Source organism: Spirosoma fluminis, assembly GCF_054778895.1.
Genome location: NZ_BAAGZD010000004.1, coordinates 805,662 through 921,004 on the forward strand (window position 1 = coordinate 805,662; position 115,343 = coordinate 921,004).

The 115,343-nt window shown below is 51.7% G+C and carries 100 protein-coding genes and 1 tRNA gene (2 of these 101 cut by a window edge); 57 read left to right on the forward strand and 44 right to left on the reverse strand.

The window, feature by feature from the left end:
• From ACYVBJ_RS09030 to ACYVBJ_RS09040, 3 genes are all read left to right on the forward strand, one after another.
• Positions 1-345, forward strand: the 3' portion of a protein-coding gene (locus ACYVBJ_RS09030) for an SAM-dependent methyltransferase (protein ID WP_460981961.1). It extends 408 nt beyond the left edge of the window; 345 of the gene's 753 nt are visible here — the last part of the coding sequence; its start codon lies off the left edge, out of view; the stop codon is at positions 343-345.
• 202 nt (positions 346-547) lie between these two features.
• Complete coding sequence (locus ACYVBJ_RS09035; protein ID WP_460981962.1) at positions 548-1,141, forward strand: TetR/AcrR family transcriptional regulator; 594 nt, start codon at positions 548-550, stop codon at positions 1,139-1,141.
• A gap of 68 nt (positions 1,142-1,209) precedes the next feature.
• Positions 1,210-1,848, forward strand: coding sequence for a DsbA family protein (locus ACYVBJ_RS09040; protein ID WP_460981963.1), 639 nt, complete (start codon positions 1,210-1,212; stop codon positions 1,846-1,848).
• A 28-nt stretch (positions 1,849-1,876) separates the two neighbouring features.
• On the opposite strand, the gene ACYVBJ_RS09045 is transcribed toward ACYVBJ_RS09040, so the two are convergent.
• From ACYVBJ_RS09045 to ACYVBJ_RS09055, 3 genes are all read right to left on the reverse strand, one after another.
• Positions 1,877-2,746, reverse strand: coding sequence for a YitT family protein (locus ACYVBJ_RS09045; RefSeq protein WP_460981964.1), 870 nt, complete (start codon positions 2,744-2,746; stop codon positions 1,877-1,879).
• A 6-nt stretch (positions 2,747-2,752) separates the two neighbouring features.
• Positions 2,753-3,661 carry a cysteine synthase A gene (cysK, locus tag ACYVBJ_RS09050; protein ID WP_460982133.1) on the reverse strand — a complete coding sequence of 303 codons (909 nt, stop codon included), beginning with the start codon at positions 3,659-3,661 and terminating at the stop codon, positions 2,753-2,755.
• Between the two features lie 76 nt (positions 3,662-3,737).
• Entirely contained in the window at positions 3,738-4,583 is an 846-nt protein-coding gene (locus tag ACYVBJ_RS09055; protein WP_460981965.1) for a serine O-acetyltransferase, read from the reverse strand.
• A 231-nt stretch (positions 4,584-4,814) separates the two neighbouring features.
• Between ACYVBJ_RS09055 and ACYVBJ_RS09060 the strand changes: the two genes are divergently transcribed.
• Positions 4,815-6,056 (forward strand): PQQ-dependent sugar dehydrogenase, encoded by a 1,242-nt coding sequence (locus ACYVBJ_RS09060; RefSeq protein WP_460981966.1) that lies wholly within the window; start codon positions 4,815-4,817, stop codon positions 6,054-6,056.
• 220 nt (positions 6,057-6,276) lie between these two features.
• Positions 6,277-6,660, forward strand: a complete 384-nt coding sequence (locus ACYVBJ_RS09065; protein ID WP_460981967.1) for an RDD family protein — start codon at positions 6,277-6,279, stop codon at positions 6,658-6,660.
• Between the two features lie 31 nt (positions 6,661-6,691).
• Here the strand turns inward: ACYVBJ_RS09065 and ACYVBJ_RS09070 are convergent, their stop codons facing one another.
• A complete protein-coding gene (locus ACYVBJ_RS09070; RefSeq protein WP_460981968.1) occupies positions 6,692-7,597 on the reverse strand; it encodes a cation diffusion facilitator family transporter in 906 nt (301 codons plus the stop codon).
• 155 nt (positions 7,598-7,752) lie between these two features.
• Here ACYVBJ_RS09070 and ACYVBJ_RS09075 point away from each other — a divergent pair, with 155 nt between their 5' ends.
• The 5 genes from ACYVBJ_RS09075 to ACYVBJ_RS09095 all read left to right on the forward strand — a co-directional run bounded on the left by ACYVBJ_RS09075 (position 7,753) and on the right by ACYVBJ_RS09095 (position 13,328).
• On the forward strand, positions 7,753-8,451 hold the full coding sequence (locus tag ACYVBJ_RS09075; protein ID WP_460981969.1) for an SDR family NAD(P)-dependent oxidoreductase: 699 nt from the start codon (positions 7,753-7,755) through the stop codon (positions 8,449-8,451).
• 145 nt (positions 8,452-8,596) lie between these two features.
• Positions 8,597-10,684 carry a beta strand repeat-containing protein gene (locus ACYVBJ_RS09080; protein WP_460981970.1) on the forward strand — a complete coding sequence of 696 codons (2,088 nt, stop codon included), beginning with the start codon at positions 8,597-8,599 and terminating at the stop codon, positions 10,682-10,684.
• A 191-nt stretch (positions 10,685-10,875) separates the two neighbouring features.
• Positions 10,876-11,364: a methylated-DNA--[protein]-cysteine S-methyltransferase gene (locus ACYVBJ_RS09085; RefSeq protein WP_460981971.1), complete on the forward strand. Its 489-nt coding sequence runs from the start codon at positions 10,876-10,878 to the stop codon at positions 11,362-11,364.
• Positions 11,365-11,549: 185 nt separating this feature from the next.
• On the forward strand, positions 11,550-12,590 hold the full coding sequence (locus ACYVBJ_RS09090; protein ID WP_460981972.1) for an MBL fold metallo-hydrolase: 1,041 nt from the start codon (positions 11,550-11,552) through the stop codon (positions 12,588-12,590).
• A gap of 114 nt (positions 12,591-12,704) precedes the next feature.
• Positions 12,705-13,328 (forward strand): c-type cytochrome, encoded by a 624-nt coding sequence (locus ACYVBJ_RS09095; RefSeq protein ID WP_460981973.1) that lies wholly within the window; start codon positions 12,705-12,707, stop codon positions 13,326-13,328.
• On the opposite strand, the gene ACYVBJ_RS09100 is transcribed toward ACYVBJ_RS09095, so the two are convergent.
• Complete coding sequence (locus ACYVBJ_RS09100) at positions 13,295-13,480, reverse strand: hypothetical protein (RefSeq protein WP_460981974.1); 186 nt, start codon at positions 13,478-13,480, stop codon at positions 13,295-13,297. The genes ACYVBJ_RS09095 and ACYVBJ_RS09100 overlap by 34 nt on opposite strands.
• A 237-nt stretch (positions 13,481-13,717) precedes the next feature.
• Here ACYVBJ_RS09100 and ACYVBJ_RS09105 point away from each other — a divergent pair, with 237 nt between their 5' ends.
• From ACYVBJ_RS09105 to ACYVBJ_RS09115, 3 genes are all read left to right on the forward strand, one after another.
• On the forward strand, positions 13,718-14,929 hold the full coding sequence (locus tag ACYVBJ_RS09105) for a pyridoxal phosphate-dependent aminotransferase (protein ID WP_460981975.1): 1,212 nt from the start codon (positions 13,718-13,720) through the stop codon (positions 14,927-14,929).
• 30 nt (positions 14,930-14,959) lie between these two features.
• Positions 14,960-16,114, forward strand: a complete 1,155-nt coding sequence (locus tag ACYVBJ_RS09110; protein ID WP_460981976.1) for a hypothetical protein — start codon at positions 14,960-14,962, stop codon at positions 16,112-16,114.
• A gap of 194 nt (positions 16,115-16,308) precedes the next feature.
• Complete coding sequence (locus ACYVBJ_RS09115; RefSeq protein ID WP_460981977.1) at positions 16,309-17,109, forward strand: LOG family protein; 801 nt, start codon at positions 16,309-16,311, stop codon at positions 17,107-17,109.
• 79 nt (positions 17,110-17,188) lie between these two features.
• On the opposite strand, the gene dnaB is transcribed toward ACYVBJ_RS09115, so the two are convergent.
• Positions 17,189-18,775, reverse strand: a complete 1,587-nt coding sequence (gene dnaB, locus ACYVBJ_RS09120; protein WP_460981978.1) for a replicative DNA helicase — start codon at positions 18,773-18,775, stop codon at positions 17,189-17,191.
• A gap of 359 nt (positions 18,776-19,134) precedes the next feature.
• Between dnaB and ACYVBJ_RS09125 the strand changes: the two genes are divergently transcribed.
• From ACYVBJ_RS09125 to ACYVBJ_RS09140, 4 genes are all read left to right on the forward strand, one after another.
• Positions 19,135-20,097, forward strand: coding sequence for a PhoH family protein (locus ACYVBJ_RS09125; RefSeq protein ID WP_460981979.1), 963 nt, complete (start codon positions 19,135-19,137; stop codon positions 20,095-20,097).
• Entirely contained in the window at positions 20,078-21,430 is a 1,353-nt protein-coding gene (locus tag ACYVBJ_RS09130; RefSeq protein WP_460981980.1) for a M43 family zinc metalloprotease, read from the forward strand. The genes ACYVBJ_RS09125 and ACYVBJ_RS09130 overlap by 20 nt, the downstream gene beginning before the upstream one ends.
• Before the next feature lie 68 nt (positions 21,431-21,498).
• Positions 21,499-21,951: a GNAT family N-acetyltransferase gene (locus ACYVBJ_RS09135; protein ID WP_460981981.1), complete on the forward strand. Its 453-nt coding sequence runs from the start codon at positions 21,499-21,501 to the stop codon at positions 21,949-21,951.
• Positions 21,948-24,083, forward strand: a complete 2,136-nt coding sequence (locus tag ACYVBJ_RS09140; RefSeq protein WP_460981982.1) for a ComEC/Rec2 family competence protein — start codon at positions 21,948-21,950, stop codon at positions 24,081-24,083. Before ACYVBJ_RS09135 ends, ACYVBJ_RS09140 begins: the two co-directional genes overlap by 4 nt.
• 17 nt (positions 24,084-24,100) lie before the next feature.
• Here ACYVBJ_RS09140 and ACYVBJ_RS09145 read toward each other — a convergent pair whose 3' ends face one another.
• Together ACYVBJ_RS09145 and ACYVBJ_RS09150 are read right to left on the reverse strand one after the other, a co-directional pair.
• Complete coding sequence (locus ACYVBJ_RS09145) at positions 24,101-24,694, reverse strand: DUF6624 domain-containing protein (protein WP_460981983.1); 594 nt, start codon at positions 24,692-24,694, stop codon at positions 24,101-24,103.
• A 24-nt stretch (positions 24,695-24,718) separates the two neighbouring features.
• Complete coding sequence (locus ACYVBJ_RS09150; protein WP_460981984.1) at positions 24,719-25,258, reverse strand: hypothetical protein; 540 nt, start codon at positions 25,256-25,258, stop codon at positions 24,719-24,721.
• A 131-nt stretch (positions 25,259-25,389) separates the two neighbouring features.
• Between ACYVBJ_RS09150 and ACYVBJ_RS09155 the strand changes: the two genes are divergently transcribed.
• From ACYVBJ_RS09155 to ACYVBJ_RS09190, 8 genes are all read left to right on the forward strand, one after another.
• Entirely contained in the window at positions 25,390-26,061 is a 672-nt protein-coding gene (locus ACYVBJ_RS09155; RefSeq protein WP_460981985.1) for a TetR/AcrR family transcriptional regulator, read from the forward strand.
• 84 nt (positions 26,062-26,145) lie between these two features.
• Positions 26,146-27,474, forward strand: coding sequence for an ABC1 kinase family protein (locus ACYVBJ_RS09160; protein ID WP_460981986.1), 1,329 nt, complete (start codon positions 26,146-26,148; stop codon positions 27,472-27,474).
• A gap of 216 nt (positions 27,475-27,690) precedes the next feature.
• The gene (locus ACYVBJ_RS09165; protein ID WP_460981987.1) at positions 27,691-28,254 is read left to right on the forward strand and encodes a deoxycytidylate deaminase; all 564 of its coding nucleotides are present in this window, start codon (positions 27,691-27,693) and stop codon (positions 28,252-28,254) included.
• Entirely contained in the window at positions 28,251-28,856 is a 606-nt protein-coding gene (locus ACYVBJ_RS09170) for an acyl carrier protein phosphodiesterase (protein WP_460981988.1), read from the forward strand. The genes ACYVBJ_RS09165 and ACYVBJ_RS09170 overlap by 4 nt, the downstream gene beginning before the upstream one ends.
• Positions 28,857-28,886: 30 nt before the next feature.
• Complete coding sequence (gene holA, locus ACYVBJ_RS09175) at positions 28,887-29,921, forward strand: DNA polymerase III subunit delta (protein WP_460981989.1); 1,035 nt, start codon at positions 28,887-28,889, stop codon at positions 29,919-29,921.
• Between the two features lie 90 nt (positions 29,922-30,011).
• Positions 30,012-32,417 (forward strand): TonB-dependent receptor, encoded by a 2,406-nt coding sequence (locus tag ACYVBJ_RS09180; RefSeq protein ID WP_460981990.1) that lies wholly within the window; start codon positions 30,012-30,014, stop codon positions 32,415-32,417.
• Positions 32,418-32,458: 41 nt separating this feature from the next.
• Entirely contained in the window at positions 32,459-33,016 is a 558-nt protein-coding gene (locus tag ACYVBJ_RS09185) for a hypothetical protein (protein WP_460981991.1), read from the forward strand.
• 80 nt (positions 33,017-33,096) lie between these two features.
• Positions 33,097-33,219: a hypothetical protein gene (locus tag ACYVBJ_RS09190; RefSeq protein WP_460981992.1), complete on the forward strand. Its 123-nt coding sequence runs from the start codon at positions 33,097-33,099 to the stop codon at positions 33,217-33,219.
• A gap of 196 nt (positions 33,220-33,415) precedes the next feature.
• On the opposite strand, the gene ACYVBJ_RS09195 is transcribed toward ACYVBJ_RS09190, so the two are convergent.
• Positions 33,416-34,303, reverse strand: a complete 888-nt coding sequence (locus ACYVBJ_RS09195) for a dienelactone hydrolase family protein (RefSeq protein WP_460981993.1) — start codon at positions 34,301-34,303, stop codon at positions 33,416-33,418.
• A 137-nt stretch (positions 34,304-34,440) separates the two neighbouring features.
• Complete coding sequence (locus ACYVBJ_RS09200; RefSeq protein WP_460981994.1) at positions 34,441-36,099, reverse strand: carboxylesterase/lipase family protein; 1,659 nt, start codon at positions 36,097-36,099, stop codon at positions 34,441-34,443.
• A 226-nt stretch (positions 36,100-36,325) separates the two neighbouring features.
• Here ACYVBJ_RS09200 and ACYVBJ_RS09205 point away from each other — a divergent pair, with 226 nt between their 5' ends.
• Entirely contained in the window at positions 36,326-37,312 is a 987-nt protein-coding gene (locus ACYVBJ_RS09205; RefSeq protein WP_460981995.1) for a gliding motility protein GldB-related protein, read from the forward strand.
• Positions 37,313-37,386: 74 nt separating this feature from the next.
• On the opposite strand, the gene ACYVBJ_RS09210 is transcribed toward ACYVBJ_RS09205, so the two are convergent.
• The 8 genes from ACYVBJ_RS09210 to ACYVBJ_RS09245 all read right to left on the reverse strand — a co-directional run bounded on the left by ACYVBJ_RS09210 (position 37,387) and on the right by ACYVBJ_RS09245 (position 47,443).
• Positions 37,387-37,773 (reverse strand): VOC family protein, encoded by a 387-nt coding sequence (locus ACYVBJ_RS09210; RefSeq protein ID WP_460981996.1) that lies wholly within the window; start codon positions 37,771-37,773, stop codon positions 37,387-37,389.
• 52 nt (positions 37,774-37,825) lie between these two features.
• On the reverse strand, positions 37,826-38,212 hold the full coding sequence (locus ACYVBJ_RS09215; RefSeq protein WP_460981997.1) for an AraC family transcriptional regulator: 387 nt from the start codon (positions 38,210-38,212) through the stop codon (positions 37,826-37,828).
• Between the two features lie 98 nt (positions 38,213-38,310).
• Entirely contained in the window at positions 38,311-40,800 is a 2,490-nt protein-coding gene (locus ACYVBJ_RS09220) for an outer membrane beta-barrel protein (protein ID WP_460981998.1), read from the reverse strand.
• Between the two features lie 182 nt (positions 40,801-40,982).
• On the reverse strand, positions 40,983-42,395 hold the full coding sequence (locus ACYVBJ_RS09225) for a leucine-rich repeat domain-containing protein (RefSeq protein WP_460981999.1): 1,413 nt from the start codon (positions 42,393-42,395) through the stop codon (positions 40,983-40,985).
• Positions 42,396-42,490: 95 nt separating this feature from the next.
• A complete protein-coding gene (locus ACYVBJ_RS09230) occupies positions 42,491-45,337 on the reverse strand; it encodes a M16 family metallopeptidase (RefSeq protein ID WP_460982000.1) in 2,847 nt (948 codons plus the stop codon).
• A 173-nt stretch (positions 45,338-45,510) separates the two neighbouring features.
• Positions 45,511-45,696: a CsbD family protein gene (locus ACYVBJ_RS09235; RefSeq protein ID WP_460982001.1), complete on the reverse strand. Its 186-nt coding sequence runs from the start codon at positions 45,694-45,696 to the stop codon at positions 45,511-45,513.
• Between the two features lie 57 nt (positions 45,697-45,753).
• Positions 45,754-46,899: a flavin-containing monooxygenase gene (locus ACYVBJ_RS09240; protein WP_460982002.1), complete on the reverse strand. Its 1,146-nt coding sequence runs from the start codon at positions 46,897-46,899 to the stop codon at positions 45,754-45,756.
• 94 nt (positions 46,900-46,993) lie between these two features.
• Positions 46,994-47,443 carry a DUF2147 domain-containing protein gene (locus tag ACYVBJ_RS09245; RefSeq protein WP_460982003.1) on the reverse strand — a complete coding sequence of 150 codons (450 nt, stop codon included), beginning with the start codon at positions 47,441-47,443 and terminating at the stop codon, positions 46,994-46,996.
• Between the two features lie 223 nt (positions 47,444-47,666).
• Here ACYVBJ_RS09245 and ACYVBJ_RS09250 point away from each other — a divergent pair, with 223 nt between their 5' ends.
• The 4 genes from ACYVBJ_RS09250 (at position 47,667) to ACYVBJ_RS09265 (ending at position 52,491) form a co-directional block, all read left to right on the forward strand.
• Positions 47,667-48,194 (forward strand): acyl-CoA thioesterase, encoded by a 528-nt coding sequence (locus ACYVBJ_RS09250; RefSeq protein ID WP_460975787.1) that lies wholly within the window; start codon positions 47,667-47,669, stop codon positions 48,192-48,194.
• A 36-nt stretch (positions 48,195-48,230) separates the two neighbouring features.
• On the forward strand, positions 48,231-49,517 hold the full coding sequence (locus ACYVBJ_RS09255; protein ID WP_460982004.1) for a dicarboxylate/amino acid:cation symporter: 1,287 nt from the start codon (positions 48,231-48,233) through the stop codon (positions 49,515-49,517).
• Positions 49,518-49,702: 185 nt separating this feature from the next.
• Positions 49,703-50,161 (forward strand): hypothetical protein, encoded by a 459-nt coding sequence (locus ACYVBJ_RS09260; RefSeq protein ID WP_460982005.1) that lies wholly within the window; start codon positions 49,703-49,705, stop codon positions 50,159-50,161.
• Positions 50,162-50,358: 197 nt separating this feature from the next.
• Positions 50,359-52,491, forward strand: a complete 2,133-nt coding sequence (locus tag ACYVBJ_RS09265; protein ID WP_460982006.1) for a M3 family metallopeptidase — start codon at positions 50,359-50,361, stop codon at positions 52,489-52,491.
• A gap of 78 nt (positions 52,492-52,569) precedes the next feature.
• On the opposite strand, the gene ACYVBJ_RS09270 is transcribed toward ACYVBJ_RS09265, so the two are convergent.
• The gene (locus ACYVBJ_RS09270; RefSeq protein WP_460982007.1) at positions 52,570-53,118 is read right to left on the reverse strand and encodes a YceI family protein; all 549 of its coding nucleotides are present in this window, start codon (positions 53,116-53,118) and stop codon (positions 52,570-52,572) included.
• 255 nt (positions 53,119-53,373) lie between these two features.
• Here ACYVBJ_RS09270 and ACYVBJ_RS09275 point away from each other — a divergent pair, with 255 nt between their 5' ends.
• The 13 genes from ACYVBJ_RS09275 (at position 53,374) to kynU (ending at position 68,121) form a co-directional block, all read left to right on the forward strand.
• Entirely contained in the window at positions 53,374-53,892 is a 519-nt protein-coding gene (locus ACYVBJ_RS09275; protein WP_460982008.1) for a DUF4494 domain-containing protein, read from the forward strand.
• Positions 53,893-54,000: 108 nt separating this feature from the next.
• On the forward strand, positions 54,001-54,450 hold the full coding sequence (locus tag ACYVBJ_RS09280) for an HYC_CC_PP family protein (RefSeq protein WP_460982009.1): 450 nt from the start codon (positions 54,001-54,003) through the stop codon (positions 54,448-54,450).
• A 138-nt stretch (positions 54,451-54,588) separates the two neighbouring features.
• Positions 54,589-56,760: a TonB-dependent receptor gene (locus ACYVBJ_RS09285; protein ID WP_460982134.1), complete on the forward strand. Its 2,172-nt coding sequence runs from the start codon at positions 54,589-54,591 to the stop codon at positions 56,758-56,760.
• Positions 56,760-57,329 carry an AraC family transcriptional regulator gene (locus tag ACYVBJ_RS09290; RefSeq protein WP_460982010.1) on the forward strand — a complete coding sequence of 190 codons (570 nt, stop codon included), beginning with the start codon at positions 56,760-56,762 and terminating at the stop codon, positions 57,327-57,329. The genes ACYVBJ_RS09285 and ACYVBJ_RS09290 overlap by 1 nt, the downstream gene beginning before the upstream one ends.
• A 121-nt stretch (positions 57,330-57,450) precedes the next feature.
• Positions 57,451-58,629, forward strand: a complete 1,179-nt coding sequence (locus ACYVBJ_RS09295; protein WP_460982011.1) for an alpha/beta hydrolase-fold protein — start codon at positions 57,451-57,453, stop codon at positions 58,627-58,629.
• A gap of 259 nt (positions 58,630-58,888) precedes the next feature.
• Positions 58,889-59,506 (forward strand): (2Fe-2S)-binding protein, encoded by a 618-nt coding sequence (locus ACYVBJ_RS09300; protein WP_460982012.1) that lies wholly within the window; start codon positions 58,889-58,891, stop codon positions 59,504-59,506.
• Positions 59,503-60,486, forward strand: a complete 984-nt coding sequence (locus ACYVBJ_RS09305) for an FAD binding domain-containing protein (RefSeq protein WP_460982013.1) — start codon at positions 59,503-59,505, stop codon at positions 60,484-60,486. The genes ACYVBJ_RS09300 and ACYVBJ_RS09305 overlap by 4 nt, the downstream gene beginning before the upstream one ends.
• A 40-nt stretch (positions 60,487-60,526) precedes the next feature.
• Positions 60,527-62,755: a xanthine dehydrogenase family protein molybdopterin-binding subunit gene (locus ACYVBJ_RS09310; RefSeq protein ID WP_460982014.1), complete on the forward strand. Its 2,229-nt coding sequence runs from the start codon at positions 60,527-60,529 to the stop codon at positions 62,753-62,755.
• 281 nt (positions 62,756-63,036) lie between these two features.
• Positions 63,037-64,122 (forward strand): AI-2E family transporter, encoded by a 1,086-nt coding sequence (locus ACYVBJ_RS09315; RefSeq protein ID WP_460982015.1) that lies wholly within the window; start codon positions 63,037-63,039, stop codon positions 64,120-64,122.
• Between the two features lie 256 nt (positions 64,123-64,378).
• Positions 64,379-64,726, forward strand: a complete 348-nt coding sequence (locus ACYVBJ_RS09320; RefSeq protein ID WP_460982016.1) for a four-helix bundle copper-binding protein — start codon at positions 64,379-64,381, stop codon at positions 64,724-64,726.
• 59 nt (positions 64,727-64,785) lie between these two features.
• On the forward strand, positions 64,786-66,255 hold the full coding sequence (locus ACYVBJ_RS09325; protein WP_460982017.1) for a hypothetical protein: 1,470 nt from the start codon (positions 64,786-64,788) through the stop codon (positions 66,253-66,255).
• 58 nt (positions 66,256-66,313) lie between these two features.
• Positions 66,314-66,676 (forward strand): heavy-metal-associated domain-containing protein, encoded by a 363-nt coding sequence (locus tag ACYVBJ_RS09330; protein ID WP_460982018.1) that lies wholly within the window; start codon positions 66,314-66,316, stop codon positions 66,674-66,676.
• A gap of 167 nt (positions 66,677-66,843) precedes the next feature.
• Positions 66,844-68,121 (forward strand): kynureninase, encoded by a 1,278-nt coding sequence (kynU, locus tag ACYVBJ_RS09335; protein WP_460982019.1) that lies wholly within the window; start codon positions 66,844-66,846, stop codon positions 68,119-68,121.
• Here the strand turns inward: kynU and ACYVBJ_RS09340 are convergent.
• Positions 68,098-68,793: a TetR/AcrR family transcriptional regulator gene (locus ACYVBJ_RS09340; RefSeq protein ID WP_460982020.1), complete on the reverse strand. Its 696-nt coding sequence runs from the start codon at positions 68,791-68,793 to the stop codon at positions 68,098-68,100. The two genes, kynU and ACYVBJ_RS09340, sit on opposite strands and share 24 nt — an antisense overlap.
• Before the next feature lie 147 nt (positions 68,794-68,940).
• Positions 68,941-69,885, reverse strand: coding sequence for a tRNA epoxyqueuosine(34) reductase QueG (queG, locus tag ACYVBJ_RS09345; RefSeq protein ID WP_460982021.1), 945 nt, complete (start codon positions 69,883-69,885; stop codon positions 68,941-68,943).
• Between the two features lie 196 nt (positions 69,886-70,081).
• Here queG and ACYVBJ_RS09350 point away from each other — a divergent pair, with 196 nt between their 5' ends.
• The 3 genes from ACYVBJ_RS09350 to ACYVBJ_RS09360 all read left to right on the forward strand — a co-directional run bounded on the left by ACYVBJ_RS09350 (position 70,082) and on the right by ACYVBJ_RS09360 (position 73,740).
• On the forward strand, positions 70,082-70,690 hold the full coding sequence (locus tag ACYVBJ_RS09350; RefSeq protein WP_460982022.1) for a nucleotide exchange factor GrpE: 609 nt from the start codon (positions 70,082-70,084) through the stop codon (positions 70,688-70,690).
• A gap of 114 nt (positions 70,691-70,804) precedes the next feature.
• On the forward strand, positions 70,805-71,968 hold the full coding sequence (gene dnaJ, locus ACYVBJ_RS09355) for a molecular chaperone DnaJ (RefSeq protein ID WP_460982023.1): 1,164 nt from the start codon (positions 70,805-70,807) through the stop codon (positions 71,966-71,968).
• 173 nt (positions 71,969-72,141) lie between these two features.
• On the forward strand, positions 72,142-73,740 hold the full coding sequence (locus ACYVBJ_RS09360) for a Na+/H+ antiporter (protein WP_460982024.1): 1,599 nt from the start codon (positions 72,142-72,144) through the stop codon (positions 73,738-73,740).
• A 450-nt stretch (positions 73,741-74,190) separates the two neighbouring features.
• Here ACYVBJ_RS09360 and ACYVBJ_RS09365 read toward each other — a convergent pair.
• Positions 74,191-74,264, reverse strand: a tRNA-Met gene (locus tag ACYVBJ_RS09365).
• 112 nt (positions 74,265-74,376) lie between these two features.
• On the opposite strand from ACYVBJ_RS09365, the gene ACYVBJ_RS09370 reads away from it, so the two are divergent.
• From ACYVBJ_RS09370 to ACYVBJ_RS09390, 5 genes are all read left to right on the forward strand, one after another.
• A complete protein-coding gene (locus ACYVBJ_RS09370) occupies positions 74,377-74,769 on the forward strand; it encodes an START-like domain-containing protein (RefSeq protein WP_460975810.1) in 393 nt (130 codons plus the stop codon).
• Between the two features lie 78 nt (positions 74,770-74,847).
• Complete coding sequence (locus tag ACYVBJ_RS09375; protein ID WP_460982025.1) at positions 74,848-76,356, forward strand: LptF/LptG family permease; 1,509 nt, start codon at positions 74,848-74,850, stop codon at positions 76,354-76,356.
• A gap of 103 nt (positions 76,357-76,459) precedes the next feature.
• Entirely contained in the window at positions 76,460-76,735 is a 276-nt protein-coding gene (gene rpsO / locus ACYVBJ_RS09380; RefSeq protein ID WP_460982026.1) for a 30S ribosomal protein S15, read from the forward strand.
• A 236-nt stretch (positions 76,736-76,971) separates the two neighbouring features.
• Entirely contained in the window at positions 76,972-79,098 is a 2,127-nt protein-coding gene (locus ACYVBJ_RS09385; protein WP_460982027.1) for a polyribonucleotide nucleotidyltransferase, read from the forward strand.
• 75 nt (positions 79,099-79,173) lie between these two features.
• Positions 79,174-80,037: a sigma-70 family RNA polymerase sigma factor gene (locus ACYVBJ_RS09390; RefSeq protein ID WP_009282104.1), complete on the forward strand. Its 864-nt coding sequence runs from the start codon at positions 79,174-79,176 to the stop codon at positions 80,035-80,037.
• A 148-nt stretch (positions 80,038-80,185) separates the two neighbouring features.
• On the opposite strand, the gene ACYVBJ_RS09395 is transcribed toward ACYVBJ_RS09390, so the two are convergent.
• The 3 genes from ACYVBJ_RS09395 to ACYVBJ_RS09405 form a co-directional block, all read right to left on the reverse strand.
• Positions 80,186-81,301 carry an HU domain-containing protein gene (locus tag ACYVBJ_RS09395; protein ID WP_460982028.1) on the reverse strand — a complete coding sequence of 372 codons (1,116 nt, stop codon included), beginning with the start codon at positions 81,299-81,301 and terminating at the stop codon, positions 80,186-80,188.
• Positions 81,302-81,319: 18 nt separating this feature from the next.
• Complete coding sequence (locus tag ACYVBJ_RS09400) at positions 81,320-83,005, reverse strand: TonB-dependent receptor (protein ID WP_460982029.1); 1,686 nt, start codon at positions 83,003-83,005, stop codon at positions 81,320-81,322.
• A gap of 76 nt (positions 83,006-83,081) precedes the next feature.
• Entirely contained in the window at positions 83,082-86,105 is a 3,024-nt protein-coding gene (locus tag ACYVBJ_RS09405; protein ID WP_460982030.1) for a tetratricopeptide repeat protein, read from the reverse strand.
• Positions 86,106-86,258: 153 nt separating this feature from the next.
• Here ACYVBJ_RS09405 and ACYVBJ_RS09410 point away from each other — a divergent pair, with 153 nt between their 5' ends.
• The gene (locus ACYVBJ_RS09410; protein ID WP_460982031.1) at positions 86,259-88,130 is read left to right on the forward strand and encodes a M61 family metallopeptidase; all 1,872 of its coding nucleotides are present in this window, start codon (positions 86,259-86,261) and stop codon (positions 88,128-88,130) included.
• A gap of 72 nt (positions 88,131-88,202) precedes the next feature.
• Here ACYVBJ_RS09410 and ACYVBJ_RS09415 read toward each other — a convergent pair whose 3' ends face one another.
• From ACYVBJ_RS09415 to ACYVBJ_RS09465, 11 genes are all read right to left on the reverse strand, one after another.
• Positions 88,203-89,453: a sulfate adenylyltransferase subunit 1 gene (locus ACYVBJ_RS09415; RefSeq protein ID WP_460982032.1), complete on the reverse strand. Its 1,251-nt coding sequence runs from the start codon at positions 89,451-89,453 to the stop codon at positions 88,203-88,205.
• Positions 89,454-89,897, reverse strand: coding sequence for a HepT-like ribonuclease domain-containing protein (locus ACYVBJ_RS09420; RefSeq protein ID WP_460982033.1), 444 nt, complete (start codon positions 89,895-89,897; stop codon positions 89,454-89,456).
• On the reverse strand, positions 89,881-90,171 hold the full coding sequence (locus ACYVBJ_RS09425; RefSeq protein WP_460982034.1) for a nucleotidyltransferase domain-containing protein: 291 nt from the start codon (positions 90,169-90,171) through the stop codon (positions 89,881-89,883). Before ACYVBJ_RS09425 ends, ACYVBJ_RS09420 begins: the two co-directional genes overlap by 17 nt.
• Before the next feature lie 24 nt (positions 90,172-90,195).
• On the reverse strand, positions 90,196-91,098 hold the full coding sequence (cysD, locus tag ACYVBJ_RS09430) for a sulfate adenylyltransferase subunit CysD (protein WP_460982035.1): 903 nt from the start codon (positions 91,096-91,098) through the stop codon (positions 90,196-90,198).
• A gap of 95 nt (positions 91,099-91,193) precedes the next feature.
• Positions 91,194-91,925 carry a phosphoadenylyl-sulfate reductase gene (locus tag ACYVBJ_RS09435; RefSeq protein ID WP_460982036.1) on the reverse strand — a complete coding sequence of 244 codons (732 nt, stop codon included), beginning with the start codon at positions 91,923-91,925 and terminating at the stop codon, positions 91,194-91,196.
• Positions 91,926-91,967: 42 nt separating this feature from the next.
• Positions 91,968-93,068: a Gfo/Idh/MocA family protein gene (locus ACYVBJ_RS09440; RefSeq protein ID WP_460982037.1), complete on the reverse strand. Its 1,101-nt coding sequence runs from the start codon at positions 93,066-93,068 to the stop codon at positions 91,968-91,970.
• 34 nt (positions 93,069-93,102) lie between these two features.
• Positions 93,103-94,326, reverse strand: coding sequence for a trans-sulfuration enzyme family protein (locus ACYVBJ_RS09445; protein WP_460982038.1), 1,224 nt, complete (start codon positions 94,324-94,326; stop codon positions 93,103-93,105).
• A gap of 104 nt (positions 94,327-94,430) precedes the next feature.
• The gene (locus tag ACYVBJ_RS09450; protein ID WP_460982039.1) at positions 94,431-95,510 is read right to left on the reverse strand and encodes a sulfite exporter TauE/SafE family protein; all 1,080 of its coding nucleotides are present in this window, start codon (positions 95,508-95,510) and stop codon (positions 94,431-94,433) included.
• A gap of 272 nt (positions 95,511-95,782) precedes the next feature.
• Positions 95,783-96,517 (reverse strand): DUF72 domain-containing protein, encoded by a 735-nt coding sequence (locus ACYVBJ_RS09455; protein WP_460982040.1) that lies wholly within the window; start codon positions 96,515-96,517, stop codon positions 95,783-95,785.
• 206 nt (positions 96,518-96,723) lie between these two features.
• Positions 96,724-97,917, reverse strand: coding sequence for a S8 family peptidase (locus ACYVBJ_RS09460; RefSeq protein WP_460982041.1), 1,194 nt, complete (start codon positions 97,915-97,917; stop codon positions 96,724-96,726).
• 129 nt (positions 97,918-98,046) lie between these two features.
• Entirely contained in the window at positions 98,047-99,876 is a 1,830-nt protein-coding gene (locus tag ACYVBJ_RS09465) for a hypothetical protein (protein WP_460982042.1), read from the reverse strand.
• Between the two features lie 174 nt (positions 99,877-100,050).
• On the opposite strand from ACYVBJ_RS09465, the gene leuS reads away from it, so the two are divergent.
• Complete coding sequence (gene leuS / locus ACYVBJ_RS09470) at positions 100,051-102,894, forward strand: leucine--tRNA ligase (protein WP_460982043.1); 2,844 nt, start codon at positions 100,051-100,053, stop codon at positions 102,892-102,894.
• 434 nt (positions 102,895-103,328) lie between these two features.
• On the opposite strand, the gene ACYVBJ_RS09475 is transcribed toward leuS, so the two are convergent.
• Both ACYVBJ_RS09475 and ACYVBJ_RS09480 read right to left on the reverse strand, forming a co-directional pair.
• Complete coding sequence (locus tag ACYVBJ_RS09475) at positions 103,329-104,342, reverse strand: LLM class flavin-dependent oxidoreductase (protein WP_460982044.1); 1,014 nt, start codon at positions 104,340-104,342, stop codon at positions 103,329-103,331.
• 78 nt (positions 104,343-104,420) lie between these two features.
• Positions 104,421-104,717 (reverse strand): ArsR/SmtB family transcription factor, encoded by a 297-nt coding sequence (locus ACYVBJ_RS09480; protein ID WP_460982045.1) that lies wholly within the window; start codon positions 104,715-104,717, stop codon positions 104,421-104,423.
• A 171-nt stretch (positions 104,718-104,888) separates the two neighbouring features.
• Here ACYVBJ_RS09480 and ACYVBJ_RS09485 point away from each other — a divergent pair, with 171 nt between their 5' ends.
• Both ACYVBJ_RS09485 and ACYVBJ_RS09490 read left to right on the forward strand, forming a co-directional pair.
• Positions 104,889-105,761, forward strand: coding sequence for a glycerophosphodiester phosphodiesterase family protein (locus ACYVBJ_RS09485; protein WP_460982046.1), 873 nt, complete (start codon positions 104,889-104,891; stop codon positions 105,759-105,761).
• Entirely contained in the window at positions 105,762-106,151 is a 390-nt protein-coding gene (locus ACYVBJ_RS09490) for a ribosomal maturation YjgA family protein (protein WP_460982047.1), read from the forward strand.
• A 126-nt stretch (positions 106,152-106,277) separates the two neighbouring features.
• Here ACYVBJ_RS09490 and ACYVBJ_RS09495 read toward each other — a convergent pair whose 3' ends face one another.
• From ACYVBJ_RS09495 to ACYVBJ_RS09520, 6 genes are all read right to left on the reverse strand, one after another.
• A complete protein-coding gene (locus ACYVBJ_RS09495) occupies positions 106,278-106,838 on the reverse strand; it encodes a type 1 glutamine amidotransferase domain-containing protein (RefSeq protein ID WP_460982048.1) in 561 nt (186 codons plus the stop codon).
• Between the two features lie 169 nt (positions 106,839-107,007).
• Positions 107,008-109,776 carry an outer membrane beta-barrel protein gene (locus ACYVBJ_RS09500; protein ID WP_460982049.1) on the reverse strand — a complete coding sequence of 923 codons (2,769 nt, stop codon included), beginning with the start codon at positions 109,774-109,776 and terminating at the stop codon, positions 107,008-107,010.
• Between the two features lie 11 nt (positions 109,777-109,787).
• Positions 109,788-110,579, reverse strand: coding sequence for a GLPGLI family protein (locus tag ACYVBJ_RS09505; protein WP_460982050.1), 792 nt, complete (start codon positions 110,577-110,579; stop codon positions 109,788-109,790).
• Positions 110,580-110,657: 78 nt separating this feature from the next.
• A complete protein-coding gene (locus tag ACYVBJ_RS09510; protein WP_460982051.1) occupies positions 110,658-111,437 on the reverse strand; it encodes a hypothetical protein in 780 nt (259 codons plus the stop codon).
• A 370-nt stretch (positions 111,438-111,807) separates the two neighbouring features.
• Positions 111,808-114,165, reverse strand: coding sequence for a T9SS type A sorting domain-containing protein (locus tag ACYVBJ_RS09515; protein ID WP_460982052.1), 2,358 nt, complete (start codon positions 114,163-114,165; stop codon positions 111,808-111,810).
• A gap of 154 nt (positions 114,166-114,319) precedes the next feature.
• The gene (locus ACYVBJ_RS09520) at positions 114,320-114,478 is read right to left on the reverse strand and encodes a hypothetical protein (RefSeq protein ID WP_460982053.1); all 159 of its coding nucleotides are present in this window, start codon (positions 114,476-114,478) and stop codon (positions 114,320-114,322) included.
• Between the two features lie 175 nt (positions 114,479-114,653).
• On the opposite strand from ACYVBJ_RS09520, the gene ACYVBJ_RS09525 reads away from it, so the two are divergent.
• Both ACYVBJ_RS09525 and ACYVBJ_RS09530 read left to right on the forward strand, forming a co-directional pair.
• A complete protein-coding gene (locus ACYVBJ_RS09525) occupies positions 114,654-114,896 on the forward strand; it encodes a tyrosine-type recombinase/integrase (protein ID WP_460982054.1) in 243 nt (80 codons plus the stop codon).
• Between the two features lie 120 nt (positions 114,897-115,016).
• A protein-coding gene (locus ACYVBJ_RS09530) for a sensor histidine kinase (protein WP_460982055.1) crosses the window boundary here: on the forward strand, positions 115,017-115,343 show its 5' end (the start). The gene runs 1,251 nt beyond the window's last position; the window shows 327 of its 1,578 coding nt (coding positions 1-327); its start codon is at positions 115,017-115,019; the stop codon falls past the right edge of the window.

Sequence of the window (115,343 nt, forward strand, 5' to 3'; positions counted from 1 at the left end):
GATTCGTTAAAACCGGGCGGGCGATTTCTGGCGCATACCGAAATGATTGCCGAGTCGGTGTTGCCGGACTACCAGCACCGAAGCTGGCAGCCCATAGGGGACATTCTGTTTCTGGTTGATAATGAGTATGATCCCATCGAAAGCCGCATTGACTCGCACCTTACGTATATCGACAATGGCGATCGGCAAACCCGCCTTGCGCAGCATTACGTGTACACATTGGCCGAGTTGAGCCGGTTGTTTGCCGAAGCAGGTTTGTCGATACTGGAGTATTCTGGAACCGTTGACGGAGAGCCATACGCGCTGGGCGATGAAGCGGTCTGGCTACTGGCCGAAAAAGCGTGAGGATCTGTAATTTAATCCACTGATCAGGTAATCAGCGGATTACGCTAAAGTAACTAGCTATAACTCAATAGTTTATAAAACGTAACAAAGAGGAATTATAAATTTATTTAGAAAAACCGCAGCATGTTTATACAATTTCGGCATAAATCCGTAGTTTTCAGTCGATTTAACACCGTTAACTGAAATTAATTAACCTACTTTTATGGAGATCATCGAGCGTAAGCCGCGCAGTCGTGAGCAAACCCGATCCGGCATTGTGGGCACTGCCAAAGCCATTGCCCGCCGGGAAGGCTGGCAGGCTGTTTCGATTCGTAAAATTGCGGACGCCATTGAATACAGCGCCCCCATCGTTTATGAGTACTTCGACAGCAAAGATGTCCTGCTGGACGAAATTCGCAACGAGGGCTTTCGCCACCTCTATCAGGAATATGACCGCATCCTGAAACTGTACCGCGATCCGGAGAAGCGCCTGTACGAGATTTCGCTGATTCAATGGGAGTTTGCCAGTCATCAGCCCGAAATTTACCAGGTCATGTATAACCTGGACGGGGCGTACTGCACGATGCCTGTATACCAGTCAGATGCCATGCAGTCGGTCAGTTCAATCGTTTGCGAAATCATCTTCTCGTTTATTCCCAAATCAAAAGAAAGCATAAAGCGGTTGTATTTTGAGTGGTGGTCTATGTCGCACGGCATGATTATGCTGGCGATGCTGCTGAAAAATCAACAGCCCCTTGAACAGTCGGAGCAGGTGTACCGCGAAACGATGCGCCGGTTTGTGCGCGGACTTCGCTGACCTGAATTTTAGTTAATGAATGAGCGGCTATTCATGGAAATAACTTGCTCAGGATATGTGTTTACAGTATGCCCCGCCCCCGGATTATTTATATATACGACGCCCTGTGCGGCTGGTGCTATGGCTTTAGTCCAGTGATTCGCCGGTTTCAGGCTACCCACGCCGATGCGTATGATTTCGACGTTTTAAGCGGGGGAATGATGACGGGCGCGCGGACGAAGCCCATAGCTGCGCTGCGGTCGTATATCGAACAGGCCTATAAAAGCGTTGAAGCACGTACGGGTGTCCAGTTTGGTCAACCCTACCTCAACCAGATACTCCAGTCAGACACCTACGTAGCTGACTCGGAGAAGCCGGGTATGGCGCTGACCCTCTTCAAAGCAATTATGCCGGATCGCGCGGTTGACTTTGCCAGTACGTTGCAGACTGCCCTGCACCGGGATGGTATCGATCTCAATGTCGATAGCCAGTACGGCCCCCTCGTTGATCCGTTCGGTATTGATCCCGATGAGTTTGTTGCACACCTGAACGACCCAGCCATTAAAGAGCAGACCTGGGCCGAATTCAATCTCGTATCGCAGTACGGCATCAATGGCTTTCCTTCCGTTCTGCTCGATACGGGAAGCAACCTGTTTCAGGTCACCAGAGGGTATGTGCCCTACGAGCAACTGGAAGCCAGCATAAACCGCGGAACGCAACAGGCCTGACCTGAGCAACCATGTGCCGGATAGGCCGTTAATGCATCGGTAGGTTCTTTACCTTACCACCCATTACATCATCGACGCCGTGCTGGATGATAAACGCGTTGGCGTCGATCTCGCCCACAATACGGCGCATTCGACTTAGCTCCAGCCGGGTAATCACGATGTATAGCATGGTGTCAACGTCCTGGTGGCGGCCGTGTTTACCGTAGCCTTCTTCCCCTTTCAGAATTGTTACGCCCCAGCCCAGCTCAACAATCCGATCGCGTATGATTAGGTTGTGCCTGGAAATAATGAGCACGGCGGTATATTCTTCAATCCCATGAACAATGAAGTCGACTGTTTTGGAGGCCGCGAAATACGTAATCATGGAGTACAGGGCCAGGTTGATGCTCAGGAAAAAAGCCGCAGCGCCAAAAATGAGTACGTTGAGCAGCAGGATAACGTCGCTCACTTTCAGGGTGGCGCTGCTCCGGCTGATCAGTAAGGCCGCAATTTCGGTACCGTCGAGTACAGCGCCACCGCGTATGGCCAGACCAATGCCTGCACCAATGAAGAACCCCCCGAAAATAGCAGTGAGCAATAGGTCTGGGGTGACATCGGGATAAGGAATTACGGTTACGCTGAGCGAGAGACCTGCAATGGCGGCAATACTTTTAATGGCAAAGGCCCGGCCGAACTGACGGTAGCCTAGACCAATAAACGGTACGTTGAGAACGAGCAGCCAGATCGCCAGCGGAATGTCGAGCAAGGTAGCCAGCAGCATGGATATACCCGTTACGCCCCCGTCGATGAAATGGCTTGACAAGAGAAACCCTTTCAGGCCCATCCCCGCGCTGAGAACCCCTGCCACAATAAACAGGGTATCTTTAATCTGCCGGAATAGGGTAGCGCGGTTGGCCATCGTCTGCTAGTATAAGCCTTCGATGGACAGATAGCGCTCTCCGGTATCGTAGCAGAATGTCAGAATCCGGCTGCCAGCGGGGAGGTCGGACAGTTTTTTAGCGACAGCGGCTAGCGAAGCTCCCGAAGAGATGCCAACGAACAAGCCTTCTTCTTTGGCCGCCCGATGCGCCCAGGCAAACGCTTCGTCTTTGCTGACCTGAATAGAGCCGTCAATCGACGTAGTGTGCAGATTCTGGGGAATAAACCCGGCCCCAATGCCCTGAATAGGGTGAGGACCCGGCGCGCCCCCGCTGATAACCGGCGACAGCTCGGGTTCGACGGCATAAGCCTTCAGGTCAGGGAAGCGTTCTTTCAAAACTTGCGCCACGCCCGTAATGTGACCGCCTGTGCCGACGCCCGTGATGAGTACATCGAACCCTTCGGGAAAATCCGTTAAGATTTCCTGCGCGGTGGTGCGCTTATGCACCTCGATATTCGCCGGGTTTTCGAACTGCTGGGGCATCCAGGCTCCGGGTGTTTCGGCCACCAGCTCATGCGCCCGTTCGATGGCTCCGCGCATCCCTTTCTCCCGCGGGGTCAGGTCAAACTGGGCACCGTAGGCGGCCATAATCTTACGCCGTTCAATACTCATCGACTCCGGCATGACCAGAATCAGCTTATAGCCTTTCACCGCAGCCACCATAGCCAGCCCGATACCGGTGTTGCCCGATGTCGGTTCAACAATCGTACTGCCGGTGGTGAGCTGCCCGTTTGCTTCTGCGTCTTCGATCATGGCCAGGGCAATCCGGTCTTTGATACTGGCACCGGGGTTGGCCCGTTCGAGTTTTATCCAGACCTCGTGATCAGGGTAAAGCCTGCTCAGACGGACGTGGGGAGTTTGACCAATGGTCTCTAATATCGAATTGGCTTTCATGGGTTGCTGGAGAGTGTATAGAAACGGAGTGAAGAACAGGTTGCAGTACGTACTGCCCGTCTGATGCTTACCCGATTTAAATAACGAAATTAATGGGTTCATTCGATTCCAGCGACTTGAGCCGGACATCGGTTTTGTGCTGGTTATAGACCAGTGAATACGGTTCAACGCTTTGGGTAAGCCAGACGTTACCCCCGATCACTGAATCGTGCCCAACAACGGTATGCCCGCCCAGTATGGTGGCGTTCGCGTAAATCACTACGTTGTTTTCGATGGTTGGATGCCGTTTCTTCTGCGCCATCGACTTGGCAACATGCGTGGCTCCCAGCGTTACGCCCTGATAAATCTTTACGTTTTCGCCGATGACCGTCGTTTCGCCAATGACGACGCCCGTACCGTGATCGATAAAAAACGACCCGCCGATCTGGGCGCCGGGGTGAATGTCGATGCCGGTTTGCCCGTGGGCATATTCGGTCAGCATACGGGGCAGCAGCGGTACGTTCAACTGGAGCAGCTCATGCGCGATGCGGTAGACGGCGATGGCGTAAAAACCGGGATACACCGCAACCACTTCCTCGATGCCGATAGCGGCCGGGTCGTTGCCGGCAATGGAATGCGCATCGAGCAGCAGGTTATCATAAATCCCCGGCAATTGCTCGAAGAACCGCTCAGCGACAACAACCGGGCTTTCGGCCATGTTGATTTCCAGCGGACGAAACAGACAGATTAACTGATCCTGTAGTTTCTGATACGTTTCGTCGACGTTTTGCGAGGCTGACTGGCAGTCCTGAGTAACGGGAAAGAGCAACCGCATCAGCTGATCAATGAATCGACCCGCGTCGGGGCGCGACGGTAATTTATAGCGGTACTGAGCTCGTTGAGTTAACAGATGATCGAGAAACGTACTCGTAGCGGTGGTCATGACAAGGCTTTTGACGTAAGAACCGATAGGAAGAAAGCTGTTTTATGGGCGATAACCGACGTAGTGGAATCCAGTCCCCGTTATGAGGAAACACTACATCACCGACTGCTTCGTTTAAAGGCTGGTCGCCGTTCGCAAACCGTGCAGATCGCTGATTTTGAAACAAAAAGCAGACCACAAAGTTCGGCGTTACTAATTGGAACCCATTTTGTAGTGCAAAATAAGAAACAAATGGAACGCATCGTCATGTTCAGTAAAGCAATAGCTACGTTTATGATCTCGCTGATGGCAACTTCGGGCGTGTCCTGGATGCTATCGGCGGCTTGTCAGCGTACAAAAGAACCCCAGACCGCAGCGGTCGATTCAACGGTCGGGGGCGCAGACGTAGCGAAACCGTTGGCCGCCCGCGCTGTCAATGCCTATCCCAAGCTGAGCTTTCAATCGCCGGTCGAATACACCTACGCCAACGACGGCACCAATCGTGTATTCGTGGTGGAGCAGGCCGGTCGGATTCGGGTGTTCGACAACGCAGAAGGGACTGCATCGGCTGGGACGTACCTCGACATCCGCAACAGGGTCGCCTACGGGGGCGAAATGGGGCTGCTGGGTCTGGCTTTCCACCCGAAATTTAAGCAGAACGGCTTTTTCTACGTCAACTATACTAAAGACAATCCACGCGAAACGATTGTGAGCCGGTTCAAGGCGTCGTCGGCGGAGGCTGGTCAGGCTGATCCCGCTTCGGAAGTGGTTTTGTTCCGATTCGCACAACCCTATTCCAATCACAACGGCGGTAAACTCGTCTTCGGCTCCGACGGCTATCTATACGTTTCGACCGGTGATGGCGGTAGTGGGGGCGACCCCCAGGATAACGGACAGGATCGCAAAGCCTGGCTCGGTAAGATCTTGCGGGTTGACGTAAACAGTACTGAAAAAGGTCAATACGGTATTCCGGCCGACAACCCATTCAAAGGCAATAAAGAAGGAGTGCTGGAAGAAATATACGCCTATGGATTACGCAACCCCTGGCGCATGAGCTTCGACGATCGGGGGCAACTCTGGGTGGGGGATGTTGGGCAGGGGGCCATTGAGGAGGTTGATATCGTTACGAAAGGCGGGAACTACGGCTGGCGGGTAAAAGAAGGCCGGTCAAACTTCAAATCCAGCACCAAAGGCGACGGCAGCAACTCAATCGACCCCGTCTGGCAATACACCCACGACAATGGTGACGTATCGATTACGGGGGGCGTAGTGTACCGGGGCCAGCAGAATCCCTCGTTAAAAGGTAAATACATCTACGCCGATTACGCCAGTGGCCGTGTCTGGGCCTTAACGGCTTCGGGGAATAAAGCCACCAACAACCAGGAGATTATCTCGCGGGCGGGTACTATATCGGCCTTTGGCGAAGATCAGAAAAACGAACTGTACCTGTGCGATTACTCGTCAGGACAAATCCTGAAGCTGACAACTAACTAAGCTTACCTACCACATTAAATAAAGCCCGACTTACCCAAGTTGGGCTTTACCTTTTCTAATAAAAATTTGGATATAACAAGTGGCGCTAGTATGTTACCACCAATTCTTGACCTAAACTCTGGTCTCGCTAATGGGCGTTACGTCCCGCGACCTGTTGAATGCGGATGAACTGTTGGCTGAACTGCTCATGCCCACCCGGTAGGCAAAGTGGTTGGCCAATATGTTCATCGACCTGTTCTTTTTCTATGTCATTGTCTTGTCTGTTTTCTTCGTTGCCGCGCTGATAAACCCGGCGGTTATTGATGGGATGGCGAATGTCAAGCTCCTGGTGGAGCGGCTAGTCGTTACGCTATTGCTGGTCACCTATTACGTTGTGTTTGAGGGGTGGCTAAAGAAAACGCCCGGTAAGCTCATTACCCGAACAAAGGTGGTCACCACCGAAGGCGAGACGCCTACGTTACAGCAACTGATTGGCCGGAACCTGGCCCGGATTATTCCGTTCGATGCCTTCACGTTTATTCGGGCGACGCCCGTCGGTATGCACGATCAGTTGGCGGATACGCTGGTTGTCGACGACCAGTCGGTGGCGAAACTGAGCGAGTGACCTCTGATTTATAGCTTGTCTATACTGATTATTACGTTGGCAGCGAAACAGGTTCGATGAAAACCTGCCGGATGGCGGGCCGGGCCGTTTGGATAGTTTGCCGGATACGGTTGATACCCAGCGAAAGATTCTCTGTGCTGAGGTTGGCTTGAAAGGCTACCTCCTGAATAAGTACAATATCGTTGGGCCCCAATTGAAACGTAAGGGTACGTACGGATCGGACAACGATTGGATCCGCTTCAGTGAGCGCAACGATTTGGCGAACGATGAGCGGATCGGCCCCTTCTCCCATCAGCAAACTGCGACTTTCGCGCACCAGCAAAATAGAGACAGCCGTTAACAGACAGCCGATCAAAATCGAAGCAATCCCATCGAGGTATGGATTCTGCAGCTCATACCCCAGAAACACGCCCAGAAAGGCGATAATCAGCCCTAATACGTCGGAGGCATCCTCGAACAGCACAACAAACGTAGCGGGGTCTTTGCTGGCTTTCACCGCCGACCAGAACGGCTGATTTACCCGTTGTGCGTTAAACGCCCGTAACGCCGTCACGAGGGAGGTGCCATCCAGCACGATCGAAACGCCCAGAATGATGTAGTTCCAGTGGGGGTCTTTAATGAGCGTAGGGTGCTGGATATGCGTAACGCCTTCGTAGAAAGAAACGCCACCGCCCACGGCGAAGATCAGAAGCGAAACTATGTATGACCAGAAATACAACTCCCGGCCGTACCCAAATGGCCGTTTCGCATCGGCGGGCCGCTGACTTTGCTTCAACCCCAACAGCAGCAGGAGTTCGTTGAGCGTGTCGACCAGTGAATGGATGCCTTCGGATACCATGGCCGAACTGCCGGTCAGACCAGCGGCAATGAACTTGGTAATGGCAATAATCAGATTAGCCCCCAGGGCGGTGTAGATTGCAGTTTTCGTCGACGCCATACCCGGTCTTAACCGTTTACTGAACCATCTGGTTAGGCGATCTTCGTTGGCGGCCAGGGCGACTTTGCTCGCTAAACGACACTGATTAGTAGACAGCCAGAAATGTATCGGTTGCCTGACTATCTTGCCAGTCAAACAAAACGTTATTTATCGTTATGGCCACAGTATTAGTAACGGGTGCCGCGGGCGGGTTAGGCCGGGTTGTCACGCGAAAGCTGCTTAGTTCAGGGCATCGGGTAATTGCCACGCGTCAGCCGGGCAGCGACCCCCATCGTCTAAGCGATCAGGGGCCGGGCGAATTGATTACGTATCAGGTCGACCTGACAGATGCTGGACAAACTGAATCCATGATCAAACAGGTCATTGCTGAGAAGGGGCCTGTCGACTGCGCGGTGCTGCTGGCCGGAGGGTTCACGATCGGGTCGCTGGCCGAAACCGATAGTACACAGCTCGACCATATGTTGACACTGAACTTCAAAACAGCGTATCATGTCGTACAGCCGCTGTTTGCGTACATGACCGAACAGCAGCAGAGTGGTCGGTTTTTGCTGGTGGGTGGCCGACCGGCGCTGGATGCAAAAGCTGGTAAGAACATGGTCGCCTATGCCTTGTCGAAATCGCTGCTGCTGGAGTTATCGGCGCTTATCAATGCTTCGGGGCAGGCGCAGGATATTGTTTCGACGGTACTGGTACCCAGTACGATCGATACGTCGGCAAACCGGGAAGCGATGCCGCAGGCTGACTTCACAAGCTGGGTAACCCCGGATGATTTAGCCGACATCATTACGTATGTTTTATTCGACAAAGGTCGGGTGCTGCGTGAACCGGTGCTAAAAGTGTATAACCGAGCCTGAAAACGACCAAATCGTTACGTATATACCCCGCCGAATAAATAAATGCATGACGGTTTGCTTGTGCGCCCGCTTTTCAGGTATTTAGGCGCGCACCGAGTTACATCATTGTATATTAAGTTACTCCTTGTATAAACCTATTCCTTCAATGAAAAAAATTATCCTCACCAGTGCAGCCCTGTTCGGGCTTGCCATTGTCGCCCATGCCCAATTTGTTAATCAGGTAGGCAACCAGCAGGCGGCTCTGCAGGAACAAACTGGCAACGATCAGACTGGCACCATCAACCAGGTTCAAAGTCCCAACGACCCAAATCGGACCAACTACGGCAACTATGCCATCACCTTCCAAGGAATTCCTAATAACACCGGTCCTAACACCGCTACCATCAACCAGAACGACGGGTCACAAGGCAACCGGGCGGGCATCGCCCAGGGCGGAGGCAACAACAACGCCTTGATCGAGCAGAACGGTGGTCCTGATGGGTTGAGTGGGGGAACTACCTCTGCTTCGGCCACGATTGGGGCGGCTGGGGGCGATGGCAACTTTGGGGGCATCCTTCAGCAGGGAGTCAACAACATCGCCGTGCTGAGCCAGCGCAACAACAGCCGCCAGAACGGATCAGAGATCTACCAGAACGGGCTGGATTTTGGGGGGCTTACCAACACGGCGGTGGTGATCCAGTCCAACAACTCGGTCAACAACGATGCCTTCATCTTCCAGGGCTACTCGGCTCAGAACGTAGCCGGGATGGCCGTATCGGGCAACCAGGCGTACATCTACCAGGGGCGTACCTACGCCTATAGTGAGCCCATAACGGCAGAGTCGGCCAACAACTACGCAGTTATCACCCAATTGACCAACAATAATATCGCTAACGTTTATCAGGGCGGCACTGTAAATGGTCAGGCCGGAGACTCGTTTGGTAGCGTAGCCAGCATTCTGCAACAGGGAGAGGCAACTATCGCCAATATCTATCAGGGCACGGGTGGCGGTAAATCGGTCGGCAGCCGCGCCAGCTCTATCCAGACCGGGCGTTTGCGGGTTGATAATATCTTTCAGGGCTACGGAGCAACGGGCTCCGATCGGGGCAGCACGGCCAGTATGACATCGGCAGGCGTGACACCCTTACGGGTCAGTGATAACACTATTTTTCAGGGCTACCGGGGCGTATCAGAAGAGAACCAGGCCACGATTCAACAAACAGCGGATGGTGGTGCACAAATTTTACAAAGTGCGGGTATGGGCTCCTATGGAGCTAACAACAAAGCGATTGTTACCCAGAATGGCCCCAACAATGTGGGTGCCGTAGTTCAGATTAGTACGCGGCCGACCATATACGAAGATTTGCCTTATAATTCTGCAGCCACGAGCGTTGGTCGTGACAATACCGCTACCATCCTACAGGCTACCGGAACAGCAGGCAGTTATGCGGTTGTCGACCAGGGGACAGCTTATAACAGCCAAAACTTACAGGCCAGTGGTAATACTGCTACCGTTAATCAATTGGTTGGGATTGGCCTGTTTGTTTCTATTTTTCAGGGTGGTGACGCTCTTAAATCCCTGGGCTATGCCCCCGAATCTGCGTATGGTGGTCGGGAGACGGAAGCAGTCGTGAAACTAGGTTCGGTCTCTATTAATAACACAGCTCAGGTTACTCAGGCGGGGGGGAATAGTCACAGTTCTAATGTACGCCAAGGAGGGCAGATGAACTCCGCGCAGGTTACTCAGAGCGGTGGTAACGCTTCCCGTGCGTTGGTGGTGCAGGGCGAAAACACCCGCTCCACTCAGGCTATTATTACCCAGACCTCCGCAGGCTACAATAACCAGGCAATCATCTATCAGTTTGCCAACGTCGACGCTAATGGGGTGGGAGTTAGCAATACGGCACTTATCAGCCAGATCGCGGGTTCTGGTAACGTAGCGGTTGCCCAGCAGGGCAGATTTATGGACAGCAGCCCATCGTCCAACAATTTCCTACACATTACTCAGAACGGCAGTGAAAACCGAGCCCGCATGGCTCAAGTTGGTAACAACAACTACGCGGATGTAACCCAGGTCGGTAATAACAACCGGTTAGTGGATGCTTTAGGTACGGCGGGTAGTTTCGCCACCCAGCAGGGCAACAACAACCGGCTGACATTGATCCAGAACGCGGGCAGCGGTCCGGGTCAAACCTACAAGTATACCCAGATCGGCGACAACAACACCCAGGTCGTCACCCAGAACGCCAACTAAGCTAGGTTAGAGTGAGTAATTTTGAGATTATTCGTCCAGCCTGTACACAAGCTGGACGAATTTTTTCAACGGTGTTGATTTATATCCAGTCGAGTACCAGGTGTGAGGTTAAGCAGAATACAGATCGAATCAGGTATTTTTAAGGCATGGTGGCTGACACTACTGAATATTTTTCAGACCCTACAGGACGGATGGACAAGAGCACCTCTTATTTTGAGTCGCCCCTCGGTTGGGTACGTATCACTGGCGATAGAAAGGGAGTTAGCAGCATATCCTGTAAGGATGTTGTAGCTGATGCGCTCGATTCAGAATCGGCGGTAGCCGCACCCGTTCAGCAGGCGGTTACTCAACTTCAGGAATATTTTGCCGGAACCCGCCAGACGTTCGAATTCCTGATGAATCCAGTCGGTACGTCCTTTCAGCAAAGCGTCTGGCGAGCGCTGCGCAACGTGCCGTTTGGTACGACATTGTCGTATTTGGCTCTAACCCGGCAAATTGGCGACGAAAAGGCCATTCGGGCTGTAGCGGCTGCAAACGGGAAAAACCCCCTGTGGATCGTCGTACCGTGTCACCGCATTATTGGCTCCGATGGGTCGCTGACTGGCTACGCCGGTGGTCTATGGCGCAAGCAATGGCTGCTTGAACACGAAGGTTGTTTCAAACAAATGCGGTTGTTCTAACGTAACACCTTCGGGTAAGCTATCTACTAAGTTTTCCGCCAGACGCAGGCAGGGAATTTAGTTGATAGCTTGCCCGAAACGAGTTGAACGTGATTCGTCGGCGTTAGCCGTCACGGCAACGTAACCGGAAAACCAAGCTCCATAGAATGCCGTTACGTTGTGGGGAGGTCACCCCACCGAAATCCATGATTATATCTTTCCGAGCGTCCCTGTTTTTGGGTTTATTTGTGTTTACCTCTTCCTGTGCCCCGCATTACCGAGGCCCGGTGACCGATCATTTCGACGGCGAGAAGTTTTTCAATCCTGGCATACCCGAGCGGGAAGGGGGCGGTTTACTGAAATGGCTGTTTAATCGCGACAAAGGCCCCTGGCCCGAACAACCCGATGCGGTTGTTGGGCCTAAACCGGCTCCCCGTATTTTGGGCGATAGTCTGGTTGTTACGTTTGTGAATCACTCGACGTTTCTGCTGCAAACCAATGGACTGAATATTCTAACCGATCCGGTTTGGTCGAAGCGGGTCGGACCTACTTCCTGGCTGGGTGTGAAGCGTAAACGCCCACCCGGACTACGTTTCGAAGAACTGCCACCAATCGACGTAGTGCTGTTGAGCCATAATCATTACGATCACCTGGATTTACCCACGCTTAAAAAACTGGTCAAGGCTCACAATCCGGTATTTGTTACTCCGCTGGGCGTATCGTATCTGCCAAAGTCGGTAGGTGGACGTACCGTTCGCGAACTCGACTGGAACGATACGTTACGTGTGAACGATAAATTAACGCTTACCTGTACGCAGGCCCAGCACTTCAGCAATCGGGGTATGGGCGATCGCGATGAAACGCTCTGGTGTGGTTATCTTCTTCACTCAAGCTTCGGAACAACGTTTTTTTGTGGCGATAGCGGATACGGACCGCACTTTAAACGTATTGCCGAACAGGCAGCCCGTAGCACAACGGGGCCGATAAAAGTGGCATTATTGCCCATCGGTTCGTACCGACCGGAGTGGTTTATGGCCCCGGTACACGTATCGCCCGCCGGAGCGGTTCAGGCGTACATAGACCTGAAAGCGGCACTAGCGGTGGGTATTCATTTTGGTACATTCCAGCAGGGCGACGATGGACTGTTTGAACCCGCCAACGATCTGCGTAAAGCGTTATCCGAAAAAGCTATCCCCGAAACAAAGTTTCTGGTACCGAAAGAGGGCCGTGCCATGACGTTTAAATAAGGCCTGACCTATTGCGGGTGTACCGAACGAGTCGTACTTTTCGCTATCCACAAAGCTGCTGCCCTATGCTTACTCCGGACCAAACCCGCTTTCTGCTTTCTGCTTTCGGCCCTGATGGGCCTGATTGTTCTTGTTAGTTTAAGCGTTGTCCTGCTGGTTACGTCGGCTTTTCTGTACCAGGACGATGCCCCAACTGGTCCGCAGGGAAAGGGCACAGGTGCTACCCCACCGACCAGTGTTAGTAAACCAGTTCAGCTTACTGAAGAGCAAGTGTATGGTAAAACGCTTTTCATCAATAACTGCGCACATTGCCACGCGGCTACGAATGAAGTCGTTTTCAGTCCCGGATTAGCTGGTGTCGAGATACGTACTCCGGGGGAAGCCTGGTTGATCAAGTGGATATGTAACTCGCAGGCCGTTGTCGAGTCGGGCGATCCGTACGCTGTTCAGGTCTTCAACCAGTTCAATAAGATTCCGATGTCGAGCTTCCCCAACCTGACGAATGCTGACATCAAAGCGATTCTGTCCTACACTCAAACCGCTTCCGTAAACGTGCCTGCCGCAGAGGGCGATACTAAAAGAGACAAGCGTCTGGGCTTTCGGGCTGGAACCAGTTGGTTCACGGATCTGACCCGGAGGCTCTTGACAAAGACAGACAGCCTGGTCTACCGAAGAAGACCAGGCTGTCTGTCTTTGTCAAGAGCCTATTCGTCTTCGCCCTGGTCAACGTGCCCATGAACGTATCCGCCGGGCAACTCTTCCTGATCATCCAGCGGTGTGTTCCCTGGATCGTGGGTTCCTTCCTGACGCATAGCAGACTCCTGGTCATTTGCACTACTTCCGCCCTGATCTCCTTCACCTCCTGGCGAATATAATCTTACCTTGTTCATAACTGTTTGGTTTTTGTGCTATCTCCTACAAAACTGACGAACGACGAGGAGGTTTATTAAAAATAGGGTAGGGGCCAGAAAATATAAGATAAGGGGCTTTTCTCTTATACAATTTTACGTTTTCAGAAGCGTGGTGGTCGACTGCTGCCGTGAGGGGAGATACGTAAAAGCCTAACCGGCTATTGTTATCGGTAATCCGTTCGGGTTCCGTACTTTTGTCGGATGGAATTACCGGGTATGGATATTTTAAAAAGCGACCGCCTTACACACCTCAAGTACGACATACGGGGGCCCGTATACGAAAAAGCGCTTGAGCTCGAAAGCCAGGGCTATAAGATCATTAGCCTGAACATTGGCAACCCGGCCACTTTCGGCTTCGATGCGCCCGACGAGATTGTCCACGATATTATCCTCAACATTCGCAATGCGCAGGGGTATGCCGACTCGCGTGGCTTGTTTGCGGCTCGTAAGGCCGTTATGCACTATACCCAGAACATCGGTTTGCCGGGCATCACCATCAACGACATTTACATTGGCAATGGCGTTAGTGAGCTGATCATGCTGTCGATGCAGGCCCTGCTCAACGAAGGCGATGAAGTCTTGATTCCATCCCCCGATTATCCACTCTGGACCGCTTCAGTAGCCTTCTGTGGTGGTAAGCCGGTTCATTATATATGCGACGAAGCTACCGGCTGGAATCCCGATCTGGCCGATCTGGAACAGAAGATAACCCCCCGGACACGGGCTATCGTCGTCATCAATCCCAATAACCCGACGGGGGCCGTCTACGACAAGTCGGTGCTGGAAGGCATTGCCCGCATTGCCGAGCGGCATAAGCTGATTGTATTTTCGGATGAGATCTACGACCGGATTTTATACGACGGAGCCATCCATTATCCCATCGCTAAAATGGTGAATGAAACCCTCTGCATCACGATGGGTGGGTTATCGAAGAATTACCGGGCTGCGGGCTTTCGGGGGGGGTGGCTGGTATTGAGTGGGGCTCGGCAGCGGGCTAAATCCTACATCGAAGGTTTGACCCTGCTGGCCAGTATGCGCCTGTGCGCGAACGTACCTACCCAGTATGCGATCCAGACGGCGCTGGGTGGTTATCAGAGTATAAACGACCTGGTTATGCCGACGGGGCGGCTCTATAAACAGATGATGCTGGCTTATAAGCGGATGATCGCCATTCCCGGCGTAACGTGCGAGAAGCCAAAAGGAGCCTTGTACATCTTCCCCAAAATTGACTTCAGCCAGTTTAATCTGGTTGACGATGATGATTTTGTGTACAACCTGCTGATCGAGCAGAAGGTCCTGGTGGTAGCGGGAACGGGCTTCAACTACGTTGATAAAAGCCATTTTCGCATCGTGTGTCTGCCCACCGTCGACGAACTGAACGTAGCGATGGACCGTATCGAAGCCTTTCTGGAAAGCCGACGCAAGTAATTTTTAAAGTGAGTATACCGTTAACAGTCAATGAAACACATTGGCTTGATGATGTGTGCCCTGTTGCTGGCACTGGCAGGCGAAAGCTGGGCTTGTTACTGCGGTACTCCGCCACCGCTGACGAAAGAAATTCTAAGCCGCTACCCTTATGTGGCTTTGGTGAAGGTTAGTACCATGGATGATCTGCTAAGGCCGGTGGATACCCGCAAGCGATCAGAAAATAAGGGCAGATTTACCGTGGATGTAATCGAAAACTTCAGGGAAGCGTTGCCCGATACGTTTATCCTCCAAAGCTACCGAACCTCCTGTGACATAGGTTTACGGCCGGGCCAGACATGGCTTATTTTTGCTAAGGTGCTTAATGGGCGTGCCGCTGTCTTTGCCTGTGATTATTCAATTCAATGCGAAGGAAAACAACAGCTCAGCGACTACGAAAACCTGCGAAGTCCGTTGGGCGAAGAACTGCTCAATACGGTTCGGCAGTTAAGCGGGCGGTCTATTAAAGCGACGAATGGGCGTATCGAAAAATTCTACTCGAATGGCAAGCGGGCCTTGCTCACTACGTACACGCAGGGCGGACAGGAGGAACAACGAATGGCGTGGCACAGGAATGGCCGACTTTGGGGTAAAGAGTCGTGTAAAAAGGGGGTGAAAGAAGGCCCAGCGACCTGGTGGAACGCCAACGGTACGCTGCTTTCCACCGAAACGTTTGTGACAGGCATTACCGTTGATACCAGCCGATACCGGTACAGAACCGACGTAGATTCGGCTTTCTACATGACAACGGCCACCTTGACTCCACACCAGCGGGACTCGATTCTCTCATTTTGCAATCAAGCTCACTTACAACGTATTGTTATTGCTGACCAGCAGGGAAGATTCCAGAACAGTCGGGATTATGATTGGTATGGACGATTGACGGACGAAACGGTTGGTGTTCCGGAAACCGGAATTCAGTGCCGCACTTCATTCGATAAACAGGGTAACATAAACTTCTTGGTTGTAACGCGTACCGTGACTGCACCACCGGAGGAACCTACACCGCAAATTGTATATCGGATTGATTACGAAACGGACGGTTCCCGGCAGGTAACGTATTACGATTCAAAAGGGCGATTGACGCGCTGGGTGCGAATTAAGGAGGGTAAAGAAACGGTCCTGGAAGAAAAACGCTACTCCAATTAAGTAACAGCAGGACCTGCTAAACAGGTTGTGCGTTTTTGTAAACGTTTTCCTTCATTTTTACGTTATTCTATTCCGCTCTGAGAAAAACCGGTTGGCATGGCTGACAACTGATCGTTTTGAATAGTTTTAGCGGATAGTCTTTTTTATAGATCTGGTGAGTACGTTTCGCGCCCACTGCCTTTTTTATCAGTCAAATGGAAGCAACCAAAGAAAATGTTCAACGCTCTGAAACGCAGAGCACCGAACGCATTGCACACGATTTACCAAAGCGCGACGAGTTACTCCTTACACCCGACGAGCAACGCATTAAAGAAGCCTTTCAGGATCATAACTGGAATGAAATTAAAACGGCCGACTCCTGGGTTATCTTCAAGGTGATGGCCGAGTTTGTGGAGGGTTTCGACAAATTAGCTAAGATTGGACCGTGCGTTTCTATTTTCGGGTCAGCCCGCACCAAGCCCGACAGTCCGTATTATAAAATGACCGAAGAGATTGCCGCTAAACTCGTTCGGCATGGCTATGGTGTCATCACAGGTGGCGGCCCTGGTATCATGGAAGCCGGTAACAAAGGTGCTTTTGAGCAAGGTGGTAAATCAGTCGGTCTAAACATCAAACTTCCGTTCGAGCAGCACAGCAACATCTATATTGACCCGGATAAAAGCATCAACTTCGATTTCTTTTTCGTCCGGAAGGTGATGTTCGTTAAATATGCGCAGGGCTTTGTGGTTATGCCCGGAGGCATGGGTACACTCGATGAACTGTTTGAGGCCATTACCCTTATTCAAACGCGCAAAATTGCCCGTTTCCCAATCGTATTGGTTGGGCGGTCATACTGGCAGGGCCTGATCGACTGGATCACGGACGTAATGCTGGGGCAGGAGCGCAATATCAACCCCGAAGATATGAAGCTGATCAGCATCGTCGATACACCAACCGAAGCCGTGCAGGCCATCGACGAGTTCTACAGCAAGTACTTGTTGAAGCCGAATTTCTGATTGTTTGTCTGTTGCGTTGTCTAGCTGTTTGTTACTCCAATGGCAGGCAAACAGCTAAACAACGTAACAGACAAACACCCTAAAACGGCGTTTCCTGGCTTGGGTCAGCGTTGCCGAAGTTAGAGAGATTGTTCGCCTTGCTCTTGAACACGCTGCCACCCGTTGGCGGGGTTTCGAAGCTACTCAGCCCATTCACGTCGGGAGCAAAGCCTTGGGTTTGAACCGGCTCAAAATACGAGTCGAGGTCGCAGAATTTCGTGAATTTATTGATGAACCGGAGTTGGATCGTATCAAGCGAGCCGCTTCGGTTTTTAGCGATAATTACCTCGCCAATACCCGCTGTTGAGTTGCCGTTTTCGTCCTGCGTAATGTTATAATACTCCGGTCGGTACAGAAAGCATACCATGTCGGCATCCTGCTCGATAGACCCCGATTCCCGAAGGTCGGAGAGCTGCGGCTTCTTGTCGCCACCGCGCGTTTCAACGGCCCGGCTCAACTGCGAAAGCGCAATCACGGGTACGTTTAGCTCTTTCGCCAGGTTCTTCAACGCCCGCGAGATCGACGCAATCTCCTGTTCACGGTTGCCACCTCCCCGGCCCGACGTATCGCCTGACATCAGCTGAAGGTAGTCAATTACGACCATCTGAATGTCGTGCTGCGCTTTCAACCGTCGGCATTTAGCACGCAGCTCCAGAATCGACAGCGCGGGCGTATCGTCGATGAAAATAGGCGCTTCGGTCAGCCGCTGAATCTTATGGTGAAGCTGCGTCCATTCGTGCGGAGCCAGCGTCCCTTTTCTGATTTTTTCAGAATCAATCTCAGCCTCAGCCGAGATAAGACGATTCACCAGCTGCACCGACGACATCTCTAACGAGAAGATAGCCACCGGTTTACCATGGTCGACAGCCGCGTTCCGGAGGGCGCTAACGACAAAAGCAGTTTTGCCCATGGCAGGCCGAGCCGCCAGAATGATTAGTTCCGTGGGTTGCCAGCCCGACGTTACGCGGTCGAGGTTGGTGAAGCCTGATGGAACGCCCGTAAGCCCTTCCTGATTCTTTTTCGTCTCCAGTTCGTTCAGCGCCATCCGAACGATGGTGCTCATATCGGCGTAGTTCTTCTTGATGTTCGATTCCGAAATCTTGAAGAGCGACTGCTCCGTCCGGTCGAGGAGTTCGAATACATCGGTCGTGTCCTCGTACGCATCCCGCAGGATCGACGACGACATCGTAATGAGGGCTCGCTTCAGGGCCTGTTCGGAGATGACGCGGGCGTGGTACTCAATATTGGCGGCCGAATTTACCCGGAACGTTAGCTCCGATACGTAGCCGCCACCGCCTACAAGTTCAAGCTCACCCGTTTTACGTAACTGCTGCGTAACAGTCAGCAGGTCAATCGGATCGGAGTTGCCAAACAAAGTCAGGATGGCGTTGTAGATCCGCTGATGGGCTTCTTTATAAAATGTTTCGGGCTTGAGAATGTCAACAACCGACGACAGCGCATCTTTCTCGATCATCAGCGCCCCCAGCACGGCCTCTTCAAGGTCCAGAGCCTGAGGAGGAAGCTTACCAAGACCGGTATCGAGCCAATGGTTACCCGCTTGCTGACGACCGCCAGCGAAGGCAGATGGTTTACGAAGGTGTTGGTTCGGGCGCGTGTTGTTTTCCATGTCTTACTGCAAGTTTACGCATTCATCCCCGCATAAGGCAAGCCCCGTCCAACCGACATAGGTAGCTGAGTGAGGTAGTAAGACACGTAACATTCTGGTAATGTTAGCGCTATCGTTCCCAAAAAATTTTCGAAAATTTAAGCAACGGTGCGGTGGGGTTCGGGCGTACATCATGAAGAAGCAAACAGGGGCCTGTACGTCAGCAATATACCAAATTCCTGCAACAAAAAACTCGTTTATTTATAAAGCGAATCAGTGAATAAGAATCGGTCGAAAACGAATAATTTTCCTTAAAAAGATGTTGTAGAAGCAAAGAAATCGCTTACTTTTCGGAATCACACTTTAACGCTATTCATCATTTGGTCGAAAAAGTCATCACCCTCGACAATATCTCGCTCATTGACTTTCTGGGCGTAGAGAATAATACGATCCGGGAAGTCGCTGCTGCTTTTCCGATGAGCAAAATCATCTCCCGCGGCAACGAAATACGGATTAAAGGCACAACGCCCGAAATCTCCCGCATCAGTGACATCATGGATTCATTGATGGAACATTACCAGAAGTACGGTAAAATCACCCACGAAAACGTGCAGAATTACATCAGCCACAGCGGTCAGCCAACTAACGCTGCAGGTGTGGCTCCGCCCGTAATCCCCGACGAGGAAGTGCTCGTGTACGGAAACCGCGGAGTGGTAGTCCGGGCAAAAACAGATAATCAGAAACGGTTGGTCGAAGCCGCCGAAAAGCACGATCTGGTGTTTGCCATCGGGCCGGCCGGAACGGGTAAGACCTACACCGCAGTAGCTATTGCGGTTCGGGCTCTGAAGAACAAAGAAGTTAAGAAAATTATCATTACGCGTCCAGCCGTGGAAGCTGGTGAAAATCTGGGGTTTCTGCCGGGTGATCTAAAAGAAAAAATTGACCCGTACCTGCGGCCAATCTACGACGCGCTCGACGATATGATTCCAGCCGAAAAGCTCAAATCCTATGAGGAGAGCCGGATTATCGAAATCGCTCCGCTGGCGTATATGCGTGGCCGAACGCTGAATAACGCGTTTATTCTGCTCGATGAAGCGCAGAACACGACGTCCATGCAGATGAAGATGTTCCTGACCCGGATGGGGCCAACGTCGAAAGCAATCATAACCGGTGACCGTTCGCAGATAGACTTGCCTAATAAACAGAAATCAGGTTTAATTGAGTCGATCGACATTCTTAAGAACGTTAAAGGCATAGCATTTGTAGAGCTGGATGGACGTGATGTGGTTCGTCACCGACTCGTTCGAGAAATTATTACAGCTTATGACAAAGCAGGTCAGTAACTGGCTCAGGCACTGTAAACGAACCGGTTGGCGTTGGCTGGCCGGTTCGTTTGTCTGTGCTTTACCGGTAATGGCTCAGGCACAAACCGAACATGACCCGGCTCCGAAGCGGTGCGGAACGGCTGAATACGAGCGGATCTTACAAAAGCGCGATCCGAACCGCCTTCGGCAACTCAATCAATTGAATCGGCTCCTTCAGCAAGCCCAGCGAAACGAAGGGCAACTGCGGCAGCAGGTCGACGATGTAGTTTTCCGGATACCCGTAGTGGTGCACGTAGTCCATAATACCGCTTCGGGCGAGACGGGTGGTCCCACGAACCGTAACATCTCGGACGAGCAGGTCATCTCCCAAATCCAGGTTCTCAACGAAGACTACCGACGACAGACGGGGACAAATGGCTTCAATACGAGCCCAATTGGTGCCGATGCGGGCATCGAGTTTTTTCTGGCGAAAACCGACCCGAACGGACAACCGACTAACGGAATAACCCGGCATTATTATCCGCAGAAGACCTCGTTTAATGTATTTCAGGATGATAGCTTGCTGTCTGCAATCGCTTACTGGCCCAGCGATCGATACTTAAATATCTGGGTTACGCAGATTGATGAATACCTGGGTTATACGCAGTTTCCGACTATGGCGGACACCCTGAGCGGATTGCCTGACAGCGCCAATGAACGGGTCGACGGGTCCATTATTGACTACCGGTATTTTGGCCGGGACATCGGCACGGTACGGGATCCGTCGTATCGGCTGGGCCGGACGGCCACGCACGAAATTGGCCACTGGCTGGGTTTGCTTCATACGTGGGGCGACGGCGACGGATGCGCCGAAGACTACGTAGCTGATACGCCCCCGACGAAGGCACCGAACCAGACGCGGCAATGTCGCCAGACGTTCTCAACCTGTAATGGAGGACCGCAGACCCGAGACTTGACCGAGGATTATATGGATTACTCGCCGGATGCCTGCATGAACCTGTTCACCAAGGGCCAGGTCGCCCGTATGCGTACGGTCTTGGCGCTGAGTCCACGGCGGGCGCGGCTGGTGCTGTCGGCGATGGGCCCGGTTCCCGAATCCGACAACCTCGCTATTGATGTTTATCCGAATCCGGCACAGTCCGATCCTACTGTAGAGGTGCGACTGAAAGGCGCTCAATCGTTTACGGTTGATGTTCTCGATCTGACCGGGCGGCAGGTACGTACGCAGCAGTATGTGGATCAGTCCAGTACGCGGGTTTCGTTTTCCCGGGATGGGCTGGCAACGGGCCTGTATATTGTTCGGGTCAGCACCGCCAATGAACGGGTCAGTAAGCGCTTGCTGGTGCAGTAGATTTGCTCCGATTGCCGATTGAACTGACCGGCAATCATCAATTCGTTACCATAATCAAACCCACCCTTATGATTGAGGTATTACCCATTTCTTCCCCTGAAGATCTTGATAAGGCGTTTGCCATCCGGCGGCAGGTATTTGTCGATGAGCAAAAGGTCAGTGCGGAAGAGGAATACGATGAGTTTGAAGTGAGCAGCCAGCACTTTCTGGCCCGCGCCGGGGGAACTCCCTGTGGAACGGCCCGCTGGCGTCGTACGTCCAATGGCATTAAAATGGAACGCTTTGCTGTCCTGAAAGCGTACCGCGGCCAGGGTGTTGGCAAAGCACTGGTGCGGGCAGTGCTGGACGATATTTTTAGCCAGCAACCCGAGCCAATTGAAAGCATTTACCTGCACGCGCAGCTTACGGCCGTACCGCTGTATACTAGTTTTGGCTTCGTTACGGTGGGCTCAATGTTTGAGGAAGCTGGTATCCAGCATTACAAAATGGTGTTACCTGGTTCGGCTTACTCCAAGCAATGAAGGGGCACCCGTTTGTGCGCTACGCTGCCGGACTAAGTGGCGGCATTGTCCTGTATGCCTGCTTGCCCGACCTGTGGCTTATGCCGCTGGTCATCCTGCTGGTCGGCAGTATATTGTTCATTCGCGGAGTCGTTGCAACTACAAACAATGCGATAAAACCAATTCAGACCGGGCAGGGGCTCGGCGTCCTTCTCCTGCTCGCTGCTCTGGGGTGGGTTGCTACGTATGCACGCACGGCCAGCAATCAACGTGACAATCTGCTGCACGTTGCCGATACGTTGCAGGCGTATGAGGGTGTAGTAGCCGCGCAGCCCGAAGAGCGCGCCAAGACATATCGTGTCGAATTGGCAGTCCGGCGGGGGAAGTTCGCTGGCTTTTTGGATAAAGATGAACCCGGTCGTTCTGCGGTCTGGCAGCCGCTCAGCGGGCGGGTCATTGTGTACCTGGACAAATCCAATGTGGCCATGCCCCGATACGGCGAAGTTTGGCTGGTGTCCGGACCGCCCCGGCCGATAGATCCGCCCCTGAATCCCGGCGAGTTTAATTACAAACGGTATTTAAGCTACCGCAACATCTATCATCAGCAGTACGTACGGCCCTACCAACGGGAGATTATAGGTCACGATCCTCCAAATTCGATAACTCAATTGGCTACGACCGTAAACCGGTGGGCCGACAGCGTACTGGTTCGGCAGGTTGGCACCCGCGCCGAGTACGGCATCGTAAACGCCATGATCCTGGGCATACGAGATGACCTAGATACTGAACTGTACCGGGCTTACTCGGCGGCTGGTGCCGTGCATATTCTGTCCGTGTCGGGGCTGCATGTCGGTATCTTATTTTGGGTACTAACCTTTGTCTTAAGCTTCCTCACCAGGCGGCCGCGCGGAAAAATGGTAATGGCCGCCCTGCAACTGATGATCTTATGGTTCTACGCGCTCGTGACGGGTATGTCGCCCCCCGTGCTCCGGTCGGCGGCTATGTTTACGATGCTGATTGTTGCCAATGCGTCGGGGCGTCAGCAGCAGTTGACCAATACACTCGGTGCTTCCGCTTTTTTCATCCTGTGCTTCGACCCGTATGCTTTGTTCTCCGCCGGTTTTCAATTGTCGAACCTGGCCGTAGCGGGTATCGGTGCCTGGCAATCGTCCCTTTATCAAACGTTTACGTTTCGAAACCGCTTGCTGAATAAGCTGTGGGAAATAACGGCGCTGGCGCTGGTTGCGCAACTCATTACGTTTCCGCTGGGCGTATTCTATTTTCACCAGTTTCCAACCTACTTTCTGCTGGCCAACCCAGCCGTAATGATTCTGTCCTTTATACTACTGCCGTTAGCGATGCTGACACTGGGTTTGTGCTGGATACCGTACGCGAACGAAGGACTGGGGTGGCTCTTACAGAAAGTGGCCTGGTTACTGAACGGGGTTGTTACTCAAACCGGGCAATTGCCGGGCGCAGCCTGGGATGGCTTGTGGCTATCACCCGAGGTCATGACCATTACGTATCTCCTGATCGGTTGCGGAGCCGCTTTGCTGCTGACGCGGAACCGGGTCTACCTCTGGGCGACCTGTATATCCGCTTTGGTACTGGCTAATCTGATTCTCTGGGACGATTACAGCCAACGCCATCAGCAGCGGCTGGCGGTGCATTTTCTGCCTCACCGCACGGCGATCAGCTTAACCGATGGCTATACGAGTACATTACTGACAGATATGGACTCAGCTGATACGCGTTCCTATGATTTCTACCTGAAAAATACGTTCGGGCAGTGGGGTGTGAAGAACATAATACAGGCTAACGCCGGTGCCGACTCGCTGACGACAATACCAAATTATTACAAAACTCGTGACTACGCGCTGTGGGTCTGGCGGGGGAAATCACTGTTGATCGTGAATAAGCTGACCGGGCGCAATGCCTGGCGATTGCCCGCGGTGGTTGATTATCTGATCATCCGCCGGAACGCATTACGCGATTGGAACCAACTCAATGGTCGGGTAGTGGCCCGGCATATTATCTTCGACGATTCGAATAAAACGCCGTTGACCGATAAGCTGCTGGCCGAGGCCGCACAACGTAACATCACCTGCTACTCCGTCCGGCAGATGGGCGCTTACGTAGCGGAGCTAAAGTAATGTTAGTAGCCGGTATCTTAGTCTATCCAGCCGACGTTCCGGCGCCAGTCGTCGTACGCTTTCTGCTGCTCCTGAAAATCGGCTGGCGGTTTTGCAGCCAGGCCTTCAGATAACTCGCTGAGCCGTTCCTGAACGGAATGTAAGCCCAGCGCTTGGCGCCGTTTATTGACTGTATCCATTGGCGCATCAAACGGGTAAGGAACCAGATTGCCCAGTTCATCGCTGATAAATTGCGTACCAAACCGCTGAGGACGTCCCTCATACATGGCAACCCGATCGTACAGGAAGACGTGGTTAACCGGGTCAACTGTGCCAAGCGTGACTTCCTGCTCAATTAACCCCAAACAAAACCGCATAAACGCAGGCAGACTTATGGCGTGCTGCACAATCAGCCAGGCTGCGTGGCTGGCCTCTTCACCCACTTTGATACGGGTAGGCCAGCCAATTTCAGCGATAATTGTGTTTAACTGATCCGCGTTAGCCAGGTGCACAGCCTCCATCTGCGGATTATAGCCGTCTGATAACAAGCCTTTTTCTAGCAACTGCTGCCGGACCCGAAGATCTTCGTCCTGCAAACGAATGAGCAACAGAGCATGGACTGAATAGAGCATGGCTGTGACGTAACGACCTGCCGGTTACTGCTTGGGAGCCGCCGACTGAGCAGAGGAATCGGCCTGAGCCTGCATCCCCTTTGCTGGTGGCCGGAATCCGCCAATCTCTTTCTGCATTTCGGGCTTTTTAGACTGATAGAGCGTCCACTGATCGGCCGTGAGCAGCGTTTTGAGCTGGTCTTCCTTTTCTTCGTTCAGCATCATCATCATGTCCTGAATCTGCTTCCGCGTATCGGGACCGGGTTTGCCATCCTTACCGACAATATCTTTAATGGCGTCCTGTTGCTGCTGCGCGTACTCGTTGTTAAGTTTCTTAACGGCTTTGGCCTGGTCCTTGTCGAGTGCCAGGTTTTCTTTCAGCCACTTCGTTTCTTTATTGGCCAGTTCGCCGGCGATGTTCGGGATCGACGAACGGGGACCTCCGCCCATGTCCTGACCACCCATGCGGCCCATACCGCCCATGCCTCTACCCATGCCCCCACCGTAGGGGTATTGCCCGAAACTTTGTAGACTGATCAGAGTGAGCAGACTCAATATGCCCAGCCGTAGTGCTTTATAGCGCATCGCTAATTGTCAGGTTTGTAAGAAGAACTGAAATTAAACAACGAAATACGGTAAAAAAGACAAACGAACCACGCATTGGATCGGTAAAGAGCCGCTAAACTTTTTCGCCAAACCAGCCGTTGTCAATACGTATGGAAACGCTCGAAAAAATCCGCAAGGCGTACACCGATTACGTTCTTGAAAACGGCAAACAACCTACCTCTGTCTTTCAGTTTGCCAAAAAATTAAAGCTTTCGGAAGCTGATTTTTACAACTACTATACCTCGTTCGATGCCATTGAAGCGGACATCTGGTTAGCGTTCTTCCAGGATGCCAAAGTTACGGTTGAAGCCGACGCTACGTATCAGGGCTATTCGGTACGGGAAAAACTGCTTGCTTTTTACTATACCTGGATTGAGCTGCTGAAGGCGCAACGCAGTTTTGTGGTCTATAGCTACGGGCGGTTGCAGGCTGAGCGGATGGGACAGCGTCCTATTGGAATGCCGTCCAGCCGACAAGTCGGTGAGAGCCGGGTGCTGTATCCATTCAAAGATTCGTTTTATGATTATGCCCGCGATCTGCTGGCTGAGGGTCGCGAAAGTAAGGAAGTAGAACCGCGCCCATTCATTACGGACCGCTACCCCAATGCACTCTGGAATCAGACCCTGTTTCTGCTGGATTTCTGGGTGCGTGACGTAAGCAAGAACTTCGAAAAAACCGATACAGCAATCGAAAAAGCGGTCAACACAGCCTTTGATCTCATTGGCCGGTCACCCTTAGATACGCTGTTCGACTTCGCTAAATTCATCTATCAAAATAAATGAGCGAAAGAATGGAAGAGTGGCTTACGTAAAGCACTCTTTCATCGCACCGGCGACCCGGTCTTCCATTTTTCGCTCTTTGAGCATATGAAAACCCAAAACTCCGTTCCAACGACTAAAGTTGCCCGTGCCAGCCAGTTTGTGAAGGCCGGAGTAAAGGTCGGGGGCAATTATATTAAGCATTACAGCAAAAAGTTGCTGGACCCTGAGCGTTCGAAGGAAGAATTGCATAAGGACAATGCCGCCGACATTTACGATGCGCTGAGCGAACTGAAAGGGTCCGCCCTGAAGATGGCGCAGATGCTGAGTATGGACCGGGGCCTGCTGCCAGTGGCGTATTCGGATAAGTTTACCATGGCTCAGTATTCAGCTCCTCCTTTGTCGGGGCCGTTGGTTGTGAAGACGTTTCGGACGTATTTCGGGAAGGCACCGGGCGAACTATTCGACAAATTTGACATTAATTCGGTCAATGCGGCTAGCATTGGACAGGTGCATCAGGCCTGGAAAGATGGCAGGAAACTGGCTGTTAAGGTGCAGTATCCCGGCGTAGCGGATGCCGTAAGCTCCGATCTTAAAATCGCCAAACCGCTGGCGATTCGACTGCTGAATCTCGATGAGCGGCAGATTGATCGGTACATGGGCGAGGTGGAAAGCAAGCTGCTCGAAGAAACTGATTACGAACTGGAACTGCGACGTAGCATCGAGATTTCGCAAGCCTGCGCGCACATCGACGGACTGGTTTTTCCAAAATACTATCCTGAGTATTCGAGTAAGCGTATTTTGACGATGGACTGGCTCGACGGGCTGCACCTGAAAGAGTTTCTGGCGACAAATCCTTCGCAGGAAGCACGCGACCGGATTGGGCAGTTGCTCTGGGACTTTTACGATTATCAGATTCACACCCTCCGTCAGGTACACGCTGATCCGCATCCCGGTAATTTCCTGATGCGAGCCGACGGGACGATGGGCGTTATTGACTTCGGCTGCGTAAAGGTCATCCCGGACTTTTATTACGATAACTACTTCCGGCTGATCAATCCGGACACGATTCAGGACGAAGCGCTCACCCAGCAGATTTTCACGAATCTTGAGTTTCTGGTGGAACAGGATTCGCCTAAAGACCGCAAGTTCTTCTCGGCGCTGTTCCTTCAGATGATTGAAATGCTGGGAGCCCCGTTTGCCGTGGAGGAATTCGATTTCGGCGACGACGAGTATTTCAATAAAGTCTATGCGTTTGCCGATGAACTGTCGCGGCTGGAAGAACTCCGCTCGTCGAAAGTAGTTCGGGGCTCGCAGGATGGGTTATACGTAAATCGTACGTATTATGGCCTATACGCCATGCTGAACGAATTGAAAGCCCGCGTCCGTACGACGAAGCCGGAGTGGCTGCGCTCGAAGAAGGCGGTAGCGGCCTAAGCTAATCAACCAGTCTGTTGCCGAGGGGTGATCCGGTGTTTCTGCCGTATCAACCCCTCGTTTGTTTATTCGCCCGTTTGCCGCTGAGTAGCAGCGTTGATGGCTCAACTGTAGATTTCGCCAATAGGCTGATAAAGACCATAGCAGTACATGTTCTGTCGTTTATCGTGCCGGAGCTAAGGTCATAAAACGGGCGAATGTACTTATCTTTACCGTATGCTACTTACCTCCGATACGGCCGTAAACCACGCTAAGCCCCGATTCGACGATATATTTATGGAATTGGCCGTTAACCTGGCCAAGCGTTCTCATTGCATCAAAGCGCAGGTTGGGGCCGTCCTGACCCGCGACACCCGCATTATCTCCATTGGCTACAATGGCCCGCCCGCCGGTACGCACAACTGCGACGAAGAGTACGCGGGTGTGGGCTGCCCCCGCGACTCGAAAGGCTCGTGTTCGCTGGCATTGCACGCCGAAGAGAACGCTATCCTGTACGCAGCAAAAAACGGGTCGGAGATCGAAGGCGCTACTATTTACGTTACCTTATCCCCTTGCATTGCCTGCGCCCGCATTATCTACAGCATGAAGATTGCCCGCGTGATCTACCTGCACTCGTATGCGGAATACAAAGGCATTACGTCCGACGAAGGCGTTGATTTCCTGCGTCGGTTCGGCGTAGTTGTTGAACGGTACGTGCCGGGTGAGGGCGTTACGTTACTGGCGGAACCACCCCTTCCCAAAAGCGCGGCAGCGTCGGGCACTGAATCGGCTCAACGATGAATATTCTGGCACATGGCTATCTGTCCAATCGAAACGAAGGTATTCTCATCGGTAATTTTATTGGCGATTTCATCAAGGGCGATCCGACTCACCCGCGCCATGCGTTAGCGCCCGATGAAGTGCTGGGCGTTCGGGTACACCGGGCCATTGATACGTTCACAGACGCGCATGCCGAAGTAGAAGCGGTACGAAATCTCTTGCGCCCGCGCTGTCATAAATACGCCGGGGCGGGCGTCGATATCTTCTTCGATCATTTTCTGGCTGTCAATTTTCAACCGCTGACTGGAGAATCGTTGTCCGACTTTACGGGCTATTTCTACGAAACACTGCAACGGAACGTAACGCGTCTGCCCGCACCCGCCGTTCGGATGCTCGATGCGATGGTACGCTACGACTGGCTGACGAACTACCAGACGCTGGATGGGATCGATCGCTCCCTGAAAGGGCTGTCGCGCCGGACCGCTTTCCCGTCAGGACTAGATACGGCGATTGTTGATCTCGAACGGTACTACAGTCATATTGACCATCATTTTCGGCGATTTTGGCCTCAACTGGTCGCTCACGTTGGGCAAACGCTGGTTCGCTTAACCGATGTGGGTTAATTTTGTGCATAAAATGAATTTTCTGCTCCGTTGATTGCTGCCGTTGATACCCTGCTAAAAGACATCCGTAACAAGCGGATTGCTCCTGTTTATCTGATTCATGGCGATGAGCCGTATTACCTCGACCGCATCGCTGACGAACTCGAAAAAGTAGCCGTTCCGGTCGCCGAGCGCGGTTTTAACCAGTTTGTTCTGTTCGGAAAAGATGCGGACGTAGGAGCGGTGATCAACTACGCTCGTCGCTACCCATTCATGGCCGAACGTCAGTTGGTACTGGTAAAAGAAGCGCAGCAGCTGTCTGGCATTAATGACAAGTCGGCGCAGACGCTGCTGGAAGATTACGCCCTGAATCCACTGGCGAGCACGATTCTGATGCTGTGCTACGTAAAGGAAGATGGCAAGCCGGGTCTGGACGAGCGAAAGTCCTGGGTAAAAGCGTTCAGTGCCAAAGGCAAATTGCTGGGCGTTAAAAAACTTTATGATAACAAAATACCGGATTGGGTAGGGGAGTATTGCCGCGAACAGGGCAGTAAAGTCAGCCCGAAAGCGTGTCAACTGCTGGCCGATCATATTGGCAATGACCTGAAACGATTAGCCGGAGAAATTGACAAAATTCTGATCAACCTGCACGTAGGTGAAGAGATTACTGCTGATACGGTTGAGCGGCTGGTTGGCATCAGTAAAGAATACAACGTATTCGAACTCCAGAAAGCGCTCGTTCAGCGCGACGTCGTGAAAGCGAACCGGATCGTCGATTATTTCGGCCGTAATCCCAAAGACAATCCCCTTGTGGTCATTCTGGCTCAGCTATTTGGCTACTTCAGCAAAGTGTTACTGGTGCAGGCGTCCAAAGACCAATCCGAAAAAGGCTTGGCCTCTTTGCTGGGCATCAGTCCTTTTTTTGTGAAAGATTACCTGTCGGCGGCCCGCACCTTTCCGCTCCTGAAAGTGGCCGACATCATTCACGCAATACGTATCGCCGATGCCCGTAGCAAAGGAATCGATGCACCCACGATGAACGAGAGCGATATTCTGCGCGAATTAGTTTTTGAGGTGCTCCACTAACAATTCATATCGTTGTTCGTTATATTTGCAACATTGTTGCAATAATGGTCGTGCACTGTTGCTCGACAGGTACACGAACGAATGGACTGGGTGAAACGAACAAAGTGTGCATTAACCATACTGGTGGTAATAGTGGCCGTACAGCCGGGTCTGGCGCAAACCGCCTGTCTGGCTGAGTTAACGGGTAGTCTGCTGGCCCATAATACGCATCAGCCCTTGTCGGGCGCAAACGTATTTATTCGTGAACTAAACACGGGAACAGTAACGGATAGTAGCGGTTCCTTCCAGATAAAGGCGCTTTGCCCCGGTTCCTATACGCTCGTCTATCAATATGTTGGCTATACGAGCACTACGTTCCCGATAACTGTCAGTGGAGACTCAGCCATCAGGCTGGCTCCGGTCGAGCTGATTGACAATGCGCGAACCTTGCAGGAGATCGTCGTTCGTGAACATCGATCAGAAGCGAACCAACTGCTCCAGACCCACAGTACGTTAGGAGGTAACGCGCTTGCGGCCACTCGCGGGCAATCGCTGGGGGAAAGCCTGAAAACGCTGCCCGGCCTCTATTCCATTCAGACGGGGCCTTCCATTTCAAAGCCGGTTATTCACGGACTGTACAGCAACCGGATTATTACGCTCAACAACGGCGTGCGGCAGGAGGATCAGCAGTGGGGTAGTGAGCACGCTCCGCAGATCGATCAGTTTGTCGCGTCTCAACTCACCGTTATTAAGGGCGCGGCCAGCGTCCGGTACGGGTCGGATGCCATCGGGGGCGTGATCCTGGTTGAGCCCAAAGCGATGCCGACTGCACCCGGATTCGCTGGCGAGCTGAATCTGATTGGCGGTACCAATGGCGGACAGGGTACCGTATCGGCGATGGTCGAGCAGGCTTTTGGTAAAAAGTTGGCCGGTTTAAGCTGGCGATTGCAAGGAACGCTGAAACGGGTGGGTTACACAAAAACGCCGAACTATTACCTGGAAAACAGCAGCTATCACGAAAACAACGTATCGGGCACCCTGAACTACACCCGGCAGAATGCGGGTGTGGAGGTGTTCTATAGCCAGTTCTCGACGAAGGTGGGGCTGTTCACGGGTGCGCAGGTGGGCAGCTTAGCTGATTTTTATGCGGCCATTGCGCGATCTGAGCCCATTAGCCAGCCTGGTTTCTCGTACGATCTTGGTCGGCCCTATCAGCAGGTTCAGCATGATCTGCTAAAAGTGAAAGCCTTCGTCCGGTCTGACCGTTGGGGAACGTTAACCGCTATCGTAGCTCAGCAGCAGAATGTTCGCCGGGAGTACGATCGTCAATCCTTCAGCCGCGTAACCGATCCTGAACTGTATTTAAAATTAACAACCCAAACCGCTGATCTGGTGTGGGCGCATCAGCCGGTTAAGACAGCCAATGGAGGCCAACTTTCGGGTACCGCCGGAATCAACGGTATCACGCAGAGCAATGTGCGCCAGTACCTGTTCCTTATCCCGAACTACCGGAATTACGGGGCTGGTTTGTTCGCCATTGAGCGCTACGCCCGCGACCGCTGGACCCTGGAAGGCGGATTGCGTTTTGATTATCGGTGGCTGCGCGCCTATTTCCTCGATGAGACCACCAACCAAACCACGAATCGGACGCACAACTGGCGTGATGTTACGGGCTCGCTTGGCGCTACCTATCAGCTAATCTCACAAATTACCCTTTCGGCTAATCTTGGCACGGCCTGGCGGGCTCCCACGGTCAGCGATTTGTATTCGGATGGGCTGCACCAAAGTGCCGTAGCCTACGAGCGGGGTAACCCGAACTTAAAGCCGGAGTATGCCTATAACGCCAGTCTGTCGGTTGATTACACCGGTAAACGGCTGTCCGTTGAGCTTAGCCTTTACAACAATAAAATAGACAATTACATCTACCTGAAACCGGACTCCGTACCCATCGTTCGCCAGCGGGGTGCGTTCCCGTCCTATTCGTACAGCCAGGTTCAGGCCAGCTTTCGGGGTGTTGATGCAACCATTCAGTATAAACTCAGCGATCGACTGACATTTACCTCAAAAACATCGCTGTTATACGCCTACGATCACACGAACCAGAACTACCTGGTCTACATTCCGGCCAACCGAACCGATAACGGGCTGCGCTATCAATTGGGTGATCAGACCGGTTCGGGACAGAGACGTATATCCGGTATGTATTTGGGTATGAATGGGCTATACGTGGCCCGGCAGAACCGGGTGCCCGCCACTACCCAGCGACAGGAGAACGGACAGATCATTTTTACGGGCGATTTTGCTCCTCCACCACCGGCCTATACGCTGCTGGGGGCTGAATTGGGCTTCTCATGGCGGTTACGAAGCCAGCCTGTGCAGATCATTCTGACCGGCGCAAACCTGCTCAATCAATCGTACCGCGATTACCTCGACCGCTTTCGCTACTTCGCCGATGAGCCCGGTCGTACTATCATGTTAAAAGTCAAAGCGCCTTTAATCTTCGGGAGAAGGGCTTAATGCCGCATTACAGTTAAAGTTTCACATATAACCTGTTACGTATGAACACGCTTAAAACACGGCTGCTTTTTGTTGTTTCACTTCTTATTTTAGCTCAGGCCTGTAAGAACGACGAAGAAAATGTAGCGCCAACCCAGGATAACGAAGCGATTACGACGGTTACGTTTACACTCACGAACCAGGCTACGCCAACCGAAACCGTGACCGCCACGATCGATAACCTCACTACACAGGCTGATCTTAGCAAGGCTACGCTAACGCTGAAGGCGAACACAACCTACACCGGTTCGATTACGTTGCTCGACAAAACAAAAACACCCGTTCTCGACGTAACGGCCGGAATCAAAACGGAGGCTAATGAACACCTGTTTGTTTATACACCCAGTTCGGGTTTAGCATTGGCCGTGACGATCACGGATAAAGATACGAACCCAGCCCCTGGCCCGTACCCACTCGGATTGCAAACCGAACTAAAAACGGGGGCTGCTGGATCAGGTAAATTGAAGGTAGTGCTTCGCCATCAGCCAGACGTTAAAAACGGGACGGCAACACCAGGTACCTCCGACCTGGATACCGATTTTAACGTCGTGATTCAGTAAGCGAAAGATGATTTTTTGTTGGTAGTCTGCCAACCCTTTTGCCGCGGACGGGGTCATTGCAGCTATATTCTGAACCTGCCATGACTACAGCTCCCCAAACGAATCGAACCGAAGAACGGGCTACTGATCTGATCAAAACTGCGCTCAATCTAATGATTCTGTTTCCCGACTTACCCCATGATCAAGCGCTGCTGCGAGCCTAGGACTGGGTAGGCTATTTCAACGTAACGCATGAACAGGCACGCTTTGAATGGGCATGATTCGGCAGTTGAGCAATATACGTCGTAATTCAGAAGGCTGCTCGGATAGGCACATACCTGTTCGTTGAGAAGCAACGGACAGGTATGTGTTTAAAGCCCGAACTTATGAGCCGCTCTGCCAGCGAGGTATCGTTCGACTTTAGGAAAGCTTTGCTTTAAAAAAGTCAACGGTACGTTTCCAGGCCAGTTCGGCTGCTGCTTTGTCGTAGCGAGGGGTCGTGTCGTTATGAAAGCCATGGTTGGCGTTTGGATACATGTGGGCTTCGTACGACTTGTTATTGGCTTTAAGAGCCGCTTCATACGCTGGCCAGCCCTCATTTACGCGGGTGTCTAACGCTGCGTAATGCAGCTGCAGGGGCGCTTTAATCTTGGGAACATCTTCGACGGCTGGCTGCCCTCCGTAAAACGGAACGGAGGCTGCTAGATCGGGAACCTGTACCGCCATCATATTGGCAATCCATCCCCCGAAGCAAAAGCCAACAACTCCAATTTTGCCGTTACAATCCTTATTGGTTTTGAGGTAGTCAGCAGCCGCTATAAAATCCTGGAGCATCTCATCCCGGTTTCGTTTGCTTTGCAGTTCCCGGCCTGCGTCGTCATTCCCCGGATAACCACCGAGTGGAGTTAGCGCGTCGGGCGCAATCGAAACGAAGCCCGCCAGAGCCGCTCGTCGGGCTACATCTTCAATATGTGGGTTCAGACCCCGGTTTTCGTGGACAACAATAATACCCCCGAGCGGCTTTTTTGCATCGGCCGGTTTCGATAGCAGGGCTTTGATCGACCCTCCGCCTTTGGGTGACTTATACGTAACGTATTCTGATTTCAGGCGAGGATCGTCCGCTTTGATCTGAACACCGCCTTTGTAATCGGGCATGAGAAAACTCATCAACGACGTTAATGTCAGGCCGCCCACGGCGTATACCGATAGCTTTTGGGCAAACTCGCGCCGGTCAATGCGATTGTGGGCGTAGTCGTCGTACAGATCAAACACTTCCTGTTTGACGTCTTCTTTTCTGATTGGGTCCATGATCGTTTGTAATGCGTTTTTCTAAATGTAACGAATTTTGCTGATCTGTTGAATAAAAGCTGCAACTGCTGCTAAACCGTTGGTTCTGTCCAGTCAGTATAGCAGCAGTTGGGCGGTAGCGTACCGGTTTTTGCTGGTTACGCCAGTGTTTTCCGGGCTTCGCGGTCCGGATCATTAACCATCGCGGGCGCGTCGTCCAGAATCATCGTTTCGCCGTTCTGGGTCGAATACGGTTTCCAGGTGGGTAAACCGCCCCCGTTTGGATTACCCGTTTTGACAAAGCTCAGGAACGATCTTGCCATCTTTTCCGATAGCGCCCGAGGCCGCTTGCCACCACCCGTATGCGTGAGCATCAGATCGGTGTTGTAGAACCAGAAGCAAATGTCATCGCAGTGAAAGGCCCGCATCCGGCCATCGAACAGGGGCGGTTGCCAGCCGAACCACGCTACGTATACAGGGGCCTTTTGCTGAGATACCTTGGCGTCGGCGGTGGCAATGGCGTTTTTGCGATTGGACATCACCAGCGCCCAGATTTCAATCGGACGCGCCTTGGGGAAATTCTTCGCGTAGGCATCGACAATGTCTCCGGATTTATCGCCAAAGCGCGGTTTTACTTTTTCTTTCACTTCGGCCAACGTAATGGCTTCCAGTTTGGCATCGGTTCGGCTGGGGCTTTGCTCATGGAAAGTTGAGCAGATCAGCAGCGGAATATCGGCCGAAAAATCCTGGGCACTGCTGAAAAAAGGCTTATCGCTGAGGGAGGCTCCATCGGCTACGGGGGAGAACCCACCCCGCATGAGATTCATCCGCTTGGCTTCGTCGGCCATTTTCTCGGCCGCCCGGTTGGCGATGTCAATGTATTCGCGCCACGGAATCTGCTGGAGTTTTTCGACTTCGCCGGGCTTCAAACCCGCTTCCTCCATGACCTTAAGTCCTAATTTTTCGGCGTACTCTTTATTGACGCCAGCCAGTGAACTGCCACTCAGGGCAACTGCCTTATGAAACAGGCCCTTGGCGGACGGCATGTTCATGAGCGTCGTCACTTTAGCGCCACCGCCCGATTGCCCGATGATCGTTACGTTGTTGGGGTCTCCACCAAAGTTGGCAATGTTGTTTTTGACCCATTCGAGGGCCGCTACCATATCCAGATTCCCTACGTTACCCGAGGCTGCATGGCCCCCGGCCGCTTTCAGGTGCGTATAGCCCAGCGCACCAAGCCGGTGATTGAGTGAGCAGAAAACGATATTTCCTAAGCGGGAAATGTTTTCGCCATGATACCCGTCCTGCTCGATTCCGTTGCCGTTGACGAAGCCGCCCCCGTGCAGCCAGACGACTACCGGCCGTTTTTGCGAGTCCAGCGCGGGTGTCCACACGTTCAGTTTCAGGCAGTCTTCCGATACGTCGTCGTAGTTCCAGTGATCGACAAACGAAGCGTAAGGGTTAGCGTAACGTTTTTCCATAATCTGCGGAGCCGAGTTGCCCCACCAGAGCGCAGGCCGCACGTCGGTCCACGAAGCTGGCTTTTGGGGTGGCATGAACCGGTTCTTTCCGGACGTATCGGCCCCGTAGGGGATACCCATGAACTGATGGATGCCGCGCAGAATAAAACCTCTGACTTTTCCGTATTCCGTGTTCGCAATGGCGATATTGTCGCCCACAAACAAAACCTGCTCGTCGCCGGCTGGCTTTATGGCTTTTGGCGGAAATAAGCTGGCGGCCCTGGTTTCTTGCGTTACGCCTAAACCGGCCACGCCCACACCCAGTGATTGTAAAAAATTACGTCTTGACGGTTTCATTGCAGACTCATGCTAAAGGTTGAAGAAAACGAAATGCCCAGCGAATGAGCATAGTAGCGCTTAGTTTATGATCTGGCTTGAAAAGGGCGACAAGGCTAAGTTTTACTAGTTTTGATGGCTAAGGCATACTAAAAAAGAAGAGCAATTGATCGTTACAGAATAGAATGGCGATTTTCAGCGCCGAACCTGGACCCTGTTGTTTACATTTGTGCATTAAGAATGTCCCATGCCCATCCGAAATACACTGAATCAGAAGCTGTTTTACGTCGGCCTGGTTTTATTCTGCGTTCTTCAACGCCCCAACAGCTACGCCCAGATCAGGTTGCATACGGAAGATCTGCCCCGGTTTTTTGAGGCTTTCGACAGCGTGATGACAACGTCCGATACGTCAAGACAGTCCGCTTTTATCCAAAAACTGTACGTCGACAAAGCGAGTAAGGGCCTGAAGGAGTTCATGGAGCTTCGGGGCGGCAGCACCCCGACATGGCGGATGTTCATGGCGACCAACAAATCACAACTGGTTCAAAAGCGCCCGCATATCCTGTCCGCACTGAATCAGGAAGCGGAAATCTTGAAAAAGGTTGCCTTATTCAAACGGTATTATCCGAACTTCAGGGAGGGGGATATTTACTTCTGCGTGGGTATTAATAATTCGGGAGGAACCATCCGGGACAACACCGTCTACATTGGTACGGAGATAGGCGCGAGTGCCGACCCAAACTGGGCCAGTTACCTGGTGCTTCATGAGTTTACCCACACGCAGCAATATGAGCAGCGGAGCTTTAATAAAATCATTAGCAACCCGCAGCTTCTGAACGAATACGAGAAGACACATACGCATTTGCTCGGTAAGTGCATCAGCGAAGGTATGGCGGACTTTGTGGCTGAACTGGTACTGGGTCAGCGATTAGCTCAACTCCATCCCGAGGGATACATTGCGTTTGGTTTGCAGCACGAGCTACGCGTTTGGGAAGAGTTCAAAAAAGACATGAATCAGACCACCAATACAGGTTGGCTGTATGGCGAGCGGCAGATTGATGGAAAGCCGATGCGCGACTTAGGCTACTTCGTGGGATACCAGATTTGCAAAAGCTACTACGAAAAGGCTAAAGACAAACCGGAAGCACTCCAGTACATGATCGAGTTAAACCTGACCGATGATACCGCAAAAAACTTCCTTGTGGCTTCTGGTTACCAGCCTCGCCGACCGTAGCCACTCCTGAACCAGGCGACTGGCCAACTGTGCTGAAAATCGCCTGGCATCCGCTGACGCGCACAAGCTGGATTCTATAGCATTTGCGCGATCTGGATATTATTACCGCAGGTATCCTGAAGTACGGCGAGTTTAACAACGCCCATCTGGGTTGGTGGCATCGTAAAAACGACGCCCAGCTTGTTTAACCGCTCATACGCTTCCTCAACGTCGTCAACCTGAAACGATGCTGCCGGAATTCCCGCGTCGAATAAGGCTTTCTGATACGTTCTGGCGGGCTCGAAGGCGGTTGGTTCGAGTAGAAGCTCAACCCCATCCTGCTCATCCTTCGCCACAACGGTCAGCCAGCTATGATCGCCCAGCGGGATGTCGGTCTTTTTTACAAAGCCCAAAATGTCAGTATAAAACGTTAACGCTTTTGGCTGGTCATTAACCAGCACACTGGTCGTTCTGATTCGCATGGGAGATCATCTATGAATAGTCCAGCGCAAAGGTCTCTGTCAACTACCAACTTCACTTCTTCAAAATTGCTTTTTTACGATAGCTCACCGGAGTTGAACCCGTAATGCTTTTAAACAATCCGGCAAATGAAGTTACGCTGTCAAAACCGACGGCCAGGCAAACGTCAGCAACGGATTCGTCAGCTTTTAAGCGCTGTTTGGCCTGGCTGATCCTGACAAATTTCAGGTATTGGCAGGGCGTTACTCCGTAAAACGATTTGAATAGCCGCAAAAAATGAAATTTTGACAGGCAGGCTTCCTGAGCGATATCGTCAAGCGTAATCCCCTCCGCAAAATGTCGATCCATAAAGGCCTTTGAGCGTATAACCAGTCGGATGAGATGCGCTTTCTCCTGAAGCTGTGCTTGTCGGTTCGCTACCTGACGGTTGTAGAAGTTCATGATGCTACAGTACGTTTCATTGGGCAAGTAGGAGCCCCGTAAGCAGATTTACAACTGATACAGGTCTAAAATTACGTACGCCAGCTCCCGTGACTTCATCAATTCATTCGACGTTGTTCTTCGTCCGATACCGTTCGGCGGTTGGCTGTGCCTTTCAGGTCGCGGTTGCCAAAATTGTAGGTGAAGGTTAGCCGGGCCACGCGTGTTTCGCTGTACGTAGCAAAATGAAAATCCATGTTTTGAAACTGAACCTTGCCGTAGAAGCGCTGCGTCTGGAACAGATCGTTCCAGTTAAAACGTAACGTGGCTTTCTTTTGCCAGAGACTTTTCTGAACGCCGATGCTTACCTGCCCAAACGCTTTCATTTGATTCTGGCTGTATACGTAAGGCGAATTATAGGATGCGTTCAGTTCGGCCGTTAAGCCGTGGCCAAAGCCGAATGTGTGGCTACTGGTCAGATTGGCCGACAACTGGCTGTAGTTTAAGGGTGTTCCGGCTACATCCGCCCGGTAGGCGTTGTTGAAAATACTGGCTGAGTTGCGCGACGACCACCAGCGGGTGAACCGCAGCGGAGCACTCAGATTTAAGCTGAGGTTATGCTGCTGAGCTAGATTAATAAACGTAATGCGGGTAACGCCGGTCTGGTCGTTTTGCTCGTTGATGTCGACAATGACGTCGTGCGTTCGGTTATAACCGAAGCTGATGGTCGTCTCGTTTTTATAGCTATAAGTGACCTGAAACGCGTCGGTGTATTGCGGGTTCAGATAGGGGTTCCCCTGCTGATACGTGTAAGGGTCAAACACGCGGATAAACGGGTTCAGGTATTGGTAATTCGGCCGGTCGATACGTCGGCTGAACGAGTATTGAAGCTGGTGATTCTCTCCCAGATTTCGGGTTAAAAAAACACTGGGAAACAGGTTGATGTAGGAACGGCTCACCGTGCTGCTGTTTGTGACCGAGTGGGCTTCTGTATGCGTGTACTCTGCCCGCAGGCCCGCTTGCAGCGTCCAGTTCGACCAGTTGCGTCGGCCGGTCAGGTAAGCTGCGTGAATAAATTCCTGGTATTCAAACTGATTGGTTCGGCTGTTGTCTCGCTGCCAGGGTGCGTTCTGTCCTTCTTCGACGAGCTTGGTTTCTGCCAGTAAATCGTTGTTGAGGGTTACGTAGCTGCTTTTCCAGCCCGTTTCCAGCGTCGTTCGTTTGTCGAACGGATGAACGTAATCGGCTTTGGCGGCCCGGATAAAGGCTTGAAACAGGGTGTTCAGCCGCTGATAAAAGCAGGACGCTGTTTCCTGGCTTTGCGGATTCAGGTAGCGCGTTTCAAACAGGTCGATCGGGTGGAACGTAGCGTCCGAATAGTCGATGTCAACCAGCAACTCCCGTCCCTGGCCACCCCGCCGGGTCGAATCGAACTGGTGCCGGAAGTTCAGATTACCGGCCAGCCGGTCGATCGATCGCCGGTTGTCGTTCTCAGTTCGCTGCGTTGCGGTCAGTACGTTCGACTGGTAGATGTTGCTGTTTGTTGCTCCTTGTGTTTTACCGATGGTGTTCAGGCCGTTAACCAGAAGTCCCAGTGTCGTCTTTTTACTGAACGCGTAATCGGCCCCGAGTCGATACGTATGGGTTGTGTTCTGAATGGGGCGGTAATTGGTTTGCTGAATCAGGCTGGGGGGATTGGTGGTTGCCATCCGCCGGTCGATGGAGGAGGCTGACCAGTAGTCGCGCTGATCGAAACCATAATTACCAAACAAGCTCCATTTACCGGGCCGTGCGGTTAAGGTCAGTGCCGAATTGTATTTGGCAAATCGGCCATAGCCCGCTCCCAGCGTGAGGTTACCATTCATCGGCTGCGCAGACTTGTTTCGCTTTAACCGGATGTTGATAATGCCCGCCGACCCCGCAGCATCGTAGCGAGCGGATGGGTTTGTGATTAGCTCGATGGTCTCAATGGTGTTACTGGGTGTGTTACGTAATAAATCGAGCACCTGGGCGGTCGACAGGTATGTCGGTTTGCCGTCGAGCATCACCAGGACGTTCTCCCGTCCGTTCAAATTAATACGTTCTGACTGTAGGTCCACAACCACACCCGGCGCTTTCTCCAGCACGTCCAGGGCCGTGCCGCCACTGGACACAAGGCTGTTTTCGACGTTTAGGACGGTTTTATCGATGTGCTGCTCGATAAACGGCTTTTGTGCTTTCACCGTTACGTTCGTTAGCTGACGGGCTTCTTCCCGAATTATGAGTGGAGGAAGTTCCTGCTTTTGCTGGTGATCGATTGTGAACGGAACGCTATAAACTTTCTGATAGCCAAGCAGGGAAGTCGCTACGCGGTACCGTCCCGGCTGAACGCCTTCGAACCGGTACTGTCCGAGAGCGGAACTAAGCGTACCTTTTACTACGTGCTCCGTCGTCTTTGAGCTTGCTGCTTCGCTGGAATCAGTGGCCTGTACCAGCAGTACCGTAACGGATTCGATAGGTTTACCGGCGGCATCCTGCACAACACCCGTAACGGTAGCTGCGTTGGGAATTTGGGCGGTCAGACGAGACGAGAGCAGCAGGCAAACAAAAGCATATAGACATCGGCGCATGTGTAGTATCAGGTTGAATACGTAGTAGAACGGCGGTCAAAGTAGCTCATTGGTCTCTGACTCGCCTTACCATTACGTCTCAACTGACAAAAAATCGGGATGAACTGCACAGGATGTTTTTTGATCGCTAGTCGGTTAATGCTGGGGCTGGTGTTCCCCGGGTGAAACCGATGGATTATGGGTTAATAAAACACCTCCGTCTGCTTCGATTGCAACTGCTCCACGTACTTGGCATAGGGGCTTGTCATCGCTTCCCGACCCCATAGCGGGTTGGCGCTCATGTAGACCTTCTTTAATGCCTTGATGGTCGTAAGCACAGTGGGAAAATCCTGAATGCTGTTGTTATTCAGGCTTAGCTCTTCCAGACCAGGCAACGTACCAAGTACGGCCGGGATGGTAATAAACCCATTGTGACTAATATCAAGAATCCGCAGTTGGCTTAATTGCCTGAATGCGGTCGGTAACTGACTAAGCCGATTATGATGAGCGTACAAAACTTGTAGCCGACGTACTTTAGTCAATGAAGTAGGAAGGGTATTAAACTTATTATAAGCAAGGGCTAGCTGCTCTAACCGTTTCATTCGACTGATCTGGCGAGGAAGTTGAGACAGTTTATTATAGTACAGATCCAGTACTTTCAGGCGTTTTAAACGTCCCACACTTTTGGGTAATTCCGTCAGCCCGGCGTTGTACAGATTCAGGTCGTTGAGCCGATGCAATCGACGGAGTGCTTTCTTGTCAATTGCGTTTAGGTCGTTATTACCCAGCCATAAGCTTTCCAGTCGGCGGTTCCGGCCAATCGTAGCTGGTACATTGGTCAGGGCGTTCTTTTGGATATTTATTGATTTTAAATGCTTATTGTAGGCGAAAAACACGCTGTCTTCCCGGAGCCGATTTGACACTAAATCAAGTCGTTGCAGATGAGGTAAAGACGTAAGCCGGGCGGGTAACGATGTCAGGTAGTTGTTGCTGAGCGAAATCTCCTCCACGTTGGTAAACCGATAAATCACTTCCGGTACCTGCTCCAGGTCGAGCCCTCCGAACCAGATTTTCTTGACCGTATCCGGTCGGGTCGTTTGAGCGGCCGTGGTCAGATCGCCTATAACGCCAGGACCCTTAAGCACTCTGCGGGTTGAATTTTTGACTAGTGAAAATTGACTTCCTAAACGAAACGTGGTCCACACTAAGCTAGAATTGACGGGTAAAGGCCGTTCATTCAGGTACTCTGTCAGCAGGCTTACAAACTGCTGCTCTGTCTTGGCCGACGGACGTAAATTATTGATTGAATATTGATATAATAACCGATCTGCTTTACCAGTGGGTTGAAAATATCCTTCTAAAAATAAGACAAGTGAGGTGTCCGGACGGAATCCTTTTTTCTTCAGGAACCGATGGAAATCAGCCCAGTAGTCGGCCGATAGTTTTTGAAAGGCCAGGTCCCGGCTAGTTGCCTGTTCGGGTGGCGATACGGCGGCCGGATACTCGCTACGTAACTTCTTGTAATTAATCGAATCGTTCATTGCCTGCACCTTAACTTGGGCAATAAGGGGTAAGGCAAACAAACACAGAGCAGTTAGTAAAAGCAGTTTTTTCATAGCCAACTCGATTTTTAGGTAAATAACGATATTTGTAGTTAGTACGCATAAAAAAACCGGAGTTTTTAGGCTCCGGTCGTTTTTCGGCACTATGCTTAGTTTTTCTTGCTGCCACCACCCGCTGCGGAAGGGGCCTGGTTGGTCGGTTGTTTTTCGGCAACTTTCTTCAGCGACTTGGCAAAATCGCCTGCTTTAACGATCGAGATTTTAGCTGGGTCGATGTGTTTTTTCATCGCGGCATTAACCTGCTCCGGAGTTAGACTTTCCATCTTCTTTTCGAAGTCAGCGTCCCAGGCCATTGTCCGGTTCAGGTACAGGTAGCTGTTGAGTGTACCCGCCAGCGACGGGTCCTGAGCCCGGGCCACCATCCGCGACTGTAACAAACCCGAGCGGGCGGCCTTGATCTCATCGGCGGTAAAGCCTTCTTTCGCTACTTTCTCCAGTTCTTCCCGGAACGCTTTTTCCAGGCGTTCGGCATTCTCCGGATTGTAGATGGCGTAGGTCATGAACATCCCGGTTTTATCAAGTGGGTTTGCCGAAACCTGCGAACCAACCCCGTAGCTGATGCCTTCTTTCTGGCGAATCCGGGTGGCCAGCCGCGAGTTCAGGAAGCCCCCGCCCAGCATGTAGTTGCCCAGCACGAGCGCCGGATAATCCGGATCGTCGTCGCGCAGGGGAATATTGACCCCGGCCAGCATCAGCGCGTTTGCCTTGTCGGGCGTTTCAATCGCCTGTGGAGTTGGTTTAATGTCCTGATAAACCGATACGATGCGGCTAAACGGTTTGGCCGCTTTCCAGGTACCCAGTTCGCTATTGATCACTTTCTTGACAGCCGCTTCTTCGAAATCACCCACAACCGACATAGTCGCCGACTGAGCGCCGTAGAAATCCTTGTGGAACTTCTTGAGGTCGTCGAGTTTGGTGGCGTTAAGGGCGGCTACCTCTTCGTCAGGGGTCTTGACGTACCGAACGTCTTCTTTCGGATACGGATTCATCGTACGTTGAAACGCCATCGACGCTAGTGCCTGCGGCTCCGACCGCTGCGACTCAATAGCCGCCAGCTGTTCCTGCTTCAGTTTCTCGAATTCGTTGGCATCAAACACCGGGTTTTTCAAAACATCGGTCATCAGGGCAACTACGGCGGGTAGATTTTCTTTAGTCGTCTTGATCGATACGTTGACCTGATTGCCTCCGCCCGAAACGCTCATCTGCGCTTTCAGCTTGTCGAGTTCATCTTTGATCTGCTGACGGCTACGGGTGGTGGTGCCCTTATCGAGCATAGCCGCAGTTAGCTCAGAGATGGTCGCCATATTCATCAGACTTTTCTGATCGCCGTAACGTAACGTCATGCGGGCGTTTACTTCGTTGCCGCGGGTTGATTTGGGCAGTAAAGCCAGCTCAATGGTATTAGGTTGCTCTGACCGGCGGGTACGGCCGTCGATATTAGCAGGCGACGGGTCGAAGGCTTCGCCCTGGGCCACCAGCGCCCGGCCTTTGTAATTCTTTACGAGTGCAGCAATATCCGGAGCATTGGGCACCTCCACGCGGTCGGGGCTTTGTTCGGGGATGAACGTACCGATTGTTCGGTTCGAGGGCTTGAAGTAGTAGCTGGCTACGCGCTGCACGTCGGCCGAGGTTACCTTTTCGAGCGCGTCGCGGTAAAGGAATCCTAACCGCCAGTCGCCCGTAGCGATGTATTCGCTCATGGCCAGACCTACCCGTTCGGCATTCTTGAAGCTCAGTTCAACATCTTTGAGCAGCTTCGCCTTCGCCCGCTCAACCTCTTCTTTCGAAGGGGCTTTGATGGCTACCGAGTCCAGCGCCCCCAGCAAGGCCGCTTTGGCGTCATCCAGCGGTTTTTCTTTCAGCAGCTCAGCCGCGAAATACACGTACCCCGGATCTTTGGTCGTGAACGAATACCCGTACTGCTGCGAGGCTTTCTTGGTTTCGACCAGCGCTTTGTATAGCCGACCGCTTGGTTCGTTCGTCAGCAGTTCAATCACGACGTCCATTGTCGGGTAATCGGGGTGCGAACCGGGCATGATGTGGTACAGCGCCGACACTACTTTCGTATCGCCCACACGTCGGAGCGTTACCGAGCGTTCACCATCCTGCACGGGTTCGATGCTGTAGGTTGGTTGCAGTACCCGCGTTGGCTTTGGAATGCTGCCGAAATACTGGTTCACCATGGCCAGCGTTTTGGGCTCGTCGATTTTACCGGCTACTACCAGAACTGCGTTATCGGGCTGGTAAAACTTTTTGTAGAACGCCTGCAGGTTTTCGATGGGTACCTTCTCGATGTCGGAGCGGTTACCGATGGTTGAATTGCCGTAGGTGTGCCACAGGAACGCCGACGAGACAACCCGCTCGTTGAGTACGTTCTGGGGTGAGTTTTCGCCCATTTCGAACTCGTTGCGTACAACCGAGAACTCGGTGGCCAGATCTTCCTTCTTGATGAACGAGTTGATCATCCGATCCGATTCCAGATCGAGCGCCCACTTCAGGTTCTCGTCGGTAGCGGCAAACGTTTCAAAGTAGTTGGTGCGGTCGAGCCAGGTGGTTCCATTCGGCCGCGCACCGTGTTCGGTCAGCTCCTGCGGAATGTTTTTGTGCTTGGTAGAACCTTTAAACACCATGTGCTCCAGTAAGTGCGCCATCCCGGTTTCGCCCAGCCCTTCGTGCCGGGAGCCAACCAGATACGTAATGTTAACGGTAATGGTTGGTTTCGACGGATCGGGAAAAAGCAGCACCTTAAGCCCATTTTTGAGCTGGTACTCTGTAATGCCTTCTACAGAAGCGCCTTTGGTGGTTCCTTCGGGCAACTTGTCCTGCGCAGTGGCGAGCGTAACGCTGCCTGCTAATACCGAAGCGGCCAGCAGGGTAGACGGTTTCCAGCCCGATCCGGCCCATCCAGATCGAAAAAGCTTGTTGAACGTAGTCATACGCATAGAGGAAAGATGATTGGGTAGTTCGAAAAAAAACAGTCGTATAATTAGCTATAAAACACTGAAATATCAAAGGATTTCGGAGGTGGGCAACGAAAAATTGGATGAGCGGTAAAACAAAAAAGCCGGAGCAGTAGCCCCGGCTTTGTATCTATATACTCACTAATCCGTTACAAATCAGCAATCGCTTTGGTAATCTCGTCTTTGGTCTTACCTGTCTTCTGCTGAATCTTGCCGTACATTTCGTCGGCCTGACCTTCTTCGTAAGCGAGGTCATCGTCGGTAAGGTCGCCGTAGGCTTGTTTGATTTTACCTTTTAACTCGTTCCATCCACCTTTCATGGTTGTCTCGTTCATGGTCGTAGTGTTTATTGTTGAGTAAATAGTATAACCCTCGTGGTTACGTAATTAAAACTAGGTAGCCGCCAGATTGTTTGCCGCCATGTGTTGGGCAATCCGGTTGGAGTCGAGGTTCAGGTTGTGGATGATGCCCGTCAGCGGGGTGGCGAAACCCAGAAAATACAAGCCGTTCAGTTGCGGATCGCTGAACCAGAGGTGTTTTGGATAACCCCGTTCATTAAGAACTTGATTACTTAATTGATCGCCAAGAATGGGGGCTAAGCCCGGCCGGTAACCCGTAGCCAGCACAATGGCATCAAAGGGTAGTTCGCGACCGTCGGCAAAGGTTACCGTTCGGGCGTTTACCTGCTCGATGGCGGGGACAACCGCAATTGCGCCCGCTTTGATCTGGTCGATGGTGCCGAGATCAATGACCGGAATCTTCCCGCGCCGGGTATCGTAAGACGGCGGATGTGCGGGCTTGCCCAGACCGTACTTCGACAGATCGCCAACGGTCAGTTTCTGCGAAAGTCCGGCCACAAAGTCATAAAACCAATTAGGGAACCTGTTAAGAAAAATAGCCGTGGGTTGGGCGGGTCGGCCGAACATGTCGCGCCGGATGATGTTGACCGGACCCCGGACGGAAATAACCGGGCTGGCACCGTGCTCCAACAGGTCCAGCGCCAGTTCGGCTCCCGTGTTGCCCATACCCACCACCAGCACATTTTCATTTCGGAACGGGGCACCGTTCCGGTACTCATGACTGTGCCAGATAATCCCCCGGAAATTACGTTGGCCGGACAGTTCCGGTTTATTTGGCACACGGTTATAACCGGTTGATACCACCACGCGGTCGGCCGTAAACGTATCGGTTTCGGTCTGCACCCGCCAGGTATTGCCGATACGTTCGAGGCTGACGACTTTCTGGTTAAAAAGCGGCTTTATGCCAAAATGCCCGGCGTAGCGTTCGAGGTATTCGACTACCTGCAACCGCGATACGTAGGTGGGGTACTCCGCTGGATAGGGAAGGTGAGGTAAGGCCGAATACTGCTTAACCGTGTGCAGGTGAAGCCGGTCGTAGTGGTTGCGCCAGCTAACCCCGATGTAGTCACTGGCTTCCAGAACGGTGAACGGCAGTTTGCGGTGCGCCAGTTGCCCCGCCATTGCCAGACCCGCCGGACCGGCTCCGATGATTATAGTTCCAGCGTTGTAAGGTTGCATAGTTGTAAAGTTAAAGAGCTCGTCATGCTGTGGAGACCGGCTACGTATGGGCCCGCCTGAACTGGACAACTATGCAACTTTACGACTTTATAACTCATTTTATGCGCGTCCAGGTCTGCGTTTTGCCGAGCAGCGAAATGCCGACGTAGCCCCGAACGTCCAGCGTATTGGCGTCTTTTAAGGTCATTTTGCAGTTGTACTCTTTGCCGTCTTCGGGATTGTAGATTTTGCCGTCACTCCAGACATTATCGCCGTCGTGTTTGAAATTATACATCAACGGCAGATTGAGTAGTGGGCGTGACCGTTTGGCGGGGTCCGCGTTTTTGATGTCGGTTTTCGGTTTTCCCGTTTCCGGATCATTGGGTTCTTTCAGCCAGATGAGCTTACCGAAATACGTACCGCCCTGCTTGTAGATCTGAACATGTCCTTTCTTGGTGCCATTTAACCAGGTGCCCACTACCGCATCCGGACTATCTGTGGGAGCGAAGGCCGTTAACGTAACGAACAAGGAGAGTAAAGCCAGTAAATAACGAGAGGGTTTCATAACTGATACGGAATTGGAATAAAACGGTGATTTTGTTGTACTAACGCAAATATGCGCTAAAAAGTCTGAACGGCCCCGGCAGCCGGGCTGGATTTATTGGAACGAAATGATTTGCTTGCTTCAGATATAGCCCGTCACCGCTTTTAAAGAAAGCAACTTGTCAAAATAGTGCATTACTTCGTAAAACTCTCAATAATCAGCCCAATCATCTACTCTGCTACGTATGTTTAAACGCGATCCGAACCGCAGCTATCCAACCGAAACTGAATCCCGGACCATCATCCGGTTTCAGGACTGTGATCCGCTGCAGCACCTCAATAACGCCAAGTACTTCGATTATTATTTCAACGCCCGCGAAGATCAGGTTGCCAAAATCTACGATTTCAACCCTGGGCAGTTGTTTCGGGAGTTGCGCACAAGCTGGGTCGTGTACCAACACCAGATTGCCTATGTTCGGCCGGCTCAGGTCAGTGAATGGATACGGATTATGTCGCGCCTGATTTATTTCGACGAAGACACCACGGTGACCGAGTACTACATGACCGATGATGGGAAAACGCACCTGAAAAACGTACTCTGGGTTACGTCGAAATACATTAGCGTAGCCACCGGCAAACGCATTCCGCACGACGAACTGGTGATGGGCTATCTGGAAGCGACGCTCGTCCCGAACATCGATTTTCCGAACCTGAATTTCAACGACCGAATCCGGTCTATCAAGCATCATATTGTGTCCCTGAACAACCCGTAACGGTTCATTACGCCCTAATCACTCTACATTTACAGTATGAAGTTCCTGAATAACCTTACCTTCCGCGTTCTGATTGCCATTACGTTAGGCATCCTTACGGGCTACTTTTTTCCCGAAACGGCTGCCAAGCTAAAACCACTGGGCGACCTGTTCATCAGTCTGATCAAGATGGTTATTGCGCCCATTATTTTTCTGACGATCGTTCTGGGCATCAGTAACATGGGCGATCTGAAAAAGGTAGGCCGGGTCGGTGGAAAGGCGCTTCTTTACTTCGAGGTTGTCACAACGGGCGCATTAGCCATCGGCTTAATACTGGCGAATCTCATCCGGCCCGGTGAAGGCGTTCAGGCGACGGCCGTAAAGGGCGCAGCCTCCGCTGGGGGAGACGTTAGTAAATATGCCGAGCAGGGCGCCGGTATGAACTGGACCGAATTCTTTCTGCACATCGTACCGAACAACGCGGTGAAGGCCTTTGCGGAAGGCGATATTTTGCAGGTCCTTGTGTTCTCTATCCTGTTCGGTGTGGGGCTTACACGCATGGGCGATACGGGGAAACCGCTTATCCAAACGTTTGAACGCCTATCGAAGGTGTTTTTCAACATCCTGAACGTCGTGATGGTGCTCGCTCCGCTGGGGGCCTTTGGCGGCATGGCCTTTACGATCGGTAAGTACGGGCTGAGTACGTTACTCCCCCTAGCCAAACTGATGGGAACGGTGTACGCGACCATGTTCCTGTTCGTATTTGTCGTGCTAAATCTGATCCTGCGCTATTACAAAGTCAGCTTATGGGCCGTATTGAAGTTCATCAAAGAAGAACTCCTGATCGTTCTGGGCACCTCGTCGTCGGAATCGGCTTTGCCGCAGGTGATGGACAAACTCGAAGCGATTGGTTGCTCCCGCTCCGTGGTGGGGCTGGTGATTCCGGCAGGCTACTCGTTTAACCTGGACGGAACAACGATTTACCTGGTCATGGCCACAATATTTCTGGCTCAGGTATTCGGTATTGAGTTAACACTCGGGCAGGAGTTGACGATTATCGGTATCCTGATGGTCACCTCAAAAGGGGCTGCGGGCGTAACGGGCAGCGGTTTTATTGTGCTGGCCAGTACGTTAACGGCGGTCCAGGTGATTCCGGTCGAAGGGCTGGCCTTGCTGCTGGGTGTTGATCGGTTCATGTCGGAAGCCCGTTCCATCACCAATATCATTGGTAATGCCGTAGCTACCATATTCATCGCCAACAACGAAGGTGAATTTGACCGGACCAAATACCTGCGGGTGCTGAAGCGCGAGAAAGAGGATGCGCTGGTTGATTACAAATATTAAAGCTGTTTCAGATTGAATTGTTGAATGAGGTTCAAACTACATCCAACGGGCGAACTAGTTATTAGTGAGTTAAGGCTTGCATCTATATTACTTGTCTGTATTTTGGATTTATTTCAAGAATAAATTAAACCATTTCGTGGCTGGTTGTTCAAAGCATCGAATACAACCTGATAAAAACAATCACCATGAAAAAGGCAATAGTAGCAACCGCTGCCCTGGTTGCTCTGCTCACTACCGGCGCTATGGCGCAACGTTACGGCTATCCACAACAACCCGACTACAACCAGGGGTACGGACGGCCCAGTTACAATCAGCCTAATTACAACTACGATTACGACGACTACCAGTTCGATCGGCACCTGGAATGGTGGGATCGGGAGCTGAACCTGTCGCGTCGGCAGGAGCGGGACATTCGGCGGGTGCGCGACCGGTTCGAGCAGCAAACCCGAAACATAAATCCCCGTGACCCTCGCCAGCGTGACCTGTTCCGGCAGATGCGGCAGCGTGAGTTTTTCGATATGATGGCCGTGCTTACTCCGCAGCAGCGGGATCGGGTCATTGATCGGATGCGTCCCTATGAACGTACCGCCGGACGAAGCCGTGGGTATGGGCGGGGACCTGGCAATGACCCGTATCGATATTAGTTAGAAGTGGAAGAAGGAGGTGAAGAAAACAGCCGATCGCTTGATTGGCTGTTTTTTGTTTTGGAAAAATACCTCGGAAGAGACTGCCCGAAACCGCGTTGACCGCTCAACGTGAAATGTAACCGTACATGCAACGAATGATTGACGAAGCCGCCTTTTTTTCGTATTTTTCGAGGAAACTCATACCACAAAACAGTATGTTAAGACATCAACGAATCATTCAGACAGGGGCGTTACTGGCGGTCGTTGCTACGGCAACCTTCGCCCAGCCGTCGCCCCAACAACCCAAAATGACGCAGAATCCGTTTTTAGCGCCGTACGTAACCCCCCACCAGACGGCTCCGTTTGACAAAATCAGGAATGAAGATTACCTGCCCGCCCTGACCGAAGGATTAGCGCAGGGACGTAAGGATGTGGACGCCATCGTTAATAACTCGGCGAAACCTACCTTCGAGAATACCATTGTTGCCCTAGAACGTAGTGGCGATCTGCTGGGTAAGGTAACGTCGGTTCTGTTCAATCTGAACAGCGCCGAAACTACCCCCGACCTGCAAAAAATCGTGAAGCAGGCGTCGCCCATGTTAAGCGAGTACGGCAACGACATTACGTTGAACGAAAAGTTGTTTGCCCGCGTGAAGGCCGTTTACGATCAGCGCGCCAGCCTGAAGCTCGATCCGGAAAGCGCTATGCTGCTGGAGAAGGCCTACAAGCGTTTCGCACGTAACGGAGCTAATCTGGATGCCAAGGGCAAAGAGCGGCTGCGGGCCATCGATAAAGAAATGTCACAGTTATCGTTGCAGTTCGGTGAGAACGTCCTGAACGAAACCAACGAATACCTGATGGAAGTCACCAACGAGAAAGACCTCGCAGGCCTACCGGATTTCGTGCGGGAGTTAGCCAAATCGACCGCCAAGCAGAAAGGCAAAGAAGGCTGGGTGTTCACATTACAGGCACCAAGCTACGGTCCGTTCATGCAGTATGCCGACAACCGCGAACTCCGGAAAAAGCTGTACATGGCGTATAACGGACGGGGTTTCCACGGCGACAAGAACGACAACTCGGCCATCATCCAGAAGATCGTAAACCTTCGCTACGAACGGGCAAATTTGCTGGGCTATAAAACCCACGCTGATTTCGTGCTGGAAGAAAGCATGGCCGGTTCGAAAGACAAAGTACAAAGCTTCCTGGATGAACTGGTAACCTACGCTCGTCCGGCCGCTGAACGTCAGCTCGGCGAGTTAACCACCTACGCCAAAGCACACGGCTTCACTGAAGACAAATTGCAGGCCTGGGACAACAGCTATTACGCTGAGAAGCTAAAGAAAGAAAAGTACGACCTCGACGACGAAACGCTGAAGCCGTACTTCAAGCTGGAGAACGTCCTGAATGGTGCCTTCACCGTGGCCAACAAGCTATATGGCATTACGTTCAAAGAGCGGAAAGACATTCCGGTTTACAACCCAGAGGTCAAGACGTTCGACGTATTTGATAAGGATGGCAAATTCCTGGCCGTTTTCTACGGGGATTATTTCCCGCGTTCGGGTAAGCGGAGTGGTGCGTGGATGAACGACGTACAAGGACAGAAAGTGGAGAACGGTGAGAACATTCGGCCGCATATTGTGAACGTGTGCAACTTCACCCGCCCAACGGATACCAAACCGTCGCTATTGACTTTCTACGAGGTGACCACCCTGTTCCACGAGTTCGGTCACGGACTGCACGGCATGCTGGCCAACGGTAAGTACGAAAGCCTGAGCGGTACGAGCGTACCCCGCGATTTCGTTGAGCTGCCTTCGCAGGTAATGGAAAACTGGTGCTACGATCCCGAAGCCCTGAAACTGTTCGCTAAGCATTACCAAACCGGCGAAGTGATTCCGAACGAGCTGATCGAGAAGATCCGCGCCAGCCAGAACTTCCTGGCTGGTCTGGCTAACCTGCGTCAGTTGCGTCTGGGTCTGACCGATATGTATTATCACGGTCAGAAGCCAACCGGCGAGAGCATTGCTGAAGTAGAAAGCAAGGTTGATTCGGTGGCCAACCTGTTCCCCCGCGTGCAGGGTGTGGCTGTGAGCCCGGCCTTCTCGCACATCTTCGCGGGTGGTTACTCGGCGGGTTACTACAGCTACAAGTGGAGTGAAGTGCTGGACGCGGATGCCTTTGAATTCTTCAAGGAAAAAGGTGGTCTGGACAACAAAACCGCTGCTGATAGTTTCCGCAAGAACGTGCTCGAAAAAGGTGGTAGCGAGAAGCCAATGGAGTTGTACAAAAAATTCCGGGGCCGTGAACCGTCTCCTAAAGCGATGCTACGTCGGAGTGGGCTAATTTTGTAAGATCAGACCGGTATCAATTAAAAAAGCCGCCCCGCAACTAGTTGCGGGACGGCTTTTTCATGGGCAAATCTATATGGATTAAGCCTGCCTGGTAACCTGAATGTTCAGCACCAGTCGTACGTCGTCGCTTACGACTACGCCACCGGCTTCGGTAACCGCATCCCAGCTCAAGCCAAATTCTTTACGTTTCACGGTGCCTGCCAATTCAAAACCGGCTTTGGTCTGGCCGTAAAAGTCCTGCATCTGACCGCCATATTCGGCTTTCAGCGTAACGGATTTCGTTACGCCACGCATGGTCAGATCACCAGCAAGTTCGTAGGTATCGTCACCTGTCTTTTTCATGTGAGTAGACACAAAGGTCAGTTTGGGGAACTGCGCTGCGTCGAAAAAATCAGCCGATTTCAGGTGGCCGTCACGCTGCTCGTTGCCGGTGGTGATGCTATTTATATCGGCTGAGAAGGTAATTTTGGCATCTTCAAAGTCGTCACCTGCCATTTCTAGCTGGCCTTCATATTGGGTGAAATGACCCGTTACGGTCGACACCATCAGGTGCTTCACTTTAAATTGAACTTCAGAGTGGGTAGGGTCAATAACCCAGGTTGTGGAGGTAAAAGCTGGAGCTTCCATTTTGGCTATGATTGTCTGGTTACAGATTAAATGTATAAGTATTTGATGTATATACATGTAATTTTTCAAAAAAGTTTACGGGTAGTAAAAAAAATTCAGAAACTGGCTTTTATCTAGTTACAAATCGGGTTGCAGGTCAGTAAAAATAATTAAGATAAAATGAACTGAATATGGGATTTTAGCCCGGAAAACGACACTTTTGTTAGCTGACTATTGTTCTATTTTAGATACACGAATCGATAAAAAAACAGACCCATGCCCAACTGGTTTCTCGGAAAAATCCGCTATCAACAACCTATTGACGACAGCAACGTCGGTACACGTAACGAAGAGTTTATCAAGCAGAAAACCGTTACGGAAGCTTATCTGGTTGACGCTGTTTCATACACGGATGCCGAAGCCCGGCTTTATCAGGAAATTGCGGCTAACACGCCCGACTTTGAGATCACAAACATTTCGCGCATGAAACTGGCCGACGTTTTCTTCAATGAAGACGGGGGCGAGACCTGGTTCAAAGTGAAGGCGATGTTTATTACGGACGATGAAAAAACGGGCAAGCAGAAGAAAACACCGAGCGTCATGCTGGTGAATGCCGAAACGCCCAAGCAAGCCTATGAGCGCGTGGAGGTCAGTCTGAAGTCCGCCCTTGATCCGTTTGAGATAACCGACGTGAATACAACCAAGATTCTGGATATTTTCCCCTTCAATGAGGAAGAACAGCGCAACCTGCGGCCCTTACGTGAGGTTGTGAGCCCCAAGCCTGAATCTGTTTAAGCGTACCGAGTGCCATTTTGCAAAATGGCACTCATTTTTTACACAATTATTGCCTTTTACTAAATCAGGTTTGTATTCCAGGCACCTGATCCGGATATTTGCACCACTATGAAACGCGCACTTTTCCGTTTGTTCAACCTCTTTATGGCCTGCATCGTACTGCTGAGCAGTACGGGGTTTGGGCTGGTTGAACACTCGTGCCACATGCGCGGCAAGAAGAAAACGATGATTGTGGCCTTTAGCGAGGTTAAGTCGCCAAAAGGTTGTTCCGCTGATCAGCAGTCTCATTTGGATGAGCGCATCGTTTTTAAAAAGACCGAGTGCTGCCAGGACGATCACCAGTTCGAAAATGTCGACGTTTCTTCGTCGCTGAGTCAGCTGGTTGCTAAGTTCGTTAAAACCGTTGCTGAAGCGGTTATCACCAGTGCCGTTACGATGCTGACCTGGCTCGTCGGCTGGGTGTTCGACAAGCAATCCTCTGCGCTGACGACTGCTCCGTCTCCTCCTTCCCAGTCCGGGCGTGACATCATTACGTTCGATCGTAGCCTGCTTATTTGATTCATTGATTGATGCTAAGAAGCCGGTGTCTTTTGATACCGGCCTGTTCTCTACTTTTCATCAATCCATGATCGTATGCAATTCATCTATCAATGGATTGCCATCCTAACCGTTACGGCAGGCACTAGCCTTTCGGGGATGGCTCAATCCGATTCAACCAATATTCACGGGACCGTCGGCGAAATGGCCAATGGTCAGCGCGTTCCGCTCGTCGGCGCAACGGTACAGTGGGCAGGTACGTCTGTTGGTACGGTTACGGACTCCGCTGGGCATTTTCAACTTCAGCGCCGGACAGCGGCAACGCACCTGGTCGTTAGTTACGTCGGTTACCGGACCGACACACTGGCCGTCGCTAACGTCGGGGCTCTTACGATTACATTACGCGCCGAACAAACCCTCCGGGAAGTTACGGTGTCCGGCGCACCGGGTCAGATCGACCGGATCAATCCAATCCAGACCGAATTTATTACGCAGCGAACGCTGGCGAAAGCGGCCTGCTGCAACCTATCGGAGAGTTTTGAGACGAACGCATCGGTCAGCGTATCGTACAGCGATGCGGTTACGGGAGCCCGGCAGATCCAGTTTCTTGGTCTGGGCGGACAATACGTGCAAACCAACGTTGAGAATATCCCAACCGTTCGCGGGCTGGCTTCGGCTTTCGGGCTGAATTACATTCCCGGCACCTGGATCACGAGCATTGACATCGGCAAAGGAGCCGGTTCGGTCGTGAACGGTTACGAAGGCATGAGCGGTCAGATGAACGTTGAATTGCAAAAGCCGGACGAGGCTACGAAGCTGTTTCTGAATGGCTACATAAACAGCTTCGGACGGGTAGAAGGCAACGCTAACTGGTCGAAAACCCTCAGCAGGAAATGGAGCATGGGTGTACTGGGCCACGCCAGTACGTTACGTTCGGAAATTGACCAGAACGGCGATGGGTTCCGCGACTTGCCCCTGTATACGCAGGTGAATGCCGTTAATCGCTATAAGTACAGCAGCGACCGCTTAATGGCTCAGTTTGGCATTAAAGCTTTATACGAAGACCGCGATGGGGGACAACTGTCGCGCTTCGGCGATGCACGCTATGCCTTTCTGAATACCACAAAGCGGCTGGAGTTCTTTTCAAAAACGGCAAAGCTGTATCCCGAAAAGCCTTACAAAGGTCTCGGGCTCATCATCAACGGGGTGCATCATCAACAGGACGCCCGTTTTGGCTTTGCGCCTTACGAAGGTCAGCAGCAGACGCTGTACGCCAATCTGATTTACCAGAGCATTATCGACAATACGAACCATACATTCAAAACGGGAATAAGCTATCTGCTGGACGATTATCGGGAGCGGTACCGGGCTATTCGAATGGCCAGAACCGAATCCGTGCCGGGTGTTTTTGCCGAATACACATACATGTATCCCGACAAACTGACGCTGGTGGCGGGCGGACGGGTGGATTTTCATAACCTCTATGGTACGCAGTTTACACCGCGGCTGCACGCCAAATACAACCTGAGCACGAACGTGGCCCTGCGGGCATCGGCCGGCCGCGGTTTCCGGGTTCCGAATCCGTTCGCCGAAAACTTTGGCTATCTGGTCAGCTCCCGATCCGTCGTCCTGCAGGAATCGTTACGTCCCGAAGTCTCCTGGAACTATGGCATAAGCCTGACCAATGAGTTTACTGTATTCGGGAAGAAGGCATCCCTCGTACTGGATTACCACAGAACCGACTTTCAGAATCAGCTGATCGTTGACCTCGAACACCCGCAGGAACTCAATTTCTATAACCTGAAGGGGCGGTCGTATGCCAATAGCTTCCAGGCCGAACTCAACGTGCAGCCGGCTAAGCGGTTCGAGGTAAAGGCCGCGTATCGGTTGTATGATGTACAGCAGAGCATGGGCGGCCCCTTTCAGGAGGAACGATTGCTGCCGAAGATGATGGTTAGCCGCGATCGGGTACTGCTCAACGCCGGGTATGCGCTGCCGTTCGACAAGTGGAAGTTTGACGCTACGCTGCAATGGAATGGCCCCCGGCGGATTCCATACCAGCAGCCGGGCTACGTGCACACCAGTTACCAGAACATGCCGACTGAGTATGCTCCCGGCTTCTACAACCTCAACGCGCAGGTGAGCCGTGCCTTCCGGAGCGGGTTTGAAATTTACCTGGGTGGTGAAAACCTGACGGGCTTTCGCCAGCTGAATCCGATCGTTTCTGCCAACGACCCGTTCAGTGCGAGCTTCGACGCGGGGGCGCGGGTGTGGGGGCCAATTACGGGCCGGATGGTGTATGTAGGCTTTCGATTTAAACCACTAAACTGATGACGACGCTAACAATTCGGAACATGGTTTGCGACCGCTGCAAACGGGTAGTACGTGAGGAACTGAACGCGCTTGGATTAACCGTCGGCCGGGTGGAGCTAGGTGAAGTTGAGGTAACCGGTCTGCAGTCTGATATAAACCTGAATGAGATTCGGCAGCGGTTGCAGGCCAATGGCTTTGAGCTGGTTGAAGAACGAAAACGGTCGCTGGTCGAGCACATGAAAATTCTCCTCATCAACGAAATTCAACACCTCAAAGGCGAGCGGTTGCCAACCGAAAATTACTCGACTTTCCTGGAGCGCAAGCTTGGCTACGAATACTCGTACCTGAGCGGTTTATTCTCCACCCACGAAGGGCAGACCGTTGAAAAGTACTGTATCGCCCTTAAAATTGAGAAGGTAAAAGAATGGCTTCGCTATGATGAGCAGACACTGAGCGAGATTGCCTGGCGGCTAGGCTACAGCAGTGTACAGCACTTATCGAATCAGTTTCGGCAGGTGACGGGCCAGACGCCGGGCCAGTTCCGGAAAGCCACCCATGTCGACCGGAAACCTTTGGACTCCCTGTAGCTGACGTTAAGACGCGGTTTGAGTAAATGGCCGGTTACTGTCACTTTGGTAAGCGCGGTTGACCATGTCAGGTTTGTCACGATTACCAATCGCTCGCTGACCAACGTAACCGAGTTACTTTATGAGAAAATGCATCTTTACGCTCCGTCTGCTCCTCGTTTGTTTAGTGGCTGCACAAAGTTGGGCGCAGTCATCCGAGGGCGGATTTCGCCCGGCGGATTCCAATATACCGGGAGCTGAGTACCCTAAACTTGCCGGTGATAGCCGGGTTAGTGTTCGCCTGAAAGCACCCGAAGCAAACAAAGTTCAGGTGCAGGGCGGTGATGGATTCCAGAAGGAGCCCCTAAACCTGGTGAAAGACGCAGAAGGTAACTGGAATGGAACGATTACCTCGGCTGGCCCTGGTTTTCATTACTACTGGTTTACTGTTGACGGCGTTCGGGTCAACGATCCAGGTAGCGAAGCTTATTTTGGGTACGGCCGACCCACCAGCGGCATCGAAATACCTGTTCCCAACGAAGACTTTTTCGTGCTCAAAGACGTACCGCACGGCTCGGTACGGGAGCATTGGTATCACTCCAAGATCACCGATAAATGGCGACGGGCGTATGTATATACCCCACCTGGGTACGACGCCAATCCCAAAAAACGGTATCCAATTCTTTATCTTTTGCACGGTGCGGGCGAAAACGAACGGGGCTGGTCGTTGCAGGGGCACATGAGCGCCATTCTCGATAATCTGATTGCGGAGAAGAAAGCCACGCCGATGATTGTCGTGATGGACAACGGCTATGCGCAGGCCAAAGGGGAAACCTCGCCTACCACAAACAGCCCAGGCGACATGACGAAACGCGCGGCCACGCTCGAACAAGTGTACCTGAAGGAAATTATCCCCACTATAGAATCAGCGTATCGAACGCTGCCGGGGCGGGAGAATCGAGCGATGGCGGGCCTGTCGATGGGCGGGCTGCAAACAATGCTGATCGGAATGAATCACCTGGATTTGTTCTCCCACTACGGATTTTTCAGCGGAGCCATTTTTGGCAACATCCTGGCCGAGCCCAAAACAGCCTTCAACGGGGTTTTTGCGGATGCCGGTACGTTCAACAAAAAGGTTAAACTCGTCTGGTTCGGGGCGGGCAGCGAAGAGAAACCGTTCGTTACGATGGCCGCCGACACGCGCAAAAAACTGGCTGACATAGGCATTACGTCGACGTATTACGAGTCGCCCGGTACGTTTCACGAATGGCACACCTGGCGCCGGTGCTTACGCGAATTTGCGCCCCTGCTTTTCAGATAACGTAAAGCAGCCCTTTCTCCATTACTACGTTTCCGGATTGGCTCGATGACTACGACGCTGACTACAACCTTCCCAAAAAGGAGAATTGTAGTCAGCGCCGTAGTTATTCAAATGCCCATAGCTTACTGGGTGAAGCGAATTGGTGCGGTTAGTCTACAGGAATGATTTGTAGAATTTGACCAGGGTTGAAATCATATTCAATCAAATTTTGAACACCTTTTTCTGTAGAGTTAGTTACTAGACGTAGACTCCGTTTTTTATGACAGAAAAAGAGGTTTACCTGATAGACGGCTCAAACCGGCGTTGGTTTATTAAGCAGTCATCTGCATTAGCCGGGCTGCTTCTAATGCCGCCCCTGGCTGCTCCTGCGAGTTCCGCAATTCCTTCCGATGCGAATATGGTTAGTAAACGATCGATTACGCTGCGAATCAACCGCAAAACGTACAAACTGGATGTGGAACCCCGCGAAACGCTCCTCGATGTGCTGCGCGAACGGCTCGACCTGACCGGATCCAAGAAAGGCTGCGACCACGGCCAGTGCGGGGCCTGCACGGTGCACGTTGACGGCCGGACGGCAAATGCCTGTCTGTTGCTGGCGATTATGCACCAGGAACAGGAGATAACCACCATTGAAGGACTAGCGCAGGGCGAGAACCTACATCCGCTACAGACCGCTTTCATTAAGCACGACGGCTTTCAGTGCGGTTTTTGTACGCCCGGTCAGATTATGTCGGGCGTTGCTGTCATTAAAGAAGGTCACGCCAATTCGCCGGGGGAAATTCGGGAGTGGATGAGCGGTAATATCTGTCGGTGCGGAGCCTACGAAGGCATTGTCGATGCCATAGAAGCCGTACAGAAAGGAGGAACGCCGGGATGAAATCATTTGACTACGTGCAAACAACTCAACCGGCCGATGCGCTGCGGCTCATCGCCGAGAAACCGGGTTCCCGCTTTATCGCGGGCGGTACTAACCTGGTCGATCTGATGAAATACGGCATTGAAAGTCCGGATACGCTGGTCGATATCAGTCGCCTGCAAATGGCGCAGATTGAAACCACAATTACCGGACTACGCATCGGCGCTCTGGCGCGCAACAGCGACGTAGCGGCCAATGAACTCGTTAAGAAACAGTTTCCGCTTTTGTCACAGGCGCTGCTGGCGGGAGCGTCGCAGCAACTCCGCAACGTAGCGACAATGGGCGGTAACCTGATGCAGCGAACCCGCTGTTATTATTTCTACGACACCAGCCAACCCTGCAACAAACGCCAGCCGGGCTCGGGCTGCGGGGCTCTTGGCGGGCAAAACCGCATCCACGCCATTCTGGGAGCTAGTGAGCAGTGCATCGCCACCAATCCCAGCGATATGAACGTAGCTTTGAGTGCGCTTGACGCGGTGGTGCAGATTATTGGTCCTAATGGCACCCGCTCCATCCCGGTCATTGACTTTCACCGACTGCCGGGCGATACACCCCAGCGGGATACGGTGCTGGAGCCTGATGAACTGATTGTTGCCATTGACTTGCCGACGCCAAAACAGGCGGGTAATTCGCATTACCTGAAAGTTCGTGATCGCGCTTCCTACGCGTTTGCGCTGGTGTCGGTGGCGACGCGGCTGGCGGTTGAAAACGGTACCATCCGCGACGCTCGCATCGCGCTGGGTGGGGTGGCCCATAAACCCTGGCGCGTACCTGATGTGGAAAAGCAACTGGTTGGCAAACCGGCTAATGAAACGACCTTTCGGGCGGCTACCCAGCAACTTATAGCCGGTGCTAAACCCCACGAACACAACGCGTTCAAAATCAAGCTGGCCGAGAATACCATTGTCCGTGCTTTGCAGACGGTTAGTCGGCCGGGCTGAGCCGGTACGTACTGCCACGCACACTAAGCAACTTCACGTTATGGCAAAAAAACTGATTGGTGAGCCCCTCGATCGCATTGAAGGGAAGCAGAAAGTAACGGGTCAGGCGCGTTACTCGGCTGATTTTAAAAAAGATAAGCTGGTGCATGGGGTACTGGTGATGAGCACCATCGCCAATGGCCGCATCCGTAAATTGGATACCTCCGAGACCATGAAAGTGCCCGGCGTCGTGGCAGTCATGTCGAACGAAAATGCGCCGAAACCGGACGGGCTCGATAAAAACAAACCCTCTGAAACGGCCACCGACCGGGTGATGAACCTGTTTCAGGATAACCTCGTGCATTACAACAATCAGCCCATTGCGATGGTGTTGGCCGAAACCTACGAGGGAGCCGTAGAAGGCGCGGAGCGGATCAAGGTAACCTACGATACGCAGACGGTGAAGCCACCACTGCCCGCTAATCAGGACAAAATAGACCGTCCGGAACGACTTCCCCGCGTTGATGATCAGGTAGATACAATACGAGGTGATTACAAAAGCGGACTAGCCTCCGCTACCAGTCGTCTGGAGCAGACGTACGTAACGCCTACCCAATTCCATAATGCACTGGAGCCGCATGCGCTGGTGGCTCAGTGGGAAGCCGACGGTAAACTGACGCTACACAATGCGACTCAGGGCATTTCGGGCTGTCAAAAACGTATTGCCGGGTTATTCGGAATGCCCAAAGAGAATGTTCGGGTAATTACACAGTATCTGGGGGGCGGATTTGGCAGTAAAGGCGCTACGTGGTCGCAGGTGATGCTGGCCCCGATGGCCGCCCGGTTGGTGAACCGTCCTGTGAAACTGGTGCTGAAACGCGAACACATGTTCGGCATGGTGGGATCGCGGTCGGCCACCATACAGAAGCTCACATTTGCCACTGACCAGGCCGGGAAGCTGACCGCATCACGCCACGACACCATTTCGCAGACATCGGATTTCGACGATTTTGCCGAACCGGCGGGCACAGTTACCCGCATGCTGTATGCCTGCGCCAATCAGGAGACAACGCACCGCTTCATCAAAGCTAATATTGGAACGCCTTCGCCCATGCGCGCCCCCGGCGAAGCACCCGGCGTGTTTGCATTGGAATGCGCTATGGACGAACTGGCCGAACAGGCGAAGATGGACCCGCTTGAATTTCGGCTGAAGAATTATGCCGAAATCGACCCCAATAAGAATCTGCCGTTTTCGAGCAAGAGTCTGCGGACCTGTTATCAGCAGGGGGCCGAACGCTTTGGCTGGTCAAAACGCTCGGCGCAGCCCCGGAGTATGCGCGACGGTAATCACCTGATTGGGATGGGGATGGCGACCACTACGTACCCCATGAACCGGGGTGATGCGTCGGCCACGGTGCGGCTGCTGCCCGATGGAAAGGTACAGGTCGAAACCGGCACGCAGGACATCGGTACGGGTACTTACACGATTGTGAACCAGATTGCCGCTGAAATCCTGGGCCTGTCGCCTGATCTGGTCACACTCAGCGCGGGCGACAGTCGTTTTCCGGAAGCGAGCGTATCGGGCGGGTCGCGTAGTACGGCCAGTACTGGTTCCGCCGTGACCCAGGCCGCACGTGAAGTACTCAACAAGGCGCGGGAAATGGCTTTTAAAGACAAAAAGTCCCCGCTTTACAACCTGGCTGAGGCCGAAATTGTCGCCGAAAACGGGCGGCTTCAGCAGCGAACGAACCCGAAAATAGGCGAATCGTTCGTGAGTTTGCTGAAACGCAACGGCTCGAAACCCATCGAAGCCACGGTGCAGTCGAAGCAGGGTGATGAAAAAGAGAAGTACTCAATGTTTGCATTTGGGGCGGTGTTTGCCGAGGTGCGGGTCGATGAAGCGCTGGGCGAGGTGCGGGTAACGCAGCTACAGGGGGCCTTCGCGGCCGGACGTATTATCAACGCTAAAACGGCGCTCAGCCAGGTGCGGGGCGGTATGATCTGGGCGCTGAGCATGGCCCTGCACGAAAAAGCCCTGATTGACCCGCGTACCAACCGGGTTATGAATCCCAACCTGGCCGAGTACCACGTACCGGTCAATGCTGACATCCATGCAGTAGACGGCTTTTTTATTGAGGAAGATGACGATATCGTGAATCCGGCGGGGGTAAAAGGCATCGGTGAAATCGGCATTGTCGGCACGGTGTCGGCCATTGCCAACGCTATTTACCACGCCACCGGCAAGCGCCACCACGAACTGCCCATCACCGTAGATAAAGTGCTGGTGTAAACTGTAACCAGTAGGCAGTGTGAATGTGGAGTGTCTCTAATTCAATGCGTTAATAGGGGAAAAGGCTCACGTTGTGGATAGCCCACGGTGTGAGCCTTTCTAATTATCATTCGCACTAAGAGCGGCTTTGGTTACTGATTCTTCCGGCCAAACTAATGGCCATCCACTATCAATTTTCTAAAATTAAAGTTGAGTGTATGAAGGTGCACCTGGCAACGGCTTAGTCGGTATATTGATTAAATCGCTGGGTGTGCAGTTATTCACCATCATACACTCGTCTCATGCAGGCACTTACAAACCCGACCCGTTTTTTCATTTTTCTGTTTCTTCTGTTCGGTGGCCTTTACTTTGCCAAAGTTGTGCTGGTTCCACTAGCCATTGGCGGCTTGCTGGCGACGCTGTTTCTGCCATTAAGTACTCGTCTTGAAAGAAGGGGAGTAAGCCGACCGTTGGCATCTTTTATCTGTGTGTGCTGCTTCGTTGTGGCCGTTGGCGGGATCATATTGTTGCTGGCATGGCAATCCGCTGACCTTACCCGTGACCTGGCTGGTATTGAGCAGCGAGTGACTACGTTTATCGATCAGGCCCGGCAGTTCGTTAGCCAGAAATTTGGCATAGGGGCAGAGCAACAAAAGGCGTATATGCAAAAACAGTCGTCCAGTGCGGCTCAACTGCCCGGGATTGTGTTAAACGTAATGGATTCGTTACTGGGCATAACGGTCGATCTTGTGCTGGTTCTTGTCTACACATTCCTGTTTCTGTTCCTTCGCAGACGAATAAAAAACTTTCTGCTACGTCTGGTTCCGGCCAGTCAACAAGGCGAAACGCATAAAGTAATCGATGAAAGCAGTCAGATCACGCAGCGCTACTTGATCGGGACGTTTACGATGACGGGTATGTTATGGGTCTTATACGGAATTGGGTTCAGCATTGTTGGGGTAAAGCACGCTATATTCTTAGCGATTCTGTGTGGCTTGCTCGAGTTAATCCCTTTCGTGGGCAATTTGTCCGGCTCTTTGTTTACCATTCTTGTATCCCTGGCACAAGGGGGCGACAGTCAGTTGATTTTGGGTATCGTCATTGTCTACGGCATCGTTCAATTTACGCAGACGTACTTACTTGAACCGCTGATTGTTGGATCACAAGTAAGTGTTAATCCATTATTTACAATACTGGTGATTGTGATAGGTGAGGCTGTCTGGGGCATTCCGGGTATGATTCTGGCTTTACCGGCGCTGGGTGTTGTCAAAATCATCTGTGATCACGTAGAACCCTTAAAACCTTACGGGTATTTAATTGGGCAGGAAGAACAGAAGAAATCTTTGGGTTTGGTTGATAAACTCAAAGCGATGTTTGGTACTTCATAAACAGCGAACAGACGGAGTTGCCTGGTCATATTCGGAAAGCCTTGGGTTAAAGCGGATAGCTACTGATCCAAACTGTTACGTATAGAAAGCTACGTTGGCCATCTTCTGGCACAGCTTTATGGCTTTTGGGGCGTAATAAGCTGCGCTAACTGATATGTTGTACAGCCAGTCCGGAATTATATAAAAACTGAATACGCCGTAGTCGGTTATTTTGTCAGACTAATAGTGGTCCAAAAACGCTAACCGATTTACGTTCATGGAAAACTCAACCTCACACACGGATACATGTTTTGAATGCGCCGAAGCGTGCGAACGCTGTGCAACCGCCTGTATCATGATGCACGACGAAGATAGTCGGCACCACGACATGACCGAGTGCATACGGCTGTGCCGCGACTGTGCTGACATCTGTACGCTCTGTGGCCGGTTGGAAGCCCGAGGGTCCGAGTTTATGCGGGATTTTATGGCGCTGTGTGCCGAAGTATGCGAAGCCTGCGCCGAAGAGTGCGAGAAACACGCCGATCACCACGCCCATTGTAAAGCCTGCGCCGAAGCCTGCCGCAAATGCGCCGAAGAATGTCGGCACATGTCAGCTAATGCCTAACGTAGGGCCGGGATGATTTACCACACGGCAAATCATCCCGTTTTTTAAAACAACACCTGATGAACAAGTTTATCTTTATTCTGCTGAGCAGTCTTGGCACGACCGTGTCTGGTCAGCACCATCACGAAGGCATGATGATGCCTCCACCCAACCACTCGACCAACAATTCGAAGGCGGATAGTACCAAACCCATGAATCATGCGGGTCACCAGCTGGATACTAACCCGCCTGCTGCTATGGACCGTATGCCCAATTACGGACTCACCATGGATACGGCTATGGGCATGACGCATTCGCTGTCGCGGTATTTGCCCATGAATCGAAACGGGTCTGGTACGTCGTGGCACCCTGACAATACGCCCATGTATGCGTATATGAGCCACCCGTCGGCGAAAGGATGGAGTTATATGCTGCACTACGCGATCTATCTGCGGTATACCAGCCAGAACGGGCTAAATGCTTCAGGGCGTGGGCGGGCTCAGCAGTTCGGAGCCCCAAACTGGTTTATGGGTATGGCTCAGCGTAAGGTGGGGCAACGGGGCCTGTTCCAGGTACGGGCCATGGTTTCGCTCGATCCGCTGACCGTGAGTAATGGGGGGTATCCGCTGCTGTTTCAGACCGGCGAAACCTACAAAGGACAACCGCTCATCGATAAACAACACCCGCACGATTTCGTCTCTGAACTGTCGGTAAGCTACAGCCACGCGGTTAGCAAAGACGTTGATGTGTTCGGCTACGTGGGGTACCCCGGCGAACCCGCTTTAGGTCCGCCTGCCTTTATGCATCGGATTTCGGCCTTCAATAACCCTGACGCGCCTTTAGGGCATCACTGGCAGGACGCTACGCATATACTGTTTGGCGTGGCTACGGTTGGAGTTCGGTATAAATGGGTAAAGCTTGAAGGCTCCACGTTCAAAGGCCGTGAGCCGGACGAAAATCGCTATAACTTTGATGCGCCCAAGTTCGACAGTTATTCCTATCGGGTATCCGTGAATCCGTCGCCTTCGCTGGCACTTCAATTTTCGCAGGGATTCCTGCACAGCCCCGAAGAAGCGCATCCGAATGAAAATGTTACGCGCACAACGGCATCCATTTTGCATAGCAAAGGAATAGGCCCCGGCAGTTACATAACATCGGCAGTGGTGTGGGGCCAAAACAGTCATCACGGCGAGAACGAAGGCTCGATCTTAGCCGAAAGCAGCCTACAGATGAACCGGGTGGCTGTCTACGGCCGCTATGAGAATCTAGGGAAATCAGTTGAGGAACTAGCTCTGCAGGGGCAAATTGAGCCAGATAGTAAAGTGCTGACAATAAATAACCTGACGCTTGGCATGAATTACCGGCTGGCCCAACAACGTAACACCGATCTTGTACTGGGAGCGCAGCTTACGGGCAGCTTGCCTGATAAAACCTTGCAGACATTTTATGGAAAAATGCCAGTTTCTGGCCAAATTTACCTGCGTCTGTCTCCTTCTCTGATGACGATGAGCAGCATGAAGAAAGGCATGAACGGGCACCATTCCCATTAAAAACTCGTTATTCATACACCATACTCCTGCTTGCCGGAGAGGCAAGTCCAACCAAACTATGTTGCGCAACCTGTTTCTAACTGCTCTTACCTCACTAATTGTCCTGGCTAATGCTTTTGCTGGTGGTTCCATCCGCGACGACAAAGAGAAAGAAGTAAAGATCAAGACATCCGCCGTTTGCGGTATGTGCAAATCCCGGATTGAACGGAATCTGTCGTTCGAGAAAGGCGTGAAAGAGGCTGATCTCGACGTAAAAAGCAAAGTAGTTACCGTAAAATATAATCCCGCAAAAACTGACGTAGCGAAGTTGAAAGCGAACATCAGCAAAACGGGTTACGACGCCGAAGAAGTAACCGCTGATCCGGCTGGTTATGCGAAGCTGCCATCCTGCTGCAAAAAAGGCGGTATGGGAAACCAGTAGTAAGCAACCTTTCTTGACACCCTAAACAGGCGAGTCCGCACCTGCGGACTCGCCTGTTTAGTTAACGGACATGGATCACCCGGCCTGGAAACCAGGCTACGGTTTATTGATGGAATGAATTAGCGTAAGGGTAGGGAGGAAATGTCCGAATAAGTAGCTTTACGCCTATGATAGTTGAAAATTCTCTTGCCTTTGCCCAGCAACTTGATCAGGGCGATCCGTTACGTCACTTTCGCGACCGCTTTTTCATTCCGCACCGCGCCGGTAAGCCCTTGATCTACCTGTGCGGCAACTCGCTTGGGTTACAGCCCAAAGCCGCCCGAACCTCGATGGAGCAGGAGCTGGCTACCTGGCAAAATCTGGGCGTTGAAGGCTGGTTTGAGTCGCCCGAAGGTGCTGAACACACGTGGTTAGGCTACCATAACACCTGCAAAGACGCGCTGGCTCAGATTTTGGGTGCCGACCCGGCCGAAGTGTGTCCCATGAATGCCCTGACGGTGAACATGCACCTGCTTCTTGCGTCGTTCTATCGGCCCACAGCCACCCGCTACAAAATACTCACTATAAAAGGCGACTTTCCCTCAGATCAGTACGCCTTGGAAACCCATGTAAAACACCACAACCTAGCACCTGCCGACGTACTGATTGAGATTGAGCCTCGTTCGGACGGTTCCGGACTTATTCATACAACTGATATTCAGGCCGCTATTACCGAGCACGCTGATTCGCTGGCCGTTATCTGGATGAGTGGGCTGAATTATTACACCGGGCAGGTTTATAACATGGCTGCCCTTGCCGAAACGGCTCAGCGGCATTGCATTCCAATTGGGTTTGATCTGGCGCATGCGATCGGTAACGTGCCCCTGCGGCTGCATGATTGGGGCGTTGATTTTGCCACCTGGTGTTCCTATAAATACCTGAACAGTGGACCTGGCGCGGTTTCCGGCGTTTTCGTTCACCAGAAACATCATGACCAGAATCTGCCTCGGCTGGCTGGCTGGTGGGGCTATCGGGAAGACAAACGATTTGCCATGCAATCGGGCTTTCTGGCGGCTCCGGGTGCCGATGGATGGCAACTAAGCACGCCCAATATCATGGCCCTGGCCGTGCATCGGGCCGCCATCGCCATAACGGCTGAAGCCGGACTGACCAGACTTCGGCAAAAAAGCGAGCAGCTAACCGGATTTTTGGAGTCCCTGCTGACACCATTCAGCGAAATACAGCTCCTGACGCCCGACGACCCCAACCAACGGGGCTGTCAGCTGTCGTTACTAGTCCGGAAAAATGGAAAGGCCTTGTTTACGTACTTAACTGAGCAGGGCATAATCGGCGACTGGCGCGAGCCCGACTGCATTCGTCTGGCACCCACTCCCCTGTATAATACGTTCGAAGAAGTGTGGCGAGTGGGGCAGGCAATACGCTTATTTTTTGCCCAGCCCGTCTGATGCCTGTCCATCCAGCGCAAGCATAGCCTCTTCTTTGGGTTTAGTTTTCTGCCTGCGGTTCTCCCGCTCATTTAGCTGAAGATAAGCCCCGCGAAAAAGTTGCCGGACAACGGTTTCAATTTGTGCCCAGTTTTCGTCATCGGTCAGATCAAAGCCAATGGGGGCTTTCTTTTGCTGACTCAACAGAGAGAGCATAACCATGGCACTATGGATAAAGGTAACATAAGCCAGGCCGTAGGAAGTCTGAATCAGCTCGCTGATCTGCCGGATCAGCAGGCGGAATTGCTGCTCTTTCTCGATGGTATAAGGGCTGGTCGGCACATTCATGCCTAACAGTTCCGCTCTGAAAAACTCCTGAGCCTGTTGATCGTGGCGGAACTTTTTATATTCGGCCAGCAGGTATTCACAGCACGTTTCAAGAACTTTCTCCAGCGGTTCGGTACGCAGTTGTTCAATGTCGATCGGGATAACGTCTGTCGGTGGGTTAATCTGCCGGGTATACGCATCGAGCAGGCCTTCCAGGCCCCCGAAATAACGGTAGATCAGGATCTTGTTAACCCCCGATCGACTGGCAATTCGATTGATCCCGATCTGATCATACCCTTCTGTTGAGATAATCTGGCCAACGGCCCTAATGAGCCGCTGTTCGGTTTCGGCGCGGTTTCGCTGCATACTGGGTAACGACAATTCGCAAGGTGTAGTAGTTCATATGTAACCATAAAAGCACAGCTTTATGACAGCTTACCGACTAAAGAAATTACTGACAGATACGTATTGGCAGCGTAGCAACCGGCAAAAAAGCAATCAACTGCCTGTATCTTAATGCGATTCACCAGTTAGTAAAAATGAAACATTACGTTTCAATCCCTCCAGTTTTGTGCGCTTCACCGCCGAGCGCCGAAACACCTCGCTAAACACATCGTGCGTGATCTCCTGCCAGTCGTTTTGCGTAAACGAAGCCAGGTCGGGGTGAGGTTCAAAAGCGGGTGTTTGGTGAGGGCGGGCGAACCGATTCCACGGACATACATTCTGGCAGATATCGCAGCCGAAAATCCAGTTCTCAAATTTGCCCTGCACTTCTTCGGGAATGGCTTCCTTTAATTCGATAGTATAATACGAGATGCATTTACTGCCATCCACTACGTATGGAGCCACAATAGCTTCCGTTGGGCAGGCATCCAGGCAGCGGGTACAGGTGCCGCAATAATCCGTGATGGGGCCGTCGGGCTCGAGTTCCAAATCCAGAATCAGTTCGCCAATGAAGAAAAAGGAGCCAATCTGGCGGTTAATTAAGTTCGTATGCTTGCCGACCCAGCCCAAACCGGCTCGTTTCGCCCAGGCTTTGTCCATAACTGGAGCCGAATCGACGAACGCCCGGCCGCCAACCTCACCAATTGCTTCGTGGATATAAGCCAGCAGCTCTTTCAGCTTATCTTTAATGACAAAATGATAATCCTCGCCATACGCGTATTTCGACAGCTTATAGTCGGCATCGCCTTCGGGCAACGGCTGAGTAGGGTAGTAGTTGAGCAACATCGTCACCACGGATTTGGCATCATCGACCAGCAGACGCGGATCGAGCCGCTTGTCGAAGTGATTGGCCATGTAATTCATCTGGCCGTGCATGCCGTTTTTAAGCCAGGATTCCAGCCGGGGCGCTTCTTCGTCCAGAAAGTCGGCCTTCGCAATGCCGCAAAAGTCGAAGCCTAATTCAGTAGCTTTAGCTTTAATGAGCTGGGCGTATCGGCTGGCTGATGCGTGCATAAACTAAAATTGAGATCCAGATCAGTTAGTTTGTCCAGATAAGAACGATTTTACCTGCCTTTTAAATCCTGTACCCGGTACGAATGTAACTAATTCAAGTAGCGAAAATGTGTCAACTTGGCAGAAAATGCGGTTTTGGCCGAGCTTTTGCCCATCTTTGCCTATGAATTTCTGGAAGAGAAATAGGAACTCATCAATGGAAAATAAAGACATTTTGGACGATCAACCGTCTACGGATACCCAACAACCTGACAACCTGACCACTGACGAAGCTGTGACTGTCAACGGTGGCACATCGGACGAATCGACGGCTTCGGCGGCCGACAATGACGTACCCCTCGAAGCGGAACCTGCGCCAACCCAAGATACAGCCAACCGTGAACTTGCCGAACTAAAAGACAAATACCTGCGCCTGTATGCCGATTTCGAAAATTTTCGTCGGCGCACGGCTAAGGAAAAGCTGGAGTTGATCAGCAATGCCAACGAAGGGTTGCTTCAGGCACTTATTCCGGTAGTCGATGACTTCGAGCGGGCCATGCAGTCAATGGAGCAGGCAGAGGACGTAGCAGCCCTCAAAGAAGGGGTTGCGTTGATTTATACCAAACTGTTTAAAACCCTCGAAGGCAAAGGTCTGAAGCCGATGACGTCGAAAGGAGAGCCGTTTAACGCTGATCTGCACGAATCCGTTACGCAGTTCCCCGCGCCGAGCGACGATCTGAAGGGTAAGGTTATTGATGAAGTTGAAAAAGGATACTACCTCAATGACAAGGTGATCCGGTTTGCAAAAGTTATTGTAGGCAGTTAACAGTGAAATCGAACCGCAACGGCGGACCGTCGCCGAAGCGGAGCGAATGAGTGGAGAAGTGAATGCCATGCAGGGCACGCTCTTCCACTCGTTCATTCTTTCACTCTTTAAGATATGGCAACCAAGCGCGATTATTACGAAATACTGGGCGTTGATAAAAACGTCTCGCCGGATGACTTGAAAAAGGCCTATCGCAAGATGGCCATCAAGTACCACCCGGATAAAAACCCCGATGACCCGACCGCCGAAGAGAAATTCAAGGAAGCGGCCGAGGCTTATGATGTCCTGAACGACCCACAGAAGAAGGCGCGTTACGATCAGTTCGGCCATGCTGGTATGGGAGGAGCAGCCAGCGGTGGCTACGGGCCAGGTGGTCCGAGTATGGAAGACATTTTCAGCCAGTTCGGCGATGTATTCGGCGACGACTCTCCGTTCGGGAGTTTCTTCCGCGGGGCCAACGGTGGCGGGCAACGCCAGCGCGTACGGCGCGGCTCTGACCTGCGCATTAAGCTGAAACTGAACCTGCAGGAGGTCGCTAACGGCGTAGAGAAGAAAATAAAAGTGAAACGGCATGTCGCCTGTACCACCTGTGGCGGCAATGGCTCTAAAAATGGTACGTCCGTACAGACGTGCTCGACCTGTAGTGGTACTGGCCAGACCCGTAAAGTAGTCAACACCATGCTGGGCCAGATGGTGTCGACCAGTACGTGCCCGACCTGTAACGGAGAAGGCAAGCTGGTAACGGACCGGTGCGACGTTTGTTTTGGTGAGGGACGCGTTTTGCAGGAAGACGTGATTCCAATCAAGATTCCGGCCGGTGTAGCCGAAGGCATCCAACTGTCGGTGGGCGGTAAAGGAAACGTACCACCCCGCGGTGGTGTGGCCGGTGATCTGCTCATTGTTGTTGAAGAGGAAGAAGACGCCGACCTCAAGCGCGACGGCAACAACGTCGTGTTTGATCTGTACGTAAACTTTGTCGATGCGGCTATCGGCACGAGTGTTGAAGTGCCAACGATTGACGGAAAGGCACGTATCACGCTTGAGCCGGGTACGCAGAGCGGCAAAATTTTGCGGCTAAAGGGTAAAGGCATCAAAGAATTAAACGGCTATGGTCGGGGTGACGAGCTGGTTCACGTCAACGTGTGGACACCGAAGGTCTTGTCGGCTGAGGAACGTTCAATACTTGAGAAGCTGCGCAACTCGCCTAACTTCCAGCCCAAGCCGAATAAGAATGAAAAAGGATTTTTCGACAAGATGAAAGACTTCTTTCACGGTTGATAGCTGATAGATAGAAAAGGGAAAGCCTCGTTCATATTGAATCGGGGCTTTTCGTATTTTAAGCGGCTGGTTCTTAATTTTCAGGCTGATATGCACGCTAGCGTATCGATTGATTATTTGCAGTGGCTGTTGGCCCGATTTGCGCTGCGTCTCCTACATCACTTTGTAACTGTATGCACCAAACACTATTTCTATGTTTATCCCTGTTGCTGGCTGTATCATTATTCGTTATGATAGGGCAACGGTTACGTATCCCGGTACCTATTTTTTTAGTAATCGCCGGATTGGTTCTCAGCTTTATTCCGGGTATTCCGTTGATTAAAGTTGATCCAGACCTGATTTTCTTGATTTTTCTCCCGCCTTTGCTGTATGAAGCCGCCTGGTACACATCGTGGAAAGAGTTCTGGCGCTGGCGACGGATTATCATCGTGCTGGCTTTTGGCTTAGTCATAATTACGGCCTTTGCTGTAGCGTATATGTCGAGCACGTATATCCCTGGCTTTACACTGGCACTTGGTTTTTTGCTGGGTGGTATTATCTCGCCACCCGATGCCGTCGCGGCTACGTCTGTCCTGAGAAATGTTAAGGTTTCAAAAGCGACGACCAGCATTCTGGAAGGCGAAAGCTTAGTCAACGATGCCTCGAGCTTAGTGGTGTTTCGGTTTGCCCTGGCGACTGTGTTGTCCGGCTCCTTTGTCTGGCAAAAGGCCGCCACTGATTTTGTGATGGTTACGTTTATGGGCATCGTTATCGGCCTGCTCGTAGGGGGTGTGTTCTACTGCATTCACCGATGGCTGCCAACGTCTACGCGCATCAGCATTTTGCTGACTTTTCTGGCACCGTACATCATGTACCTGGCGGCCGAGGAGTTTGACTATTCGGGCGTGATGGCGGTTGTCAGCGGAGGACTGTTTTTATCCAATCAAAGCCATGTCATTCTGAATCATAGTTCACGAATTCAGGGGGCGGGCATGTGGTCTACCGTTATTTTTGCCTTGAACGGGTTGGTTTTCATCCTGATCGGGCTTGAGTTACCCGTAATCATCAACGGTCTGGGCGATTATTCAAAGACAGAAGCTATTGGATACGCGCTCCTGATCACCTTGGTCGTCATTGTTACGCGGCTGGTATTTGCGGTATGTGCGTCGATCTTCACCCGATTCATTGGCCGATATATCACCGTTGCCCAGCGTAACCCCGGTCTGCGGGGCCCTATTATACTTGGTTGGGCGGGGATGCGTGGGGTAGTTTCGTTAGCTTCGGCATTGTCTGTTCCCCTAGCCCTACAGAATGGTGAACCGTTTCCCCACCGGAACCTGATCCTGTTTATCACGTTCGTTGTCATTCTGGTTACGCTGGTGTTTCAGGGGCTGACGTTGCCGCTGCTAATCCGATGGATTAAGTATCAGGACCTCGAACAGCGTATTCCCGAAGATGAACAGGAGTCAATGATTCGTCTGAAACTTATGCAGGCCGCCCTAAACCAGTTAAACGAAACGTACTCGTTGCAGGCGCTTAACAACGAACTGGTTGGTAATCTGAAAAATCGAATCGAAAGCGAAGTGTATTTAACCACGCAACATCTGGACTCGTTGGCGTGTAACGAGGAGCAGGTTAGGGAGTACAACCGAATCCTTGTGGAGATTTCAGCGGTCAAACGCCGGGAACTTCATAAGCTACGTACCAAACAGGAGTTTGACGATGATGTGATCAGGAAAGAAGAAGCCAGGATTGATCTGGAGGAAGAAAAGATCGATCATCCAATTCATTGAAATTACGGAGTCCGAGTGTTTTACCGTGTCTGAGGTTGTCCCGGCAATAAATAAACAGGTAAATGTCTTAGCAAGTACTCAGCTAGTTGACTATATGCAGATAAGTGGAGACATCGACGTAAGCCGCCGTTGAAAAAGTAAGGCTAAGAGCTGTATATGGTAACCAAAAAATAAGGCGTGTACTAGACTAGTTTTACGCGCCTTATTTTTTCGTAAATTGCCACCCTATTGAGTAAAAAAGTTATGTGTGCGAAAGGCCGGTTGCTCTGCAGCCGGTCTTTTTTGTGTAATAGGCCTTACACACTGCGTGTTGGCCAATTGAAGTGTAGCGGGTGGCTCCTGCCCGAACGTATCAAAAACGCTGTATGCCTATGAAGCAAGAGCCAGTATAAACGCAACAAATAAAAAACGCTTAACAAGCTGATTTGCCAGATGCTAAGCGTTTAAAAGTAGCGGGGAGCAGGATCGAACTGCCGACCTTAGGGTTATGAATCCTACGCTCTAACCATCTGAGCTACCCCGCCGGTTTGATGCCACAAAACTAAACAAAAATTGGCGTAGTGCAATGAACAGCGTTGACTTTCGCAAAAAAAATCGTTTACCTTTGCTCATGTCCCCTTTACCCCAGTAGCTGTCATGGAGAAACTTAAATTTGTTGCTGAATACGAACTCCGGGCATCCCCTAAAATGCTGTTCCCGTACATCAGCACCGCATCGGGCTTGTCGCAATGGTTCGCTAGCAAGGTCAATACGTTACCAGAACAACGGTTTGATTTTCAATGGGACAATGAAAGTCATATTGCCCGCCAAGTGTCGATGCGACAAAATAAAGGCGTTCGATTTGAGTTTTTGGATACCGCTCTAAACGGCTCCGACAATAACTACGTTGACTTTCGGGTAGATCAGAGTGAACTAACTCAATCTACTTTTTTACGCATAACCGACTACTCATCAACCACCGACGAAGACGAACTCAAAGATCTCTGGGATGGTTTAATGGATAAGTTAAAGGAAATTGTCGGTAGTTAACATTATTTATGATTGTTGATCGATGATTTATGGCCGTTTAGGTGTTATAAATAAAAGATCATCTATCATAAATCCTGAATGAAGAAGATAGATAAGTTAATACTCGGCTCATTCTGGGGGCCGTTTTTTCTAACACTCGCCGTCGTCATTTTTATCTTCCTGATGCGGCTATTGATGTTTTACATCGAGGAGTTCGTTTCCAAAGACCTTGATTTAGCCACCTTCGGCCGACTGCTTTTCTACTTTGCCTTATTAACGATTCCGACGGCCCTGCCACTGGCAGTGTTGCTGTCATCGTTGATGACGTTCGGAAATTTAGGCGAGTTCTTTGAGCTGACTGCCCTGAAAAGCGCGGGTATATCGCTTACCAGAGCTATGCGTCCTTTGCTGATTGTGGCAATCGGCATCAGCATATTTTCTTTCTGGTTCAACAATACCGTATCACCTTGGGCTAATCTTAAAGGGTACAGTCTGCTGTACGATATCAAAACGGCCAAGGCTGCGCTTAATCTGAAAGAAGGTATTTTCTACAACGACTTACCTGGCTATAGTATCAAGGTCGATCATAAGATTAAAGCGCCTAAGAACAGCACAACCGGCGATCTGCTCAAAGGGCTGGTAATTTATAAACACTCAACCAGCGGTACAGAGACTGGGAACCGGGAGATTATCCTGGCCGACTCGGGGCGGATGTACACGGATAAAGACCGAACCTACCTGGTTTTTGAGCTATTTAATGGAAATGACTATCAGGAGTATTCGGACAATAGCTCTGTCTCGTATGCCAGCAGTGGACCGTCGGGCAAAGGCGGACAGTTTGTTCGGAACGGATTCAAGGATTACCGGCTCGTAATCAGCCTTGAATCATTCGGGATTAAACGCACGGACGAGAATCAGTTTGAGTATCATGAATACATGAAAAACCTCAGTGAGTTGTCGGCCCTGACGGATTCATTACGTAAAGAATACACAAGCACCAGCCTGAGTGTTGCCAGCACATCGCGCCAGTATTATAACTATCAGTTCCGGGCCGATGCGACGGTATTGCAAAAAAAGCTTACGTATGGCAAGTGGGTCGACTCGTTACTGAAGAAGCAAAAAGTCAATTCGCTTGAACTGGCGCAGGCAGCTGTAAGTCAGGCACAAAACATTCTCTCGTACTCTACCTCGAACGTTACGTATTTGACCGAAAAAGAAAAGAACGTCTGGAAGTATCAGCTGGAAAGCCACCATAAGTTTACCCAGTCCATATCCATCTTTGTGATGTTCCTGATCGGAGCGTCGATGGGGGCTATCATTAAGAAAGGCGGATTTGGGCTGCCCGTACTTGTGTCGATTGTGTTTTTCATCGTCCTGTATGTTCTGACGCTGACCGGCGACAAGTACGCGAAGGATGGCTTGCTCTGGGTGCCGCTTGGAGCCTGGATGGCAAATCTGGTTCTGTTTCCGGTTGGCTTGTTTTTAATGCAGCGTGCCCGCCATGATTCCCGGCTGTTCGACAAAGATGTGTATATAATTGCCTGGGAGCGACTGAAACAGAAATGGGCCGCTCGTCGCCAGCAGTCTGCCAGTGCCAGTTTGCAATAAGTAGATACTTTCGATAAAACGGTCGCCAAGGGGCGTAAACTACTTATTTTTACCTATCTTTGCACCCGAATTTATTTTTGTTTATTTAATTAGCTGTCTGAAGATGTATTTAACGACCGAAAAGAAACAGGAGATCTTCTCCACCTCGGGTTATGGCAAAAGTGCTACGGACACCGGGTCGGCCGAATCCCAGATCGCGCTTTTCACGTACCGGATTAGTCATTTGACCAATCACCTGAAGGTTCACAAGCACGATTACGGCACTCAACTGGGACTATTAAAACTAGTAGGTAAACGTCGTCGTTTGCTGAACTACCTGCAGAAGAAAGACATTACCCGGTACCGGGCTATTCTGGCCGCCTTAGGCCTGCGTAAATAAGGCAGGTACCACGTGCAAAAAGGGAATCTACTAACAGTAGATTCCCTCATTTTTGTAGTTTCCTTACTGAAGCGGTGATTGCTGCGGTGAAAGCGGTTGAGGAAAGAGTATTGCTTGATGTTCGTTGGTTGTGCGTTTAGCTGGTAGAGATCATCCGATTGAAAGCCCGCGACCGCTACGGAAATAAACCGCAGTCAACAAAAAAGCTGTAAGAGGGCGTATTTAAAAACTGTTGTATGTTTCAAATCACCACGCAATCCGTTGCGCTGCCCGACGGGCGGGAAATTACCATCGAAACCGGCAAACTGGCCAGACAGGCCGACGGAGCGGTGGCCGTGAGGTTAGGCGACACGATGCTGTTAGCTACTGTTGTATCGAACAAAGACGCTAAAGAAGGTGTTGATTTTTTACCGTTATCGGTTGATTATCAAGAAAAATTTGCGTCTGCTGGCCGGATCCCTGGTAGCTTTCAACGGCGCGAAGGTCGATTAGGCGACCATGAAATACTTATCAGCCGTTTGGTTGACCGGGCGTTACGTCCCATTTTTCCGGACAACTACCACGCCGACACCCAGGTTATGATTACGTTGATTTCGGCCGATCCTGAAGTACAGCCGGATGCGTTAGCTGCCTTGGCTGCTTCTTCTGCACTTGCGGTATCCGATATTCCCTTCAACGGACCAATTTCCGAGGTTCGCGTTGCGAAAATTGACGGAGAGTACCGAATCAACCCAAAAACGGCGGATATCGATCGGGCTACGCTGGATCTGATCGTAGCCGCTACTGAAAAAGACATTTGTATGGTTGAAGGCGAGATGGACGAATGTTCAGAAGCCGAAGTTGTGGAGGCTCTGAAAGTTGCCCACGAAGCCATTAAGGTACAGTGTCAGGCCCAGAAAGAATTAGAAGCGAAAGTCGGTAAGACTGAAAAACGGGTGTATAACCACGAGACGCACGACGAAGAGCTTCGGGCGGCCGTTCGAGCGTATGCCTACGATAAAATATACGAAGTGGCCCGTCGGCAGAACCCCAGCAAAAAGGGCCGGTCTGAAGGGTTTCGCTCGATTCGGGAAGAGTACCTGGCTACGTTTCCCGAAGGCGCTGAGGTAAACGTAGGCCTGATTAAGACCTATCTTCACGATCTGGAATGGGAAGCGTCACGTCGATTAGTGCTTGACGAGCGCACCCGGTTAGATGGCCGCAAACTAGACGAAATCCGTCCCATTTCGGCCGAAGCTGGCTATTTGCCCGGTCCTCATGGCTCTGCATTATTTACGCGGGGCGAGACCCAATCGTTGACAACCGCAACACTTGGTACGAAGGTTGATGAGCAAATTGTTGATCAGGCGATGTTCCAGGGCTACAGCAAATTCTTATTGCATTACAACTTCCCAGGTTTCTCGACGGGTGAGGTAAAGCCCAATCGTGGAGCAGGCCGCCGGGAAATTGGTCACGGTAACCTGGCGCACCGTTCGCTGAAGAAGGTATTGCCGCCCGAAAACGAAAATCCCTACACGATCCGGATCGTATCTGACATCCTGGAATCAAACGGTTCATCGTCCATGGCAACAGTCTGCGCCGGAACGATGGCACTAATGGATGCGGGTATCAAGATCAAAGCACCCGTAGCGGGTATTGCCATGGGCTTGATCTCTGACGGCGAGAAATACGCGGTCCTGTCCGACATCCTTGGTGATGAAGATCACCTGGGGGATATGGACTTCAAGGTGACGGGCACCGAAAAAGGTATAGTAGCCTGCCAGATGGACCTGAAAGTAGAAGGTTTATCGTATGAGGTACTGGCTCAGGCGCTGGAACAAGCCCGGCAGGGTCGCCTGCATATTCTGGGTGAGATGCGGAAAGGAATCGCTGACGTGCGATCAGATCTGAAACCTCATGCTCCGCGTGCTATCGTCATCAAGATCGACACAAACCAGATTGGTGCGGTTATCGGACCGGGTGGTAAAGTTGTTCAGGATATTCAGAAAGACTCGGGTGCGGTGGTCAATATCGATGAGCATGACAATGCCGGCTGGGTAAGCATCTTTGCGACCAACAAAGAAAGCATGGATAAAGCTGTCTCACGCGTCAAAGGTATTGTGGCTGTTCCTGAAGTTGGCGAAGTCTATGTGGGCAAAGTGAAAACGATTCAGCCGTTTGGAGCTTTTATCGAATTCATGCCGGGGAAAGATGGATTATTGCATATTTCCGAGATCAAGTGGGAACGGCTTGAGAGTATGGAAGGCGTACTGCAGGTAGGTGAAGAAATAACGGTAAAACTGATTGATATTGATAAAAAGACTGGAAAGTATCGCCTGTCACGTAAAGTTCTTTTGCCGAAGCCTGAGAACAAAAATGCATAGGGTATTGTTACTTTTTTGTGTAATGCAACGTCCAAAGTTAGCGTTATATAGCCACCCAGACCGGGGCAACGTATCATGAGACAGCTAAAAATTTCAAAACAGATTACCAACCGCGAGAGCCAGTCGTTAGACAAGTACTTGCAGGAGATTGGTAAAGTGGACTTGCTTACGCCTGACGAAGAGGTAACGCTGGCCCAAAAAATTCGCGAAGGCGATCAACTTTCGTTGGAGCGACTCACCAAAGCGAACCTACGCTTTGTGGTATCCGTAGCTAAGCAGTACCAAAACCAGGGGCTTTCTCTTGGTGACCTAATTAACGAAGGAAACCTGGGTCTGATCAAAGCTGCGCAGCGTTTCGACGAAACACGTGGATTCAAGTTCATTTCCTACGCCGTTTGGTGGATTCGCCAGTCTATTCTACAGGCGTTGGCCGAACAGTCACGGATTGTACGTCTTCCGCTGAACCGAGTTGGATCGCTGAACAAAATCTCGAAGACGTTCTCTGATCTTGAGCAAAAGTTTGAGCGTGAACCGTCCCCCGAAGAGTTGGCTGCGGTGCTCGAAATTTCGGCTGCGGAAGTTGTTGATACCTTGAAAATTTCAGGTCGTCACGTATCAATGGATGCGCCGTTTGTGCAGGGTGAAGAGAACAGCCTGCTCGACGTGCTTGAAAACGATGGCGAAGACAAACCTGATTCAGGTCTGATCAACGATTCGCTGCGTAAAGAAGTCCAACGGGCGCTTTCAACCTTGACGCAGCGCGAAGCTGACGTAATTACGCTCTATTTTGGCTTGAATGGTGAACATGCCATGACGCTGGAAGAAATCGGTGAAAAGTTCAACTTAACCCGTGAACGGGTTCGTCAGATTAAGGAGAAAGCTATACGTCGTCTACGTCATACGTCGCGTTCAAAAGCGTTGAAGACATACTTAGGATAAAAGATCCTGTTTGCGTTTGATAAAAGGCTCCTGCGAAAGCGGGAGTTTTTTGTTTTTCAGTGGCTTTGCATCTTTTGCGAATCACTTACAACTAGAAAAGGCTCATCACTACGATGAGCCTTTTCTAGTTGCGAACGAGTAGAATCGTTCAATTTTTATAAATCCAAGCTTCCGTACCGGCCAATTCGCTGATGGCTGACATACTCGCTACAGCCTCCGAGCGATCGGCTGATCCTATAGCGGCTACTTTATACAACTGACCTTTTTCGGCTGGAATAATCACGTACGCATCTGCATAACCAACTTTCCGTAGTTTACGACGAAAGCGTAAGGCATTGGCTTTATTAGAAAAACTTCCCGCTATAACAGTAAAATAAGGTGAAGTCCGCGCAAGTTTTACGTTTGCCTGTGCTGCTGGCGCTACAGCGGGTGCAATAGTTGCAGCGTCTACTTCTACAGGCTTATTGAGGGGCGGAATAACTGTTTTTACTTCGACAGTAGGTGTTACTGGTTGTGGTTCAACAGCTACTACAGGAACCGGCTCAGGTGCTGATTGCTGAGAAACCGCAATTTTTGCTGGCTTAGGAGTTTCGCTCGTAAACAGTCCAGTTGGGATACGCAGTAAAGAAGCTGGGTCTAAACTGCTTTGGAAAGGTTGACCGGGCTTGATGACCGAGAAATAACTGACCAGACCTAACGAACCAACCAGCAGAGCGGCTGCCGCTACCCGCCAGTATGGCTGCGAACGACGTAGAGGTACCAGGGTTGCCGTGTCTTCCTGCGCTAAAACCGGACCTAACGCCATTTCAGACGGCTCAATCACAACCGCTTCTACGGCTTTTGACACAAGCGATTGGGCCGGTATGGCGTTCATGCCATAAGCCTCGCCGAAAAAGTTATGCCGTAAACTAGGATCAAACTGTAGGCGGCCTTCGTCATTGTGGGTAAACGTACCAATACCATCGAGTTCGAAGCGGCCGGTACCGGAAACCTGCTGCCGAAGTTCATGCACAAAGGCACTGATATGTCGTTGTGCACCGTCGCGTGTAACGGGCTCGTGGAGCATGATGTAATTCGCTAAAATTCCATCGTCGAGCCGTAATGCCTCATTAAACGCAACACGTTTGCGGGGCGGTAAATACAAACCACTAGCTTCTGTAAACGTTGCCGACTGATAATGCGTCAGAAATGCGCCTAACTCGGGTACGACCACACAGTCGTACTGATACAGCAGTTTTTTCAAGTATTCGTTGACGGAAGCCATGACGCGAGTGGTGGGTGATCAGAATGAATAACTAATTCCTCCGAGAAAGTTAAGCCCTTGAACTTGATAATACAAGTACCGCTGGTAATTCTGGCTGAAGATATTATTCAACGAAACAAATGCCGATAGCTGCTTGCCTAGGAAATAGTCAATTTTGACGTTCGCGTCGTAAATCGGTTTTAAGGTATAGGTCCTGTTTGATACAAAGTTTTTGTTTTTGATCCCCTCGTAAAAATACAAATCAGCCGTGACGAATAATTTTTTGTTCAGGATGTAGGAATTCGTCCAGGTACCGGCTAAACGCGGGCGGCCCCAGGCTTCTTCAAGCCGGTCAAGACCGTAGCGGAAAAATTCGCCTTTCAACGTCGAGCGAAACTTGTCTTTTTGGGCGTATCCTAACTGACCGGATATAGTCAGCACCCGTGATACGCCACCGTCGTAAAGAACAAAGAATTTTGTTGTATCGGGTATGGTATTGTTAAACGTTGAGAAATTCCGGTAGCTGGCGTAGGACACTTTTGCTTCGTAGGAGAAACCTCCTCCCAAATTTCCTTTCGATCCACCGTAGATATCCAACGACTTAACAGTGTTAACTAAAAGTACTTGTGGAGCAAGCCATTTATTTTCGGTCAATAATGAACGTAAGGTATTCCGATTGATGTCGCCGTCAACCCCGGCAAAAAAGTGAATATTGCCCACCGGCACTACGTCAATGTCGACCACCGGAAAGGCTCTGGTATCATTGATCGACTGCCGCTGATCCGTCTGGTTGACCGCGTTTATACCCGCCGTAATCGTAAATAAGGACGAACTGTATTTGAACGTAGGCTTAACCCGAAACAGGTTCCGGTTGTCGACGATTGAGCCGTCGGAGCGTTGCGTTACGTAGGCGTCGGCGGCTACCAGCGCGAATACATTGTCTGTGATGCCGAGCGAGCCGGTAAAGTTAGTGGCCCAATCCGTTTCGGAGGCATTGTATAAATCCCGAAGACTCGTGATGCCAGATCGAAGGGAGTAGTCGATGGCGTTTTCGCTGTTTGCATTTTCGATACCAACGCGAAAATTAACCGTGTTGAGTCGCTGCCGAATGGATTCCCGATTGAAGCCCTCCTGTTGGGCAAATTCACGACTGTACCCGTAGAAATGATACGCATTACGGTCGAAACCCAGGTCGGCCTGCACTTTAAACGCGTCCGTCAGATACTTACCCGTTACGCGAACGCGCGTGTCGCTTTGAGCGGAATTTTTACCATCAACCGGGCCAAGGGCTGAAGAAAGGTGACGAGCGGAGGCTTCAAGTGAAAGATTTGACAGGTTATTGAGGCCGACAAACCCTTCGCCTAAAAACGAACTGTAGTTACCTGCGCCAACTTTTACGTAGTTATTGTAAGCCGATGTTTGATTCGGTTCGGTAGTAGCTGGCGACAACACGCCGGGTGTTATGCGCGGATCGCCCACCGTCAGCTTACGGTCCTCAAACTCATAGGTAAGCTTATGCTGCTCAGCCGACGGTTTGACGGAAGGAATCTTATTAAAGATTCGATTCGCCGGGGGAAGCTCAATCTTACGGCTCTTTTCAACGGTAATCTCTTGATTATCAACCTCGCCTTCTTTTGTCGGACGCGTTGGGCGCGGTTGCTGTTGGGCAAACAGCGTAGCCGATACCGAAAGAAGGCTAATGGTGAGTAGGGAACGTGCAGACATTAATGAATGATGATTTATGGGTAACACTGGAAGAAACCAGCTGGTCTTTCACACCAGCTAGTTCGCCTACCGTACATTAATTTTTGCTTTCTATTCCGGCCAGCTTCTGTTTGGCTTCGGCAATGATGGTTTCGTTGGTCGAGTTCTCGATAATGGAGTTCAGTACCGCTTTGGCTTGGGCGAATTCCTCTAACGCAATGTTATTATCCGCCACCAGAATGAACGCCTTACCTTTCCAGTACTCAAGTTCGCTGAACTGCTCGTTGAACTTAAGCAGCGTAGCAACGGATTCCTTGTATTTCTTTTGGCGGAACAGGATGTCGCCGAGGTTGTACTGGGCTTCAGCACCGTTTACGTCTTTCGCCAAAGCGATTGTACGTTCAAACTCCGTCTGAGCGGTTTTATAATCCCCTTTGCTGAAGGCCACCTTACCGAGCATAAGCTGCGCCCGGTTTTGAGCGCCCGGTACTACGTTGCCCGTTGCGACGATATCGCGTGCAATTGTGGCCGCTGAATCAAGTTTGGGGTAAATAAAATATGTATCCATCAGGCCGAGTTGTGCAGTTACCTGTTCGGCTTTACCATTAGCACGGTTCAGAATGATCTGGTAATTCCGAATGGCACGCGGATAGTTCTTCTGTTTCGCTTCCAGATCGGCAGCGCGGGTGGCCGCCCGTACCAGAAAGTCGGAGCGGTTGTCGGCGATAACCTGGTTGTAATACCGCAGCGCATTCGCCGGATCGTTGGTTTGCCGGTACGATTCCCCCAAATAGAAACGTGCTTCGTTGGTGTTCGGGCTCGATGGATACTCCTGCAGAAACGAAAGCAGCGATTGAATGGCCTGCTGGTAGTTCTCGTTGAAGTAGATGTTCTTGGCGTTCTCGAACTGTACCCGCTCTACTTCCGTGCTGCCCGGATTACTTTTCTTATACTGACCCAGCACCTGCGAAAATTCTTCGGGTCGACCAGCATCGTTTAAGGTGTTCTGAATTCCCAGCAAGGCACTTTGCGCCTGTTCTGAATCGCCGTAATTGTCCAGAATTCGTTTGTAGTCGGCAACGGCCGGATCGTACTGTTGCAGGTTGCCATACGCGATAGCCCGCTTCAACAGGGCTGCCGGGACAAGCGCACTGTTGGGTTTTTCCTGAATCAGCCGGGAGAAACCACGAATGGCTGCCTGATAGGACCCCTTTTCGAAATCGACATTGGCGGCCTGGAGCAATGATTCATCGACAAAGCGCGAGTTTGGGTATTGCCGTTGAACCTGATCGAACTGCGCTTTGGCTTCGGCATCACGACCGACGTAGCTCAGAATTACGGCTTTTTGGTACGACGCATAATCTTTATCCGGCGAGTTCTGAACGATTGCCTGTTCATAATAGCGCATCGCATTTTCGTATTGCTTGCCGGCAAAATACGTATCGGCCAGGCGTATCGTCGCATCCAGAACCTGAGCCCGGTCACCCGCGCTGGCTCCGCGATTAACGAAGTCGCGGAAGTACGTTAGGGCGCGACTGTAGTCTTTCTTGTTGTAGTACGCATAGCCAAGGGCGTATAAGCTCCGGGTTGCATACTCACCACTTCCCTTCGCTACGCTGGTGTACAATGGAATCGCCGTATCGTATTGTTTACCCGCCGAATAGGCTTCCGCTTTCCAGAACTGAGCGGCTTGCTGTAACTCGTTGTCAACCGGGTAACGTAACGACTTGTCGAGGTTGGCGACCGCCTGGGGATAGCGCTCCGAGTTGAAATCGTTAACCCCCTGATTATACGTCAGTCGCTGATACGTAGCGTTAATTTTGGGCGTACGCCGTTTCAAGCCTTCAATGTAAGCGATAGCGGCCGGATAGTTGTTCGAGGCAAAATACGCTTCACCGACCAGCTCATTCGCTTCGTTCTCGAACTTACTGTCGGGATACTGTTTCAGGAAAGCAGTTAGCTCCTTTACCGCGTCGGCCCCGTTGTTCTGATCGAGTTGAAGCTTGCCGTGGTTAAAGCGGGCTTCTTCCTGAATTGCTTTGTTGAACGATAAACGCCCGGCCTGATCGAAGGCATTCAGTGCGTACGACGGATTTTGCGTCTGTAGATAGCTAACGCCAAGCGTATAAGCCGCGTACTGGGCCGTTGTGTCTTTGCCTGCGGCCAGGGGTTTCAACTGTGTGATCGCATCCTGGTATTGACCGGTGCGAAACAGCGACTGACCGTATCGGAACCGGATTGCTCCCGGCGCTTTGGCTCCGGCCCCATTCAGGTACTGCTTGTAGTAAGGAATCGCTCGGGCAAACTGGTTCTGCTGATAGAACACCTCAGCCGTAAATAAAGCGACCTCGTTCAATCCCGCTCCGTTGTTTCGACGTAACAACGGAGCGGTATACGTAAGAAGATCGTCAAAGCGACGCTGCCGGTACAAGGCCTGGGCAATCCAGTTCGGAACCTGATTCTGATACGTTGGATTGTTCTCTACGCGCCGAAAATCGGCAACGGCATCATTGAAGTTTTGATTGCGGAAGTTGATGACACCCGCGTAATACGATGCGGCTGGAGCGTCCGGCGAATTAGGATCTAATTTAACCTCGTTTAACAGCGGCAGCGCACGCTGCAGGTCCTGCGTATTGAAATAGGCAATGGCCAACTGGTATTTGTAGGCGGTTTGCTGGGTGCTGCTACCTCCTTGTGCCACGGCTTTCTCAAGGAAGTCGATAGCTTTGGTATAATCCTGACGGGTGTAATAATACGTGCCCAAATCGCCGTACAACTGCCCGGCTTTTGGGTGTTGGCTATGATTTTTAACGAAGCGGTCGACCAGCAGTTCGGCACCGGGCTCGTCGATATACAGGCTCGTCAGCGCTATATAATACTCCGCATCAACGGCGTTTTGATCGTTTGTGTTGAGCAGCGTGTTCGAGCCACCGCCCCGGCGCGGTTCGAGGTACTGACGAAATTCATACCGGGCCGCTGCATAGTTGTTTTTTTCGAACAGCTCAAGGCCATTCCGGTAGTGGTAATCCGGTTCCGAATAACTCTGGGTGCGCTGAGCGAGCGTAGTTAGCGTAGTAAGCAGCCCAAAGGTCACTACCAACAGCAACCGATGAGAACGCATACGGATTGGCTGGAACTGACCTGGTTGGGGTTGAGGATGGGGCATAAACGAAATCAACGGTTGTGAATACTTGGAATGCGTCGTAGTTTCGCCGACAAATTGGCAAATTTCAACTCAAATCTGGACAAAAAACGAAGGTATTCCCGTTTCCGTATGAAAAAAAACGCCTGGCTATTTTATTTACTTACTGTCTGGACACTTTTCGCTCCTCAACAAACGCATGCTAAATCAGTATCAATCAATGACGAAACGCCAGTAGCCCCGGCCCCGGCTGTAACGTACAGACTATCAATGCCCGAGCCGCAGACCCATTATTTTGAGGTGGAGATGCAGCTCACCAATACCGCAGCGGCAACAAACGCGAGAAAAAACGGGTATGTCGATATCAAGATGCCGGTGTGGACACCGGGCTCGTACCTGATTCGGGAGTACGCTAAAAACGTCGAAGGGTTTACGGCGTTTTCGGGCCGCGACGCGGCATCGGGCAAACCGGTGCGTAGCGAGAAAATTCGGAAGAACACCTGGCGCGTCTATTCAGGCGAGGACAACCTGACGATCCGGTACCGGGTTTACGCGAATGAATTGACCGTGCGCACCAGCTACGTGGATATTGACCATGGCTACGTAACGCCCGCCAGCATGTTCATGTACCACGATGCGCTGAAGAATCAGCCGTTACGTGTGGTTGTTCAGCCGTATAAAGACTGGAAAACCGTAACAACGTCGTTGAAGTCTGTTTCTGGTGAGGCTAACACCTTCGAAGCGCCGGATTATGACCTGCTGGTTGACTCACCCTTTGAGATCGGTAATCAGCGTATATTCACCTTTACGGCTTCCAATATTCCGCACCGGGTGGCTATGTTTGGTGAAGTTGACTACAACGAGCAGCGCCTGGCGGCTGATTACAAGCGGGTTTGCGAGGAGGCTGCTACGGTAGTGGGTGAGCATCCCTGCCAGGATTACACGTTCATTGTACACCACATTCCGCAGGGTGGGGGGGGGCTGGAGCACCTGAACTCGACTACGCTAGAAACCACCCGCTATGCCTACGCTACAGAATCCAATTATAAAGGCTTTTTCACGCTGGTGGCGCACGAATACTTCCACCTCTGGAATGTAAAACGGATTCGTCCAATCGCGTTAGGGCCGTTCGATTACGAAAACGAGAATTACACGCATATGCTTTGGTTATCGGAAGGGTGTACGTCGTTTTATGAAGATTACATCCTTCGTCGGGCCGGGTTTCATACGCCGGAAGCTTACCTGAATATCGTTGCGAACGACATTAATGGTATCGAGAACCAGCCGGGTAGCCGCGTACAGTCGGCTTCGGAGTCGAGTTTCGACGCATGGATCAAGGGGTACCGACCAAACGAAAACTCCGCGAACAGCACCATTTCGTACTACAGCAAAGGCAGCGTACTGGGCACCTTGCTTAACCTGGCTATTCTGGCGGGCAGCAACGGCGAACGGAGCATGGACGACCTGATGCGGTTGCTGTACAACGAGTATTATAAAAAGCAGAAGCGCGGATTTACCGATGAAGAGTTTCGTCGGGCGGCCGAACAGATTGCCGGGCGTAATCTCGACGATTTTTTCAACGTAGCGGTAAACAGTACCAATCCCATTGACTACAATGCTTATTTCGCACCGGTTGGCTTAAAACTTACCAATGTAGCCGCCAGAGTGCAGGATGGATTTCTGGGCGTGGGAACAAGCGTGCAAAACGGGAAAGCCGTAATAACAAGTGTTCGGCGTAGTTCAGCGGCTTACACGGATGGATTGAACGTCGGTGATGAAGTGATTTCGGTGGATGGTGTCCGCGTTGGGGATGATCTCCTGCGGTTTGTCGGCGGGCGTCGCGTGGGCGACAAGCTTACCATACTGGTCAACCGGGCGGGGCTGCTGCGCGAGATTCCGGTCACGCTCACCCAAAATCCATTGGTTAGTTACCGCCTGGAGCCGGTGTCGAGCCCGACACCAGCGCAACGGACATTGTACAATAAATGGTTGTACATCAAGTAAAACGAAACGGGCCCGGCGATTTACCGGGCCCGTTTCGTTTTACGAGTTTACTCAGCTAGAGAAAACTGTTACTTATGCTTCGCCAACGAGCATAAGCGCCCCAACCGTTACGTTGCTGGTCTCGTCGATCAGAATGGCACCACCGGTAGCACGATTTTGCTGATACGTATCAAAGCTGATCGGCTGAGCAGTACGTAATACAACTTTAGCCAGATCGTTCAGTTTAAGATTGTCGACGCCTTCGGTTTCTTCGTAGGTATTGACGTTCAACTGATAAGCGATCTCACGTACTGAACAGCGTGTGCGGGCCGTACCAACCTGAAGAACGTACTTATTGCCGACTCTAAATTCTTTCGTGTCCATCCAGCAAAGCATCGCTTCGACGGTCTGACTGACGATGGGTTGACTATCCGTGCGAACGATGAGGTCACCCCGGCTGATATCTACGTCGTTAGCGAGGTGCAATACGACCGACATGGGCGCAAAGGCCTCCTCGTAATGTGTTTCGGCGATCTCAATGGCGTCGATGACTGACGACTCACCCGATGGAAGAATAGTGATTGAGTCGCCTTTACGAAAGTGGCCGCTGGTGATCTTACCGGCATAACCCCGATAGTCGTGCAACTCAGCCGTTTGCGGGCGAATAACGTACTGAACCGGGAAGCGCCCCTGATCTGTATTTACTTCGTCATTGATCTCAATCGTTTCGAGGTGCTCCAGCAACGCTGGTCCTTCATACCAGGGCATAGCGCTCGATTTGTCGACAACGTTATCACCGTTCAGCGCACTTAGCGGAATGTACGTGACTTCGTTGACGTTCAGCTTTTTGGCCAGTTCTGCGTATTGAATGCAAATGTTAGAGAACACATCCTGCGAGTAGTCTGCCAAATCCATTTTGTTGACGGCGACCACGATATGCGGAATCCCCAGCAGTGAGGCTATCAGCGAATGCCGACGGGTTTGTTCGACCACACCATGCCGTGCATCTACGAGCACAATGGCTAACTGGCAGTTCGACGCGCCCGTTACCATGTTCCGGGTATACTGAATATGGCCCGGCGCATCGACGATAATGAACTTACGCCTGGGCGTCTGGAAATAGCGATACGCTACGTCAATGGTAATGCCTTGTTCACGCTCAGAACGCAGCCCGTCGGTCAGTAAAGCGAGGTCAATTTCGCCGTCATCGCGGCTTTTACTAGCCCGTTCGATGGCTTCCAGCTGATCAGCCAGAATAGATTTAGAATCGTACAGTAATCGCCCGATTAGCGTGCTCTTGCCGTCGTCAACGGAACCGGCGGTTATAAATCGAAGAAGATCCATTTACAAAATACTAGAAAAGTTGATATGCCGATAGAAGCTACTTTCTTTCGACACGCTGTAATCTGTTAACTCGAATACGCCCGCAGCTATGCCATCACGGACTAACTGTTCTACATGATTTTTCAGATTGGGTAGACTGCTCGTTATCGTGTCAAAAACTATAAGTTTATCGATGCCGACGTAATCATGAGCAATTAGGTTACGAAAGCCTTTAATCATTGGCCAGGGAATTAGCAGAGCCATTTCCTTTGTTGATTCGCTGATTCGGTTTACCTGCTCGCCAATATGTAGTAGCTGTAACAAACAAGCATTGAAGTCCTTTTGATCATTTGCTTCAAAGAAGACAAACGGGTCGTCAAAGCCGTCAGCATACAGACTAATTTTTCCGATTGCTTCCAGTATGCGCAAACAATACACCAAATCCGTTTTAGCCGCGGGTTGCATAACGAACGTCTGCTAAAGCGCGGTGTAAAATTATGGGTTCGGCGTACGCTCGGAGCATCACATCAACTGGTAACTCCAAATCTTTTTGTAAGACATTACGTAATAGGATCAATTGACGATATGGTATAATGTCGTCAATCAGTAGATCAATGTCCCGGTAGGCTTCACCCCGTACAAATGACCCAAACACACCAATGCGGGATAAGCCGAACTGGTCAAAGATCTGCTTATTACGTAGGTAAGCTTCTAATGATTGGAAATCAGTAACGGGCATTCGCTTACTTGATTAAGAACAACATCAAAAATACCCGCCTTTTTTGCGGTCTTCCATGGCGGCTTCGGAAAGCTGATCGTCCATGCGGGTTTCGCCCCGTTCGGAAATGCGGGTAGCCTGTATCTCGTCGATAACGGCATCTAACGTATCGGCCTGCGATTCGGAGGCTGCCGTGCAGGAAATATCACCCACGGTACGGAAACGAACCCGGCGGGTTACAATCTGATCATCGGGTTCGGGTTTGATGACCCCACCGGCCGTTGCCATCAGTTTGCCGTCACGTACAATCAACTCGCGTTCGTGGGCAAAATAGATGCTCGGCAGGTCTATTTTCTCGCGCCGGATATAATTCCAGACGTCGAGTTCGGTCCAGTTTGAGATCGGGAACACACGAACATTTTCCCCTTTATGAATCCGACCATTATATAGATTCCACAATTCAGGACGTTGGCGTTTCGGGTCCCAGGAGCCAAATTCGTCACGTACGGAGAAGACGCGCTCTTTCGCTCGTGCTTTCTCTTCGTCGCGACGGGCACCACCGATGCAGGCATCAAACTCAAACTCTTCGATTGCGTCGAGCAAGGTGAACGTCTGTAGGCCGTTACGGGTAGCGTTACGTCCGGTGGGTTCTTTCAGCTTCTTCTCCCGAATGGTATCCTCTACGTAGCGAACAATGAGTTTCTCGCCAATTCGGTTGGCCAGATCATCGCGGAAGTCGAGAGCCTCCTGAAAGTTGTGCCCTGTATCAATGTGAACCAGCGGAAAAGGAAACTTACCGGGACGGAACGCTTTCAGCGCCAGATGCACAAGAGTAATGGAATCTTTGCCACCCGAGAAAAGCAGCGCAGGGCGCTCAAACTGCCCGGCCACTTCCCGCATGATGTGGATGGCTTCGGATTCGAGCTGATCTAAATAATCCAGTTTCATAAGTTAAAGAGTGAATGAGTGAATGAGCGAGAGACCGGGCCGCCGGAGCGGTGAATACGCGTTTACTGAACTCTCTCAGCGTTTCTCTCTTTTCTTTACGGTTTAAATACCTCTTCGTGCGTATGCAGACCGCATTCCTTTTTCGAGTTGTCTTCCCACCACCAGCGGCCGGCACGGAAATCTTCGCCTTCCTGAATAGCGCGGGTACAGGGCTGGCAGCCAATGCTGACAAAGCCCCGATCGTGGAGGGGGTTGTACGGTACGTGATGATCTTTGATGTATTGCTTGACTTCGTCGAAGGACCAGCTCAGTAGAGGATGGAACTTGAACAGGTTGTGCGAGTCGTCCCACTCAAGCTGGGTCATGGTTTGCCGATTAGTTGACTGTTCGGCACGGATACCCGTGATCCAGACCTTCTGTCCGGCTAACGCCCGGTTGAGCGGCTCTACCTTACGAATAAAGCAGCATTCTTTCCGGTTCTCTACCGACTCATACATGCTGTAGGGGCCTTTACCCGTCATCAGGCTTTCGATCATTTCCTGTTTCGGAAAATACGTTTCGATCTTGGAAGCGTAACGGTCGTTCGTTTTCTTCCAGACGGAATAGGTCTCCGAAAACATGCGGCCCGTATCCAGCGTGAAAATTTTGATCGGAATGTCGTTCGCCAGAATGAGGTCCGTGATGACCTGATCTTCGTACCCTAAACTGGTTGAAAAGACAACCTCACCAGGGAAGAGTTCGGCCAATGTCCGCAAGGCGTCTACGTTGCTCTTGCCACGTAGTTGCTCCGTCAGCGACGCGAGGGTGGGAGTTGGTTCGGCAATCATAGTTGGTGTCAGGCTTACTGCCTGTCTGTTTTCAAAATATAGCTACTTCAAGGCCACGGGTCGACCGCTTCTGGCTGACTGACGGGCAGCATCCAGGATTTCCATGACGATCATATTGTTCTCTAAGGACGTCAATTCGTCGGATTTAGTTTCACCGTGCAGCAATTGGGCCAGATACGCAAACGGGTCAGTAGCAGGCGCATCCGCCTTGGCAGCTTCGGTGGGTCGTTCTGCTTTGTCGTCTTTAAATCTGGTCCGCATTCGCGTTCCGTCGAGCGTAAAGACGTAACCAGTCTGACCATATACTTCCATATCTTTCCGGGCAAACGGCCAGTTCCAGGATGCCTGAATAATGGTTTGCGTTTTCGGATACGTCAGGATAATCGTGGCTTCGTCGTCTACCTTGGGGTAAATATCGGGTTTGATCTGCTGCGTAACGGCGAATACCGATGTCGGCCGCTGGTTGTGCATGAGCCAGGTCGACAGGTTAGCGCCGTAGCAGCCAAAGTCGAACAAAGCGCCTGCGCCGTTCGCAACTGGATCAGTCAGCCAATCCAGAAACTCACTCGTTACGCCGATTTCTTTCGGACCCTGATGGCCATCGTGCACAACGATCTTGCGCAAATCGCCGATAACCTTGTCGGTGTTGGCGAGCGCATAGGCCTTGTGATTACTGCCGTACCAGGTCGTTTCGTAATTGGTGAGCAGCTGAATCTTATGCTTCTGGGCCAGCGCCTGCATTTGCTTCGCGTGATCCAGACTGACCGCCAACGGTTTCTCGACCATGATGTGGATGCCCAACGGAGCGCAGATTTTTACCGTTTGCAAGTGATCGACAATCCGGCCAAAGTCAGTAACGGCTTCGGGCTTGGTCTTTTCGAGCATTTCGGCGATACTCGGATAGACCAGACTTATGGAAAACCCGTACTGCTTCGCGTACCGTTCGGCCAGTTGCCGGTTCGGTTCAGCAATGCCAACAATCTCTATGTCGGTCTGATTCTGCTGCCGATACGCTTTTGAGAAAATGCCATGAACATGCGTATGTACCAAACCGACTACCCCAATCCGAAGGGGTTTTTTAGACGTTTGAGCCGAGGTGACGTAGCTTACGAGAGCCATTGCTAGCAGAAGAGTAATACGCATGATCAACAATCGGTTAGAGTTTCTGACTAACTCATTAATGGACGTTTTCTTTGACGGCCTCCGCCGACTTTTCAACGGCCTGAGTGAAGTCTTCTATTAAATCATCAATGGCCTCTAAACCTACTGATATCCGGATCAGACCTGGCGTAATTCCCAGGGCCGCTTTCTCTTCGGGCTTCAGTTTGGCGTGCGTGGTCGTATTCGGATTCGTAACAATCGTCCGGGAATCGCCCAGGTTCGAGGAGAGCGTTGGGATTTGCAGGGCGTCAAAAAATGCTTTCACCCGGTCAAATCCTCCGGCTAGTTCGATTGTGACAATCGCACCCCCGGCACTCATCTGCCGCCTGGCCAACTCATACTGTGGGTGAGAAGGTAAGAACGGATACAAAACCCGGTCAACGTCGCTAAGTGCTTCCAGTGCTTCGGCTAACTGTAAGGCATTCCGGCAGTGACGCTCCATGCGCAGGTCTAAGGTTTCCAGGCTTTTAGACAAAACCCAGGCGTTGAAGGGCGATAGCGAGGGGCCCGTATGCCGGGCAAAGAACCGGATCGGCTGAATCAGATCGGCGCGTCCGACCACAACACCCCCTAAAACACGGCCCTGACCGTCCATGAATTTCGTAGCCGAATGCACCGAAAGGTCAGCGCCATAGTCGATCGGAGTTTGTAGGATTGGGGTAGCAAAGCAGTTGTCGACGTTCAGAATGAAGCCATACTTCGCTTTTAGCCGGGCCAGCATCTCCAGATCAACTAGTTCCAGACCAGGATTCGAAGGTGTTTCCAGATAGACCATGCGTGCGGACGGCCGGTCCGCCGATGCGGTTCCGGGATTCGGCTGTATAGCGGCTTCCCATTCGGCTTCGGTCGCCGTGGCATCAACGTAGGTATGGGTGATGCCCCACTTGCTTAGAATCTGGGTAATGATCTGATGGGCTGACCCAAACAGAGCACGGCAGGCTACCAGATGATCGCCCGATTTTAACAAACCCGCCATGCTGACAAACACAGCGGCCATACCGGTTCCGGTAGCGATACCTTCTTCCGCGTTTTCGAGCATGCAGACCTTCTCGACGAACTCCGTTACGTTGGGATTCGAGAAGCGCGAATAAATATTACCCGCTTCGGTTTCTTCAAATAACGCTTTGCCTTGTTCAGCACTTTCGAACGCGAAACTGGAAGTTATGTATAGTGGAACCGAGTGCTCCCGATTTTGCGACTTCGCTGTCTGTGTACGAATCGCTTTGGTTTGTTTTTTCATCACTTATTTGTGTTGAAAGTCATTAGGTCATTACGTTGCCATTCCTTGCATAACCTTACGACTAAATGACAAAGAATAAATACAAAATGACGTAGAGTAAATGACTAGAAGAACATAATAATTTTCCGCAAACTTACGAGGATAACGACGATCCCGACGAGGACCATCATGGTTTTAACGGGCAAACGTTGCGATAACATGGCTGCGATCGGAGCCGCAATCATACCGCCCAGAATCAACCCAAGAATAACCATACCGTAGTTGCCGAGTCCAGCGTACAGAGCGAATACTACAGAAGACGCAAACGATACAAAGAACTCAGCCAGGTTTACCGAGCCAATCGTGTAACGCGGATGCCGACCTGCAGCAATCAGGGTTGAGTTAACGATAGGACCCCAGCCACCTCCGCCAATGGCGTCGACAAAGCCGCCGAACCAGGCTAACAGACCGATGCGCTTCACCGGCTTTTTCTTAATCCGTTTGGTAAGGGCTTTCTGGATGATCAGAATACCGAGAATGGCCGTATACACCGAAATAGCCGGTGACAGGTAATCGGCGACGACTTCCAGGTCGGCTAGTTTCGTGATTAGAAACGCACCTAATGCAGCGCCAATAACGCCCGGAATCAAGACGGCTTTGAACAGGCGGCTGTTGATGTTGCCGAACTTCAGGTGCATATAGCCCGAAACGCCACTCGTAAAGATTTCGGAACTGTGCACGCTGGCCGTAGCGAATACCGGACTGATGCCTACGCTGGTCAGGAACGTAGTGGCGGTAACCCCATACGCCATGCCCAGGGCACCGTCGATCATCTGGGCAACGAAGCCGGCCATCAGGAAGTAAAAAATATCGGGTGTCAGGTCAATCGCTCCGGCAATTAAGGTCAGCCTGTCGAAAGTGAAGTAGCTGAAGAGCAGATGACCAACAATCATCAGCGACAAAGCCGAAAAGACGTAGATGGCAATCTCCGTTCGATTACGTCGACGCAGCAGCGGATTAGGGGCCGAGTTTGGCGTACTGATTTTGGCATTCGGAAACGCAGCACGCAAGGCATCAGCCTGCTCTGAAGCGAGGTCGGGCTCGCCCTGGATGCTAATTTTCAGGCCGTTTAGATTGATAGCGGGTGCTGTGAAAATTGCAGAATCACCCGTCGCATCTAAATCGGTTTCCTCCTGATTATTCATAATGCTTGTACTCTATAGATTAAATAGATTAATTCTTTTATGAAAAACGGCACAGTTAAGTGCCGCGTTGTTAGATGAAGTAGTTGCTGCAAAGGTAAGGAATTAAGAAACCAACTCACAAACACTGGATCAAACTACTGCCCTCACTCTTTGTATTTCCACATTTAATTGTCAAACTCGGTTCTGATGGCGTTACGTGCTAATCAACACCGCTGATGATTAACGATCAGATTACACCTTTCGCTGGAAGCAAAACCCCCGTTATTCGGGTTTCATTCAGAAGAACCTGATTCAAGTATGGTTTTGAACCGCAACGCATCCTGCTTCATCGAGATGTTATTGAAGAAAACGTAAGCAGGCTGGTTCTCCGGCAACAACTCGGCTAGCTCCGCCAGTTCCTGATTCTCGTACTGGTAGCGCCAGCCCTGCCGACCGTGCAAACGGAAGTAGCAGTGATCTGGGGTTACCGTTGATGTCGTAAAGGGATCAACAACATGCCAAAGCTGCAGGTCCTGACACAGCTCGTCAATAACCGCTGGGCTCCAGTCACCGCGGGGTTCCCAGCACAAGGTTAGGCCAGTCCGCTCGATGCCGGAGAAAAATTGAATCAGATTGGTAATGTGCTCAGGCGTCTGGGTGAAACTGGCCGGGCACTGAAACAGGATCGTTTTGGCTTCCAGCGCCTGAGCGCAGGCTCGGGTAAGCTGCCAGGCATGATCTACGATCGCTGTAGGTCTGAAAAAGCCAGCCTCGGCATTATCCTGTTCGGAGAGTCGCGTTTTTAGTCGTTTGTAGGTTGGGCTTTTGGCCTGGTGCGTGATGAGTTGCCAGGCTTTGATGACAAATTCAAAGTTGGCAGGCATCTGTGCCCGCCATCGCTCCAGAGTGGTCAGACCAGGCGGTTGATAAAACGTTTGTTGTACCTCGACGCAGGCGAAGTGCTGGGCGTAGTTAGCTTTAGAGCCATTAAATCCGCAGGTGCCAACCCTGATGTTGCTGCTGACCATGATGAGTTGATTTTCCGAGTTGACAGCTTAAGCGTCTATACTCGCAAGCGACCGGGTTATGTAAACTACCTGTAAGTCCGCAGAAAGCGCCTGCCATGTCTGAATAAGCGCTTTTTGGATTCAGGGGTCTGACATTACTCTTTTCGACTCCCCAAAAGCGGCCGAACTAAGTCCTGATGCGTTTGAGGGCGGACGTAAGCAATAGGCTATTCTCCAGCCATTGGATCAGCCTTACCGTCAGGGTCACCCTGAACAAAGCCGTGGGTCGGAAGTTTATTTCCGCGGATGAGCAGCAAACCCGCTACGTGCGGTGTCGCCATCGATGTACCGCTCAGAATGGCGTATTTACCGTCTTTAAACGTAGAGGTAATGCGAACGCCATACGCGCACACATCAACGCTGCTGCCGTAGTTCGAAAACGACGCAAATTTGTTCGTACGGTCCATCGCTGATACGGTAAACACGTTCTGGTGGTTGACCCGGGCGGGCGAGTACTCATCGGCGTTCTTGCCCTCGTTCCCCGACGCGATCGCAAACAAAATACCGGCATTAGCCGCTTGCGTGATGGCTCGGTCGAGGGTGGCTGAGGTGCCTTCACCACCTAAACTCATGTTGACGACATCGCCCGCTTTGCCATTCCTGAACACGTAATTAACGGCCTGTATAATGCCCGACAGGCGCCCTTCGCCTTCATCGTCCAGCACTTTCAGGGCGACTAACCGGGCTCCCGACGCAACACCCGTAATGCCGATTGTATTGTTTTTAGCTCCAATAATGCCTGCTACGTGGGTGCCGTGCCCATTTTCATCATCAGCCGACGTTTGGCCGCTCACAAACGATTTACTACGCTGCGTATCGATGTTCAGATCCGGGTGGTCGAGGTCAATACCTGTATCGATAATCCAGACTGTCTTATCGGTTTGTAAATCGCCCCGGCCGTAGCCCGTTTGTTGAACATTCCACGTAATGGTTGAAGAAACCGTCACATCAACGCAGTTGCAGATCGACATGATACGATCCGGCTCGACCAGATCAACGGCCGGATCTTGCCGGAGCTGCTTAGACTCTTCGTCGGTCAGTTGGACCAGAAAGCTTGTCTGCTCACCAGATGCTAATAGAGTTACCTGCTTATTGACGATATGGTAACGCGTTAAGAGCTGATCAACGGCTGTTTGGGCAGCGCTAGACCGTGCGTTTGGGGCTGTCGGTAACGTCTGGGTGGGTTGATACGTAACGATATAGGAACCGGCTATAGTCTGACCATTACTGGCCGATGCGTTAACCAAACAATCGGGCGAAATGCTGGCCGGTTGCGCATCCCGATCAGATTGACAACTCAACAGACCCAAGCCCGCAAGCGCGAGATGAGTCAGTGACGCAAGCGTGAAAAAACGGCGCATGAGAACGTACAAAAACAGGGGGAGATAAGTAAATAAAGTAGCGTACAGCTCAATTCATGCGCAACTGGTAATCAGTGGGTTGTTGTAAAGAAATAACGTAAATGAATGAAATATGGTGTCCTGGTCACACTACTTTTTAGCGCCGTTTTTCAGCGATATAAACTCGACGCGCCCGGCTCCCGGCAACCTTGTTTCAGCCATAGGTCGACCGTACTGTTTATGAAAATCCGCTACCTGACTGGCTGTCAGCAGGTCGGTATACAGATTAATGCCAGCGAAGTTGTTTTTCGCAAGAAACTTGTTCAGAAATCGCCAGTCCTGGTCGGTAAATACGCGGCCGGGTGCCAGGAGTCGTGGCCAGCCATCGCGCAGAAACGGCTGAATCTGGTCGGGGTGGAGCCGACCGAAATACTGACCAACCACGTGCTTATCGTGAAAGCGCCGATACGTAAACACGGAATTCTGTTGCTCATAGTAGGGGCATAGACCTTCCTGCGCGCCAACGCCATCGGCTCCTACGGTACAAAACGGCCAGTCGAGCACGGCGACACCAGGCTGCTGCTTAACTGTAGCGCAGTAGTTCATAAGGCTTCCCGACGCGACATTAACCGGTAGACTGATACGTAAACGAAAGGCGTGCGTCCATTCAGACAACATCAAAAGACCGAGTAAGCAAGCCGCCGTCCACCCGGTTCGGGTCGCTGACCAGCGAATCGGTAACGCCAGCAAACAGAACAGGACCGGATAAATCAGACTGGCGCGACCACCGTGCCGATTGAAGCTGAACCAGGGAAATAATTTAAGCGTTGGCAGCGCCGTTGGGTGATACAACAAACACAGCACCAGCGTAAGCACAATGGGCAACCACAGGGTGATACGTTGGCGCGTTTGCCACAGTCCGATACCTGCCAGAATGGTCAGATACAAGCCAGGACTACCTTGCCCGTAACTCTCATACATATCGTGTAGCCAGCGTTGGTAGTCGGGCACCGCAAAGGTGTCGACAGCAGGTAAGTAGGGTATAAAAAGCCGCAGGGGGTGCGACCAGGCACGCAATTCGGGCACTGCATCGAAATCAAACTGCCAGGCCGTAAAGGCGATCTGTAGGGTTAACGGCAGGTACAAGTATAGACTCAAGACCAGCAACGAGCTTAACCCCCAGATCACATAAGGCTGTTTGCGGTATTCCGACTTCAAATACGTTTGAATGTCCTTCCAGGACAACGACGCCGATCTCGTTAGACTAAACAGCAATACCGGTATTGTAATCGTTGTAAAGGTTAGCGCAAAACCCGCTACGTAGGCCAGCTCCTGACTGAGCACCTGTACGTGCAGCCACATCCATAAAAGCACATAAGCGAGCGAGACCGGTTGCCTTTGTGTTACGTCGAACAACAGTCGGTACGTGGCAATTATGCACAGCGTTGTCCAGTGCGCTGTGCAAACGTTCATGTGGACCGGAAATTTGTAGGTGGCGTAGAAATTAAATACCGATACAATTAAGCCGGTGAGAAACGACTTCGCCGTACCAAAGCGAGGTTGCAGCAACAGTAACGAGCCGACTGCCGTAACGACCAGGCTGAAGACGTAATAGAATTGAAGGTAGGGGCCAGCCCTGTTGAACAGCCCGTAACAGGCGGCATACCAGTAATCCCGTTCAAAGCCCCAGTCCAGAAAAACCTGATTCGTGCCGTACGGAAAAAACGTCTGGTTGTTAATCAGGTTTAAATGCGGGACTGGAAAAAACGATAGGTTTTTACCAAAAAAATAACCCACGTACTCATATACATCCGTATCCTTGCCATCAGAAAGTGGGTGTCGAAAATCGCCGATAAACCAACTGCTCAGTACGGCTGATAAAATGCATAACCCAATAACCCACAGCCAGTTACTTCGAAAAGTCGTAGACGGCGAGGCTGGAGCAGCAGTGACAAAATCAGGACGATGGGTTTGCTTCATTGGGGAACGCTCAAGCGCGGGTAAGCAAAAGTCTTGGTAAACGGCTATTTTTGCAACCTGTGAAAAAACGGATCTCCAGATCCGTTGGGCCGTCAGGCCCGTTCACTGAATTAATCTAAAGACAAAAAACGAATCTGGAGGTTCGTTTCTACCGCTTCGGCGACCCGACTGAATATGGCCGACTACAACCATCGCGAAACCGAACAGAAATGGCAACGGTTTTGGGACGAAAACCAGACCTATCGCACCGAGAATCAATCCGAAAAGCCGAAATACTACGTCCTCGATATGTTTCCGTATCCGTCGGGAGCGGGCTTGCATGTTGGGCACCCGCTGGGTTACATCGCGTCGGATATCGTTGCGCGTTACAAGCGGTTAAAGGGCTACAACGTACTGCATCCGATGGGTTTTGACTCGTTTGGGCTGCCCGCCGAACAGTACGCCATTCAGACGGGGCAGCACCCGGCCGTTACAACCGAACAGAACCTGACCCGCTACATCGAGCAGCTGAAAAACATCGGCTTTAGCTACGACTGGAGCCGGGAGGTCCGTACGTCCGATCCCTCGTACTACAAATGGACGCAGTGGATTTTCATGGAGCTATTCCGCTCGTGGTACAACAAAGACACCGATCGTGCCGAACCCATCGAAACGCTGCTGAACAAATTCGCCACCAACGGTACGACGGATGTCAACGCCGTGTGCGACGAAGACCGTGACGGTGGCCCGGCTCCTCAATTTACGGCTGCTGAGTGGAACGCCATGTCGAAGCAGGAGTCGTACGAGATTACGTTAAAATATCGGCTGACCTTCCTGGCCGATGCGGTCGTAAACTGGTGTCCGGCGTTAGGAACTGTACTGGCTAACGACGAGGTGAAAGATGGCGTATCGGAGCGGGGCGGGTACCCAGTTGAGCAGAAAAAGATGCGCCAGTGGATGATGCGCATCACGGCCTACGCCGATCGGTTGCTGACGGGTTTAGATACGATTGACTGGACCGAATCGATTAAAGAACAGCAACGCAACTGGATTGGTAAATCGGTAGGCGCGTCGGTCAAGTTTCCGTTAGCGACCAACGAAAACCAGTTTATTGAAGTGTTCACGACGCGGGTAGATACTATTTATGGCGTTACGTTTATGGTGCTGGCCCCGGAACACGAACTGGTCAGTCAACTGACTACGCCCGAGCAACGCGCGGCAGTGGAAGCGTATGTAAACGCGGCCAAACTTCGTTCGGAGCGCGACCGTATGGCCGAAACGAAGGTCGTTTCTGGCGTTTTTACGGGTAGCTATTGTGTGAATCCGTTCAGTGGTGAGCCGGTACCGATCTGGTTAGCTGATTACGTATTAGCGGGTTACGGCACGGGTGCGGTCATGGCTGTTCCTTCGGGTGATCAGCGTGATTGGACGTTCGCTACGTATTTTAATCTGCCGATTGTTCCGATTCTGGATACCCAGAAAGATATTGATAAGCAAGCCGACAACACCAAAGAAGGCCATTACATTAACTCCGGTATCATCAACGGCATGACCTACCAGGAAGCAACGGCTACGTTGATCGCCTGGCTGGAAGAGCGCGGACTAGGTAAGGGGAAAATAAACTACCGGATGCGTGATGCAGTATTCAGCCGCCAGCGCTACTGGGGCGAGCCTGTACCGGTCTATTTCAAAGACAGCGGCAACGGCCGGGCGCTTCCTTATCTGATTGACGAAAAAGACCTGCCGCTGGCGTTGCCTGTGGTCGATAAATACCTACCGACTGAGACCGGAGAGCCACCCCTGGGCCGCGCCGAAGGCTGGAAATACCAGGATGAGTACGACTACGAACTGAGCACTATGCCCGGCTGGGCGGGCTCGTCGTGGTACTGGTACCGCTACATGGATCCGCAGAATACCGGTGAATTTGCGTCGAAGGCGGCCATTAACTACTGGCAGAACGTCGACCTGTACATTGGCGGAACGGAACACGCTACGGGGCACCTGTTATACAGCCGTTTCTGGAACAAGTTCCTGAAAGACCGGGGTTACGTGCCGCAGGAAGAACCGTTCAAAAAGCTCATCAACCAGGGCATGATTCAGGGTCGGTCGAATTTTGTGTATCGCGTGAAAGGGACAGGCGTTGAAGGGACAGCTCCTAAGTTTGTTTCATTGAATCAACTCAATGGCCAAGAGGTAACGCCTTTACATGTCGATGTCAACATCGTCGAAAATGACGTACTGGACATTGACGCGTTTAAGAAAGCACGGCCTGATTTGACAGAAAACGCCGAATTTATTCTGGAACCAGATGGTCGTTACATCGTTGGAGCTGAGGTCGAGAAGATGTCGAAGTCGAAGTTCAACGTAGTAAATCCTGACATGATCGTTGAACGCTACGGGGCCGACGTACTGCGTTTATACGAGATGTTTCTGGGGCCGTTGGAGCAGGCCAAACCCTGGAATACAAACGGCATCGACGGCGTATACCGCTTTATTCGCAAGTTCTGGCGATTGTTTTATAAAGACAATGCGGATGGGGCAAGCCATTGGATAGTTACCGACGAGCAGCCAACGCCGGCTGAGCTGAAGGTGTTGCACCGGGCTATTCAGAAAGCCGAGAGCGACATTGAAGCGTATTCGTTCAATACGTCGGTTTCGGCATTCATGGTATGCGTCAATGAACTGACAACGTTGAATTGTCATAAACGGGCTGTTTTGGAGGATCTGGTTTTGATCATGTCGCCATACGCACCACATGTCACGGAAGAACTCTGGGCTGCGTTGGGCAATGAGCCGGGAACCGTTTCAAAAGCGTCATTCCCCAAATTCAATCCAGCTTACCTGGTTGAAGATGCGTTCGAATATCCAATTCAGATCAACGGTAAGGTACGTACCACCATCAGCTTTGCTATCGATCGCGCACCCGCGGAGATCGAAAAAGAAGTCCTGGCCGATGAGGTTGTTCAGAAGTGGCTGGAAGGTAAAGCGCCTAAAAAGGTCGTCGTCGTACCTAAGCGGATCGTGAACGTAGTCGTTTAAGCTGATGAAAATCAGGTAAGTTTGGCGAATAAACGAAAAGACAATGTATACCGCTGTAAATGGAATTTACGACAACGGTCAATTAACGCTGACTGAGCGCCACCAACTAACCGTCGGACAAAAGTTGTGGTATTGTCTCTTGATGAATCCGTATCTGATTCGAAGAAAGGCGTGCGTTTAGGGAGCCTGGAAGGGTATGTACAGCATACCGGATGATTTTAATGCTCCTTTAGGCGATTTGAAGGAGTATATGTGATGGAGCATGCCTATTTGGTTGATACACAAATTGCAATCTGGAGTGTGATCAATCCGATGAAGATTATCCCATCGGTTTCAATTGTTCGTTAACAGAAAAACGTATTATTTCTTAAACCAGTAAGGCCACATCGCGCGATGTGGCCTTACTGGTTTTGGGATTGGGAGCGATCCCCTGGCTACACTTCGGCGACTGCCTCCTGATTGGCTAGGGCTGTGCGAACCTGCGCGGCAATCTCGATCGAATGGACTCGCGCGTTATGGTCGTAGATGGGAGCGGTTAGAATCAGTTCATCGGCTTGCGTTTGGGCAATGAGGCTGGCCAATTGGCGCTGCACCGTTTTGGGTGACCCCACGGCTGAACAACCTAGAACCTGTCCGATCCCCGCTAATTCATAGTCCGGCCAAACGGCGGTTAAGTCATCGACGGGAGACTGCATCTGTACGGACTTACCGCGTCGGATATGCAGAAACTGCTGTTGCACAGAGGTAAACAAACGCTCGGCTTCCTGATCCGTATCAGCGGCTACTACGTTAACCGCCACCATAGCATAGGGTTCGGCTAACTGGGCTGATGGCTTGAATCGGGTACGGTAAATTTGCAGGGCCCGCATCAATTCGCCCGGCGCAAAATGGGACGCAAACGCATACGGTAACCCCAGCATAGCTGCCAATTGGGCACCATACAGACTGGATCCCAAGATCCAGATCGGAACATTTAATCCTTCGCCGGGAACGGCATGCACAAACTGATTTGTATCGTCGGGCTGGAAATAGTGCTGTAACTCCACAACATCGTGCGGAAACGTATCATGTACGTTCGCATCCCGTCGTAGGGCGTGAGATGTCGCCTGGTCTGAACCAGGAGCGCGGCCTACACCTAAGTCAATACGACCCGGATAAAGGGATTCCAACGTACCAAACTGTTCGGCAATCACCAGGGGTGCGTGATTCGGCAGCATAATCCCGCCAGAGCCTACCCGAATGGTTTTCGTGCCTCCCGCCACGTAGCCAATAACGACCGACGTAGCAGCACTGGCAATGCCCGGCATATTGTGATGTTCGGCGAGCCAATATCGATTATATCCCCACTGCTCGGCATGTTGGGCAAGGTCCAGGGAGTTCCGTAGGGCCTGCGAAGCTGAGCTTCCCGCCACAATGGGAGAGAGGTCTAAAATTGAAAAGGGAATCATCTGTTTAAACGGTTTTTGCATCTGAGCGCTTCAGAGATGCGTTTGAACGAAAGTCGCAATGGGAAACGAATAACTGAATCATAGCGAAGCCGCTATCTGCTGGGCCAAGGCGCGAATGGCCGCTTCATTGCGTTTATAATAGGTCCATTGGCCAAGGCGGGTCGCGTCAACCAAACCGGCGCGTTGCAGAATAGACAAATGCGTCGATGCTGTTGAAGGCGATAATCCCGCCTTTTTTTGAATTGCGCCGACGCAAATGCCAACGTCATGGACATGCTGTTTTTCCAGGGCCGAAAAATGAAGGTCCGGGTCTTTCAACCATTCTAAAATCTTCAGCCGGACATCGTTGGATAAAGCTTTGAAAACGTCGCGCATCGGGTTTGTTAATCGTCATTTCGTAAAATAACGAAATGCTTATGGCTTTCGTTCTGAATCGATGGCTACTCAATAAAACGAGTTTCCATCCATAAGAAATCGGCTGTGATTAGTGGGAAGGAATAAAATGAGTTGCTTCACCTACAGACCAGGTTAACCTACCTTTGCCGTATGAAAAACCGCATTCTACTTAGTTTTCTGCTCCTGTCAGTAGGAGCCTGCTCGCCCAAAATCGGCTCAAGGAGTACGTCGGACAAAGCCTACGCTCATTTTTCGTACAAGCCGAATCAGACGGCTAGAATTAGTGCGCACCGGGGTGGGGGCGACCTAAAGGGCTATCCCGAAAACTGCATTGAGTCGTTCGATTATCTGGCCAAGCGAATTGGTACCTCGGCGCAGCCCGTCATTATTGAGTGCGACATTGACCTGACTAAAGACAGCGTGATGGTGATGATGCACGACGCTACGCTCGACCGCACAACCACCGGCACGGGTAAACTGATCGATAAAACGTACGCCGAACTTGACCAGTACCGGCTGGAAGATAACCTGGGTAACGTAACGCCCTATAAAATTCCGACGCTCGAAGAGGTGCTCCGGTGGGGAAAAAATAAGGTTACGTTCACCCTTGACGTGAAGCGGAACGTATCATTCGCGAAGGTGGTGGATATGATCCACAAAACCGGAACGGGGGCTATTGCCGCCGTGATTACGTATAACGCGCAGGATGCGGCTAAGCTTCACCAGCTCGATCCGGACCTGATGATTTCGGTTACGATTCGTAACCGGGCGGAATACGACCGTCTGCGTGAGTTAGGCGTACCCGACAACCGGATGGTGGCGTTTGTGGGTGTGAAAGAACCCGAGAAAGACTTGTATCAGTTTTTGCACGAAAAAGGCATCGCCTGTATTCTTGGTACACTCGGAAACCTGGACAAGCAAGCCGTGGCCAAAGGCGATCAGGTGTATAAGACATTCGCCGAAAACGGAGCCGACATCATGTCTACCGACCGGCCTCTGGAGGTCTGGAACGCGGTGAAATAAATGATGCGTCGCAACCGGCTGAACTACGTAGTGCTTACCATACTGGTCCTGCTGGCGGGGTTGGCGTCCCGGCATTGCTGGGACGACGTACCGTTTATACGAGCTTACGTCGGTGATGTACTCTGGGCGCTGATGGTGTTTCTCGGTATCGCCTGCGTCTGGAATCGGTGGCCGATTCGACGGGTGGCGCTGGCCGCGCTGCTTTTCTCGTTTAATATGGAAGCTAGCCAGCTCTACCATGCTCCCTGGATAGACAGTCTGCGGGCGACGCGGCTGGGTGGGCTGGTGCTTGGGTTCAGCTTCGTCTGGAGCGATCTGCTTTGTTACACCATCGGCGTTCTGGCCGGGCTGCTGATCGCGCAGATGAGTCTGCGTCGGCAAAGCGCGTAAATGGGTTACAAGCTGACGAAAAAAGACCTCTTTCCTGGCGCTAGCATGGTGTGATGCGTAGCCAGAAAGGAGGTCTTTTTTTTGCTCCCGTCAAAATGAGGATAGTCCGGAGCCGGCTAAGGATTATTAGACCTGCTGGCCGACGTGAATACCTTCCTTAATGATCTTGATTAGCTCCTGGTTGAACGCCGGAATATCGTCCGGTGTACGGCTGGTAACCAGGTTGCCGTCAACTACCACTTCTTCATCCACCCAGTCGGCTCCCGCGTTACGTAGGTCGGTCTGGAGTGAAGGGTAAGAGGTTAGCTTTTTGCCGTCAACGACCGCTGCTTCAATCAACATCATAGGCGCGTGGCAGATGGCCGCTACCGGTTTTTCAGCCTCGAAAAACGCGTTCACGAACGATACGGCGTCGCTGTTCATGCGCAATTTGTCCGGATTCATAACCCCGCCGGGCAGGAGCAGGGCGTCGTAATCGCCGGGCGTTGCCTCATTGAGTGCTTTATGGGCTTTGAACGTATCCCCCCAATCGGTTTCGTTCCACGCCTTTACGTCGCCACCTTCTGGCGTAATCAAATCGGTCAGAAATCCTTCTGCTTCGAGCGCTTTGCGGGGTTCGGTCATTTCAACTTGCTCAAAACCCTCTGTCAGTAAGATGGCTATCTTCTTTTGTTCCTGGTTTTCCATGGTTCGTCGAGTGATTTAAGTGCACTATTTCTTAACCGTATGTGCCCGGAAAAGTTAGCTGACAAACCGATTTTAGCCGACGCTTAACCAATAAGTTGAATGTGAAGTATGGTAATTGATTCTGAACCGTGTTAACCGTGAAGCTCTAACTACTCAACGAAACCGGTTGTTAGCTGCCAAATCTGCGAAGGTTGTATACCAGACTAACCATGAAGTAGCGCTTCAGGACGCGGCTTTGTATATCTTCTACGTACGAGTCGGCTGTATTGCGGACCAGGCTGCGGTTCTGGTTCAGTAGATCATATACCTGCACGCGTACCTCCCCTTGCTTACCTTTCAGGAATTGTTTTGCCAGTGCTACGTTCCAGAGCGTGAATCGTTGATTGTATCCCGCCGACCGGCCCGACGTTGCCGTGTACGTTACGTCGCTCGTGAGAACGAAACGGAACGGTAATTCCCAGTATAGATCGGCGGTGGCATACTGCGACCAGAAGGCGGTATTCTGCCGGGGAAGCAGCGAGTAGGTGGCTGTCTGGTAGCTGATGTTGCCGCTGATGCCATAGTCAAACTTGCCATTATAGGTCGATTGTATCCGCAAACCCTGCCCAAGCGTAACGGTTCGGGACTCGTTCGTCTGGTCGTTCACGAAGCTAAGGCCACGGGTAAGTCCGCCGTTTGTGGTGAGATTGAGGCTATGCCGGATCGGCTGGAACGTTCGACTTAGCGATAGAAAACCATTGGCCGACCAGAACCCACCCGCATTTTTCGGCTGAGTCGTTTGCGCACCGGCACTGTTGACCGTAGCGGCTGTGCTGATGCGGTTGTTGCTCTGGTTCAGGCTGGCAAACAAAAACAAACTCCGCGTTCCCATATTTCGTGATCCATTGACCGTCAACGTAACGGTATTGTAATATTCCGGCTGTAGCGACGGGTTGCCCAGGCGAATGTTCAGCGGGTTTGTATTGTCGACAACGGGTTGTAACTGCGTCACTGAGGGGGGCGTAATGCGGGTTCGGTACTGAATGCGCAGGCTGCGATTCCCCGAGAACGTATAGCTGAACAGAGCGTTGGGCAGTACGTTCAGGTATCGGCTCGTTCGGCTGGTGTCTACCGAACGGTTGTCGGCGCGGAGTTCGGCCTGCTGCACCTCAACTCCGAGGGCGTACGTATAACGCAGTCGACGGGTTTGCACGGTCGCGCCCGCCCGATGCGTACTGAACGAGCTGGCAAAGCGATTACTCAGTCTCAGGTTGGGCCGGTCATACTGCCCCGTTATCTCGTTCGCATCACTGGCGTCGCGTTCGGCCCGGTTCAGGATGCTTCCGTAGGCATAGCGAAATTCTAACTTTCGGGTCAATGATAGGGGTTCCGTATAGGACAGCGTTACCGTATTCTGAAACGAATAGCTAGGCTGGAGATTTCGTTGGTTGAGCCGGAAGGTGTTTGTCAAATTGGCCCCCGTCGAGTCGTAAAAGGTGTTCAACGATTGGTTTAACGCGTTGGTCTCTCCATCCACCAGAACCGAATTCAGGTTAGCGGAGAAGCTTCGTCCTTCGCGCCTGAACTTCCGCATGAGCAGCAGGTTATTGTACCCGTTGAAGCCATCGCCCGTTGAGCTGTACCGGGTTTGCCCCGTGTTCAGCCATACCCCACTGGGTAGATACGAACGGCTGTCAGTTCGGCTGTCGAACCCGGTCGTTTGCCACGAAAGAGTAGGCGTGAGCCGGAGGCTGGTTAAGGAGTCAAGTTGCCAGTCGAGCCGGGCGTTGAACCGGTGCGAATGCTGGCGGTTCTGCGAGGAGTTGCTTTGATCGGTGTTGAAAGACCGGTCTGGCAGGATGTTCTCGCGACGGCTTTGCTGGTCGGTAGTCGTAATGGCCTGATTCCAGAAATAGCTGGTCGCCAGTTCAGCCCGTTTGCCCACTCTATCCCGGTAGTTCAAACCAGCCGCTTTTGTCTCGATAATGTTCGTAGGCGTCTGATTACCTCCCGGCCCCGTATTACCCGGTCCACCGACAAAAACGGGTCCGCCCGAGCCACCCTGCCCGGTACTTCCATCGCCTAGTGTAAAGTTTTGCTGGTTGAGGTTATTGGCTTGACCAATCAGGGAAATTTGCTGACCCGGTCCGTCGCCACGGCTATTGAAGCGGTTCAGATTCAGCCGCCCCTGATACCGCTGCTGGGTTCCGGCACCGATCGAATTCTGTCCGAAATATCCTTTCCCTTTATCCCGCTTGATCGTCAGGTTGATGGTACGTTCCCGATTGCCGTCGTCGATACCCGAGAACTGCGATTGATCTGACGATTGATCATAAAGCTGTACTTTATCAATGATGTCGGCGGGCAGATTACGGGTTGCCATTTTGGGATCGTTGCCAAAAAATGGTTTCCCATCCACGAGTACACGATTAACTGCCTGCCCCTGCGCTTTGATGGTGCCATCCCGGGCGACCTCTATACCTGGGAGTTTCCGCAGAAGTTCTTCCACCTGCGCGTTGGGCTGTGTCTTGAACGAATTGGCATTGAACTCCAACGTATCGCCTTTGACGTCGACGGGCGCGCGTTCCTGCCTGACGACTACTTCGTTGAGCACGTTGGCCTGCTCGTTCATACGGATGGTTCCGGCATCGGCCAGCCGAGTAGTTGGCTCCACCGTAACGTACCGTGACGCATTCCCATATCCCAGGAAGGTGATGAGAAGCCGGTAGTTGCCAGCCGCTACGTTGCGAAAGCTAAACCGGCCGTCGCCATCCGTGATCGTCGCATCGACATAGCCTGAATCCCGGGCCGTCAGCAACGAGACCGACGCCATACGAAGGGGCTTGCCGCTTACAGAATCAATGGCTACGCCCTGAACTTCAGCCTTGCCCTTGCTCTTTTGGGCAAGGCTGACCGTCCAGCTGGGCAGCAGGAAGATACAAAGAAGGAAGGTTTTCATGCGGGGTGTAATCAGTTTCGCTCATTCATCATCAATTGCTGGCGGAAGTCGGCTCCCGCCTTTTCGCGTAGATCGGCTATTTTTTCGGGAGAAACCGTCTCGGCTTTGAGAGTTGGCTGAACGTCTTTGTCACTGACGCCTGATAGGTTCACTTTCGTCGCCCGAAACTGCTCCCGGCTGCTTTCGACCAGGAGCACTGCTCCGGTCTCCGGTGTCAGTTCACGGATGGGCGAGTAGGTGATGGGTAAGTCGGTGGTGAACCAGACCGTATACGTTTCTTTCTGGTAAGGAACGGTGGCTTTGCGGCAGGTGTAGCCGGCAATTTTCTTCGTATGGTCCGTAAACTGCCAGCCTGCTGTACGGTTGATTGGGGCCTCGGCGCGGTACGATTTGACTTCGTCGCCCTTGCCAACGGTCAGCAGCGTAATCGTTTTTTGATTCGCGAGGTCAACGAATACGTCTTCTTCGTAGGGGCGTCCCATATTTGTAACCTGCGGGGCGCTACCTCCGCCCGGTCCACCCACGAATGTCCGCACGACCGCGTTCTGCTCATCACGGCTTTCTTTGGCGTATTGCTTCGTGAAAATTACCTTCTGCCCAAAGGTGCGCGTATCGGGGATGTCGGTCGGGAAGTTCGGGTCGCCGGGTTTTACCTGCTCGCCATTGATGACGATACGCATACTGCTGGGGTCGATCTTCCGGACGACTTCGTAATTAATCTGTCCCGATGTCTGGGCCAGCGCTGGACGAGTGGCTGCTGCGAGCAGTGAGAGAAGAAGGACTAAGATGCGATGCGTTTTCATAAGAATTCATTGATTTACTTGATGGGATAAACTTCCGGCAACGCTGTGTAACAGACTGCTATATAATGTTAAACAGGGTTAACCCCCGCTGCCTGCGCGGCCGTACTTTTGCATAAGATCGGCGACGGCTTTCTGGCGCAGATCGACTAATTGTTCCGGCGTAACGCTCTGCGCCTGTACCCGGGGGTTGGCCACCAACGACGGATTTAGTGCGGTTTTAGCCACTTTGGTAGCTTTGAACTGCACGTTGCTACCCTCAATCAGCAGGACCGTTCCGGTGTCGGGCGTGAGCGCTTCAATGGGCGAGTAGGTGATGGGTAGTTCGGTAGTGAACCAGACGGCGAAGGTTTTTTTCTGGTAGGGAACGAGAGCTTTGCGGCAGGTGTACCCGGTTATTTTTCTGGTTTGGTCGGTTAACTGCCAGCCCTGGACCCGCTGAATTTGCGATTCAGCCTGATACGTTTTGGCATCCGGATCTTTACCAATCGTGAGGATTGTTACTTTTTTCAGGGTTTTTAGGTCGACAAACGTCTGCTCGACAATCAGACGTCCAACCTGGCTTTGGCTACCTGGCCCTACGACTTCCCCTTCGCGCATGACTTTCGCATTCGTACCGTTTATCAGGACCTTCTGTTCCGACATGCGGGCGTCGGGGATGTCAGTCGGGAAATTCGGGTCGCCGGGTTTCATCAGCTCGCCATTACTGTCGAGAAATTTCAGACTTGCCGGGTCGATTTTGTGAACGCCTTCGTACGTAATCTGGCCCGACCACGTAGCAGCGGCCGTTTGTGCGATAATTGGGTGAGTTGCCAGCAAGGCGGCTACAAAGCTGGCAACTGCGCTAATGTGTGTTTTCATAAAAAAAGCTGGTTTAGTTTGATCCATAATGACGGTGATGCGGCACACCGACCACTCAAAGGTCAGGTGGAGTTTTGTAACAGACTGCTACATAGTGTTAAACAGTGTTAAGTTGAAACCTTTGCTCACTATAGGCATACCCCGCCCATACTGGGTTGCAGGTCGTCTTTTCTGTGATTTTGGGTAGTGAGCCTAATGAGTGGTAGGGGTTTGGATGAGGTAATTTTGACCTCATTTAAAAATGTGGGGTCATGGGTTTAGGTATGGACACAAAAAAGCCTGGCTGCATAGCGGCCAGGCTTTTCTTCAGTCTGCTTAATGAAACATTGTTTAGCCGACAAAGGTATGCGGCTTAGGAAAATCAGAGTATTTACGGCTTGACAACTTTAACGCTCTGTCGTTGAGCTGGTATACCCGCACCGGCTTCACTAATCACCTGTAAGAGATAAAGACCCGAACCTTGGGACTGCATATCCCAGTCAATCATCTGTCCACTCTCGGCTTGCTGCCAGTGCTGCTGACGGATGGGCTTACCACTTAGATCAATTAGCTCAACCTGCAAGGAACGTCCCTCAGCACCTCGTACCACCGCCCGCAAACGATCCTGTTGTATTGGGTTAGGTGCTAGTTCTACCTGCAAGGGCGTTTCCAAACTAGCAATCTCTCTGGCCCGGCAACTGGCGTCTACTGTCAAACGATACGGTCCGTAGATTCTAACGGTGCCTGAGCGGTCAGTCACTTTGAGAAAGAAGTTACCCTGGGTGTTGGTCTGAGCGTTGATGAGCGTCAGGCTACTCGTAGCCGTACCTCGGAACAGTTGAGGGGTCTCCATGATCTTGGGCGTAGTAAGGCTGTTCTTGTACCACTCATACTTGACTGGGTCGCCCTCAACCGTTACGTTGATCACCGCTGTTGCTCCACGGCAGGCGGTAGGGTTGTTGCCGCCTAACACGGTGGTGGAAGCTATGGCTGAACAGCCGTTATCCTGGCGGGTTATGGTCACCGAGTACACCCCCGCCGTGGTGACTTGAGCCTGATTGCTGCTGCCTTGCTGAGCAGCGTTTGAGCTAAAGGAGTAGCTAACGTTATCACCGGGCGTAGCTGTGGCCGTTAAGGTAACGTTTGCATTGGTAAACGACAAAGGTCCTGAGTTAGTCAGACTAACACTAGGGGTTATCGTATTACTTTCTACTGTGGTACTCTGGACGGCCGTACAGCCGTTGGCTCCAGTTGCAGTCACCGTGTAGGTGCCGGGGCGGTTGACACTCGCCGTTGGCCCACTGGCGCTAAAGCTCTCTGGTCCGGCTAAGCCATAACTAACCCCAGTGGTACTGCTAGATGCGGTCAGCTGAACAGAGGTCTGGGCACAGGTCAAGGGGCCATTATTGGTTAAGCTCAGGTTCTGGGGAGGGGTCGTGTTGATCTCCACTGTAACGGTCCTAGTGGCACTACAGCCGTTGTTTCGGGTAGCCGTCAAGGTGTACTCGCCGGGCTGGCTGACAGTGGCCGTGTTGGCCGAGTAGCTTTGACCACCCGGTCCGGTGATGACCAGCTGAGCATTGCCGTTAGCGGAAGCATTCAGCACCGCCGTTGGCTGAGCGCAGGTCAGCACGTTACTCACCGTTAGGCTCAGGTTGCTGGGCGGAGCAGTGTTGCTGGCTACCTCTGTAGTAGCCGTAGCGGTGCAACCCTGAGCGTTGGTGACTAAGACGGTGTACTCACCGGGATTGCTGACGGTGGCCGTGCGGCTACTGGTACCGGTGGGCTGGCTGACAGGGAAGGGACCACTGAAAGCATAGGTGGCGTTGTTGCCCGCCGAAGGCACGGTGAGTCGCACACTGGTCCGCTCACAGGTCAGCGGGCCGTTGTTGTTAAGCGTTACATTCTCAGGGGTTGCAGTTTGGCTGGTCACCTCCGTGGTAGCGGTAGCTGAGCAGCCGCCCGGATTCGTTACTGTAACGCTATAGGGTCCCGACTGAGAAGCAGTGGTGGTTCTACTAGTAGGACCACCGATTTGAGGTCCGTTGTTAAACTGGTACGTGGCCCCCGCATCTCCTCCGCCTGCGGTGAGTCGAACGCTGGTTCGGGAGCAGGTAAGTACCCCGTTGTTAGAAGCAGTCAGGGTAGGTGTGAAGCTTGGGCAGGGGACTTGATAAATACCAAACTGACCAATTCCAATACCTGTATTGCTGTTCTCTGTCGTGATCGTGATCGTTTCGATTGTAACGCCTGGCTGGTTGACGTAAAACCCAAAATACTTTGCACTAGCTATGTCTGAATTACTACTACCCGTAGCCTGGATTTCTCCTGAACTTGTCCCATTTTGTGTCGTAGCTTGTATTTTATAGGTACCTATAGATTCTGGTTGAGCATAAAAATAGAACGCTTTCGTGCCAGCCGGTAAAGTAAGAGTAAATGTTAGCCCATAATTGGCATAAACTTTACCTGTATAGCCATTTCCCCAATAAAAATACCAGTTAGCATCATTTAGCGGCAGTGGTTGGACAATCAGAAAATTTGGGCTAAAGCCAATAGACCCTCTAAGCGGGCTGTTTACGAAGGAGACTTCGCTTCTATCTGCCGCTCTAGAATCAGTGACTGAAGTCATGGTATAGCCCCCTAGAGTGGGGGGAGGTGAACCGCCACCGGGTGAGCCGTCAAAAACAATCTGCGCCTGTAGACTAAGCGAAGCAGAAAATAGGAAGAGAAAAGTAAATAGGTGTTTCATGGGTTAGATGTTAAATTGAAAATGAAGAAGTTAAACTTTCTGTAAAGCTACTCTACCAGTGCTGTAGTCTTCAACAAGCCAAGAGAATATATGTGTAGAATTACTTAAGGGTTGCCATAAAAAAGCCCGGCGCTGGAGTGGCCGGGCCGTGGGGTTAATTGACTTTAACAGATAGAGGTGTCCAGAGCCGGTTAAGCTTTTTCCAGTGCGGTTTTAAGTAATCAATAATTTGTGGAACGTCGGCTTCGGTGACAAGGTGAATCGTATATGGCAGGAACAACCCTTTTCGCTGTCCCATCATAAAGATTTGCATAGAATAACTACTTCGCTTTTCATACTTCTTTATATCCCACCGAAAGACGAGGTTATAGTCAATATCGTATCATCTCATCCGGAATCCCCCCACCAGCAAAGTCCGCTCCCAACGCGATGAATACAACTATATTTTAAAATCGATTGGCCGTCAGGCGGACTTATCGCGGCCGGTCATGGTCGGTACGTATTGCCGGGGTGAACTGTTATCCGAGATTCAGGCGCTTCACCAGACGATGAGCAGCCACATCGCCCGGCGCACGTTTGCAACTTTGATGAACAAAGCGGGCATGCCGACCAAGACCTTGCAGGAGATTTTAGGGCATAGTTCGATTACCTCGACCGAAAAATATTCCAAGGTCAGCTCTTCGCTAATGGTCAATCAGATGCGGGACACCTGGAAGCGTATCAAGTCCTGATTTGCCCCCACCTGTGACCCCATTCTTGAAAAAGTGCCCTTCTGATCTGGCGACAGCCCTAGTTTTGTTAAACAGTGTTAACGTCCATCCAAAGCCCGTCCGGACGATGTAGATTTGTGTATGAACCGACGCATCCGTTCGATATTCTGGCTGATGACACTTTGTATCATCGGCATCAATGCGTTTCAGGGCTATTGGCTCTGGACAACGTATCGTGTTAACAGCCAGCAGTACAACCAGACGATGCGGGATGCTTTGTTTGCGATGTTGCAGCAGCGTCAGATGGCCGAGGCTAACCGATTATTTGCCAACCAGGACAGGAAGGAGGCCTCAAAACCGACGCCAATGATCATTCGCCGATTTGACGGCACTGCGAACCGGGCGCAGATTCAGATGTTTGTAACGCCCCCCAAGCCACCTCTACGGTCAACGCGTGGTCGTCAGCGT

Coding starts and splice junctions, on each gene's coding strand:
- ACYVBJ_RS09035 (WP_460981962.1), top strand. CDS start 548: ATGGAGATCATCGAGCGTAAGCCGCGCAGTCGTGAGCAAACCCGATCC.
- ACYVBJ_RS09040 (WP_460981963.1), top strand. CDS start 1,210: ATGCCCCGCCCCCGGATTATTTATATATACGACGCCCTGTGCGGCTGG.
- ACYVBJ_RS09045 (WP_460981964.1), bottom strand. CDS start 2,746: ATGGCCAACCGCGCTACCCTATTCCGGCAGATTAAAGATACCCTGTTT.
- cysK (WP_460982133.1), bottom strand. CDS start 3,661: ATGAAAGCCAATTCGATATTAGAGACCATTGGTCAAACTCCCCACGTC.
- ACYVBJ_RS09055 (WP_460981965.1), bottom strand. CDS start 4,583: ATGACCACCGCTACGAGTACGTTTCTCGATCATCTGTTAACTCAACGA.
- ACYVBJ_RS09060 (WP_460981966.1), top strand. CDS start 4,815: ATGGAACGCATCGTCATGTTCAGTAAAGCAATAGCTACGTTTATGATC.
- ACYVBJ_RS09065 (WP_460981967.1), top strand. CDS start 6,277: ATGTTCATCGACCTGTTCTTTTTCTATGTCATTGTCTTGTCTGTTTTC.
- ACYVBJ_RS09070 (WP_460981968.1), bottom strand. CDS start 7,597: ATGGCGTCGACGAAAACTGCAATCTACACCGCCCTGGGGGCTAATCTG.
- ACYVBJ_RS09075 (WP_460981969.1), top strand. CDS start 7,753: ATGGCCACAGTATTAGTAACGGGTGCCGCGGGCGGGTTAGGCCGGGTT.
- ACYVBJ_RS09080 (WP_460981970.1), top strand. CDS start 8,597: ATGAAAAAAATTATCCTCACCAGTGCAGCCCTGTTCGGGCTTGCCATT.
- ACYVBJ_RS09085 (WP_460981971.1), top strand. CDS start 10,876: ATGGACAAGAGCACCTCTTATTTTGAGTCGCCCCTCGGTTGGGTACGT.
- ACYVBJ_RS09090 (WP_460981972.1), top strand. CDS start 11,550: ATGATTATATCTTTCCGAGCGTCCCTGTTTTTGGGTTTATTTGTGTTT.
- ACYVBJ_RS09095 (WP_460981973.1), top strand. CDS start 12,705: ATGGGCCTGATTGTTCTTGTTAGTTTAAGCGTTGTCCTGCTGGTTACG.
- ACYVBJ_RS09100 (WP_460981974.1), bottom strand. CDS start 13,480: ATGAACAAGGTAAGATTATATTCGCCAGGAGGTGAAGGAGATCAGGGC.
- ACYVBJ_RS09105 (WP_460981975.1), top strand. CDS start 13,718: ATGGATATTTTAAAAAGCGACCGCCTTACACACCTCAAGTACGACATA.
- ACYVBJ_RS09110 (WP_460981976.1), top strand. CDS start 14,960: ATGAAACACATTGGCTTGATGATGTGTGCCCTGTTGCTGGCACTGGCA.
- ACYVBJ_RS09115 (WP_460981977.1), top strand. CDS start 16,309: ATGGAAGCAACCAAAGAAAATGTTCAACGCTCTGAAACGCAGAGCACC.
- dnaB (WP_460981978.1), bottom strand. CDS start 18,775: ATGGAAAACAACACGCGCCCGAACCAACACCTTCGTAAACCATCTGCC.
- ACYVBJ_RS09130 (WP_460981980.1), top strand. CDS start 20,078: ATGACAAAGCAGGTCAGTAACTGGCTCAGGCACTGTAAACGAACCGGT.
- ACYVBJ_RS09135 (WP_460981981.1), top strand. CDS start 21,499: ATGATTGAGGTATTACCCATTTCTTCCCCTGAAGATCTTGATAAGGCG.
- ACYVBJ_RS09140 (WP_460981982.1), top strand. CDS start 21,948: ATGAAGGGGCACCCGTTTGTGCGCTACGCTGCCGGACTAAGTGGCGGC.
- ACYVBJ_RS09145 (WP_460981983.1), bottom strand. CDS start 24,694: ATGCTCTATTCAGTCCATGCTCTGTTGCTCATTCGTTTGCAGGACGAA.
- ACYVBJ_RS09150 (WP_460981984.1), bottom strand. CDS start 25,258: ATGCGCTATAAAGCACTACGGCTGGGCATATTGAGTCTGCTCACTCTG.
- ACYVBJ_RS09155 (WP_460981985.1), top strand. CDS start 25,390: ATGGAAACGCTCGAAAAAATCCGCAAGGCGTACACCGATTACGTTCTT.
- ACYVBJ_RS09160 (WP_460981986.1), top strand. CDS start 26,146: ATGAAAACCCAAAACTCCGTTCCAACGACTAAAGTTGCCCGTGCCAGC.
- ACYVBJ_RS09165 (WP_460981987.1), top strand. CDS start 27,691: ATGCTACTTACCTCCGATACGGCCGTAAACCACGCTAAGCCCCGATTC.
- ACYVBJ_RS09170 (WP_460981988.1), top strand. CDS start 28,251: ATGAATATTCTGGCACATGGCTATCTGTCCAATCGAAACGAAGGTATT.
- ACYVBJ_RS09185 (WP_460981991.1), top strand. CDS start 32,459: ATGAACACGCTTAAAACACGGCTGCTTTTTGTTGTTTCACTTCTTATT.
- ACYVBJ_RS09190 (WP_460981992.1), top strand. CDS start 33,097: ATGACTACAGCTCCCCAAACGAATCGAACCGAAGAACGGGCTACTGAT.
- ACYVBJ_RS09195 (WP_460981993.1), bottom strand. CDS start 34,303: ATGGACCCAATCAGAAAAGAAGACGTCAAACAGGAAGTGTTTGATCTG.
- ACYVBJ_RS09200 (WP_460981994.1), bottom strand. CDS start 36,099: ATGAAACCGTCAAGACGTAATTTTTTACAATCACTGGGTGTGGGCGTG.
- ACYVBJ_RS09205 (WP_460981995.1), top strand. CDS start 36,326: ATGCCCATCCGAAATACACTGAATCAGAAGCTGTTTTACGTCGGCCTG.
- ACYVBJ_RS09210 (WP_460981996.1), bottom strand. CDS start 37,773: ATGCGAATCAGAACGACCAGTGTGCTGGTTAATGACCAGCCAAAAGCG.
- ACYVBJ_RS09215 (WP_460981997.1), bottom strand. CDS start 38,212: ATGAACTTCTACAACCGTCAGGTAGCGAACCGACAAGCACAGCTTCAG.
- ACYVBJ_RS09220 (WP_460981998.1), bottom strand. CDS start 40,800: ATGCGCCGATGTCTATATGCTTTTGTTTGCCTGCTGCTCTCGTCTCGT.
- ACYVBJ_RS09225 (WP_460981999.1), bottom strand. CDS start 42,395: ATGAAAAAACTGCTTTTACTAACTGCTCTGTGTTTGTTTGCCTTACCC.
- ACYVBJ_RS09230 (WP_460982000.1), bottom strand. CDS start 45,337: ATGACTACGTTCAACAAGCTTTTTCGATCTGGATGGGCCGGATCGGGC.
- ACYVBJ_RS09235 (WP_460982001.1), bottom strand. CDS start 45,696: ATGAACGAGACAACCATGAAAGGTGGATGGAACGAGTTAAAAGGTAAA.
- ACYVBJ_RS09240 (WP_460982002.1), bottom strand. CDS start 46,899: ATGCAACCTTACAACGCTGGAACTATAATCATCGGAGCCGGTCCGGCG.
- ACYVBJ_RS09245 (WP_460982003.1), bottom strand. CDS start 47,443: ATGAAACCCTCTCGTTATTTACTGGCTTTACTCTCCTTGTTCGTTACG.
- ACYVBJ_RS09250 (WP_460975787.1), top strand. CDS start 47,667: ATGTTTAAACGCGATCCGAACCGCAGCTATCCAACCGAAACTGAATCC.
- ACYVBJ_RS09255 (WP_460982004.1), top strand. CDS start 48,231: ATGAAGTTCCTGAATAACCTTACCTTCCGCGTTCTGATTGCCATTACG.
- ACYVBJ_RS09260 (WP_460982005.1), top strand. CDS start 49,703: ATGAAAAAGGCAATAGTAGCAACCGCTGCCCTGGTTGCTCTGCTCACT.
- ACYVBJ_RS09265 (WP_460982006.1), top strand. CDS start 50,359: ATGTTAAGACATCAACGAATCATTCAGACAGGGGCGTTACTGGCGGTC.
- ACYVBJ_RS09270 (WP_460982007.1), bottom strand. CDS start 53,118: ATGGAAGCTCCAGCTTTTACCTCCACAACCTGGGTTATTGACCCTACC.
- ACYVBJ_RS09275 (WP_460982008.1), top strand. CDS start 53,374: ATGCCCAACTGGTTTCTCGGAAAAATCCGCTATCAACAACCTATTGAC.
- ACYVBJ_RS09280 (WP_460982009.1), top strand. CDS start 54,001: ATGAAACGCGCACTTTTCCGTTTGTTCAACCTCTTTATGGCCTGCATC.
- ACYVBJ_RS09285 (WP_460982134.1), top strand. CDS start 54,589: ATGGCTCAATCCGATTCAACCAATATTCACGGGACCGTCGGCGAAATG.
- ACYVBJ_RS09290 (WP_460982010.1), top strand. CDS start 56,760: ATGACGACGCTAACAATTCGGAACATGGTTTGCGACCGCTGCAAACGG.
- ACYVBJ_RS09295 (WP_460982011.1), top strand. CDS start 57,451: ATGAGAAAATGCATCTTTACGCTCCGTCTGCTCCTCGTTTGTTTAGTG.
- ACYVBJ_RS09300 (WP_460982012.1), top strand. CDS start 58,889: ATGACAGAAAAAGAGGTTTACCTGATAGACGGCTCAAACCGGCGTTGG.
- ACYVBJ_RS09305 (WP_460982013.1), top strand. CDS start 59,503: ATGAAATCATTTGACTACGTGCAAACAACTCAACCGGCCGATGCGCTG.
- ACYVBJ_RS09310 (WP_460982014.1), top strand. CDS start 60,527: ATGGCAAAAAAACTGATTGGTGAGCCCCTCGATCGCATTGAAGGGAAG.
- ACYVBJ_RS09315 (WP_460982015.1), top strand. CDS start 63,037: ATGCAGGCACTTACAAACCCGACCCGTTTTTTCATTTTTCTGTTTCTT.
- ACYVBJ_RS09320 (WP_460982016.1), top strand. CDS start 64,379: ATGGAAAACTCAACCTCACACACGGATACATGTTTTGAATGCGCCGAA.
- ACYVBJ_RS09325 (WP_460982017.1), top strand. CDS start 64,786: ATGAACAAGTTTATCTTTATTCTGCTGAGCAGTCTTGGCACGACCGTG.
- ACYVBJ_RS09330 (WP_460982018.1), top strand. CDS start 66,314: ATGTTGCGCAACCTGTTTCTAACTGCTCTTACCTCACTAATTGTCCTG.
- kynU (WP_460982019.1), top strand. CDS start 66,844: ATGATAGTTGAAAATTCTCTTGCCTTTGCCCAGCAACTTGATCAGGGC.
- ACYVBJ_RS09340 (WP_460982020.1), bottom strand. CDS start 68,793: ATGCAGCGAAACCGCGCCGAAACCGAACAGCGGCTCATTAGGGCCGTT.
- queG (WP_460982021.1), bottom strand. CDS start 69,885: ATGCACGCATCAGCCAGCCGATACGCCCAGCTCATTAAAGCTAAAGCT.
- ACYVBJ_RS09350 (WP_460982022.1), top strand. CDS start 70,082: ATGGAAAATAAAGACATTTTGGACGATCAACCGTCTACGGATACCCAA.
- dnaJ (WP_460982023.1), top strand. CDS start 70,805: ATGGCAACCAAGCGCGATTATTACGAAATACTGGGCGTTGATAAAAAC.
- ACYVBJ_RS09360 (WP_460982024.1), top strand. CDS start 72,142: ATGCACCAAACACTATTTCTATGTTTATCCCTGTTGCTGGCTGTATCA.
- ACYVBJ_RS09370 (WP_460975810.1), top strand. CDS start 74,377: ATGGAGAAACTTAAATTTGTTGCTGAATACGAACTCCGGGCATCCCCT.
- ACYVBJ_RS09375 (WP_460982025.1), top strand. CDS start 74,848: ATGAAGAAGATAGATAAGTTAATACTCGGCTCATTCTGGGGGCCGTTT.
- rpsO (WP_460982026.1), top strand. CDS start 76,460: ATGTATTTAACGACCGAAAAGAAACAGGAGATCTTCTCCACCTCGGGT.
- ACYVBJ_RS09385 (WP_460982027.1), top strand. CDS start 76,972: ATGTTTCAAATCACCACGCAATCCGTTGCGCTGCCCGACGGGCGGGAA.
- ACYVBJ_RS09390 (WP_009282104.1), top strand. CDS start 79,174: ATGAGACAGCTAAAAATTTCAAAACAGATTACCAACCGCGAGAGCCAG.
- ACYVBJ_RS09395 (WP_460982028.1), bottom strand. CDS start 81,301: ATGGCTTCCGTCAACGAATACTTGAAAAAACTGCTGTATCAGTACGAC.
- ACYVBJ_RS09400 (WP_460982029.1), bottom strand. CDS start 83,005: ATGTCTGCACGTTCCCTACTCACCATTAGCCTTCTTTCGGTATCGGCT.
- ACYVBJ_RS09405 (WP_460982030.1), bottom strand. CDS start 86,105: ATGCGTTCTCATCGGTTGCTGTTGGTAGTGACCTTTGGGCTGCTTACT.
- ACYVBJ_RS09410 (WP_460982031.1), top strand. CDS start 86,259: ATGAAAAAAAACGCCTGGCTATTTTATTTACTTACTGTCTGGACACTT.
- ACYVBJ_RS09415 (WP_460982032.1), bottom strand. CDS start 89,453: ATGGATCTTCTTCGATTTATAACCGCCGGTTCCGTTGACGACGGCAAG.
- ACYVBJ_RS09420 (WP_460982033.1), bottom strand. CDS start 89,897: ATGCAACCCGCGGCTAAAACGGATTTGGTGTATTGTTTGCGCATACTG.
- ACYVBJ_RS09425 (WP_460982034.1), bottom strand. CDS start 90,171: ATGCCCGTTACTGATTTCCAATCATTAGAAGCTTACCTACGTAATAAG.
- cysD (WP_460982035.1), bottom strand. CDS start 91,098: ATGAAACTGGATTATTTAGATCAGCTCGAATCCGAAGCCATCCACATC.
- ACYVBJ_RS09435 (WP_460982036.1), bottom strand. CDS start 91,925: ATGATTGCCGAACCAACTCCCACCCTCGCGTCGCTGACGGAGCAACTA.
- ACYVBJ_RS09440 (WP_460982037.1), bottom strand. CDS start 93,068: ATGCGTATTACTCTTCTGCTAGCAATGGCTCTCGTAAGCTACGTCACC.
- ACYVBJ_RS09445 (WP_460982038.1), bottom strand. CDS start 94,326: ATGAAAAAACAAACCAAAGCGATTCGTACACAGACAGCGAAGTCGCAA.
- ACYVBJ_RS09450 (WP_460982039.1), bottom strand. CDS start 95,510: ATGAATAATCAGGAGGAAACCGATTTAGATGCGACGGGTGATTCTGCA.
- ACYVBJ_RS09455 (WP_460982040.1), bottom strand. CDS start 96,517: ATGGTCAGCAGCAACATCAGGGTTGGCACCTGCGGATTTAATGGCTCT.
- ACYVBJ_RS09460 (WP_460982041.1), bottom strand. CDS start 97,917: ATGCGCCGTTTTTTCACGCTTGCGTCACTGACTCATCTCGCGCTTGCG.
- ACYVBJ_RS09465 (WP_460982042.1), bottom strand. CDS start 99,876: ATGAAGCAAACCCATCGTCCTGATTTTGTCACTGCTGCTCCAGCCTCG.
- leuS (WP_460982043.1), top strand. CDS start 100,051: ATGGCCGACTACAACCATCGCGAAACCGAACAGAAATGGCAACGGTTT.
- ACYVBJ_RS09475 (WP_460982044.1), bottom strand. CDS start 104,342: ATGATTCCCTTTTCAATTTTAGACCTCTCTCCCATTGTGGCGGGAAGC.
- ACYVBJ_RS09480 (WP_460982045.1), bottom strand. CDS start 104,717: ATGCGCGACGTTTTCAAAGCTTTATCCAACGATGTCCGGCTGAAGATT.
- ACYVBJ_RS09485 (WP_460982046.1), top strand. CDS start 104,889: ATGAAAAACCGCATTCTACTTAGTTTTCTGCTCCTGTCAGTAGGAGCC.
- ACYVBJ_RS09490 (WP_460982047.1), top strand. CDS start 105,762: ATGATGCGTCGCAACCGGCTGAACTACGTAGTGCTTACCATACTGGTC.
- ACYVBJ_RS09495 (WP_460982048.1), bottom strand. CDS start 106,838: ATGGAAAACCAGGAACAAAAGAAGATAGCCATCTTACTGACAGAGGGT.
- ACYVBJ_RS09500 (WP_460982049.1), bottom strand. CDS start 109,776: ATGAAAACCTTCCTTCTTTGTATCTTCCTGCTGCCCAGCTGGACGGTC.
- ACYVBJ_RS09505 (WP_460982050.1), bottom strand. CDS start 110,579: ATGAAAACGCATCGCATCTTAGTCCTTCTTCTCTCACTGCTCGCAGCA.
- ACYVBJ_RS09510 (WP_460982051.1), bottom strand. CDS start 111,437: ATGAAAACACACATTAGCGCAGTTGCCAGCTTTGTAGCCGCCTTGCTG.
- ACYVBJ_RS09515 (WP_460982052.1), bottom strand. CDS start 114,165: ATGAAACACCTATTTACTTTTCTCTTCCTATTTTCTGCTTCGCTTAGT.
- ACYVBJ_RS09520 (WP_460982053.1), bottom strand. CDS start 114,478: ATGCAAATCTTTATGATGGGACAGCGAAAAGGGTTGTTCCTGCCATAT.
- ACYVBJ_RS09525 (WP_460982054.1), top strand. CDS start 114,654: ATGGTCGGTACGTATTGCCGGGGTGAACTGTTATCCGAGATTCAGGCG.